This window comes from Rhizobium viscosum (genome assembly GCF_014873945.1).
GTDB lineage: Bacteria > Pseudomonadota > Alphaproteobacteria > Rhizobiales > Rhizobiaceae > Rhizobium > Rhizobium viscosum.
Window position 1 is genome coordinate 1 of the sequence record NZ_JADBEC010000003.1, and the last position, 109,869, is coordinate 109,869.

Here is a 109,869-nt window from a genome sequence, read left to right on the forward strand (position 1 = left end):
GTATTGAGATGAGCAACACCAGAACCATTCTCGTATCGGGCGCAACCGGCCAGCAGGGCGGCGCCGTCGCCCGCGCGCTCGCTGCACGCGGCCACCGCGTCAAGGGGCTGACGCGCAGACCGGACAGCGATGCCGGCCGGCGGCTCGCCGCCACGGGCGTCGAAGTCGTCGCCGGCGATCTTGATGACAAGGCTTCGGTCGTGCAGGCAGCGAAGGGCGCCGATACGATGTACCTGATGGGCAACAGCTATGAGGCAGGCGTCGAAGCGGAGACGCGCCAAGGCATTGCGGCTGCCGATGCGGCCAGGGAGACCGGTATCGGCCATCTCATCTATGGCTCCGTCGCTGATGCCGACAGGAAGACCGGCATTCCGCATTTCGACAGCAAATATCTGGTCGAGCAGCATATTGCCGGGCTCGGCATTCCCTACACGATCAGCGCACCGGTTGCCTTCATGGAAAATACCGTCGCCCCCTGGTCGATCGGCGGCCTGAAACAGGGCGTCTATGCTGCGGCCCTACCACCGGCCCGCAAGCTGCAGCAGATCGCCATCGACGATATCGGCCATTTCGTCGCCGCCCTTGCCGAGCGGCGCGAGCAGGTCTTCGGTAAACGTTTCGATATTGCCGGCGACGAACTCTCCGGCGAGGAGCAGGCGAAGATTCTCACTGAGGCGATCGGCCGGCCGGTCCGTTTCCAGGAACTGCCGATTGCGGCCATGCGCCAGCAGAGCGAGGATGCGGCGCTGATGTTCGAATGGTTCGACCGCACGGGCTATTCCGCCGATATTGCCGCCTTGCGCCGGGATTTCCCTGAGGTCGGCTGGCACAGCTATGCGGACTGGGCGAAGGGCTTTGATTGGAGCGTGCTCGACAAGGCGTGAGGGGCGCAGGTTTATAGGTGTGACAACCGCAGCTTCCATCATCCTCGGGCTTGTCCCGAGGATCTAATCCTCGTCCTATTCGTAAAGGCGTTGTAGATGCAAGGGACAAGCCCGAGCATGGCGGAGGTGGGGCCGGGTCTGTGCTCACGTGGCAACGTTCTTCTCACCCCTGCGCTGTCGGGAGGCACCGGGGTGATTGCGAAACGGAGAGCGAAGAAGAGACCGCTCTTGACGGCTGCGCGGCGGACGCCAGTTCAATCGTCACTCAAAATGGGGATTCTGGCGGGGGGTCGGTTGCACCGGTTTGATCATTATCTCGTTTTCATTCTGCTCACGCTCGGCGGCGGGCTTCTCATCGGTCTCATCAATCTGCCGGATGAATGGTACCAGTCGCTCTCCAAGCCCTGGTTCACGCCGCCGAACCGGCTGTTCGGCCCGGTCTGGACGATCCTCTACATCCTCATAGGCATTGCGGGTGCGCGGACATATGCGCGCAGCAGGCGCTCGCCCGTCATGACCAGCTGGATCGCCCAGCTCGTCCTGAATTTTGCATGGTCCCCAGCCTTCTTCGGCCTTAGATCCCCGAGCCTGGGGTTGATGATCATCATTCCGCTGCTCTTGCTCATTCTGGCCTTTATCGGACTGTCGTGGAAGCGTGACCTGATATCGGCGGTCCTGTTCATGCCCTATGCCGTTTGGGTGGCTTATGCGACGGCGCTCAATGCTGCCATCGTTGCCTTGAACTGACGGCTTTGCTTGCCGCGCGGCTCGCGCAGTTCTAATGTTGGGGCAGACATTGTCCCGTTTACTTGCCTCTTTTTGGGGGAGACTGCGATGCCGTCGAGTTTCAATGTCGAAAGTGCAGATGGTTATGAGCAACTGATGGGGCGCTGGAGCAGAAGGCTCGCGCCCGGGCTCATCGATTTTGCGGGACTTGCAGATGGAGAAAGCGTTCTCGATGTCGGCTGCGGCACGGGAAGCCTCACCTTCGCGCTGGCGGAACATCCCGGTCTCAAGGCGATCACGGCCATCGATTTTTCGCCTGTCTTCGTCGAGGCCGCAAGCCGGCGCAACACGGACCCGCGCATTACCATCCGGCAGGCCGATGCCTGCGCGCTGCCCTTCGAGGATGGGAGCTTCGACCGCGCACTCTCGCTGCTCGTGCTGCATTTCGTGCCCGAGGCAGACAGGGCGGTGGCGGAGATGCGGCGTGTCGTGCGTCCGGGCGGTGTCGTTGCCGCCGCCGTCTGGGATCATTATGGCGGCATGTCCGGCATGCGCATGATGTGGGATACGGTGGCCATGATCGATGCCAATGCGCGGGCGATGCGCCGTCGCTATTCTTTCCAGCCGATGATGCGGGCGGGGGAAATGAAGGCGAGCTTCGTCGGAAACGGCCTCGTCGATGTCGAGGAGACGTCGCTGACCATTCGCATGGATTACGTCTCGTTTGCCGATTACTGGGACCCGATCGCTGCGGGCGAGGGCCCGCTCGGCAAGTATGTGGCAGGGCTGGATGCGTATACGCGCACGAGGGTCGATATCGCGGTGAGGGATGCCTATGAGGCCGGGGAGCCGGACGGGCCGCGGTCGTTTGCCTCGGTCGCCTGGGCGTGCCGGGGCAGGGTTCCGGGGTGAGCTAGATTTGACGAGGGGGATATCGACAAGTGGCTGGACCTTCGCACATCTCTGGCGTCGCGCGGCATTTTGCCGCCTGGGAACAGCCGGAGTTGTTCACGGCAGAGCCGCGGACCGCTTTCAAGCCGCTGCGCGACCAGATCTGACACGCGCCAAGCCGAGGGCGGCGCCGCGATCAACACATCTGATGATGCGAGCGCCATCGTGGGGGCGTCCTCAACCGCTGTCGTCAACGGATGGCTCTACTCCCGCCGAAAGCCCTGCGATTGGCTCTGTCCACTGCTGCTCTGCGACTGCCCGTCACCGCGATCCGCCGTCATCTTCCGCGCGCTATCCTCAATCGTTTCGCTGCGCCCGGATGCCATCTTCGGCACCCCGGTTTCCTCGGCACCATCGGCGACGGTCCGCTCTTCGACCGTATAGGCGCGCACGCGGGGCGACCCGTTATCGACGTCGCGCCTGCCGATGCGCGGGTTTTCCCCGGCGACCGGACCGGCCTCGTCGGATACGGTCGACGATGCCATAGCACGTTCTGTTGCAGTCCGATCCGGTGCGAAGGCGTCTTCCGTGACGGTCATGTCGCCTTCCGCCGCGCCGTTGCGTTCGTAGCTCGAGACGTCATAGGCCGCGGTCGAGCGCTGAGCTTCCCAGCCTTCGCGGCGCCAATGGTCGGCGCGTTCGTCCATGTCGATCGAGCCTTCGTCGTCAAGGATGTCATGCGCGGTTTCATAGCTTGCATCGTCGACCTGCACGGATACGAGGAAGCCGCCGCGGCGCAGGCCCTCCGCATAGACGGCACGGTCTTCATCGGGGAAGAGCCAGCCCTCCAGCTTCGTCCAGAAACCGGAGCGGTCGTCGCTTGCGACATTGGCGCGGTCACCGTCGGCCTCGTAGCCTGGCATAAGGCGGATCGAACCCGCCGGGATGCCCGCATCCCTCAGACGTTCGACGCTGCGTTCGGCGTCGTCGCGGCTGTCGAAGAAGGCGGTAAGGGTGCTCGTCGCCGTGCCCGTCGCAATGCTCGGCGTGTTCTCATTATGGAGATTTGCCATGTGATCACTCCCTGGCTTTTCGATCGTCATCGATGCGCTTGATGCCATGGCTGCTCCGGCAGCCGGCTTCGGCGCTCTGCAGATGACAACGGGTGCGATTCCGGAAGGTTCCAAGAGGCCGGACGACGCGATCCCGCGTGTCGCCGCGCTCTTCTTCAATCCCTCAACGGAAATGGATTGTGGTGGAAATGGCGAGCCCGGCATCGCCGGAGACGGATATGCTCAAGCACATCGGGCGGTCAAACACTGGATTTCCGGCGGTCACGGTAGGAGCCGAGACTGACGACATTCGGCCCAAAGTCTCTGTCTTGGGGTGCTTCGTCTCTTCCTTGGGGGGCTTCGCCTGGCCGTTCGCCAGCCGGCCGAGCTTCCTTCACCGGCACCTGGATCTGCGCGCGCAGATCCCGGACGCTGCCATAGAGCCGCGCCACCAGCTTGCGGTAATAGTCGACGATTCGCTGATGCTCTTCGCGCGCGATGTATCGCTCCTGAAACCGCTGAACCATGTCGTTCTCACCTTATCGATTACAGCAGGGAAACTTCCCGCAAGGCGAGGCGGTTCCAGTGAGATTCTCGTATGGTTAAGGTTTCGTTGCCGTCCGCTCTTTCCGTCCGCCGAAATCAGTGTCTTCAGGCAATCGGTTGCCGCCCCGCCAGCCCTTCAGGAATGGGCGACGACCCACCATTCCTCACCGCGGCCGCCTGATCGCCCGTACCTTGCCGCTGCCGCCGCCACCGGCGTAAAACAGGTCGGCGCCATCGGCCTCGAGCCCGGAAACGCCGGTTCCCTCGGGCATATCAAGCCGTTCCAGCACGTCGCCGGTCTTGGGGTCGATGCGCCTGATATCGCTCTTGTCGTCCTGCCAGGTGGCGTGCCAAAGCTCGCCGTCCACCCAGGTCACGCCGGTGACATGGCGCTTGGATTCGATGGTGCGCAGGATCTCGCCGGTCTCCGGGTCGATCTGGTGGATGCAGTTTTCGCGGTACTGGCCGACCCAGAGACTGCCTTCGCACCAGGCCATGCCGGAATCGGCGCCTTTGCCGGGGGCGGGGATGGTGGCGACCACGGTGCCGGTCTCGGGATCGATCTTGCGGATCTTGTCCTCGGCGATCTGGAAGATGTAACGCCCGTCGAAAGCGGTGCCGGCATGGGCGGCGACATCGATGGTCGTGAATTCCGCCCCGGTTTCGGGGTCCAGCGCCCGCAGGTTCTCGCCGGCGGCAAACCAGACCCGACGGCCATCATAGGTGACGCCGCCGATATTGCGCGTGCCCTCGAAGGGGCCGTATTCCCTGACGATTTCTGCCTGTGATGTTTTCATGGTGCTCCATCCTCTTTTTGACACCGGATCTTTGCTTTTCGCGCAATTCCGGACGCAAAACCGCTGCACACTTTTGCTGGAATTGCTTTTATTCGCTCGGCAGCGGACCGGGGAGTAACAATGTTGTCGGGAAGCCGACGACCGGCGGCATCATCCAGCGGCGTGCTCTCCCGTTGCCGAAAAACTGCACCTTGCCGGCCGCTTCAAGCGCGTCAAGCGCTCGCTGCACCGTACGCGAGCTCAAGCTCAACGCAATTGCGAGCGCCGTGCTGGACCAAGATTCGCCGTCGGCGAGAAGCGCCAGCAGGAAGGCGTGCTCCTCCTCGACCGGCGGGGCGAGCACCACGACTTTACGCCCGTCATGCGGCATGAGCGCAAAGCCGTGGCTTGTCGCCTTCACCTCGGCAAGATTGGCAAGGGCGCCACGCAGCCGGCCGATCTCGACGCGCAGCCGCGCCCGGTGGGATTCATCGGCATGGCGGGCGCGGAAGGCTCGGGCAAGCAGGATCGAACGGATGACATCGGAGGGCGCAGCCTCGGCGAGCGTGCGGGCGAGCGCAAACAGCACCGGGCGGCTTGCGAGCGGCACGATCTCGCTGCCCGCGCGCACCACGTTGCGGCAGGCATCGATGACGAGCGTATCGGAGGCAAGCAGCGCCTCGACCTCACCGAGCTGCAGCAGGCGTTCCCTGCCGTCATCGATCAGCCGGGCGGCAGGCGCTTCCAGAACCTTTGCCGCATCGCACACTTCGACCGCGAGCGCCGGTATATCGGCTTTCCGCGCCGCTTCGGTCGCCCTTGCCAACGCAGCGCGCGCCGGCTCCGTCCGCACCCGGCGGATTGCGACGCCGGCGACGGCAAGTTCATGGCCGGCGCGGGCGGCAGGCGGCAGCGGCGAGGGGTCGAGATCGGCGAGCAGCTTTTCGGCTGCATCGAGATGGCCGATCAGCAGCAGGCGGCGGATCTGCAGGTTGCGGGCATGGGCGGCGTTGACGCGGTCGCCACGCCTTTCGAGCGCTAGGCGCGCGCCTTCCAGCGCCTTTTCCGGCCAGGTAAGATCCCGAGAGACGAGGGCAATTTCGGCCTCCGCGACGATGCAGCGGGCGCGGGCCACGGCCTCGCGCGGGCCGAATGCCTGGGCAGCGCTCTTCAGCAGTGCCTTGGCGCGCGTGAGATCGCCGAGCTGGGCCATCGCGATGCCCCGCAGCGCCAGCGCCGGCGGGTCGTCGCGCAGCGCCACGCGCTTCATTGCGCCCACCGCATCTCCCACGGCCAGCGCCTGTGCGGCAGCTGTTATCAGCGAGTCCATCGGAATCCCGTCACACTTGTAACTCCCACCCCTCGGGCAACAAGACCTAGTTTATTCCCCATCGGCAGGCAACGGCCCGCCGTCTGATACGTTTCAACGCAATGAGAGGAGAAGACCCATGATGATGCACAAAACCGGAACACGGGCGGAATGGCTGCAAGCGAGGCTGGCGCTGCTCGAAGAGGAAAAGGCGCTGACGCGCCGCAGCGACGAGATCGCGGCCAAGCGTCAGGATCTGCCCTGGGTGAAGATCGAGAAGGACTACCAGCTGGAGACGGAAGCCGGCATCGTGCCGCTTGCCGCGCTCTTCAAGGGTCGTTCGCAGCTTCTCGTCTACCATTTCATGTTCGGCCCCGACTATACGGCGGGCTGCCCTTCCTGCTCGTCGATCGCCGATGGCTTCAACGGCGTCTTCGTGCATCTGGAAAACCACGATGTGGCTTTCAGCGCCGTCTCCCGCGCGCCGCTCGCCAAGCTTCTGGAGTTCAAGCGCCGCATGGGCTGGACCTTCGACTGGGCCTCATCATCAGGCAGCGATTTCAACCGTGATTTCAATGTCTGGTTCACACCGGAGGAACAGCAGAGCGGCGGCATCGAATACAATTACCGCCGCGAACCGCCGATTCCTGATGTACTGCAGAAGCAGAGCCCGAGCGGCGAACAAGGCCCGGCGGACCTGATCGCCTCGATGACCGGCACCGACATCAACACTTTCGCCCGCGAGCGGCCTGGCCTCAGCGCCTTTATCATGCGGGACGGCGATATCTACCACACCTATTCCTCCTATGCCCGCGGGCTGGATGGCGTGTGGGGCATGTATCAGTGGCTCGACCGCGCGCCGCTCGGCCGCAATGAAGAAGGCGTCTGGTGGCGCCACCACGACCGCTACGGGGCAGGGCAATGAGCACGCGTTCGAAGATGGGGGCCGGCAATAGCGCCGGCCCGCTTCTGCCCGGTATCGCGCGGTGGCTGTCGCTTGCGGCGGCACCCACCTTTGCCGTGATGGCGGTTCTCTCGGCGAGCGAGCCGGCGGCAGACATGATCTGCTCGATGGGCGGGATGCCGATGCATGGCGCATCGGTCTTCAGCGGCATGATGGCGATGTATGGGCTGATGAGCCTGTTTCATGTCGGCCCGTGGCTCAGGTGGATGGGCGGAGAAGGTAGCTTTCGTCGTTAGTAGGGCGGCGGAGGCTGGAATGTTTCTGAGATAAATTTGACCTGCCGTTGAACATTGCCTGCCTGCACGAAAAAGTCGTATGGAAATCTAATCGACAGCAGCATTTGGAGCGCGAGTTGCGGATATTTACGATCGCATGCGGAATGCTGGCAGCAATTCCGGCTTTCGGTCAGGATCAGAAACTGGACCCATCTTGCGCTGAGTTGAATGATGCCTTTGCCGCGACGCGATCGACCGCTATGTACAGCGAGAAGCTCTACGACATTGATGCGAATGGCGAGCGCAAACTCCAGTTCGAGCACCGGTTCAATCCGGACACGGAGTATCACAAGCGGCTGGAAGCGGCGGGTTGGGAGCGTTATCCCCGCGTGAATTGGGCTCTCGCCGACGAAGGCGGCCCGAAATACACGTCCTGCGCATTCATCGCGGAAGAGCGCGAGGGCGGCGTGCCAGTCCGGCACTACAGCGGCACGTGGCGCCAGAAAGCCCTACAAGCCGATACGGACATCTGGTTCCGTGCCGATGACAAGCGGTTTGTCCGGGTCGAGAGGCGCTTCAGGGATGTGGAGCACGCAAAGTCGGCGTTTGGATTGACCAGCGGCACCGTTCTGGAAGTCTTCGATTATGATCCGCTCGCGAGTGCTGCGCCTGATGGACCTTTCGAGGACGAAAACTGGATTTCAAGAACTTGGAATGGGATCGCGAGCGGCCTTCCGGGCGGTAACGACGATCCAACGGAGAAGTAGATCTGGCTTCTGGTTGCCTGTTTGCACAATCCCCCAATCGCGCCGATGTGATGGAACCCGGTCAGCAATCCTGACGTTTCCGCCACGCTGTCCCCCCACAGCAAGCCCACCCCGACACCCCTTCCGACGGCACCCGGATTGCCCCGCTTCGCCGCCGCTTTCGGACGGAGAAACACATATGTCCGCATTGGCAAGTCTGCGCGCGCTCACGCCGCAGCAGCGCAACACCGTGATCGCCAGCTATCTCGGCTGGACGCTCGACGCTTTCGATTTTTTCATCCTTGTCTTCGTTCTCAAATATATCGCCGAGGAGTTCCATACCGACGTTCCCGCGGTGTCCGTGGCGATCTTCCTGACCCTTGCCATGCGGGCGCTCGGCGCCCTGATCTTCGGGCTGGCGGCAGACCGTTACGGGCGGCGCATCACGCTGATGGTGGATGTGCTGCTCTATTCGCTCTTCGACTTCCTCACCGGTTTTTCGACCGGGCTCACCATGTTCCTGGTGCTACGCGCGCTTTACGGCATCGCCATGGGCGGGGAGTGGGGCGTCGGCGCCTCGCTCGTCATGGAGACGGTGCCGGAGGAAAGCCGCGGCATCGTCTCGGGCATCCTGCAGGCGGGTTATCCCTCCGGCTATCTGATCGCCTCGCTGCTGTTCTTCCTGCTCTTTCCGGTCATCGGCTGGCGCGGCATGTTCTTCGTCGGCGTGGCTCCGGCGCTGCTCGTGCTCTATATCCGCCGCAATGTTCAGGAGAGCCCGGCCTTCGTGAAACGTCAGCAGCAGGGGCGCCGGTCATTCCTCACCGTGTTGCGCGAAAACATTCCGCTCTTCATCTGGGCGGTGCTCCTGATGACCGCCTTCAACTTCTTCAGCCACGGCACCCAGGATATCTACCCGACCTTCCTCGAAAGCCAGCGCAACTATTCGAGCTATACGGTCGGCGCGATCGCCATCGTCTATAATATCGGAGCCATCCTTGGCGGGTTGTTCTTCGGAGCTTTGTCGCAGCGCATCGGCCGCAAGCGGGCAATTGTCATCGCCGCGCTGATCGCCGTACCCGTGGCGCCACTCTGGGCTTACGGCTCCGGACCGGTGCTGCTCGCGATCGGCGCCTTCCTGATGCAGTTCTTCGTGCAGGGCGCCTGGGGCATCGTGCCCGTGCATCTCAACGAGCTTTCGCCTGACGAAGTGCGCGGCACATTCCCCGGCTTCGCCTACCAGCTCGGCAATCTGCTGGCCTCGGGCAATGCGACGATGCAGGCCGACCTCGCTGCCCATTGGAACGGCGACTACGCCTATGCGTTGGTCATAGTGGCAGTGATCGTCGCTGTCGTCGTAGCAGTGCTTACGGGCCTCGGCTACGAGAAGAAGGATGTGCGCTTCGGCACGGAGGAGGCCGAGGAGCCGCGTGGCGCGATGCGAATATAGCGCTGCCTGCGGCCATGAAGGCCGGCGGCGAAAGCTGCCGGCCTTTCCTTGTGGTCACCCCTGCAGGCTCCCGGCTGTTGCATAATGCCTAGTTCTTGTAGGAATTTCTGATCCCGGCCGGTTTCTCCTTTTTTAAGATCATTGTCCTAGCGTCTCCGAAGCGCCGGTTCTGTATTGCGTCCCGCCGCGAGGGATCATGGATAGTAATTTCGCCTTCCTGCTGCCGGTCATGATGCTGATTTTCGGCTGCACCTTCCTGATCGTCGCCCGGTTCGGGTCGCGGGAAGCGAAGTTGTGGGGGCCGGGCTATCTTTTTGCCGCGGCCGCGTTTTCCGTTCCGCTTTTCGACAGCCTGCTCGAAGAGCGCACCGCCTCTGCCATTGCCGATGCGTTGTTCCTTCTGACCTTCATTTTCTATTCCGGCGCCGTGCTTGCCCGTTTCAAACGGCCCTCCTATTTGCGGCTGCGTCTTGCCTTTGCCGGGGTGATGTATGCGGGCATGCTCTATGCGGCGCTGGTGGCCGTCAGCATTCCGGCAGAGTTCCTGCTGAATGATGTTGCCTGCGTGGCGCTGCTCGGCTTTGCCGTTGCCGTCAGTCTGCGGCACATGCGCCATGCGGCCGACAAGCTGCTGCTTGTCGTCTCCGGTCTCGTCATTGCCGATATCGTCATCCGCAATGCGGTCTTCGTCTTCATCGTGCCATCCTATGGCGGCCACGAGGATTTCATCTCGTCGCAATATGCCTTCAGCATGCAGGCGGCGGCTTCCATCCTGACACTGATGTTTGCGCTTTCAGCACTTGCGGCAACGACGCTCGATACGATCGCCGCGCATCGCAATGCTGCAGAGCGCGATCCGATGACCGGCATGCTGAATCGGCGCGGCTTCGACCGCATGGTCGAGGAACGCAAAGGGGCGCAAGGCGCCGTCATCATCTGCGACATCGACAATTTCAAATGGGTGAACGACACGTTTGGTCACGGACGCGGCGATGAAGTGATCCGCGCCTTTGCCGAGATGCTGCAGGCGCGGATGCCGGAAGGCGGCTTTGCAGCGCGGTTCGGCGGCGAAGAATTCGTGATCTTCCTGCCGGCAACGTCGCCGGCTTCGGCGGCCGATTTCGCCAACCGGGTGCGGCTTGCCTTTGCCGCTGTCGACCGCAAGCCGATCGGGTCCGACGGCGGGATCACCGCAAGCTTCGGCGTTGCCGGCGCCAATCCGGCCGATCATTCCCTCTATGAGCAGATCGCGCGCGCCGACAAGGCGCTCTATGCCGCCAAGGAGGCGGGGCGCAACAAGGTGATGGTCGAGGGCGAGCCGCCGCGCGACATGTCCAGCCCGCGAGTGGTCTCGGTCAACAGGGGCTGCTGAGCGATTGGCCCTGCTTCTGCCGGTCAGGCGAGCGAGGTGATCACGCTGATCGGGTTGGCTTTGATTGCAATTGGCGCGTCGTTCATCTCCGGGATGGGTGAATCGGGATGTCCGCCCTGGCGGCTGGGATTTGTCGCGGCCGCCGTCACCAGACGATGACGACAGGTTCGACTTCCAGGTCTGCCGTTTCACAGGCTTTGACAAAGTCGACCACGCAATAGAGCCTTGGGTCGCGCTCGTCGGCATCCACGCAAATCCGGTCCCTGTAGGTTTTGAGCGAGGGAAGCAGTGTTCGCGCTTCAGGGGGCCAGATCAGGATGTGATCGTTTGCGCGTTCCAGCGATTCCAATATGCCCGCCAGCACTTCTTTCGCATCGGCGTTGCCACCATGAGCGACCGCTTCCTCCAGAACGGTTTCGAAAGCGGTTGCCGACTTGTCCTCACCATGGAACGATCCGCAGAAGATGTTGACGCCGCCCATTCTCACATCCGTCGATTTTGAACCCTCGTATTAATAACAGCGGTATCAAGGACGGACAAGTTGGAAAATGCGGCAGTGCAACACAGCTATCTCAACGATTTCAATAGATTACAAATCGTCCATGTCGGAAAAACGCCGCATTTCCTACACCTTGCCGTCGCAATTGGCTGAGACCCTGTCACTATCTGGTGATGAGGAGGTGAGCGGTCATGAGCCTGTCTTTTCCGACGATGGCGGCGATCCGTTTCGGTTACGGGCTGCGGCCGGGCGTGGCCCCGCCGCAGACGAAGGATGATCTGATCGGACAGGTGACGCTCGTCGCAAACGGCGTGCCGGGCTTTCCCGTCGGCGGCATCGAGGCCCGGCATACTGCGATCCTCGATCTGCAGGACAGGCTGAAACAAATCCGGCAGGCCGATGGCGACGATCTCACCCGCCGGCAGCAGCGTCGGCTTCTCCAGCGCCGGGCGCAGGTGCTTTTCCAGATGGATGCCAATGCGCGCCTGATGCAGGCGGTGCTTTCGCCCGACGGGTTCAACGAGCGGCTGGCGACATTCTGGACCAATCATTTCTCCACGAGTGCTGCGAAAAGCCTGCCGATGCGCCTGATCGTGCCGCTTTACGAGGCGGAGGCGATCCGGCCCTATATGGGAGCCAAGTTTGCGACGCTGCTGCGCAGCGCCACCGAGCATCCCTCCATGCTGATCTATCTCGATCAGGCGCAGTCGCTGGGGCCGGATTCCAAGGGCGGCATGCAACGTAACAAGGGACTGAACGAAAATCTCGGCCGCGAGCTTCTGGAGTTGCATACGCTCGGGGCGGGCAGTGGTTATACGCAGGCCGATGTGCGCTCGGCGGCGATGGTGCTGACCGGACTGACCGTCGACCAGCAGGCGATGGAGACGGCTTTTCGTCCGCAGATTTCTGAGCCCGGCGCACATGAGGTGCTTGGGGTCAGCTATGGCGGGGCCAAGCGCACGCGCAAGGATTATCTCGCGATGCTTGACGATCTCGCGGTCAATCCAAAGACGGCCGCGCATATCAGCCGCAAGCTCGCGGTGCATTTCATCTCGGACCAGCCGCCGCAGGAGATGATCGAGGCCATGAGCGAGGCGTGGAAGAAGACGGATGGGGATCTGACCGCCGTCTACCGCGCCATGCTCGACCATCCGGCCGCCTGGCGGGATGAAGGTGCCAAGGCGCGCCAGCCTTTCGATTTTATCGTCACCGGTTTGCGGGCGCTGAACAGCGGTTCGGGGGCAGGCGATGTCGCTGCCTTCATGCAGGCCTATCAGCAGGACGATGCCGACAACGACGAGATGATGGCGATGCCGAAGAAGGATGCAGCGCCCGCTGCCGACGGGCAGGCGATGATGCAGGCGCCGCCAAGCCCTGAGGACGAGGCGCGCATCAAGCGGCGTAAGGCGTTCCAGATGGCCCGCGCGCTCGGGCAGGGCGCTCTTCGCCGCATGGGCCAGCCGACATGGCTGCCGCCGAGCCCGGCCGGATTCGAAGAGAGTTTTTCCGCCTGGATCACCGCAAGCCAGCTTTCCGAGCGGCTGTCATGGGCGCGTCGTGCCAGCGCTCAGTTCGCTGGGGATGTCGATCCGCGGGACTTCCTGAAGGCGACACTCGCCGATGCCGCCCGCGATGAGACGATCCGCGTCGTTTCGCAGGCACCGAACAGGGTGAGCGGCCTGACTTTGGTTCTTGCCTCCCCCGAATTCAACCGGCGATAGAGAATCCCCGTTTTCTTCCGAAATACGGACATTCTCTATCTCTCTATTTCACGCAGTTCCGGACGCAAAACCGCTACTCACTTTTGCTGGAATTGCTTTTAGGAGCCTGTCATGACGGAGTTTACGCTTTCCCGCCGCGGTTTTCTGACCTCCGCCTGCTGTCTCGCAGCAGCACCGATCTTTACGCCGGTGACCTTCGCGGCCATGCCCGGCGACAAGCGCTTCGTGACGATCGTGCTGCGTGGGGCGATGGACGGGCTTGATCTCGTTCAGCCCTATGGCGATGCCGGCTTTGCCGCACTTCGCCCGACGTTGTCGCTGACGCCGGACAAGGGGCTCATTGATCTCGACGGACATTTCGGGCTCAATCCAGCAGCGGCCGATCTCATGCCGCTGTGGAAGGCGAAAGAACTTGCCTTCGTGCATGCGGTCTCCACGCCCTATCGCGACCAGCGCAGCCATTTCGATGGGCAGGACATGCTGGAATCCGGCGGCGAGCATGTGGCCGAGGAGAAGACCGGCTGGCTCAACCGGGCGCTTGCCGTCATCCCGCGTTCGGATGCCAGGAAGGCGATCGACGTCAACACCTCCACCGAACTGATCCTGACCGGGCCGAACAATGTCGATGTCTGGGCATCGGATTCCAATCTCGGACCGGCCAAGGACGAGATGCAGTTCCTGATGCGGCTCTATGCCGGCGATCCGGCTTTCGCCAAGGCGATGGACGAGGCGATGCGGGCAAACAGCGCCTCCATGATGGCGGAACCTTCCGGCCAGCGCGGCGAGAAGATCACCGATGTCGCGGCCCTTGCCGGTAACATGCTGAAGGGCGATTACCGCATCGCCAGCTTCTCGATAACAGGCTGGGATACGCATGTCGGCCAGCTCGCCCAGTTCAAGCGGCCGGTGCAGGATCTGGCACAGGCGATCACGACGCTGAAAGCCACGATGGGCGCCGATCTCTGGTCGAAGACGGTGGTGCTCGCCATGACGGAATTCGGTCGCACGGTACGGGAGAATGGTTCTGGCGGGACGGATCACGGCACGGGTGGCTGTGCGGTACTGGCGGGTGGCGCGATCGATGGCGGGCGTATTCTCGGCAGGTGGCCGGGGCTTGCCGATGGTGCGCTGCTGGATGATCGCGACCTGATGCCGACGGCAGATGTGCGGGAGCTGGCGGCGGCAATGCTTTATCGGCAGTTCGATGTGTCGGCGGAAGATCTGACGGGGAAGATTTTTCCGGGGTTGAGTTTCGACGAAGGATCACAGTTCCTGCGCGCTTGAGGCGAGGGCTTTTGGTGGCACGACGGGCCACCCCAACCTCCCTCATTCCTGTGCTTGTCACAGGAATCCAGCCAGCTTGCGTCCGTAAGCTGAAAGGACCCTGTTGCACGGAGATCAATTCGGAACTGGATATTCCGTTGTATCTGGCAGGTTGTTGGCGTGGCTGAAGAGGCGAGAGTCTCCCGCCGCGTGGACACGCGGCCGCTGGATTCCTGTGACAAGCACAGGAATGAGGGAGGCGGGCGCTTTCTCTCAAACCGGAGCGCAAGCTGGAGGAAGGTGTACCAATCCTCTCAGATCGCATGGGCAAGCCGAAAGCCGACGCCAATCAGGCCTCGTCCTCCGTACCGCCATTGAGCTGCAAGCCGTTCAGGACGGAAAGAATGCTCTGCCAGCTCTGATAACCCGAAGTCGGGTCGCCGGCACGGCCCTGCGATTCGATCTGGTCCATCTCATTGTTGGCAATGCCGATGAAATCCTGCGAGGTGCTGTCATAGGCGGAGCTTTCAGCATCCGAGAGCGGCAGCAGTGTGCCGTCGGGGCCGATCTTGCCGAAGGGGCGGCCGGAGAGCTGTAACTGCAGGACCTGGGCGAGATCCAGCTCGCCGGAATCATAGAGATCGCCTGAGAGTTCGCGCATTTCGGCCGGCGTCATGTGGCTGAAATCGTAGGAGCCGCCGTCTTCCTCGCCCGACGTGTCCTCGCCGATGGACTGGTCGAAATCATCGAGGCTTGCGGCAAAGTCCGAGCCAGCGGTGGCGCCTTTCTTCTGGGTTGAAAAGGCGGAATAGCTTGGTAGGCTTCCATCGATACGCATTGACAGTCTCCAGTCTGGTTCATCCTGACGGGGCGGACAATGCTTGCCTGTACTTGCGCGAAGCTGGTCTTTGGTGCTGCGAATTTTCGTATTGTTGGGAGTTGCTGTGCAGGACCGGCTCTTCTGCTAATTGCTGATGAAGAAGTCGCGGTCCTTGTAATCGATCTCAACCCAGTCGAGCCCTTCGGCCTCTTTTGGCAGAGCAATTGCGAAAGTTACGCCGTCCTGCGTGAAGATCTTCAAGCCCCGTAGCCTGTCCGTCAGCTGTGCGCCCAAAATGAAGTGCGGACCGCGTCTGGTAATCTCGCCCGTCATTTCATTGTGCAACACGCTGGAAAATACCCAACTGACTGTCGGTATCATTTCTTTGTCTCGTTCGCTTCGAGCCATATATGCGCCGAAGGTGCGGACTTCGTGTAGAGCACTTCGGGTAAGATGGACTTTCACGTTGCGATGCTCCTGATACGTGCCGGCGACGATGGCAGTATAATTCAGCGTTGCGGCCGTTTGATACGCAATCAATGTGCGTAGGGTCGGGTTGGTCGTCGGATGACCTCGTAAATTCGACGCTGCGGTTTTTGCGGGCCGGTACGCCAACCTCCCTCATTCCTGTGCTTGTCACAGGAATCCAGCCGGCTGCGTCTGCAAGCCGAAAGGACTCATTAAAACAACACCATGAAAGGGACTGCCTCAAAGGCAAGAGTCTCCCGCCGCGTGGACACGCGGCTGCTGGATTCCTGTGACAAGCACAGGAATGAGGGAGGAGAGGGACGCGCCTCCTCAAAAGTCCTTCCCTCAAATCACATCATAAAGCCTGAAAATCCATGTGATCTGGTAAATCAATCCCGCCGTCACGAACACCGCATGAAACCGCCTGTTCGCCGTCCATGCCGCAACCACACACAGCACAATATAGACGGCGTTCCGCAACGGATATTCCCATCCGAGCGCCGCGAGATAGGCTTTCCCCTTCAACAGCGTATCGAGAAAATCAACCACATAGGTCACGGCCAGCATGCCGAAAAACCATCTTCGCCGGGAGATGAAATATTCCTCGTAGCCGCCGTAATCCTCGATCGTCGTTGGGAAGATCAGCACGCAGAGGAAAAAGAACAGGCAGCAGAAGCTGATGAGGAAGAGGTAGACGCCGAAGGAGATGACGGCGAGCGACTGGAGGCGATATTCCCACCACCAGAAATGGATAATGAACAGGAACATCGAGGCGACCCAGCCGAGATGCACCCAATAGACCCTGAATTTGCCGGGCGACTGCACGATACCGCCGAGGCCGGTCAGCAGGCGGGCGAGCGAGAGCCCGATCACCATCGACATCACGGTGCGGATGTAGACATAGACCTCCGGTGTCGCGACCGCCTGCATCGTCTCACTCCTGGGGGACGAGCTTGGGTTTGCCGTCTTCGTCGAGTGCGACCATGATGAAGGTACCGGCGGTAACCTTTTCCTGCTGATTGTAGCGCGAGCGATGCGCCCAGGCCTCTACGCGCAGTGTGATCGAAGTGCGGCCGACACGCTCGATATCGGTATAGACCGACAGCGTATCGCCGATCTTGACCGGCAGCTCGAAGGCCATTTCCTTGACGGCGGCCGTGACGACGCGCCCCCTGGCGCGCTCGGCGGCGCGAATGCCGCTCGCCAGGTCCATCTGCGCCATGACCCAGCCGCCGAAGATATCGCCGGCCGGATTGGCATCTCCCGGCATGGCAAGCGTACGCAAAGTGAGTTCGCCTGTCGGCTTGGCATTGGTCATCAAGGGCTCCCATCTCGCCGGTGATTCATTTGGAATCACCCTAATGCAAAGGCCAAGCGGTCCGGAAGCCCGTAAAAACACCGGCTTCCGCAATGCCCCTAAAAAATAGCGGTCCGTCGCGGAGAAATCCTGAATATCGAAATTCTGTTCCGATTCAAATACTTGCCATCTCAACAAGCGTCGCGCGCCCGATTGCCTCACGTAACGTTATTTCATAGTATTCTAATAAAGCTTTACCGTCCGGTAAGCGGCTCATATCAGTATCTGCTGATTGTCACACACGAGAGCCGCCGGAACCCCATGCGCAACATCAGGATTTCAACCCGCCTCTACAGTCTCGTCGCCTTCGCGCTCGCCGTGCTGGCCGCAACGATGATCTTCTTCCTCAACTATTCCTATCGGGAGCTGGAAGCCGAGCGCAAAGCCGGCCTGGCGCAGATGGATGCCACGGCGCTTGCGATCTTCGACAAGTACTACAAGCTGGAGCAGGCAGGCACGATGACCCGCGAGCAGGCGCAGGCGGCGGCCAAGGACGTGATTGCCGCCATGCGCTATGGCGGCGGAACCGGCTATTTCTGGATCAACGACATGCATCCCACCATGGTGATGCATCCGGTCAAGCCTGAGCTCAACGGCACGGATCTTTCGCAGAACAAGGACCCGAACGGGAAATTCCTGTTCGTCGAATTCGTCAATACGGTGAAGGCGAGCGGGCAGGGCTTCGTCGATTACTACTGGCCGAAGCCGGGCGCGGACCAGCCTGTGCTGAAATATTCGCATGTGGCGGGCTTTGCGCCCTGGGGCTGGATCGTCGGCACAGGTGTCTATGCGGACGACCTTGCAGCGCTCTATTATCAGAATGCGATCTGGACGACCGTGGTCGGTCTCATCGGCGCGCTCGCTACCATTGCCATCGCCTATGCGATCGTGCGCAGCGTGACGGCGCCGGTTGCGCGCCTGAAGGCGGCGATGAATGCGATTGCCGATGAGAATGCCTCGGTTGATATCACGGATGCCGATCGGCGCGACGAGATCGGCCAGATGGCGAAATCGCTGATCGTGCTGCGTGATTCCGTTGCAGAGCGGGCAGAACTCCGCATTCGCGAAGACGAGCGCCAGCAGGAGATCGAAAGCGAACGGCGCGGCAACGAGGCGAGCCTGCGCTCGTCCTCCGAACGCCAGACGGCGGCGATGCACGCGCTCGGCGCCGGGCTGGAGCGGCTTGCGGCCGGTGATCTGACGGTTGCGATCGACGATATCGGCCAGGATTATGCCAAGCTCCGTTCCGACTTCAACGCGGCGGTCGATGCGCTCAACGGCGTCATCCATGCGATTGCGGAATCGAGCCATGTCGTCAATGACAGCGCCCGCGATATCAGCCAGGCGACCGGCAATCTTTCCAAGCGCACCGAGCAGCAGGCTGCAGCGCTCGAAGAGACGGCAGCGGCGCTCGACGAAATCACCGCCACGGTTCGCACCGCCTCCGAGCGCGCCAACGAGGCGCGCAGCATGGTGGCGGAGACGAAGACGAGTGCCGGCAAGTCCGGCGAGATCGTCCGCAATGCCGTCTCGGCCATGAGCCGCATCGAGGATAGTTCGAGCCGCATCAACCAGATCATCGGCGTGATCGACGAAATCGCCTTCCAGACGAACCTCCTGGCGCTCAACGCCGGCGTGGAAGCGGCGCGTGCAGGCGAAGCCGGCCGCGGTTTTGCTGTCGTGGCACAAGAGGTGCGTGAGCTTGCCCAACGCTCGGCAAATGCGGCCAAGGAGATCAAGACGCTGATTTCGAGTTCGGCAGCCGAAGTCGAAGGCGGCGTGGCGCTGGTGCGCTCCACGGGCGATGCGCTGGTCGAGATCGAGGCGCTGGTGAACCGCGTCAATGCCCATGTCGACTCGATTGCGACGGCGGCCCGCGAACAGGCAACCGGGCTGCATGAGATCAACACCTCGGTCAACCACATGGACCAGATGACCCAGCAGAACGCCGCGATGGTCGAGGAGACGACGGCCGCCAGCCAGACGCTGGCGGAAGAGAGCCAGCAGCTGCGGGCGCTGCTGTCGAAATTCCAGCTGCGCGGCCAGGCCGGGCAGGGTGCACGATACGGCCGGGCTGCTTGATAGGCTGGTAACGATCTGACGAGAAAGGGCCGTGGCATTGCAGCCGCGGCCCTTTGTTTTTCCTCCGAAGGCAAATCAGGCCTGGCAGCAAGCGTCAGCCAATACCGTGTTGCTTCAAGAGCGCCTGCTCGTCGCCCGAAACCCAGCCGAAGACTTTCGCTTCCCCATCCAGAACCTGCACGAGGTAATGGACATCGAAGTCGATTTTCGTGTCCGGCTCGCTCTTGCGGGCATAAGTCGCCGTCCAGGCGACATGCGCCACGCAATGGCTCTCATCGATTGGCGAGAGGCGAACATGCCGAAGTGTCATCTCCTTCGTGCCAATGGCGCGATAGTGCTCATAACCCTGCGACATCATCCGCTTGAGCTCATCGTCATTCTTGCCCGACATGACCCCGGCGGGCGATGCGGCGATGATATCTGAGGCATAGAGGGTGGCGACCTCATCCATATCGGCTCTGCCGGCGAGGGCCTGCCGGAAAAGGCGTTCATAGCGCTCGAACAGTTTGCTTACCGCTGCTTCCATCCGCTGCTTTCCAGAGTAAAAGGACCGGGCTGCTGGTGCAGTAGTTATGGTGCTGGCTTGAGATGCCAATAGGTCCGAAAGCAACGATCAGCATTTGCCGGATCGTCAGAGCTCAATCGGCAATCAGTTGCGAGGCTATAGCCGGGCCGGCGTGCCCTGGTGGAAGAGCATCTGCCATCGCCGTCCATCGTGTTTCCAGATGGAGCTGCGCAGCACATGCCGCTCTGATCCATTAGCCTGCGTGCGCCAGGTACGATAGGTCAGCAGGGCGGCATCGGCCGAAATCGGCGTCAAGGCATAGTCGCCGGAATGCAGTTCGCCGTTGTCGGCGCTGTCGTCTTCCTGCAGCAGAAGCCCGATCATAACGTCGCGGCGATAAACCGTCCCGGATGCGCCGAATTCGCCAAAGCCATCTGCCAGCAGGTCTTCGAGAGCTTCGCGGGAGCGACGTATCTCCGGGTGATGCAGGGACTCTTCAAGCGTGCGGAGGTCTTCCATGCGGATCTCGGGTGGGATCATCGGGTCTGCTTCTCGAAGTTTGCCGGAAAGTTATAGCAAGCCGGCTCATGGCAACAGCTCGCAGGTGTGGTGGATACGCTTTAGCCCCGCGGTGTAGAGATACCTCTCTAACGAGTGCCGACGCTCCCTGTCAGTCATTCTCCACACGTAAAGCTTTCATTCACCGTTTTTAATTAAATTTGAATCGAGGTTTTCCGATCACAGGCCGCATGCGGAAGCGATAAGTATGGCGTTTCTTTCCCTTCTCCGGCGTACCGCCCTGCCAGTCCTGCTTTCTACGGCGTTGACGACCTGTTCGGTCAGCGATGGGCTGGTGCCGCCTGAGAATGTCGATAGCAGCACGCGCGTCAGTTCGATCACGCCGGCGCGGGGCGGGGCCATGCGCATGGCCCCGGTTCAGAGCCAGCAACCCTATCCCGTCGCCAGCGCGCCCGTCGGCAATACGCAGGGGCAGATCGATTATCTCGATACACCAAACCTTGCCGGAACGGGCCAGCAAATGCGCGCGCCGGCACAGCAATCGGCGCCCATGGCCGTGCCGCAGCAAGGGCAGCGGCGCCTGCCAATGATCGATAGCGATGAAGCCCTGGCACAACAGAGCCAGCAACCGGCATCCAGCGGCAACTGGGGTGGCGTGCAGCCGCTCGCCATTCCCCAGGGCGGCGTCAACATGGACGAGGAGCTCGGTGCCGGGCCGGGCAATCAGCCGGTCGTCGGCCTGGCGCAGGAGCAACAACAGCAGATCGCCGAGGGCAATACCACCGAACCTGTCGTCGACGGTATCGGCACGGAAAGTCCCACGCAGATCAATCAGCGGAACATGCCGCAACCGGTCGCGGCCAGCCAGATGAGCCGCGCGCCGGTGCGTACCGCTCGGGACAATGGTGCCCAGACCTGGAGCGACGGCAGCCCGGTTATGGCGCCGACACGCGTGCCGGAAGAGGACGAGCCGGAAGAGGTCGCCATGCTGCGGCCGAACAATCCCATGATGAGCGAGTCGGCAGCCCCGATCGATCCCGGCGCCATGCCTGCCTCGGAGATCTCCTGCCGGCGCGAGCTGAAGCGCATGGGCGTCATCTTCGAGGATCGCCCGCCGATCTCCAACGGGCCGGCCTGCCAGGTGCCATATCCGGTGTCGCTGAAGGGCCTCTCCGGCAATATCGGCGTCAAGCCGGCGGTGATCCTGAACTGCCAGGTGACACTCGCCTTCGCCAAATGGGTGAAGAACGAGCTCGCACCATCGGCCCGCTTCCGTTACTGGACCGGCATTCAGACCATCGAGCCGCTCGGCGGCTATTCCTGCCGGCGCATGAACAACAGCCGTCAGAGATACAATCCGATTTCAGAGCATGCGAAGGGCAATGCCATCGATGTCGGCAAGTTCGTGCTGAAGAACGGCCACAAGATCGACGTGCGCAAGAAGGGGCTGTTCTCCTTTCGCGAAGGGCGCCTCCTGAAGGCCGTGCGCAGCGACAGCTGCAATTATTTCACGACGGTGCTCGGCCCGGGCTACAATCCCGAACACTGGAACCATTTCCACTTCGATCTCATGTCGCGCAGGGGCGGAAGAGCTGTTTGCAAGTAGGCGGAGATCACGGGAATGCCTGCGTCACCTCGATCATGCCGACGATGGCGGCGTTGAAGCTGTCCATCTCTTCGGCCGGTATCCAATATTCGAGATGCGCCCGGCCGCGGGCTTCCACCGCCCGCAATATCTAACAATATTTGTTAGATTTTGCGAGGTGTGCTATAGAGTTGGAAAATGAAGGCTACGAACATGCGCACCCTCACTATATCCCTCACGCCGCATCAGGCGTCCATGTTGGAAAACGCCGTCGAAAGTGGCGGCTATGCCTCCAACAGCGAAATCGTGCGCGATGCGCTGCGCCTATGGGAGCAGCGGGAGGAAGTCCGGCAGATGGAGCTGGCACGCCTAAAAAAAGCTTACGACGAAGGCATGGCGAGTGGCGAGGGGCGTAGCGTCACTGCCGACACGCTTCTGGCGGAGCTGAAGGCGGAAGCGCGCAAGCGTGGCTAAATACATTCTCAGCCCGCGCGCCGAAGAAGATCTGCGCGACATCTGGCGTGCCATTGCGCCCGACAACGAGCGCGCTGCCGACGCGCTGTTGCGGCGAATTCTGGACAAGGCCGAGCTGGCGGCCGAGCATCCACACATGGGGTCGATGCGTCCCGATCTCAGCCCCACGGCGCGGATTCTGATAGAAGGGCGTTACATCGCCGTTTATGAGCCGATGCCTTATGGCATCTTCGTGGTGGCGGTCGTCTACGGCCCCCGCGACATCGAGAATTGGCTCGACTGACACACTCTGATGACCAGCCTTTTCCTCCTGCTCATCGGCTTTCCAGGCACCGGCAAGCTCACCATCGCCAAGCGGCTGAGCCCGCTCTTTTCAGCAAGGATCATCGACAATCACTGGGTCAACAATCCGGTGCTCGGGGTTCTCGATCATGATCTGACGAAGCCGTTGCCGGAGGAGATCTGGGAGCAGACGGGCAGGGTGCGGCAGGCGGTTCTGGATACGATCGTCGCTTTCAGCGCACCGTCGGCCAATTTCATCTTCACCCATGCCGGCTTTCAGGGCGACCAGCGTAGTCATCGGACCTTCAGGCAGATCGCCGATGCTGCCGAGCAGCGCGGGTCGCTGCTGGTGCCGGTGCGATTGCTTTGCGAGGCAGAGGAACTGGCGCGGCGGGTGGCGATACCGGAGCGGCGCGAGCGGCTGAAATCGGTCAATGCCGAGGCGTCGCGGGAGCGAAGCCGGACGCTGCAGGTGCTCGATCCCGAGCATGCCAATACGCTCAATCTCGATGTCACCTTGCTTTCTGCAGAGAAGAGTGCGGAGGCCGTTAACAGGCACGTGCAGGATCTCCTGGACCTGCCGCGCAAGTGAAAGGCTGGGCCGAGGCTTCGGGAAGTCCTCAACGCTCTGTCCGGAAGGCTCTGCTGGAAACCTGGATCGAATTCTGGCATGGGTCCTTGGCATTGGCAAAGACGTAGCCGTCCGTCTCATGGATCGGCCCGAATGTCAGGCCGTTGCCGGCGCATTCGGCGCAGAAGGCTTCAACGTTCTCGACATCGAAGACCAGCTTGACGACGGACTGCCCGCTGCGCTGTCCCCTGGCGGCCCGATGCAGCATGATATTGGCGCCGCCGTCCTGCGAAACCAGCTCGACAATCCGGTCGCCGGGCAGCGGCATGGGCTTGAAGCCGAAATGTGTCTCGTAGAATGCGGCGGTCTTCTCGACATCGCCGGCGTAGATCACCAATCGGTTCAGTGGCAAGACGGCCTCCAGCAAAGTCATGTTCGATGCGCCCTGCATCGATACGTGCGGCAGAGTTTGCCATGGGCCGCCGGGCCGGAACAGACCGCTTTCGTTGCCTTTCTGCAGGCCGGTTGGATATCCTGACCTTGCGCCGGAAACCATTGCTGCGGTGAACAGTTAGGGACACTCAGCCTGATCCCCGGGGGATGAGGCGATTGCGGGGATGGATGGAGATCGGCGATCTCAGGCTCATGGCGGGAAAGCATCTGCTCATTGTCGAAAGCGGTGATCTGATTGCCGACGCGGTGCGGCTTGCGCTGGAACAGGCCGGGGCCGTCATCGTCGGGCCTGCATCGTCAGTCGAAATCGGCCTTGCGCTGTTCGATATAACCAGGGTGGATGCTGCCATCCTGGATATCCGTATCGAAGGGGAGACGGTGTTTGCGCTCGCCGAGCGGCTGCAGGATGCCGGAATACCCTTTGTCTTTGCGATATCTCACGCCGATACGGATATTCCCGCGGGATACGGCGGTTACCGGCTCAGCGAAAGCCCTGCCGCACTTGCACAGATCGCCAAGGCGCTTTTTGCGGCCCACGAAAACGGCAGCTGATGGTCGGCCGGCTTCGGATGCAGTCAGCGCCCCATTGTGCGGTATCGTACCAATATGCCGTTTATGGAACGAACAGCAGGCTGCCCCCTTTTCCCCTGAGCACTTGGGACCTTCGATGCTGTAGGTCTCTCCATCAACGGCCCTTGCGGGCCAGGGAGCTGGACTATGAAACATTCCACCGAAATTCTCCAGGAGGAGGTGGTGGCGCTCATACCAGCGCTCAGGGCATTTGCCCGCACCTTTTACCGATCGTCCGCCGATGCGGACGACCTCGTGCAGGAAACGCTTGTCAGGGCGCTCGGCAATATCGAGCAGTTCAAACAGGGCACGAGGATGAAATCCTGGCTGTTCACGATCATGCGCAATGCCTTCTGCACGCGCTTCCGCCTCAGGCAGCGCGAGACGCTCGGTGCGGACGAGTGCGCCTCCTCACAGGGCAGCGTGCCGGCGGATCAGGAATGGCATCTGCGCGGCCATGAGCTGGAAGCCGCCTGCGGACACCTGCCGGAGCCTTACCGCGCCGCCTTCGCTTTCGTCTTTGTGGACGGGCGCTCCTATGAGGAAGCGGCAGACCACTTTCATTGCCCGATCGGCACCATCAAGAGCCGGGTGAACCGTGCCCGCCAGCGCATCGCGCACGATATCGGCTACTATCACTAGGCGGATTGGCGCTGGACCGAACTATCATCGCTAAACAGTGTCCGGCTGTTTGAGCTCGCCGATAAGCCGGCGATATTCCTGCTCCGCGCGACCGTAGGAATCGCCGGCGAATTCTTCGAGGCCCGCCCGGTCGCGGACAATGACTATGCTGCGCTCCGACAAGATCAGCTGCCTGCCTTCGAGATCATGCAGCGCGGTGGTGATGCTGGCGCGCCTGACAGACAGCATGAGGGCCAGGAACTCGTGCGTCAGGCCGATGCGGTCGCCGTCGATGCGGTCGTGGCACATCAGGATCCAGCGCGCCAACCGTGACTCGATGGAGTCATTGGCATTGGCGAGCGAGGTGAAAGCCGCCTGGATGATGAAGGTCTGGACATAGCGGTTCAGGAGCCTGCGCAGCGATGGCACGGCCTCTAGCGCTTCCTGCAACGGCTCGACGGCGATGCGCGAACCATGGCCTTCCAGCTGTACGAAAATGTCGAAGGTCGCATGTGTGCTGTCGAGGATCGGCGTCAGCGGCACAATGCCTTCGCGCCCGACGATGCCGACCTCGCTCGATCGTTCGGCCGCCGATCTCGCAATGATCGAGGCGATGCCTTCCTCGATGAAGTAGCAATATTTCACCTGATGGCCCGAGGTCGAAAGCGCAAAGCCCCGCGGCAGACCAAGCGGCTCCAGATGAGGTGCAAGATGTCGTCTTGCCTCCTCGTCGATCCTCGCAAGCAATATGTTATTGCCGGCCGCATAAAGCGCCTTGTCCATGACCTTCCTCTTCGTTGGCCTTCAGACTCGGCACTACGGCCGAAGTTCCCGGTTGCATTCGATCTGGCGGATTCCTGCCGTCCATTCAGCCTGCGCGCGCCCGAGGCTTCCGGCTTGTCACCAAATGGTGATTCCGTTCGGGACATCAGGAGTGCCTGGGCGGGAACTTTATGCTGGTCGCCGCGTTTGGGGGCGGAAACGATCGAGCCAAGGCAGCGCCGCTAGTCATCATGCCAGATTGGACTACACCCTTGCATATCCGGCTTCCCGGCCAGGAGAGCCTTATTACCGTGCGTGGAACGGGCCATGCGGCGGCGCTTCTTGCCGAAAAATGGCCCGTCACCCACGGTCTGGCCTTCGAACACGCGCTGGCGTCCTTCGCGGCCGTCCTGGAGGGCCATATTCTGCCCGACGAGGCGCGGGAAGCCTTCATCGATGCGGCGGATGCCGCCGGTGTCCGTTGGTCCAGCGACGATGGCGCCTGATATTGCGATCATGGGGTGGTTCCGGTAAGGCGCGAAATGACACCCTAAGCGACAATGCGACTTTCACGTCACACAACAGCCTTGCAGATGGCAAAGTGCGACCCGTTCCGAAAATTCGGGTTCGAGTGCGCTATGGCCCAAGATGATCGCATTGCCGACGTTCCCGGGCCATTTTCCGCCCCGATGATATCGGCGGCCACCTACAATGCGATGGCCGCATCCTGACGTGCTTCAACGTGGCTTATGACGGTCCGCCCATGCGGCGATGGCCTTGCCGATGATCTCCGGCTGATCTTCCGGGCAGATGTGCGCAGCCGGTCCGCATGCCCTTACCTCTAGGCTGGAGATGTTCTCCTGCGCCCAACGTGACATTTCCGGTCCGATCATGAGGGTGCCATCCGGGTCGTCGAAGGTCAGCAGCAGTTTGGGGGTTTCCGGCGAATTCGCCAGCCAGGCGTCGTAGGCTTCGATGCGTCTCACCGTATCGATGGGTTCGCCCTCTATCGGCATTTCTCTCGGCCAGGCGAGCAGGGGACGCCTGCTTTCTCGAGTGGGATAAGGCTGCCGGTAGATATCGTGAACCTCGGCGCTCAGGCCGGACTGGATGGTAACCGTGAGCGCCTGCTCGATAAAGAAGTTCTCATCTAGAACCTTGGCTTCGCCCATGCCGGCCGCGCGGATCGTCTCGTATCGGAGCCGATGCAGGCCGGGAAAATCATTCCAAGTCATCGGCCGCAGGATCGTCTCCATGAGGACTATGCCCCGGACTCGGCCCGGACGTCGAGTTGCCCAGTCCATGGCGAGCGCGCCGCCCCAATCGTGGCCGATGAGGATCACTTGGTCGAGCGCCAACTTTTCGAACCAGGCGTCGAGATACTCGGCATGATCGGAGAAGCGGTAGGCGATGTCCGGCTTTCCGGACTGACCCATGCCAATGAGGTCAGGAGCGAGGCTGCGGGCAGGCGAGCCGACATGCGGAATGACGTTTCGCCAGACATAGGACGACGTCGGATTGCCGTGTAGGAACACGAATGGGGTTCCGGTCCCGGAGTCGCGATAGAACATCGTGGAATTGAGAACTTGCAGTGAAGGCATGGCTTTATTCCTTGAGTCGGATTTAGTAAGGTGCCTGTCTATCTGAATCAAATAGACAGGCACCTGTCAATATGCCCATAGACTCTGTTCCCGCTCCGTATTCGCTCGGCGTCCTGCTGAGGCTTGCTCACCAGCATTTTTCGTCAGCAGTCGACGAGGCGCTGGACCAATCGGGTTTCGGCGACATCCGCCCACATCACGCGAATGTCTTCAGCTTCGTGCCGCCCGAAGGGATTCAGGTGTCCGAACTGACGGTGAAGGCGGGCGTGCGCAAGCAATCGATGGCGCAGGCTGTGGAGGAGTTGGAGAAACTAGGCTATGTCGAGCGGCGGCCGCATCCAACCGACAAGCGAGCACGCCTGGTTTTCCTTACGGAACGCGGAAAGCAGATACGTCCGCTCGCGATGGCCACCGGCAAGCGCGTCGAAGAACTGTGGTCGCAGCTCCTTGGCGAAAGGGACCTGGAGGTGTTGCGTTCTGCTCTGCAAGCACTTCTCGGCAAGCTGCAGGGTAGGGGCGATGGTGTCCCAGGACTGATGACTAGGACTGAGCGGTCCTGAGTGATGCGCTTGAGCCGATTTATTATCCGACACGAAGTCCGATCGCCTGGGCAGGGCATTGTGGGAACGGAGCAGAAGAGTCCGCAGGATGATTTCGCCGCCGCGCGCGTCTTCGGCGGAAAAGATACTCGCTTCGATGCTCCCGTCGACGGATCCGGATTTTTTCTCTGTCATGGTCACGCCTTTCCTTCCCCGACGGTTGCCGAACATCCGGCGCTGCCACAGGTTCCCGTTTGCGGACGGGCCGGTGTTACGGCACCGATTGACTTGTTCCCGCGAAGGACTAAGTTTTGAAGGATCGCAACCGCCATCCGCGTCAATATCGGTGGAAGGTGGGAGTGGCTGGGCGACCTTTAGGAGGATGAGGTTTGCCGTGGATTACCGTGCTGTTTTGCTGATCTGTACATCCGTGGTTGCCCTTTGTCCTGGCAGCGCCGAGGCGCAGGAGGGCGATGCGACGGCGGGTGCCGTTGTTTTCAAGAAATGCGCGACCTGTCATGTCGTCGATTCCGATACGAACAAGGTCGGCCCATCCTTGAACAAGTTGTTCGGCCGAACGGCCGGAACGCATCCCAATTTCGCCTATTCGACCGGTATGAAGGCGGCCGGCGAGGGTGGTCTCGTCTGGGACGAGGCGACGCTGCGCGACTACCTGCACAATCCGAAAGGGAAGGTGAAGGGCACGAAAATGGCCTTCGTCGGCGTCAAGGACGACCAGGAGATCACCAATCTCATCGCTTACCTCAAGCAATATTCCCAGTGACGGATCATACTCCAAATGCCGGGTAGTGGCCGATGGCACATGCCTAAATTGCCGTAATTGCAGATATTTTCCAGTTATGCGATAGTAAATACGGACTTTTGCGGAATACGGTTTCACGGTCGACTGCTCAGGGAGGAGCGGAAATGGCTGTCGTGCTGATCCTCGTCCTTGTTGTCGTTGGCTCCGTGCTGTTTCATGTGCTGAGCCCGTGGTGGTGGACGCCGATCGCGTCCAACTGGAGCTATATCGACAGCACGCTCGTCATCACCTTCTGGATCACCGGCGTCGTCTTCGTGGCGGTGATTTCCTTCATGGCCTATTGCGTGTTCCGCTTCCGGCACAAGCCGGGCAACCGGGCGCATTACGAGCCCGAGAACCGCAGGCTGGAAGTGTTGCTCGCCTCGGGAACGGCGGTCGGCGTCGCCGCCATGCTGGCCCCCGGCCTCATCGTGTGGAACCAGTTCATCACAGTGCCTGCCGATGCCGCATCGGTGGAGGTCGTCAGCCAGCAATGGCTGTGGAGCTTCCGCCTGCCGGGCGCCGACGGAAAGCTCGGCCGCGCGGAGACGCGCGACGTTACCCCCGAGAACCCGCTCGGCCTCGACAAGAACGACGCAAACGGCCTCGACGACGTCATCATCGAGGGCGGCGAGTTGCATCTGCCTATCGGCAAGCCCGTGCACATATTGCTGCGCTCCGTTGACGTTCTCCACGATTTCTACGTGCCGGAATTCCGCGCCAAGATGGACATGATCCCCGGCATGGTCACCTATTTCTGGTTCACGCCGACCCGGACGGGAAGCTTCGAGATCCTCTGTGCGGAACTCTGCGGCGTCGGCCATCCGCAAATGCGCGGTACAGTCGTGGTTGAAGAGGCGGCGGACTATCAGGCCTGGCTCGATCAGCAGCAGACATTCACCCAGCTCACGGCATCATCGGAAGAGCCGCCGCCGGCAAACTGAACCGGCGAAACAGAAGGCTTGCCGGTTGGTGAACCGGCGGATCGGGAAGGAAAGGGAAGAGAGATCATGGTCGAGATTCCATCCGGCAGCATCCCCTCCGCCGAAGTCGAGGATGTCGAGCTCTATCATCCAAAAAGCTGGTGGACGAAATATGTGTTCAGCCAGGATGCCAAGATCATCGCCGTGCAATATTCGGTCACCGCGATCTCGATCGGCATGGTGGCACTGGTGCTCTCCTGGCTGATGCGGCTGCAGCTCGCCTTTCCCGGCTATTTCGCCTTCATCGACGCCGATCACTATTACCAGTTCATCACCATGCACGGCATGATCATGGTGATCTATCTCCTGACCGCGCTTTTTCTCGGCGGTTTCGGCAATTACCTCATTCCGCTGATGGTCGGCGCGCGCGACATGGTTTTCCCCTACGCGAACATGCTGAGCTACTGGATCTATCTTGTCGCGGTGCTGATCCTGGTCGCTGGCTTTTTCGTCCCCGGCGGCCCGACAGGGGCCGGCTGGACGCTTTATCCGCCGCAGGCGGTTCTGTCAGGCACGCCCGGCGGCAAGGACTGGGGCATCCTGCTGATGCTCACCTCGCTGATCGTCTTCATCATCGGCTTCACCATGGGCGGCCTGAACTATGTGGTGACCGTGCTGCAGGGACGCACGCGCGGCATGACGCTGATGCGCATGCCGCTCACCGTCTGGGGCATTTTCACCGCGACCGTGATGGCGCTGCTCGCCTTTCCGGCCCTTTTTGTCGCCTGCGTGATGATGATGTTCGACCGCCTGCTCGGCACCAGCTTCTTCATGCCTGCCATCATTGAAATGGGCACGCAGCTGCAGCATGGCGGCGGCAGCCCGATCCTGTTCCAGCACCTGTTCTGGTTCTTCGGGCATCCGGAGGTCTATATCGTGGCACTGCCTGCTTTCGGCATCGTTTCGGACCTGATCAGCACACATGCGCGCAAGAACATCTTCGGCTATCGGATGATGGTCTGGGCAATCGTGATCATCGGGGGCTTAAGCTTCGTCGTCTGGGCGCACCACATGTATGTCAGCGGCATGAACCCGGCCTTCGGCTTCTTCTTCGCCACCACGACGCTGATCATCGCCGTCCCGACGGCGATCAAGGTCTATAACTGGGTGCTGACGCTGTGGCGCGGCGACATCCACCTGACGCTGCCGATGCTCTTTGCGCTCGCTTTCATCGTCACCTTCGTCAATGGCGGCCTGACCGGCCTGTTCCTCGGCAATGTCGTCGTCGACGTGCCGCTGTCGGATACGATGTTCGTCGTCGCGCATTTCCACATGGTCATGGGTGTCGCGCCGATCCTCGTCATCTTCGGGGCGATCTACCACTGGTATCCGAAGGTGACGGGACGCATGCTGAACGATGTGCTCGGCCATATCCACTTCTGGATCACCTTCCTCGGCACCTATGCGATCTTCTTTCCGATGCATTATCTCGGCCTGCTCGGCGTGCCGCGCCGCTATTTCGAGATGGGAGAGACGGCCTTCGTTCCGCCTTCGGCCCATACGCTGAACATTTTCATCACCGTCATGGCGCTGATCGTCGGGGCGGCACAAATCATCTTCCTGTTCAACCTGGTCTGGAGCCTTTTCCGGGGCAGGGAGGCGGGCGGCAATCCATGGCGGGCGACGACGCTCGAATGGCAGACGCCGCAGACGCCGCCGGCGCACGGCAACTGGGGCAAGGATCTGCCTGTCGTCTACCGCTGGGCCTATGATTACAGCGTGCCGGGAGCGGCCGAGGATTTCATTCCGCAGAATGTGCCGGCAAGCGGCGGCGTCACACGGGAGGTTCCGGCATGAATGTCATGCTGCTCTTCCTCGCCGCGGTCGGCGCCGTCATGATCTGGTGGCTGGCCGGGCAGCGGCTGACCTCGAAGCCGTGGCTCGAAACCGGGTCGGTGCAACTGCCGGCCCATGACGACGCCGAGCGGCAGCGGTCACAGGTGCCGGCGGTCAAGATCGGCCTCTTCGTGTTTCTCGGCGTCGTCGGAGCGATCTTCAGCCTTGCCGTCAGCGCCTATTTCATGCGCATGGCCTCGGCCGACTGGTGGGGGATGCCAATTCCGCGCCTGCTCTGGGTGAACACCGCAGCACTCGCGCTTAGCAGTGCTGCGCTGCAATGGGCCAAACGCGAAGCGCGGCACAGCCGCATGGAAAGCCTGCGGCCGGCACTTGTGACAGGACTTACGCTCTCGGTCTTCTTTCTCGTTGGGCAGATCCAGGCATGGCGGGAGCTGACCGCAGCCGGCTATGTGCTTGCCGACAATCCCGCCAACAGCTTCTTCTACATGCTGACCGGCCTGCATGGCTTGCATATTCTGGGCGGGCTTGCCGTGCTCGCGCACACGACGGTCAGGGCATTTTCAGCCGACGTTCAACCCGAGAGGTTGCGGCTCAGCGTCGACCTTTCGGCCATCTATTCGCATTTCATGCTCGCCGTCTGGCTTCTGCTCTTTGCACTCTTTGCCGGCTGGGCGAATGATTTCGTCGATCTCTGCCGCACATTACTGAACTAGGAGATTTGCAGATGGCACATCCTGTCCAGACACATGGCGAGCCCGGTCTCAGGCTGGCAGGTCTTCGCGGTGTCGCGGCCGATTTCAGTTCGGATCAGCGCGCCTTCAAGACCGCCTCCTGGGGCAAGGCGATGATGTGGATCTTTCTGCTCAGCGACACGTTCGTCTTTGGCTGTTTCCTGATCGCCTATATGACCGCCCGCATGTCGACGCCGGTCCCCTGGCCCAATCCGAGCGAGGTCTTCGCGCTCCATATCGGCGGCCAGGACGTTCCGCTGATCCTCATCGCGATCATGACCTTCGTGTTGATCTCCAGCAGCGGCACCATGGCGATGGCGGTCAATTTCGGCTATCGCCGCGAACGCCGCATGACAGCTGTACTGATGCTGCTGACGGCACTTCTCGGGGCAACCTTCGTCGGCATGCAGGCCTTCGAATGGACGAAACTGATCACCGAGGGCGTGCGACCATGGGAAAATCCGTGGGGTGCTGCGCAGTTCGGCTCGACCTTCTTCATGATAACGGGCTTTCACGGCACGCATGTCACCATTGGCGTCATTTTCCTCCTCATTATCGCCCGCAAGGTCTGGCGAGGCGATTTCGATGTGGAACGGCGCGGCTTCTTCACCAGCCGGAAAGGCCGCTACGAGGCCGTCGAGATCATGGGCCTCTACTGGCACTTCGTCGACCTGGTCTGGGTCTTCATCTTCGCGTTTTTTTATCTGTGGTGAGGTCGTCATGAGCGAGACAACGGCACATGCGCAAGGCCCGACGGTACAGGCACAGGAACACGGACAGCAGCACCCGATCCGGCTCTATCTGCTGGTCTGGGGACTGCTCTTCGTGCTCAGCGCCTTTTCCTACATGGTCGATTATCTCGGCATCCAGGGTTATCTCAGGTGGACGCTGATCCTGCTGTTCATGATGTTGAAAGCCGGCCTGATCGTCGCCGTCTTCATGCACATGGCCTGGGAACGGCTGGCGTTGGTCTATGCCATCCTGCTGCCGCCGCTGCTGGTGCTGGTTTTCGTTGCACTCATGGTCTCGGAAGCGGACTATACGATCTTCACCCGGCTCGCCTTTTTTGGCGCCGCGCCATAGAAGGGAGTGGGTCCGACCTGCTGTCCGGGGGCGGCAGCGAAATGTGTTTATTTTTCTTTTCAAGGCGACTGCCGCGTCGCCCGACGCCCTGAACCGGGCTGTGCATAGGGCCTCCCAGGAAAATTATTGCGTCCTGTATTTTGTATGGAACTCTATGCCCCTTCATGCGTTTGGCAGCATCTTTACGGAGCGATCGGGAGGAGATCATGCAGCCGAAGATCGGAACGGATGCGCCTGCGGACCGCTGGATTGGTGCTGTGGAGCTTGCGATCGTGCAGAAGGCCTTTGACAAGCTTTGCGCAGAGCGCGGCTGGTCACGCGACTGCGCCGAGGCGCGCGAACTTGCTCGCATAACAATCGACCTTTACCGGCAGGGTGCAGACAGCGAATACAAGCTGCACACCATGCTGTCAGGCTCCGATTTCAAGACACCGGCCCTGTGAGGGGGCCATGAGCAATGTCGTAACATTCCCGCGCCGGAACCTCAGGTCACAACGGCCATTCTATGTTGGCTCGGCAAGACAGGTGGAGGGGAGGATTGCCATTCTGGAGACGATCGCGAAGATCACCGTTCGCGACAGCGCCTTCACGCCCTATGAACAGGCGGCCCTGCTGGCGAAGCTGAGGACCGCCATCCGGGCGGAATGCGTCGCGCACAAGCTGTCCCCGGAAGAGCAGTTCGAAACGATGCGCTATGCCGAGCGGCTTCTCGACGACATCCTCGAGAGCGTCAACCAGTGAAGCAGCTGCCTTCACCTCTTCTTGTTGCCTCGAACCCTTCCTGACGCCATGCCACAATTGTGCGGCGCCATCTGCCCATGCGAATATTCGATCATGCTGATCCGACCTGCCAGAGCGGAAGACCGCAGCGCCATCTGGACGATCCTGGAGCCTGTCATCCGGGCGGGCGAAACCTATACGCTCGACCGCGACATGAGCGAGACCGATGCGCTTGACTACTGGCTCGGCGCCGACAAGGAGAGCTTCGTCGCCGATGACGGCGGCAGCATCATCGGTACCTACTATATCCGCGCCAACCAGGCGGGTGGCGGCAATCACGTCTGCAATTGCGGTTATATGACTGCACGGCAGGCGGCGGGGCAGGGTGTCGCGCGTATCATGCACCAGCATTCGCTCGCCCATGCGCGCCAGCGGGGCTTCCGCGCCATGCAGTTCAATTTCGTCGTCAGTTCCAACGAGCGGGCCGTGCGGCTGTGGCAATCACTCGATTTTCAGGTGGTCGGCCGGCTTCCGAGAGCGTTCCGGCATCCGACCCTTGGGTTTGTCGATGCGCTCGTCATGTACAGGGATCTTTGAAGGCGGCTCGACCGTAACGGTGCAGCATGCCTGGTACCGCCTGCTATTGCCCTCAGTTCAGGCGGGAATGCCGTAGACCGGTATTTCTCCGCTGAGGCCCCGCAGGAAGGCGGTGGTGCCATGCAGGCTGCGGCCGCGCGCGGCAAGCAGGGCACGCGCTTCCTCGTCCTCGACCACCGGTGTCGTTGCAAAGATCATGTCCGGGGTGGCGATCGTCTGCAGGCGCGAGGCGACATTGACCGTCTGGCCGAAATAATCCTGCCGCTCGTTCATCAGCACGGCAAGGCAGGGGCCGCTATGCAGGCCGACCTTCAGGAACAGGTCGTCGCGGCTGTCGCGCCGGTTGAGTTCATCGATCACCTTGCGGATGTCGAGTGCTGCGGCCACACCCTGTGCCGGGGTCGGAAAGGTTGCCATGATCGCATCGCCGATCGTCTTGACCACTGCGCCGCCATGGGCGGAGACGACCTGATACATGAGCTGGAAATGCGCGCGCACCAGATCGAAGGCCGCAAGGTCGCCGATCCGCTCGTAGAGTTCGGTCGATCCCTTCAGGTCGGTGAACAGGAAGGTCAGGCTGGTGATCCTGAAGCGCTGGTTGAGATCGAGAACATTGGTGCGATAAATATCCCGGAAGGTCTGGTGCGTGAGCAGCCGCTTGGCGGTTAAGACAGGGACGCGCCGCGTCAGGATCGCTTCCAGCGCCTTACCGGCGATCCAGAAGATCGGCATTATCCTCCGGTTCGTCCGGTTTTCCAGATCGAGCGTCAGAAGACCTGGCGCCAGCCGCAGCGTTTCGCCAGCCTGATGCGCATCGTCGAGTTCGATCGACAGGCGCTGGCCTTCGGCCGGTTCGCCGCTCACTTCCAGGAAGCGCGAGCTGTGCGTCACGGGATCGAAGAGAATGGCTACACCCTCGCGCATCTGAACCTGGCGGCCCATGCGCGCACCCGGCGCAATCTCGAACGCGTCGAGAACGACCTCGCCGACGACGGGCGCAAGATGTTCGGGCAGATCGCTGCCGGAAGACCAGAAGATCTGGCGTGTATAATCCCAGAGCGGCAGGCTGTCGGGATCGTGCGCGGCGATGTGGCGGATGCGCGGGTCGACCGTGAAGGTGATCTCCACGGTTTCGTCGAGCGTCGGTTCCCAATCGAGCGCACAGAAGGAACAATTATAGTGGTGCTGGTCGATGCCCTGCAGCGATTCCGCCTGATAGAGCACGCCGCCGCAGCTTTGGCAGACGATGTTCCAGGAGAGTTCGAAGAGGCCGAGCTGGGTGGCATGCAGAAAGGCGGCGATGCTCTCCTGTTCGCCGAGCCCGTTCGTGCGCGCAAAGGCCAGCGGATTGACGCGGTTCAGGCCAAAATCCGGCGCGTCTTCGATCAGATGCGCCATCGCGACGGCAACGGTTTCGTCGACGTGCTGGCGCACGGCCATGACGCGGTTCGCTATATCGGGCATCGCTAATCCCATCAGATAGGGACCTGAAAAACAGGGCCGAAAGGAGCAAGAATAGGGCGGCAACGGCAGCAGGCGAGCCGTTTATTTTTTCGCCTTAAAGTAACCTTTTGCGCGCCGGAGCGAAACAGTTGATCGCTTCGTGCAGGAGACCACTTACTGTATCGGCTCTCGTCTGCCGGACAAAAAAGAAAGCCGGCACAGGGCCGGCTTAGACGAACGCGGCTGAACAGGGGATACTGGGCCGGTTCCTGGCATTTCGTGACTGACAATAAATTTCATTACAATGCCGAGGCCAGCAGAGAAGGCGTAACGAGATCGCCAAGAGGGCGGCTCCGCAAAGGGGTGGGCGGCGGGCGGAGGCCGGTGCTGTCCTCGGGTGTGTTTATGAGGCACGAACATCACCGATTGATGACATCGGGGCGTCAGGCAGATGATTTTCTTTTCATCAGCCGATCTGCGCTGTGGATGGGTGTCCCGGCACGGCATTGTCGGGCGGATAGGCTGGTCGTGTGAATTCAGTGTTCAGCCTGCTCGGGATGTCAAACTTTCACAAAGGGGCTATATAGCGGCCGAAATCGCACTGATATCCGCAAAGAGCCCCATGGCACCGATCATTTCCATCCAGAATCTCACCAAGACCTATGCAAATGGCTTCCAGGCGCTGAAGGGCATCAACCTCGAAATCGAGCGCGGCGAAATCCTGGCGCTGCTCGGGCCGAACGGGGCGGGCAAGACGACGCTGATCTCGATCATCTGCGGCATCGCCAATCCAAGCGGCGGCGCGGTCATTGTCGACGGCCATGACGTGGTGAAGGATTTCCGCGCCACGCGCACGCTGATCGGCCTCGTGCCGCAGGAACTGACGACGGACCAGTTCGAGACGGTGTGGAATACGGTAAGCTTTTCGCGCGGGCTACACGGCCAGAAGGCCAATCCCGCCCATATCGAGAAGGTGCTGCGCGATCTCTCGTTATGGGACAAGAAGGACAATACGCTGCGCCAGCTCTCGGGCGGCATGAAGCGGCGCGTGCTCATCGCCAAGGCGCTGTCGCACGAACCCTCGATCCTCTTCCTCGACGAGCCGACGGCGGGCGTTGATGTCACGCTGCGCAAGGACATGTGGCACGTCGTCGAGCAGTTGCGCGCCTCCGGCGTCACCATCATTCTGACGACGCATTATATCGAAGAGGCCGAGGAGATCGCCGACCGCGTCGGCGTCATCAATGGCGGCGAATTGCTGCTCGTGGAAGACAAGCAGGCGCTGATGGCCAAGCTCGGCCGCAAGCAGCTGATCCTCGAACTCAACGACCCCCTGGAAAAACTCCCCGACTGCTTTGCCGGCAACGGCCTGTCGATCGAGGCCGAGGGTAACCGGCTCGTCTATGAATTCGACACCCGCAACGAGCATGAGAGCGTGGCGTCGCTTCTGACGCGGCTCGGCCAGAACAACATCCATTTCCGGGATCTCTCGACGCGGCAGAGTTCGCTCGAAGACATCTTCGTATCGCTGGTAGGAGCCGCAAGATGAACTTCGAGGCGATCAAATCGATCTATTACTTCGAAATGGCGCGCACCCGGCGCACGCTGCTGCAGAGCGTCATTTCGCCCGTCATTTCCACCTCGCTCTATTTCATTGTCTTCGGGGCAGCCGTCGGCTCGCGCATCCAGGAGGTGGAGGGCGTCTCCTATGGCGCCTTCATCACGCCCGGTCTCATCATGCTGACGCTGCTCGGACAGTGCATTGGCAACGGCTCCTTCGGCATCTATTTCCCGAAATTCACCGGCACGATCTACGAGATCCTGTCTGCCCCCGTCGCCATGACGGAAATCCTGATCGGCTATGTCGGGGCGGCCGCCACCAAGGGCCTGATCATCGGCGTCATCATCCTCTTGACCGCCAACCTCTTCGTCGATGTCAGGATCGAGCATCCCTTCATGATGGTGCTGTTCTTCCTGCTGACGGCAATCAGCTTCAGCCTGTTCGGCTTCATGATCGGCATCTGGGCGACGAATTTCGAGCAGCTGAACCTCATCCCCATGCTGGTCGTGCCGCCGCTGACCTTCCTCGGCGGCAGCTTCTACTCGATCAACATGCTGCCGCCCTTCTGGCAGGCGGTCAGTCATTTCAACCCGGTGCTCTACCTCGTCAGCGGCTTCAGGTGGAGTTTCTACGGTATTGCCGATGTGAACCCGCTTGTCAGCCTCGGGATGATTTCACTGTTTCTGGTGATTTGCCTGAGCACACTCGGGTGGATTTTCAAGACTGGGTATCGGCTACGCAACTGAGCGGGCGGACCGCCACCGGCAAAATCCGAGTAGGCGGCACAAAGTCGTTCACATTTTGTTCGCGGATGCTAGTCTGATCTCGCTGTCATATGCGGAGGAGGAGAGTCGTGGCGGATCAACAGGCGAAGTTCGAGCGGTTTAAAGCGCTGCATCAACGGGATGAGGCATTCGTCATTCCGAACCCGTGGGATGCCGGCTCGGCGCGGATTCTGACAGGCCTTGGTTTCGAGGCTCTGGCGACCACCAGCGCCGGCTATGCCTTTTCGAAGGGCAAGCGAGATTCCTTTGCGAGCCTGAAGCGCGGCGAGATCCTCGACAATGCCGCCGAGATCGTCGGAGCAACCGATCTTCCCGTATCGGCCGATCTCGAAGACGGGTTCGGCGCAGCACCCGAGATCTGCACCGAAACGATCCGGCTCGCCTCAGCGGCCGGGCTGGTCGGCGGATCGATCGAGGACGCCACGGGCGATCCGGCAAGGCCGATCTATTATCTGGCGCAGGCCGTCGAGCGGGTGCAGGCCGCGGCTGAGGCGGCGCGGAAACTGCCTTTCCTATTGACGGCGAGGGCGGAGAATTTTCTCTGGGAACGGCCCGATCTCGATGACACGATCAAGCGGCTGCAGGCTTTCTCGGCAGCCGGCGCCGATGTCCTCTATGCGCCCGGCCTGCCTGATATCGACGCCATCCGAACCGTCTGCGCCGCCGTCGACAAGCCCGTCAACGTGGTGATGGGGCTGAAGGGGCCGCGCTATAGCGTTGCCGAACTCTCGGCGGCGGGCGTGCGCCGGGTGAGCGTGGGCGGGTCCTTTGCGCGCGCCGCACTTGGTGCGCTGCTGCGGGCCGCCGAGGAGGTGAAATCGTCGGGCACCTTCACCTACGCCGGCGATGCGATCCCGGCAGCCACGCTCAGCCAGCTGATGTCGCAGGAGAAGCGGGGTGACCGGCAATAGACTGCTGCATCGACGGCCTCTCATTGCGGATTGGTGATGAAGTCGGGAAATTTGTGGTAGATGCAGTCGCTCATCAAGAAGAACGACATGCCGGTATCGCCAAGTTCGTACGATGAAAGCTCCCACTCGAAGGTGTCGTGACCATCGTACCCGGCCAGGAATGCCATCAGGCTCAACTCCCGGTACGGTCCCGGCGGAAACATTGCGCCATACACCGTCACCTCCTTTCCGGCGAACTCGCCCTTGATGACCCTCCTGATTTCCAGATCCGCCCGGATCATTCGGGTCGGGAATTCGTTCATTACGATCAAACCGGATTCGCCGATGAAAAGCGACTTCACGCTGGCTTCTACCACCACCTTCGCCTTTGCCAGCAGCTCATTCTGCGGAGGACATCGCGGCATCCCGACTGCTGGTCTCAGGCTGAGGACCAACAGAATGAAAATCGCGTGGAAGCCTGTTTGCATGCGCGCGCTCGATGATGCTCCGGGCATCGGTGTTCCCCCATTCGGCAGGCCAATTCCTGCCGGTTGCGCGAAGCTGAACTCGAATTGTGGCTTATCCGCCGCCGAACGATGGCGTCGCGGCGTCAAACAGGTGATGGTTGTAAGTGCGAAATGACGGAACCCGGATGTCAGCCAATCAGCCCTTCCTCTTACGCCCCTTGCCGTGCCGGGGGCGGAAATCGACGAGCAGAGATTTCAGCTCAAGTTCGCGCACGCGCCGTGCCGCTTCGTCAGGGCTGACCCAGTCCAGCACGCGCTGGCCGACCTCTCGGAACTGCCCCTGCGTGCGGTCCACCTCGATCTGGAAGATGTCGACGATGCAGGGAACAACGTCGCCGTCATCCAGTTCCTTGAGGTAGGTATAGTGGCCGACCGGCTTCTTGCTCACCGTCCCGCGCACGCCTGCTTCCTCCCAGGCCTCTATGGCAGCCGCCTCATGCGGCTTCTTCTTTTTCATCGGCCAGCCCTTGGGAATGATCCAGCGGCCGCTGTCGCGCGTGGTGACGACGAGGATCTCGATTTCGGGGCGATCGCTTTCAGTATCGCTGTTTCGATAGCGGAAGCAGAGAGCGCCATATTGCTGGCGAAAGGCGCCGGAGAAGAGCTTCTCGGGCCTTTCCGCAAGTTGCTTCAGCAGGGGCTTTGGGGTGGTGGCGCGAGGTTTTGCGCCTTTTTTGCTGGATTTCATGACATCAAGCATTGTCAATTTCTGCATTTTCGATCAATTGCCTGCGACGTTTTATGACAGATTTATGACAGTCTCTTGCGACTGTTGTATCCGCTTCAGGAAGGATCGCCCGAGATGATGAGCGTGTTTCGCAAGATGATGCCGCGGGAGGACCGCTTCTTCGAGATGTTCTGCCGGCATTCGGAAACGGTCGTCGCTGCCGCCCACGCGATGGAACGGTTGTTGAAAGGCGAAGCGGTTCAGGAAAATTGCGACAGGATCATCGCGCTCGAAGATCAGGCGGACGACATTACACGCGAAGTGCTTGTCGCCGTCCGGCGGAGCTTCATCACGCCCTTTGATCGCGGCGACATCAAGGATCTCATCCAGTCCATGGATGATGCGATCGACATGATGCACAAGACGGTGAAGATCATCCGCCTGTTCGAGCAGACGAGTTTCGACCCGCTGATGCAGGAGATGGGCGGGGAGATCGTCAAGGCGGCCGCCTTGATGGCGGAGGCGATACCGCTTCTCAACAAGATGGGTGCGAATGCGCAGCGGCTGGCTGTCATCGCCGAAGAGATCACCCGGGTCGAGGGCCGCTCCGACGAATTGCATGACGAGGGGCTGAAGGACCTTTATCGCCGGCATGGCGCCAGCGGCAATGCCATGGCCTATATGATCGGCAGCGAGATCTACTCCAACCTCGAAAAGATCGTCGACCGGTTCGAGGACGTGGCCAATGAAATCAGCGGCGTCGTCATCGAGAACGTCTGATGGAAGCCACTCTCTCCCTTCCGCTGCTGATCGGCCTGATTGGTGTCGCGCTATTCTTCGATTTCCTCAACGGGCTGCACGACGCGGCAAACTCGATTGCGACCATCGTGTCCACCCGGGTTCTCAGGCCACAGTATGCCGTCGGGTGGGCGGCCTTCTTCAATTTCATCGCCTTTCTGTTTTTCGGCCTGCATGTCGCCGAAACGCTCGGCACCGGCATCATCGATCCGGCAATCGTCTCGCCGCAGGTAATCTTTGCGGCACTGATAGGGGCGATCGTCTGGAACATCGTCACTTGGCTCTTCGGCATTCCCTCATCGTCGTCGCATGCGCTGGTCGGCGGGCTTGTCGGGGCGGGGCTAGCGAAGGTCGGCTTCAGTTCCATTGTCTGGAGCGGCTTGTTGAAGACGGTCGGCGCAATTGTCATGTCGCCGGCAATCGGCTTCCTGCTTGCGCTGTTCTTCGTGCTCGTCGTCTCCTGGATGTTCGTGCGCCAGACGCCCTTTGCCGTCGACCGCACGTTCCGGATCATGCAGTTCATCTCGGCCTCGCTCTATTCGCTCGGCCATGGCGGCAACGATGCGCAAAAGACCATGGGCATCATCGCCGTTCTTCTCTTCAGTCAGGGGCAGCTCGGTCCCAGCTTTCATGTGCCGCTCTGGGTGGTCATCTCCTGTCAGTCGGCCATGGCGCTCGGCACGCTTTTCGGTGGCTGGCGGATCGTTCACACGATGGGCTCGAAAATCACCAGGCTTAATCCAATGCAGGGTTTCTGCGCCGAAACCGGCGGAGCACTGACACTGTTTGCTGCGACCTGGCTCGGTATTCCCGTGTCGACGACGCACACGATCACCGGTGCGATCATAGGTGTGGGTGCTGCCCGACGTCTTTCGGCGGTGCGCTGGGGTGTTGCCGGCAATATCGTCATCGCCTGGGTCATCACCATGCCTGCTGCCGCTGCCATTGCCGCCGCCTGCTATGGGATTGCCAGCCTGTTTGCCTGAGGGCAGGAGTCCGCTCGATGCATCCGATACCCTAATTTTAGGGGCCGCTATTTTCGATCTGATGTTGCGCTCTATTCTCCTTGCAAGGAGAAGGAGATAACGAGCGGACCATGCATCCATCCAGGCATTTATCTGAATTGAATGAGGAAAGCGCGGTAAAGACCGGCCGCCGCGGGATCGACCAGAGCGGTGCGATCTGTTGCCGTGTCGAGAGGGGCGGAAGGCTGAGCGTTCTGCTCATCACCAGCCGCGATAGCGGAAGATGGGTGATCCCGAAGGGTTATCTGGAGAGAAAGGAAAAGCCCTATCGTCGTGCTCAGCGCGAGGCGTTCGAAGAAGCCGGCATCATCGGCAAGGTCAGAAAGAAGCCGCTCGGCTACTACAGCTACCTGAAGGATAACGAGACGCCGCTGACGGTCTCGGTCCACCTGCTGCGGCTGGAGAGCGAGGCTGCGCATTTCCGCGAATATGCCGAGAGGCAGAAGATCTGGATTTCGCCGGGGGAGGCAGCGCTCCTCGTCGCGGAGCCCGAGCTGCAGGACATGTTCCGGGCAATCGATGCGGACAATCCGCTGACATCGCAAGACCGGCTCAAACCCCATCGCATCCATGGACGGCGGCCGCAGGCTGATGCAGTCGTCTCGCTCGCCACATCGCCCGGATTGACCTGATCGCCGCCGCTGATGCGGCGGGCTCAGTGACGAAGGCCCGGGATGCGGGCCTTCGCGTTATAAAGCGCATCGCGATCTTTCAGATTCGCTCGTCACGCTTTATCTCTTTGCTTTACGCATGTCGTTATCGCAAAACCGCAGCACACTTTTGCGCGACATGCTTTAGGCTACCGGGGACTGCCGGTTGCCAGGGGTCCCCAAGAGAGCTCGCGATCGGCGACAGTCGCAAGATCGATCACCACTTCAATGCCGGTCCTGATACGCCGCCGCAGGATGTCGGTGCGATCGGAATTCGTCCGGAGCAGGCCTTTCTCCTGTAGCGTCTGGAGCCGCGTGCGCGAGAGCTCCAGTTCGGACGCCAGTAGCCGGTCGAGCCGTGTGCCCGCAGGCAGAGGCACCACCAGTTCAATCTCCAGCCGCGTCCAGCCGGCAGTCTCTGACAGCACCTCTCTCGCGATATCGAATTCCGGGAATTCGTCGATGCGCTGCGACTTACGCTTCAGGGCATCGAGATTGAAGCTCTCCATCCGGATCCATTCGAGATCGTTGGATTGCAGCGCTTCCAGAGTGGCCGGATCGATGTCGCGGACGTTCTGTCTCTCGAAAAGCGGTCGGTTCCACGTCTTGTCGCAGGTCAGGCATTTGTAGATCAGCCAGGCATCCAGCTTGCGGCCGTTGGCATTCAGCCGGATCTTGCCGCTGGATTGAAAGGCTCTCAATCCCCCGCATCCGCCACAGGCGATCCAGGGCTGGGGAGCGGTTTTCGGTGTAATGGTCCATCGGACCCGCAAAGTATCGCACATAAGTCTTGGTCTTCCGTTCGGAAGTCCACCAAGATGGCGCGAGAGAAATGCCTTGAGGGCGCGGTGTGGCGATGCTTTGGGGTGGCTGAAGAGCAGAGACAGCGGGAGCTGCGCTGGCGATCGGAACAATGCCAAACCGGTCTCTTGCCGCCACCCGATGAACGCATTCATACGCCGACAGCTGTCGCCGTCAGGCCGTACGGGTGAAACTGGATCGAGACCGGTTCTTACTTAGGCAAAGTCTACCTCGATGCGCCAATGCTCTTCGGGTAAACGGATAGCAAATGATCCTGCCGAACGGGAGTGCCATACCGCAGCTCCGGCGAGGGAATTGCGGCCTGCGGCATTTATGCAACTTTATGCTGAAGCTCGCACCGTCTGCTGTCCCTTCCTGATATCACGCGATCAAAGCTTTTGCGATTGTCAGTCATGACAGCTCCGGTGCCGGCGCTATTACCGGCCAACGCGGGCCTGCAGGTGGGCCGGGTAGCGATCTCCCTGCACGGTGACATCGGCGAGAGCGGTCTCGATCTTCCGCAGGTCCTCAGCCGTCAGCTCGATTGCCGCGCCGCCGATATTTTCCTCCAGCCGGTGCAGCTTGGTGGTGCCGGGGATCGGTGCAATCCATGGCTTCTGTGCGAGCAGCCACGCAAGCGCGATCTGCGCCGGTGTAGCCTGTTTGCTTGCGGCGATCCCGCTCAGCACTGCGACGAGGCCCTGGTTCGCCTTGCGGTTTTCTTCCGAGAAGCGCGGCACGATATTGCGGAAATCCGTCTGATCGAAACGCGTGGTCTCAGTGATAGCGCCTGTCAGGAACCCCTTGCCGAGCGGGCTGAAGGGCACGAAGCCGATGCCGAGCTCTTCGAGCAGCGGCAGGATTTCCTTCTCGGGCTCGCGCCACCAGAGGGAATATTCGCTCTGCAGGGCGGCGACCGGCTGGACCGCATGCGCCCGGCGGATGGAGCCGGCGCCGGCCTCGGACATGCCGAAATGCTTGACCTTGCCCGCTGCGATCAGGTCCTTCACAGCGCCGGCGACATCTTCCATCGGTACTTCAGTGTCGACGCGATGCTGGTAGAAGAGATCGATGCTATCAGTGCGCAGGCGCATCAGGGCGGCGTCTGCAACCTCGCGGATACGTTCGGGGCGGCTGTCCTGGCCCTTGCTGACATCGCCGTCGCGAAAGCCGAACTTGGTGGCGATCACCACCTCACTGCGGAAGGGTTCGAGCGCTTCGCCAAGCAGCTCCTCATTGGCGCCCTGGGCATAGGCCTCCGCCGTATCGAAGAAGGTCACGCCGCGGTCGAAGGCGGTGCGAATGAGGGTGATGGCGGCCTGCTTTTCCGTTGCCGGGCCGTAGCCGTAGCTGAGCCCCATGCAGCCAAGGCCGAGGGCCGAGACTTCAGGACCGTGTGTTCCGAGTTTTCGCTTCTGCATCAACGTGTCTCCGTCTGGTGATATTGCTCATCCGTGACTTTCTCCATCCAGTCGACGGGACTGCCGTTGAGCTTCTCGGCGATGGCGATATGGCTCATGGCCGTGGTTGGCGTGGCGCCGTGCCAGTGCTTTTCGCCCGGCGCGAACCAGACGATATCGCCCGGCCGGATTTCCTCGATCGGACCGCCCTCGCGCTGCGCCCAGCCGAGACCGGAGACGACGATCAGCGTCTGACCGAGCGGATGGGTGTGCCAGGCAGTGCGCGCGCCGGGCTCGAAGGTCACGGTGGCGCCGCCGACCCGGTCAGAATCGTTGCTGTCGAAACGGGCGTCGAGGCGCACGGTCCCGGTGAAATAGGCTCCGGACCTTTTACGGAAGGTTCGAAACCACTTCGTTTGATCTGCATGTCAAGTATCCTTGCCTGCGGTAAATCTTGCCGATCTTCATTTAGCGGCTACGCGGTTCTGCGATTAGGCGCTAAAATCGACATGAACCTATTAGGGCAGCTTATGAATGAGCCGGACCAACCTTGACGATATCGCCGCCTTCCTGACCGTTGCACGCGAGGGGAGTTTTACCCGGGCGGCCGCGATGCTCGGCGTGTCGCAGTCTGCGCTCAGCCAGACGGTGCGGGGACTGGAAGAGCGCATGGGGCTGCGACTGCTCACGCGCACCACCCGCAAGATTTCACCGACCGATGCCGGCGAGCGGCTGATCCTGTCGGTCGGTCCGCGGATCGAGGAGATAAATGCCGAGCTCGCGCAGCTATCGGCGCTGCGTGAGAAACCCTCGGGTACGGTGCGCATTTCGGCAGGCGAACAGGCGGCAGAACTGATCCTCCTGCCTGCCGTGGAGAGGCTGCTGCCGCAATATCCCGATATCGCCATCGAAATCGTCGTCGACAACGGGTTGACCGATATCGTCGCCGAACGCCTCGACGCGGGCGTGCGGCTCGGCGAACAGGTTGCGAAGGATATGGTGGCCGTGCGGATCGGTCCGGACGCGAGGATGGCCGTCGTCGGCTCCCCTGACTACTTCGAAGGACGGAACCGTCCACGCACGCCGCATGAACTGACGGAGCACAATTGCATCAACCTGCGACTGCCGACGGCGGGCGGATTTTATGCATGGGAATTCGACCAAGCCGGGCGCGAGCTGCGCGTACGGGTGGAAGGCCAGCTCGCGGTCAATACCGGCGCGCTTGCCGTGAAGGCGGCCCTTTCCGGCGCGGGTCTCGCTTTCGTGCTGGAAGACCGTGTCCGCGACGATCTCGACGCAGGCCGGCTGACCCGCGTGCTCGCAGACTGGTGTCCGCCCTTTTCCGGGTTCCACCTCTATTATCCGAGTCGTCGGCAGCCGACGCCGGCCTTCGCCGTGGTGGTGGATGCGCTGCGCTATCGCGGTTGAGGGGATCGCTACTTACCTCATCTTGTGGCGGCAGATGTTGGTTGATATTGTCTGCGTCAGGGACGCCTAACCGAACCTGCTGCCGGGTTGAAAGGCCAATGCGCCATTGAAGACGACCATGTTCAACGGTCGATGTGTAATCGGCAGACATCGACCAGAACAGCGGATCGTCTGATGTTTCACGCAACTATCAAATTTGCGCCCGCCAATATCGCTGCCTTCAAAAAGGCCTTGCGACAACGCTATGACACTCTTCGCTCCGGCCATGCCGACGAGGCATTGGCCGCCGCCCTCGGCTTCAAATCCCATGCGGCGATGCTGCATATCCTGAACCAGATCAGCGGATCGACGCGCATGCTGGTTCAGTTGGACGCATGTCTGCTGCTCGTGCGCCTCGAAGAGCTTGGCTATCACGAGATCGATCTGAACGTCGTGCGGCGGATGGCCTGGGAGATACCCTATCCCGATCCGTGGCAGGATAATGAGATCGAGGGGACCCTGAGGGGACGGTTTCGGCCCGTTGCCGCAAATACCCAATAAACGCCTAAGATCTCATCCGTGACGATCTCGACGCAGGCAGGCTCATCCGCGTGCTCGCAGACTGGTGCCCACACTTTTCAGGCTTCCGCCTCTATTATCCCAGCCGGCGCCAACCGGTGGTGGATGCGCTGCGCTACCGCAGCTGAAACCTCACGGCGCTCAGAAACTCCGGCGGTCAGCCGAACGCCGAAGGCCGGCACCTCAACCGGCGCCGGCCCCCGTATTACGATTTAAGCCACGTGCTGAAGCTGGACTTCGCGATCGTGCAGGAAGCAGGCCTTGCTGAACAGCCTGAGGTCGAGCTGGTTCGGCAGGCGGACATCCTGAAGATCCGGCAGGTCTTTGCCGTCGGCCTCGAAGGACCGGTCGATCTGCGAGATGAAGGCCAGCACGATGCCGGTTTCGCGGGCAAAGCTGCGAAGCGCGGTCACCTGTTCGGACAGGCTTGGCTTGATGCGCTGCTGGTCGAGGATCTGCAGATAGTCGATGACGGCAACCGTGCCTTTGGGCGCGCCCGCGAGATGGCGCATGATGTAATCGGCGCTGATCTCGTCCGAGGTGACGATCTCGACCTTTTCACCCAGCGCTTCCCCTTCGGGCAGGGCATGGATGCGCTGCAGGGTCTGCTCTTCGGTATATTCGAGCGTGAAGAAGGTCGCCTTTCGTGCCTGCCCGACGGCATCGAGCAGAAGCTGCAAACCGAGCAGGGTCTTGCCGTGGCCTGGACGGGCGGCGATCAACAGCAAGTCGCCATCCGCAAGCTGCGACAGCATGGAGCTGGCCGATCCTTCGGTTTCATGGCGTGAGGCAAGCAGGCTCCAGGCCGGAAAACCTTCTTCCTCGGCGACACGGTCCAGCGCCTGATGGAGCGGGATCGTATCGGTTCGCGCCAGCAATTTCGCCCGGCGCTTCAGCTGATAGATGGGTGCAGACAGTTTCATTCAAACCTCCATTGCGAGCCGGAAACGCAACCCCTCCTTATGCGGTGCTCGAACAGATGGTTCGATGGTGAATTACCCCGCATGGACGATGCTTCCCGGATGGAGGGAGGAGGCTTGGGTAGAGCCTTGCCCAAGAGGTAGCGGCTGCTGCGATTCGCGACAAGCGGGAAATGACGGGCCAGTTAGGCTCAGAACCGGCATCAATCCGTCACACCTGCAATATCCTCCTGAATAAACTTGATCAGCATCAGGCTTGCGCACTGGCTGAGCAGGCGATCCCGTTCATCGGCGAGATCGTCCTCGAAGCGCCGGCAGAGCCGCTCGTAGCTCCGCCGGAACGGCGAGGCGGGCAGGTATTTGGCCTCCATGCGCAGCCGCGTTTCCTGCAATTCCGTCAGATCTGGCACTGTGTGCATGGCCGGCCTCCTCTTATGAGCTATATGCTGACATGGGAGGAATTTCCTTGAAGTCGATTATCCCTGTTACCTGCGAGGTGCGCTACCGCCTCGACCCGAAGAAACGCGCGGAATTCGAAGCCTATGCCGAGATCTGGGTGCAACTGATCGAGCGCTATGGCGGAACGCATCACGGATATTTCATGCCGCGCGAAAAGCCTGATGGTGCGGGCTTGAGTTTTCCCGGTGCCGGGGCGGATGGGGCGGGCAATATTGCCATCGCTCTCTTCACTTTCCCGGATGAGGAGACCTATCTCGGCTACCGCGCCAGCGTTGCCACCGATCCAGACAGTATCGCGGCCAATGCGCGCTTCGGAGCCGATCCGCCGTTCAAGAGCTACGAGCGCCTGTTCCTGCGACCGCTGCCACGCAGCAAATAGCGCGTGGAGCATATCTTTCGGCGGCGAGCTCGTCTGCGAACCCGGACAGCAAACAGACAGCTTCGCCACGCTACCCCTCTGCCGTCGCCCGACACGGGTAACAGCAAAAGGGTAAAATCATGAAGCTGAAACTGATCGTCGCTCTCGCAATCCTGTCGCTCTCGCCTGCCTTGGCGCTTGCAAGTCCAAGCTGCACGAAGGAGCCGAAATCCAAATGGATGCCCGAAGCGGCCATGAAGGCGAAGATCGAGGCCATGGGGTACACGATCAAGACCTTCGAGATCACGGGCAATTGCTACGAAATCTACGGCCGGGACAAGAACGGCGAGCGCGCCGAGGTCTATTTCAACCCGGTCTCCGGCGAGATCGTCCAGAAGGGCGATTGAGCCATGACGGCCGCCTTATCGAAGAAGGAGGGCCAGGTGCCCTCCGATGCCATCAGGCAGATGATCAGGGTATGGGATCCGGTCGTCAGGCTGTTTCACTGGACCATCGTTGCAGCCTGCACGCTCAACCTCTTCATTCTCGAAGAGGGCAAATATTGGCACCGTATCACGGGTTATGTCGTCGCTGCGGCAATCGTCATTCGCATCCTCTGGGGTTTCGTCGGTACAAAACATGCTCGCTTTTCCGATTTCCTGCCGACGCCGCGCAGGGTCATGGAGCAGATATTCGATATGATCGACGGCAGCGAGAAACGTTATCTCGGCCACAATCCGCTCGCATCGCTCATGATGCTGCTGTTGATGGCGCTGCTGGCGGCAACGGCGCTGACCGGCTGGATGACGACGCTCGATGCCTTCTGGGGCGAGAAGTGGCTGGAGAAGCTGCATGGCACCATCGCAAACGGCATCATGGCGCTTGCCTTCGTCCATGCAGGTGCGGCCATCGTCGAAAGCTGGAGGCTCAGGGAAAATCTCGTCTTGTCGATGGTCACGGGTCGAAAGAGGGCATGAGGATACTGCTGATCGAGGATAGTTCCCGGCTTCGCGAGCTGCTTTGCGAAGCCATCCGCGATGCCGGCTGCAAGATCGATGCCTTCGCCCTGGCGCAGGAGGGGCGGTTTGCATTGCAGGGGGCGGACTATGACCTGCTGCTTCTCGACCTCGGCCTGCCTGATGAGGACGGGATTGCATTTCTGAAATCGCTCCGCGCCGCGAAGGTCCAGATGCCGGTTCTGGTGCTGACGGCGCGGGGCGCAGTCGACGAGCGCATCGCCGGGCTCGATGCCGGTGCGGATGATTACCTCGTAAAACCCTTTCACAATGGGGAATTGATCGCTCGCATCCGCGCGCTGACGCGCCGCGCGCCGGCAACCGTCATGCCGGTCCTGGAATTCGCCGCCCTTCAATATGATCTCGCCTCGCGGCAGCTGATCTGTGCCGGCGGCGAAATTGCGCTCGCGCCTTCCGAAAAGGGCCTGCTGGAACTGTTGATGCGCAACGGCGGGCAAGTGGTGCCCAAACCGAAGATCGAGCATGCATTCTCGGAATTCGGCGACGAGCGCAGCAGAAATGCCGTCGAGCTTGCCGTTTCCCGGCTGCGCAAAAAGCTCGAAGGGCATCCGACACAGGTGCTGATCGAAACCGTCAGGGGTGTCGGATACATGATGCGGGAGGTGCGCGCATGAGCCTGTCATCGCCGACACTGGGCGCCATTCTGACACGGCGTATCGCCTTCTTTGCGGTGCTGGCCATGGTGCTGCAGCTCGCCGTGATCTTTTCCGACTATTACTGGAATGTCGGGGAGCTTTCGCGGCTCTTCGTGGAGCAGGAGACCGAACGGCTCGCCTCCGGCATTGCGGTGGAGGACGGCACCATCCGCTACCGGCTTCCCGATTCTGTCGAGGGACGCTACGGGCAGGCGCAGACAGGCTATGTGGCGCGCATCCGTGCGGCCGATGGCGGGCTTGTTTTCCAGTCCTGCGACGCTGCCTGCGAGAGCCGCTTCCTGCCGCCTGATGTCAATCCTCCGGATTTCTGGCTGCGGTCACTCGAGCCCGGAAAACCGCTGACGCTCGTGGGCGGGCGAGCCTTCACGGTGGGCGAAAGGCGCTTCGTCGTCGATGTCGCGACGATGGGCGATCCGCAGGACGTAGTATCGGATGTGCTGTGGAATGAGGTGATCGAGCATATGATCGTGCCGATGAGCATCCTCTTGGTGCTCGTGCTCGGCGCCACTGTGCTTTCCGTGCGACAGGCGCTGAAACCGGTGCGGATTGCGGCCGAAGCGGCCGAACGGATCGACCCGATGGATTCGCGCTCCCATCTGCAATTTCAGGAAATGCCGCAGGAAGTCGCCCATCTTGCCGAGGCGGTCAACCGGGCCTTCGAGCGTGTCGGCGAGCTGATGAAATCCCAGAAAATCCTTACATCGGGCATCGCTCACGAGGTGCGTACGCCGCTTGCGGCAATCAAGCTGGAACTCGGCCATATCGACCATCCGCGGGCACGCAAGGCGGAAGCCGATCTCGACGATCTCGTGCGTTTCGTCAGCCAGATCACCGCGCTCGCACGGCTCGATACATTCGATCACGGCATGTTCGAGGAGGTCGACCTTGTCGAACTTTCGTCCAGCGTGGTGGAACAGCTGGCGCCCTGGGTCTACGAGAACGGTCACTCGCTGGAATTCTCCGCGCAGGTCGATGCCGCCATCGTGCAGGGTTTGCCGGCCCTGCTGAAGGACGCCGTTCGCAACCTGATCGACAATGCCGTTCGCCACACGCCTGCCCATACCGCCATCGTCGTGCGGGTCAGCAATGATCTGATCCGCGTCGAGGACCGGCATCCGGCAAACGCAAGGCACGGCGCCGGTGTCGCCGCACGCGCCGACGGGATGGGCATCGGCCTTGATATCGTGGAGCGCATCGCTGCGATACACAGGGGTTCGCTTCGCTGCTCTGCCGGCAGGCAGGGTCACGTCTTCGACCTGGAGATCGGCACATAGGGCGTCTGCGCGCCGCGCTTCTTTTCTCATCATCCGTTCATCGGAGAGTTCCATGATCAAATGCGTCGTTATTTCCGGCTGCTCGGGCGGCGGGAAATCCACATTGCTCGAAGAGCTCTCCCGGCGCGGTCACGCCACCGTCGAAGAGCCCGGACGCCGGATCGTGAGGGAGGAACTGGCCGGGCAGGGTGCTGCCTTGCCCTGGGTCGACCCGGCGGCCTTTGCCCGGCGGGCGATCGCGATGGCATGTGAGGATCGGAAGCTTGCGGAGATCCGGTCCGGATGGACGTTTTTCGATCGCGGCCTGATCGACGCCGCTTCTGCCCTGCAGGCCACGACCGGCGAGGCGATGCTGGAGACGTTGCGGGACCGGCATCGATATTACCAGACGGTGTTTCTGACCCCGCCCTGGCCGGAGGTCTATGTCCACGATTCTGAGCGGCAGCATGGTTTTGAAGAGGCGGTTGCCGAATATGACCGGCTGACCAAGGCCTATCCCGAGATGGGCTATGAGGTCGTCATCCTGCCCAGGGTCGCTGTCGCAGCGCGCGCGGATTTTCTGTTGAGCCGGCTGCCGGACCTGTGATTTTTCAGGAACCAAGCTCGACCCGGCTCGTTCCTTATCCAACGCGGCAGCCTTGTTCCCCCACTCAAAGGCCCATCGTTCCCAGCGATCGCTGCGTTGACTCCTGCAAATGAAACCCTCGGCTCCACTCTCGGACCGAGGGTTCTTTTATCCGGACCTAAATCAGGTTCCGGGATTATCCGCCTTCCGACGAAGCTCTGAGATAGCCGAGCACGGCGCGTCTGACGCGCAGCGCCAAGCCGTCCCGGTCTTCTTCCCCATGCTCGCCGGCGGCATCGATCATGCCCTTGATGATTGCCACTACATCGCGTGCTGCGATATCGGTATCGGGCTGCGGCGGCATGTCCGGTCGCGCCAGCGTATTGCGGGTGAGTTCCAGGAAGCGGTGCTTGACCCGATCGGTTTCCGCATCGAGCGGCAGGCGCGCCTCCTCGTAATCGAGCAGGCGGGCAAGGGCAGGGCGTTCAAGCTGCTGGCGGACGCAGGGGTCGATCAGGGCGGAGAGCGCCTCTTCGCCCGTCTGTTGGCCGGCAGCGCTTTCTGCGTCTCCAATGAGTGACATGGTCTGCCGAAGGATCAGCGCGCCGATCAGCGCATCCTTGCGCGGGAAATACTGGTAGAGCGAGCCGATACTGACGCCAGCCTTTTCCGCGACCGCATTGGTGGAAAAACCCTCATGGCCGCGTTCCTCCAGAATGCGAGCCGCGGCCTCGACGATCACGCTGACCGTCGCAAGCGAGCGGGCCTGTCTGGGCGCTTTTCTGGGCGAGGATCGGCTCTTGTAAGGGCTTTCGGACATTGCTGGGAACGGGCCTTGAAATGCGAGTAGCAAGAAAGCGAGTTATCGCTCACTTTAGGCACGTCAAATCAAGCGCACAAGCGATCGCTCAGCAGAGGGATTTGGAGACCCGAACGCATCACCGGGACCGGTGACGCGCGTGTCCCTTGCTGTGCCTGCGATCGATCGCGTCGGAACAGAACGGAGAATTATACATGTCAAACGAGATCAAGACCGCCATCGTCACCGGCGCATCCAGGGGCATCGGCGCGGCGATTGCCAGACGGCTCGCAGCCGATGGTTTCCAGACCATCGTCAATTATGCGGCAGGCTCTACGCAGGCAGAAGAAGTGGTTGCCGCCATCACGGCGGCCGGCGGCCGGGCGCTTGCGCTTGGCGCCGATGTCTCCAGCCCGCAGGCAGTTGCCGAGCTCTTCGAGCACACCGAAGCAGAATTCGGAACCGTCGACGTGCTCGTCAACAATGCCGGCGTCACCACCTTTGGCCCGCTTTCAGAGGTGAGCGACGAAGACTATCAGCGCCTCGTCGCCGTCAACCTCACCGGTAGCTTCAACGGCATGCGCGAGGCCGCAACACGCCTTCGCGAGGGCGGCCGCATCATCAATCTTTCCACGAGCATCATCGGCCATTATTCGCCGGGCAATGCCGTCTACACCGCGACCAAGGCGGCGGTGGAAGCGATGACGCACATCCTTGCAAAGGAGCTCGGCTCCCGCCGCATCACCGTCAATGCAGTGGCGCCCGGGCCGGTCGCAACCGAACTGCTGCTTTCCGGCCGCTCGCCGGAGGTCATCCAGCGTCTGACCAGCGAAATCCCCCTCGGCCGCCTCGGCCAGCCGGAGGATATCGCCCGGATCGTGTCGTTTCTGGCGAGTGCGGAAAGCGGCTGGGTCAATGGGCAGGTGATCAGGGCGAATGGCGGGCGGAACTGATGGAAGCTAGGCCTTTCCGGAGCGCGCCATTTCGGCGCGCATCCAGCTCGAATCTCCCCAGGTCGACAGCCAGATCATGAGATCGGTCAGCGCGCCGATGACGGGCAGAAGCAGGGCGTGGCTGATCCCGCGCGCTGTCTGCTTTTCCTCGGCTTCGCGCAGATGCGCCAGTTCCTCATCCTGAATTGAGGCGATGAGGGCGTGAAGCTCCTGATCTCTGCCTTCAAGGAAGGCCAGTTGATCTTCCAGATGGCGATGGACCGTGCTTTCCACCGCCTCGGTGCAGATCCACACCATGTTGCGGCCCCCAAGTGCCGTCAGGAAACCGAGCACGAAGCCGCCGAGGCTCCAGAAAGCCATTACACGGCAGGGTCTGGCGCTTCTTGCGGGCATAGCCTCGTGAAACAATCGGCAATGCCGGATCTCATCCTCCCGCATGTCATGAAGCGCCGGCACGATATCCGGAAAGAGCAGCCGCGCCATGGCGATCTGCGCCCCATAGATACGGATAGCGCCGAATTCGCCAGCGTGATTGACCTTGAGAATACGCCTCGTGGTGACGGCGGCATCGCGTTTGCCGACGATATCGGGCAGATTATCCATGATTCATGCGGCCCCAGCCTCCCTATTTGCAATAGTCAATACGACTGTTGCGATCGTCAATGGCTGGGGCACGCACGATGAGGCGTATTTCTGGCCCCATCTGCGGGTTCTCTGCCACCAGCTTATTTCGTCTTCGTTGCCGCCGGCAAAGCGTCGATGCCCGGCAGCACAGCGAGGTTTGCACTCTTGGACGCGTTACCGGGAACGGTGACGCGCATGCGCCTTGCTGTGCCTGCGATGCCTGAGCCGGAACAGAACGGAGAATTACAGATGTCAAACGAGACCAAGACAACTATCGTCATCATCCCGTGGGCAGGCTATAGCCGGTCGGGCTCAACTGCTCGAGCACATTGAGAACCGTCCAGTCGGCAGCAGCAGCCGCCCATTCCGCCATGTCCGCTTTGCCCTGCACACGTCCCGCGGTCGCCAGCGTCGTCTGTCGCGCAAGCGCATGAATAGCGATCCTACAGACGGTACAGCTTGCCAATCCATAGGCTTGCGCTACTACCTCCAACCGCCGGATCTGTTCGTCGCCCGTATAGTCGTCGTTTCCAAGGTCGAGCCAGACAAAGGCGAAATAACCGAGATCCCAGAGGCGCAGGCCCGGAGCGAGCGTGTCGAAATCGATCATGCCGCACGGCAGGTGATCGCGGAACACGGCGTTCGGCGGACCCCAGTCGTTGTGGCACATGACTTCCGCGCCCATGTCCCGGACGAGCGGAAAATCCGATGTCGCGTCGTGGAAACGTCTAAGGAGGCGAACAGCGGCTGCAAGCTGAGCATCATCGAAGTGGCCGAGATCGTCAGGCACATAACCGGGAATAAAACTCAGCACTTCGCGCTGCTGGTCGTCCACGCCCAGAAAGCGTGGGACGGCATCAAAGCCACGCTCTTCAAGGTGAAGGAGAAGATTATGCACATGCGTCCGGTCCCTCGTGACCGGGCGCCTGACCGTATCCCCAACCCGGACCACGCCGGCGGTAATGCGACCGCCGGTCAACGGCGTTTCTTCTGTGCTCATCCGACGAGACTAACCGCAATCTACAAAAGGAGGAATGGTTGGTTTGCTGAGCATGGCGCGGTCCCTCCCGAAGCTTGACACGAAAAACGACGGCGCGCATAAAAATCACATGGGGTTGCGATCACCCCACGAGGCGACATGCCGAAGAATCGCGTCCATGAAACCGAACAACGGAGGACGCGTCATGCCTTCATTTCTCGAAATATCTTCAGACAAACTTACCCGTATCATCGGCGTACCGAATGCGCCTGTCGTCGTCGACGTGCGCACCGATGAGGATTTTGCCCGCGATCCGCGGCTGGTGCCGGGTTCGATCCGTAAATCCCATACGGATGTCACCGAATGGGCGGCAGGCTTTGCCGGGCCGGTGGTCGTCGTCTGCCAGGCGGGCGGCAAGCTCAGCCATGGGGTCGCCGCCCATATCAGGCATGCCGGAGGTACCGCCGAAGTGCTGGAAGGCGGCTTCGAGGCCTGGATAGGTTCGGGCGGCGCGGCTGTGCCCGTCGACAGGCTGCCGCCGCGCGACCGGCAGGGACGGACCGTCTGGGTCACGCGTGCGCGTCCGAAGATCGACCGTATCGCCTGTCCGTGGCTCATCCGGCGTTTCGTCGATCCCTCGGCGGTCTTTCTCTTCGTGCCGACATCAGACGTCTCCCTGGTTGCCGACCGCTTCGGCGCCATGCCGTTCGATATCGAGGAGGTCTTCTGGAGCCATCGCGGCGAGCTCTGCACCTTCGATGTGATGGTCGCGGAATTCGGCCTTGCTTCGGGGCCGATGTCGAGGCTCGCAACGATCGTTCGCGGCGCCGATACCGCCCGGCCGGATCTTGCCCCCGAAGTCGCCGGGCTGCTCGCCGCCTCGCTCGGCCTGTCGCGCATGTTCGTCGACGATCTCAAGCAGCTGGATGCCGGCATGCTGCTCTATGATGCCTTCTACCGTTGGTGCCGCGATGCCACGGACGAAACGCACAACTGGCCTTCCGCAAAAAAGGGAGGCTGACATGAGCAGCGCGGTCACCGATGCGACGCCCGACACCGGGGCGTCGCCAAACCCGCATGGGGTCACCTTCGGCGAAGCCTTTCGCGTCTGGCTGCGGGTCGCGGCCCTCAGCTTCGGCGGACCGGCCGGGCAGATCGCCGTCATGCACCGCATCGTCGTCGATGAGAAGAGGTGGATCGGCGAGCAGCGTTTCCTGCATGCGCTGAATTATTGCATGCTGCTTCCAGGACCCGAGGCGCAGCAGCTTGCCATCTATATCGGCTGGCTGATGCATCGGACCGCCGGCGGTCTGGTCGCCGGCATCCTGTTCGTGCTTCCGGGCTTCCTGTCCATCCTGGCGCTCAGCTACCTCTACGTGACCCTCGGCAGTGTCCATGCCGTCGAAGGGCTGTTCTTCGGCCTGAAGGCGGCAGTGCTTGCCGTCGTCATTCAGGCGGTGGTCAGGGTCGGCGGCCGCGCGCTGAAGAACAGGGCGATGATCGGGATAGCGGCAGCCGCTTTCCTGGCAATCTTCGTGTTCCATGTGCCTTTTCCGGTCATCATCCTCGCAGCCGCCATCATCGGCTTTTTGGGTTCGAAGTCGGGTTCCCGCCTGTTCCAGGGTGGTGGCGGGCACAAGGCGGCGGGCGGCGCTGACCTCTCCGACGCGCATGCACTGCTCGGGGAAGAAATACCGGATCATGCACGGCCGAACCTCCGCTGGTCGCTGAAGATCTCGGCAGTGCTGCTGGTGCTCTGGCTGCTGCCGCTGTTGTTACTCTATTTCTTCCTCGGGCCTGACGATATCTTCACGCAGATCGGCGTGTTCTTCAGCAAGATGGCGCTGGTGACTTTCGGCGGCGCCTACGCCGTGCTCGCCTATGTCGCCCAGGAGGCCGTCCAGCACTTTGGATGGCTGAAGCCCACCGAGATGCTCGATGGCCTGGGCATGGCGGAAACGACGCCCGGCCCGCTGATCATGGTTCTCCAGTTCGTCGGTTTCATGGGGGCCTATCGCGATCCCGGCAGTCTCGGTCCGATGACGGCCGCCACGCTCGCCGCCATCCTGACGACGTGGGTGACCTTCGTTCCCTGCTTTCTCTGGATCTTCCTCGGTGCACCCTTCATCGAAAAGCTGCGCGGCAATACCGCGCTGGCCGGCGCGATGTCGGCCATTACGGCGGCCGTGGTCGGCGTTATCCTCAATCTCGCGATCTGGTTCGGCCTGCACTTCCTGTTCAGGAGTGCGGAGGTGCACAGCCTTGGACCTTTCTCGATCGAGCTGCCTGTCTGGACGTCGCTGTCGGTGCCGTCACTGCTGTTGAGCCTTGCGGCAGCGATCGCGATCTTCCGGTTCAAGCTGGCGGTCATTCCGGTGCTACTCGGCTGCGCGGTCGCCGGGATGGTCTGGCCGGTCTGAGGCATCGCCGGCTTGGCGGGCCGCATCATCGGAAGAACCGATGGCGCCTTCGGTTTCTTCCGTTTTTCTTTCGGCCCGGTGCAAGGCATCTGCTCTCCAGCCAAGAAGGAGATGCAGATGACGGTTACAAGGATCGAAGGCGCGGACATCATCGTTATCGGCGGCAGTTCCGGCATGGGGCTGGCGCTGGCGCGGCGGCTGCTGGCCGAGGGTGCGCGGGTGACGATCGCCGGGCGCAGCGCAGAGAGGCTTGAGACGGCGCGGCAGGAACTCGGCGATCTAGCTGATCTTAGGGCCGCCGTCCTCGATCTTACGCGGGAGGAGGAGATAGCGGCCTTCTTCCGCGATTGCGGGCCGGTCGATCATATCGTCAGCACGGCGGCGGATATCGAGGGAGCTTACCAGCTTCTGCCGGATCTGCAGCTTGCAGCGGCGCAGCGCGTGGTCGAGAGCAAGTTCTATGGGCCGCTGTTGCTTGCCAAATATGGCGCGCCGCGCCTGCCGCTGTCTGGCTCGATCACCTATACGTCAGGTGTCGCGGCCTATCGGCCGGCGGCGCGCGGTTCGGTCGTTGCGGCCGTCAATGCGGCGCTGGAAGGGCTGGTAAGGGCGCTTGCGGTGGAGCTGGCGCCTCTGCGCATCAACGCGGTATCGCCGGGATGGGTGGATACGCCGATCTGGAATTTCGTTGCCGGCGATGCCAAGCAGGCGACGCTGGAAGCCATGGCGAAGCGCCTGCCGGCGGGCCGCGTCGGCCGAGCCGAGGATATTGCCGATGCGATCCGCTTCCTGATCGGCAACGGATTTACGACAGGCACTATCCTGCACGTCGAAGGCGGGCATCGGCTGGTCTGACCGGCCTCAGGCCCTCGCTCGCCGAAGCGAGCAACAGGGAAAGCGCCGGCGGCTGCACCCGCCGGCGCCGCCACAGCATGATCAGCGAGGCGGTGGGCGTGTCACCCGGCCAGGGAAGTTCCACGACATCGCCCCGCTCGACAGCTGGATTGACGGCGAGATGCGGTACAAGGCCGTAACCGGCGCAGGACGCAACGAGGCGGATAATCGTCTGGATGCTGTCAGCCTGGGTGACGATATCAGGTGCGGCAATGCCCGCGTCGGCGAAGGCGGTGTCGAAGATACGGCGGTAGACGCAGCCGGTTTCAGTGGCGATGAAGGGTAGCCGGCTCAAGTCTTCGAGGTTCTGGGGCGGCACCGCTCGGGCATTGCTGCCCGCAATCAGCACCAGCGGCTCCCGCGAGACGAGGCGGGTGATGAACCGATCGTCCTGTTCTCCACGATCGAAGGTGAAGGCGATGTCGATCGAGCTGTCTTCCAGCCGGCGCTGCAATTCACCGCTGCCTGCGATCTTCAGCGTCAGGCCGATATCGGAATGCGTCCGGCGAAAACGCGACAGGAAGGCGGCGAGCTTTTCCGCGGCGATGGTTTCGAGCGTGCCGATTGCAAGGGATTGTGTTCCGAGGCCGGCCGCTGCACGCGTTGCCGCTTTTGCCTCGTCGTTCAGCGCAAGGATCTCCTCGGCATAGACCTTAAGCGTGTCACCAGCCGGTGTCAGGGTCACACCCTGCCGGGAGCGCTCGAAAAGTTGGACGCCCAATTCCTCTTCGAGTGCCTGCATCTGGTCGCTAAGGCTCGACTGGGCGAGGTTCGCCTCGCTGGCGGCACGGGTGAAATTGCCGTGCCTTGCGACCGCAAGGAAGGTTTTCAATTGTCGTGGGTTCATCTCAGGCTCCGCGCTCCATGGCAAGGACGGGCGCTTCCTGCCTATATCAGGCGGCGGAGTGCAGAGGGAGTCTTTCCGCTTGGCCGTCGCCACTTCTGCACCGAGCCTTGCAATATTGACGGTAGACGCATGCTTGGCCAAACTGCGCTCCGTATTTGCAAGCGACAGGGAGCCTTGCCGATGCCTTCAGAGACTTTCGTGGTCGACTGGCTGCTCGCCTCCGATCCCGCCATCCGCTGGCAGGTGCTGCGCGATCTGCTCGACGCGCCTGAACCCGTCTGGTCCGCCGAACGGCAGAAGGTCGAGCGGGAGGGGTGGGGTGCCAAGCTATTGTCCTTTCAGGATCCCGATGGGCAATGGGCGGGCGGCTCGTTCCTGCCCAGCGATTTCACGCGCGAGGAATGGCAGGCGACCGGACAACCCTGGACGGCGACGAATTTTTCGCTGACGCAGCTTCGCGAATTCGGTCTCGACCCGCGTTCGGAGAGCGCAAGGAGAACTGTCGCGCTCATCGGCGCCAATTGCCGCTGGGACGAAGGCGGGCAACCCTTCTGGGAGGGCGAGGTGGAGGAATGCATCAATGGCCGCACGGTTGGCGACGGCGCCTATTTCGGCGTCGATGTTTCGCCCATCGTGGAAAGATTGCTCGGCGAGCGGCAGTCGGATGGCGGCTGGAACTGCGAGCGGGCGAATGGCTCGATGCGCTCCTCCTTCCATACGACGATCAATGTGCTGGAGGGACTTCTCGAATATGAGCGGGCGACCGGCGGCACCGAGCAATCGCGCGAGGCAAGACGGTCAGGCGAGGATTATCTTCTGGCGCGGCACCTGATGCGGCGCCTCAGCACCGGCGAGCCGGTCGACGAAAAATTCATGCAGTTCCTGCATCCCAACCGCTGGCGCTTCGATGTGCTGCGGGCGCTCGATTACTTTCGCGCCTCAAGCCTGCTAACGGGGGCCGCGCCCGATATGCGGCTGAAGGAGGCAATCGGATACCTCCGATCGCGGCGACTGGAGGATGGTCGCTGGCCGCTCGACTGGCGCGTGTCCGGCAGGGCCTGGTTCGTCATGGATGACGGGGAGGGAGAGCCCTCACGCTGGGTGACGCTCAGGGCTCTCAGGGTGCTGAAATGGTGGGATGGCCGGCAGGCTGAACATGCCTTTGCGTGAGGCAGCTGCGACATTCGGCATTGCCTAGGGTAATCCGTGGTTTAGGCCGGTGTGCTGAAGGCCGAAAGCCTGGCCTCGAACTCTTCCATCGTATCGAGAAACCAGCAGGTCGTGCCGCGATTGGCTTCAAGGACGAAGCTTTGCAACGCGTTGCTCACGGCAAGCTCCGCATCGATCCTGCCGATGATGGCGACACGGACCTTGTAGTTGGTGAATTTCTGGATCGCAGCACCTGCGATGCCCGAGCGCAGCGTCAGGAAATCCTCGGGCAGGTCGGCAACCGGCAACACCACCCAATCGACGGCTTCGCCAAGTGCGTGGCCGATCAGATCGTTGATGCCGCTTTCAGCCGATAGTGGCTTGCCATCGGGATTGCGGAGGAGCACGCGAAAGCCGTGCGAGAGCCTGATATCATTGCTCACGGAATGTCCTTTCTGGTCAGCGGAGTGCCTTCAGATAAGCGTCCAGGCTGTTCAACAGTTCCGCCGTATCCGACGGCGTGCCGATGAGAATGAATTTCTGGAGTTGCCGTTCCGCGTCATAGGCGGCGTTGAACTGCATGGCGTGCGGACGGCGATGCCGCGAGATCAGCATGGCCTGCATCAGCACCGTCAGGCGGTTCGAGATTTCGGCGGAGAGATCAGGCACCTCGACGATGCTGGTGACATAGACCTCGGCCTGCGGGGCCGGGGCGCTGTTGCTGACACCGGCGAAGGCTTCGAGGTCGGAGCGCAGAATGCGGTAAGACTTGCCGATGCGCGTGGCGCGCAACCGCTTTTCGCGGATCAACCGCAGTACGGTCTTCGGGTGCAGTTTCAGCCGCTCGGCGGCCTGTTCGGCAGTGTAGAACTCTTCCGACGTCATCCGTATTATTCTCTATCGTGATTTATATTTTGGATAATAAGGAATATTTCGAAATAATCCAGATCGATATTCGCCTTGATGCGGATCAATGCGGAATGCACAGCAGCGAACCATGCTTCAGCCATCAAACCGAATGGAGCGAGCCATGGACGAGGCGATCAGGAAGACGATCCAGGCAATACTGGATGGGCAGCGGATCATGAGCGTTGCGACGCTCCGGCCAGACGGCTGGCCGCAAGCGACGACGGTCGGCTACGTCAATGACGAGCTGACGCTCTATTTTCTCTGCAGCCCCGACAGCCAGAAGGCCGCCAATCTGGCGCGGGACAACAGGGTGTCGTTGACGATCAACCCGGATGCCGGCCAGCTGATGCAGATCACCGGCTTGTCGATGGCCGCGCATGCCGAAAAGGTGGAGGATCCTGACGAGGCCGAAAGGGTGCTCCAGCTGATGCCGGCGAAATATCCTGTTCAGGAGGGCCTGGAGATTGCCATGCCGACGCGGGATCAGATCTGCATCTTCCGCGTCATGCCGAAGGTGATTTCCGTGCTCGATTATTCCAAGGGGTTCGGGCACGCCGATCTCGTGACGCTCTGATGCGGCGTGCCGCGTAGAGGCGCGGCAGCTTGGTATTAACGGCGTGAAGGTCAGGTGCCCTTTGCGACCTTGGCAGCGCCCCAGAGCGAGCCGGGATTGGCACGGTTGGGATGGAGTGCCAGCATGGCGTCGAACAGTTCGCGCGCCGTCGTCGTTTCCAGCTCAAGCCTATTGAAATCGCGCAGATATTGCTGTGTCTGGTCGATGATATCAGGGTTGTCGTCATTTTCCGGAATCTTGTGGCCAGCAACGACGGCCTTCGGCTTCAGCTCCTTCAGGCTATCAAGCGTTTCGATCCAGTGTTGCCGGCTCTCGCGTGTGGTTTCGCCGAGATAGCAGTGGATGCCGTTATAGACGACGTCTCCGCCGACGATCAGCCCAATCGAGGGAACGTACAGGGCGGTCGAGTGCGACATGTCGGTGTGGCCGGCGTCGATCGGGATCAGCTTGTGGCCTTCGAGATCGAGGTCCGGTGTTTCAAGGACATCGGCGACAGCCATGTTCTCAGCGATCTCGCCGGGGAAGAGTTTGCGCCAGAAGCCGTCGAGCATGTCGGGGGCGCTCTGGCGGCGCATCGCCTCCACCACGTCAGATATGGCATAGGCCTTCGCATCGGGGAAACGTTCAAGCAACGTGCCGATACCGAAGAAATGGTCGCCATGCCCATGCGTAATATAGATGGCTTTCAGCTGCTTGCCGCTCGCTTCCACCCAGTCGGCGAGCGTCTTTGTCTGCGGTACGGTCAGGAAGGTATCGACGAGTATGGCATCACGCTCGCCCGAGATGAGCGTGGCCGAATTGGCGACCCATCGAAGGGAGGGATCGCCACCCGGTACGTCACGGCTGAGGCCCGGGCGGCGGATTGTCAGGACATCATAGCGCAGGCTTGGGGTGGGATTTAAGGGCATAATAGCAATTCCTTGAAAAGTTGGAGTTACGGCTACTGGGCGAGGGGAAAGCCCTTGATTTCAGTAATTAGGAAATTAATATGTGACCGGTCGTCTTTAATTATTCAAGAGGAAAACGAACATGGAAAAGCCGGCCCGCCGCGGTCCCAAGCCGAATATGCAAATGCGGGAGAAACTCATCGAAGCGGGCCTGAGGGAGATCCATGCCAACGGCTTTGCCGCGACCGGCATCCAGAAGATCGTCGATGACATCAAGGTTCCAAAGGGCTCCTTCTATAACTACTTTGACAGCAAGGAGGCCTTCGGAGCGGAGATTTCCGATCGCTATTCCGAGCAGGCGCTTGCCCGGCTCGTGAGCTTTCTTGCTGATGCCGACAAACCGCCCCTTCGCCGGCTCAAGGCTTATTTCGACGATCGCACCGCGTCCTTTGCGCTCAGAGGTCATACGCAGGGCTGCGTACTCGGCAATTTCAGTGCCGAGACGGTCGATCATAGCGAGTTGATCCGCCAGCATGTGGCAGCGCATTTCAGCCGCTGGAGCGAGGTCATCGCGGCTTGCCTCGCCGAAGCGCAGAGAGACGGCACACTAACTGGCGAGCTGCCGGCCGAAACACTTGCCGATTTCATCCTGAACAGTTGGGAGGGGGCACTTCTGCGCATGCGCGCCGACCGTAGCGGAGCGCCGCTCGAAACATTCAAGCAGATGGTCTTTGATGTGCTGCTGCACGGTAGAGGGCATTGAGGATCATTTACCTCGATTAAGGAGAGATTTCTGTTCCAGCTCGGGCATTTACCATCTTGGCCGACGTCATGGATCGGCAATAGTTCCAGCTTAATTCCGACATGTTCGGGCTGAAGTTTCCGGCATCGACACACGGGCGAGGGATCAGATGCCGGGCATTCTCATTGCAACCCTGTTGGCGACTGTCTCGGCCAAAGCGCCGATGAATATGCCAGCGGCGATCTTCTCTTTTCGGATTGTGGCGGTTCGCGGCAGTTCGTCACCGGCTATGTTTCCGGCTGGCTCGACAAATGGAACCGTGATGAGTTTCTTGCGCGGCGTGCATTCGCGGATGCGGCCGGGGATCCGCAGGCGATGGTCGGTATAACCCGTCTCGGCCATTCGGTCGGGTGGAATATCTGCCTGCCGCCGGGCACGACGCCCATCGTGATCGGTGAAATGCTCTGCCACTTCCTGCAGGAGAATCCAGGTGTTCGCAGTGCCGAGGGCGACGATCTGGTGATGACCGTCGTTACCCGCAGCTACGGCTGCCGGTAAGGCAGGCGTCAGGCCTTGCTGACAAGAATGGCGCCGCCGATGATAAGCAGGGTGCCGGCAGAGAGTTTCATGATATCCACCTCAGCAGCCTCTCCCAGATACACCGCGCCGACGGCGAGCGTCACCAGGACGTTGCAGCTCCAGATCGGCGCGAGCTTGGAGACCGGCACGCCGTAGGCAAAGAGCGCGAAACTGATGAGGCCGGTGCCGAAGGCGAAACAGAGGCCGGCGACGGCGGCAAAGCCGATGCCTTCTGACGTCCAGGGCGCGGGGCGCCAGATCAGGGCAGAAATCCCGCCCGCTACCGCAAGCGTCAGGCCGAAGGCGATGAGATAGGCCGAAGAGCCGACGCCCGATACGGCGCTCTGCTTCTGGAAAATAGCGGTGATGCCCCAGAGAATGGCGGGAGCCACGCCGCCGACGAACAAGGGCCAGAATGCAGTCATGATAAAACTCCTGTCGCACCGGACACGCTGAGGCCTTCAGGGAAGGCGATCTGGATGTGGTGCCACCAGACTAGGAGTTTCTTCTTGTTCTTTGTGGTCTTGTTGTTTTGCTGAAAACTGGCAGATTCACGCGCCGTCGGCAAGCAGCAGGATGACTGTCACGCCCGCTTTTCTGCCTGGGCGGTGGCCATTGCGATCTCGCCGATTTCGGCCAGCGTCACCCTCTGGAATTCCCGCTCAAGCGTCTGTTCGGCGCTTTCAAAGGCGCGCTCCAGCTTGCCATTGGCGGCGCGCTCGACCGGGCAGGACGGGTGATCGTTGGAAAGCGGCGCATCGAGGATCGTTTCGCCCTGCAGGGCGCGCTGCACATCCAGAATGGTAATCTCTGCCAACGGCCTTGTCAGCGACCAGCCGCCGCCGCGGCCGCCTTCTGATTCGACGATACCGTATTGGCGCAGCGAGGCCATGGTGCGGCGGACCACGACAGGATTGGTGTTCAGCATCTGGGCGATGCGCTCGCTCGTTTCCCGGCCGCCCAGCAATCCCATATGCACGAGAACATGGATCATTCGTGCCAGTCTTCCGTCTTGCCGCATCTGCGTCTCTCCATAGCGTAACAAATATTGTTACGGTCTATTGACTCCTCTTTTCTGTAACGTAAAAAGATACGGAATCAAAGATTCAATGGCGCCCGGATGCATTTTATAGGGGCGCGCCTGTTGTCGAGGAGCCAGAGATGCAGCGCATGATCGAAACAGCAACCTTGAGGATGAGCATTGCCGAAGCCGGCGAGGGGCCGCTGGTGTTGCTGTGCCATGGGTTTCCGGAGACATCGCATGCCTGGCGTCATCAGATCACCGCACTTGCCGGGGCGGGCTTTCATGCCGTGGCGCCCGACATGCGCGGTTATGGCCGAACGGAAAGCCCTGACGAGACTGGCGCCTATACGGTCTTCGATCTCGTGGCCGACATGGTGGCGCTCGTCGATGCGCTTGGTGAGGAAAAGGCTGTTATCGTCGGCAATGACTGGGGTGCGACGGTTGCCTGGCAAGCCGCACTGATGCGGCCGGACAGGTTCCGGGGCATTGTCGCGATGAGCGTGCCTCTCATGGGCCAGCCGCCCGTGCCGCCGACGAAAATCTTTCCGGCGACAGCGGATCACCTGCTCTATGTGCTCTATTTCCAGGAGCCGGGATTGGCGGAAGCCGAGTTCGAGCGGAATGTAGATGTCACGCTGCGCAAGATCTATGGCGCCGCCGGCGGCGAGGCAGGTCCGCGACTGCCAGGCGACGGAACGCCCAATCCGTTCGGCATGGTCTTGCGCGCATCCGGTCTGCTGGCTGATCTGCCCAACTGGGAAACGCTGCCCAAATGGCTGCCGCAAGCCGACCTCGATGTCTTTGCCGATGCATTCAAGGCGTCAGGCTTTCGCGGCGGGTTGAATTATTACAGGAACCTCGACCGGAACTGGGAATTGCAGAAAGCTTTGGCGGGGCTGAAAGTCGAGGTTCCCGCGCTGTTCATGGCCGGCGAACGCGACACGGGCCTTGCCATCCCCGGCATGCGGGAGATTATCGATGCGATGCCAGGGCTCGCGCCTGGCCTCAGGGCGACGCAGTTCGTGCCCGGTGCGGGCCATTGGCTGCCGCAGGAGCGGCCGGAGATCGTCTGCCGCGCGATTATCGATTTCGTGCAGGCTTTGTGACCGGTTAATGCCCTTCGTCCAGCATCGCCTCGAGCGTGGCGATCAGTTTGTGGCTGCCATTGCGATCATCGGCAATGGTCTGGAAGACGCCAGCCATACCCTTGAAGATCAGGGCGGCGGGATCGTCAGACCCCAGGAACTCGGCGATTTCTTCCATTTCCGCCACCCAGCGATAGGCCTTCGGAAACATATCCGGAATGGAATGGCGTAGCCGCTTCAGATGCTCGGCCTGGCTTTCGGCCAGTTCCACCTTCAATGCCTCGCTGGCACCGGAGCGTGCGGCCGCAAGCAGCATGGCGGCGGAGAGGCCGGTGATGCCCTTGTTGATGCCGGCGTAACACATCTTCAACGCGGAGGCGGCTCCAACAGGGCCTTTCACGCGGCGGATCTTCAGGCCGAAGCGGGAGAGGAGATCAGGTTCGCCTGCGAGATCGCCGCTGAGGCAGACGACCGGTCCGGCCTTGCCGGGAACCGGCGGGCCGCCGATGATCGAGCCGTCGATGACCTTGGCGCCTGTGGAAGCGAAGCCTGCGGCCAGCTTTTCCATGGTCTTCGGGCTGATCGCGTTGAGATCGACGAAGGGTGGTTTCTTGCCGCTGTCGCGCAGCACCGGAGCGATGAGATCCGCAACCTTCTGCGCTTCTGCCGGCGGAACGATGGAGAGGATGATATCGGCCTCGGCGAATGCCGAAAGCGGGGCGGCGACGAGGCCCGCTGCGCGAGCGCGTTCGAGGGTCACCGCGCTGCGTCCCTCGAGAAAGGTGATGACCTTGGCGCTTGACTCGACGAGGCGGCGGCCGACGGCGCTGCCCATGGCGCCGGCGCCGAACAATGCAATGGTGGTGGACATTGACGGATGAGACCTCTTTGGCGGGGATACCGAGACACTAGGGCCAGAGGATCAGTGCAGCAAGGCGAATGCGGCTATTAGTCCCGCATCCTCAGCTCATCCGTCTGCATCTGCAGGGAGCCCAGCGTTTCCAAAAAACTCATGCCGAGCAAGCTCTGGTCGAGCCTCCCGTCCTCAGCGACCGACGCGGCGACATTGCTGCGCACGATCGGGCCGATCGCGACCTGATCAAGGGTAACGGGGGCGGCGCGGGCGCGGCCGTTGGCGGTCATCACGGTCATGGAATAGGTGAGCTGCTTCGGGTCTATACCGACGCGCAGCGCATCGGCATGCGAGAGCGCCACCATGCTGGCGCCAGTATCGACGAGCATCGGTACCGACTGGCCGTTGACCGAGACCTCAGCCTCGAAATGGCCGCTCAGCATCTTGTGGACGATGACTTCCTGCCCGCCCTCACTCGTTGTGACGACGACGGCGCGGCCCGGCACGAGGCCGGCAAGCAGGCGGTTGCCGACGCCAAGTGCATCCTGACGGTAGAGATAGGCGGTTGCGAGCGCCAAGATGATGACGAGCCAGATCATCAACTGCCGCATGGTCTGGCCTATATTTCGACGGCTGCCCAAGATGCCGGCGGCCAGCATCAGGGCGATCGGCAGCAGGTAGACGAAGCGGCCGAAATCGTCGCTTGCCAGTCCGAAAATGCGGCTCTGGTCGCTATTGAAGAGCAGGACGGCAAGGCCGATGCCGATGACGGCAAGCAGGAGGATGAGGCGCATCAGCCGACGGCCTCCAGAGTTTTCGTCGATTCGGGAGCGAGTTCCGCGAGGCGGGTGGGCAGGTTTTCCATGATGGCCTCGCGTTCCTCGTCGGAAAAGCGCATCCAGCCGGCAATTTCATCCGCTGTGCGGCCGCATCCGGCGCAGAGACCGGTGAGAGGATCCAGGGAGCATACGCGGATGCAGGGTGTTCGCATGGGCGATATATCGGGATTTCAGAGGGCCATGGCAAGGGCGCAGAAGGCTGCGACCTCGCAAATCTGCTGGTTGGCGCCGAGCGTATCGCCGGTGTGCCCGCCAAGCCTGCGGCGGATGAACCAGGTGAAGGCGAGCGTCGAAAGACCGGCGGCGAGAAGGGCCGAGACGAACGGCAACAGACCGAGTGCCGGCCAGACCAGAATGGCGGTGATGAAGCCTGCCGTAACGAGGGCGATCTGCATCGTCACTTCCGCTGGGCTTCCAGCCGAGGCTGCAAGCCCATCCGGCTTTGCGGCGGGAAGGCGCTGCCAGTGCCATGCGATCGCCCCACGGCTGAGTGCGGCTACGGCGGGAATGGCAAGTGCTGCAGCAAAAGGCGGAGCCTCGCGGGCAATGGCGGCAAGGGCAGAGGCCCGCAGGGCGAAAGAGAGAATCAGGGCAATCGCGCCGTAACTGCCGATGCGGCTGTCCTTCATGATAAGAAGGCTCTGCTCGCGCGATTTGCCGCCGCCGATACCGTCGGCCGTATCGGCAAGCCCATCCTCGTGCAGCGCGCCCGTTAGGATCGTCTGGACAGCGAGGGCAACAAGTGCGGCCATCAGGCGGTCGGCGCGCAGGCCCAGTATGACGAAGAAGATCAGAGCGGGCAGGGCGCCGATGACAAGGCCGGCCACCGGGAAGACACGCACCAGCCGGCCAAGCTTTCCGTCATAGCCGGCAAAAAGCCATGGCGGCATGGGAATGCGGCTCAGGAAAGCCACGGCGCGCGCGGCATCGACCACGATGTCTTTTATGATTCCTGGGATCATTCTCTGTTGCCCTCTCTCCGCAGCGTTTTGGTCTCCCTGCGGCTTTTGGCGCTGTGTGCTTTTTCACATTGTTCGCCTGGGCCGCTCGCTTTAAGAGAGTCGCCACGCAAAGAACCCGATTTGCCGGGAAAAGACAAGAATACAAGGAAAGCCATTCAGATGAGCGTTTCAGGCCTGCCGTTCGACGATTTTCGCGCCCTTCTTCGTGACCTGCCGGGACCGGATGCCCGCGCGCTGGTCGCCGCCCGCGAACGCGACGCGCAACTGACCAAGCCGCCGGGTGCGCTTGGCCGACTGGAAGAGATCGCTTTCTGGCTCGCCGCCTGGACGGGCAAGCCACCCGCTGTCAACCGGCCGCTGGTCGCGATCTTCGCCGGCAATCATGGTGTCGTGCGGCAGGGAATCACGCCTTTCCCGCCTGAAGTGACACAGCAGATGGTGGAGAATTTCGCGGCCGGCGGGGCGGCAATCAACCAGATCTGCGTCGCCTATGACCTCGGCTTAAAAGTCTTCGATCTGGCGCTCGATTACCCGACCGGCGACATCACCCAGGAGCCGGCGCTGACCGAGCGCGATTGTGCCGCCACCATGGCCTTCGGGATGGAAGCGATCGCCGGCGGCACGGACCTGCTCTGCATCGGCGAAATGGGCATCGGCAATACGACGATTGCGGCTGCGATCAACTACGCGCTTTACGGCGGCACGGCGCGTGACTGGGTTGGCCCCGGCACCGGTTCGGAAGGCGAGATGCTGGAGCGCAAGATCGATGCCGTCGAGCGCGCTGTCGAACTGCACAGCGATCATCTCAACGATCCGCTCGAAATCATGCGCCGCCTCGGCGGGCGCGAGATCGCGGCAATGGCGGGCGCCATCCTCGCGGCGCGCATGGAGCGCATTCCTGTGCTGATCGACGGTTATACGGCGACGGCTGCAGGCGCGATCCTGCAGGCCGCCAATCCGTCTGCGCTCGACCACTGCCTGATCGGCCATGTCTCGGCCGAACCGGGGCATCTGCGGGCCATCGAACAGCTCGGCAAGACACCGCTTCTGGCGCTCGGCATGCGGCTTGGCGAGGGCACTGGTGCAGCCCTTGCCGCCGGCATCGTCAAGGCGGCCGCCGCCTGCCATTCCGGCATGGCAACCTTCAGCCAGGCAGGTGTTTCCGGCAAACATTAGGACTCAAACTTAAGCTCGTGGAGGCGGAGCGACATGTACCGGATCGCTCCCGCCACTGGAGAAGGTGCGGTCCGGCCGCCGCACAGATTGCGGGCTCGACGCGTGAGGCATTTTCAGACGCCTTGACGCAAGACCGCCGGTATCATCCGGACATTGTTGACCTGGATCAAGGATCATCGGCACCAAAAGGTCCAGCATACGTGCGTCGTGTTGGTCGCATGGACAGTTCCAGTGATGCCACTATCTTCAATCTCATCAGCCGGCGCTTCGGCTGATCAGGGGAACGGAGCCGCACTCATGGCCGCCGGCCGCAGCAGGTTCGCATGGATGAACGCAGTGCTGACCGTTCTGGTCACGCTCGCGATTCTCTTTGCGCCAATGGCAGGGGCGATGGCGATGCAGTGTCATGAGCGCCCGGTTCACACGCGCCACGGTATCGAGCAAACCCTTATCCAGAAGGACGCCGGCACCTCACTTCAAGGCGGCCTGCGCACTCCCGACCATAAGAGTTGCTGTGCCGTTTCGTGCGGCTTCTGTCTTGTCTTCATGAATATCGACAAAACGGAAGCGCCTGCAGACAGGGGTTTCTTCCTCCGCTTCGCATGGGGAGACCAGATCGGAAGCGGCCTGACGCTCCCGCCCATGCTCGGGCCTCCTCGTCTTTCGGTCTGAGGATACCGGAGGCCGCTTCTTCGCGGCGTCCGGTCGATTCCGCGGGCGCCGCAGGTAGCCCCTAGACCAACGGTCGGCATGCCGACCTGGAAGCAAGGATAAAATACAATGAAACGCCGTGATTTTCTCAACGGCCTGACGGTCGGCGCAGCAGCGCTCGGCATGTCGGCCGTGCTGCGTCCCGTCAGCAGCCTTGCACAGGACGCCAAGACTTCGTCCTCGCAGGGCACGACACCCCGCATCCTCTCCGTCGGTTACCGGACCATCGACGTCAAGGGCAGGTCCGCGCGCGTCTTCGGCCTCGTCCAGCCCGACGGCAGGCCGGGGCTGACGCTTGATGCCGGAACCGATTTCGACGTCGCGCTGTCGAACGCGATCGACGAGCCGACCTTGATCCACTGGCACGGATTGACGCCGCCCTGGGCTGCCGACGGCGTGCCCGACAATCCCGCCGCACCCCTCAAGCCGTCCGACACCCGCCGCTACACGTTCCCGGTCGGTGCGGGCAGTACGCACTGGATGCACGCCCATACGCTGCAGGAGCAGAACCTGCTTGCCGCCCCGCTGATCGTGCGGACCGCCGACGACATGAAGCGCGATGAGCAGGAGGTTGTCATCCTGCTGCACGACTTCTCCTTCCTGTCGGCGGAGGAACTGCTGGCGAAGCTGAAAGGAAATGCGGCGCATGGCTCCATGCCCATGGGTCACGGCTCGATGCAGGGAATGGGCGGCATGCAGCACATGATGTCCGGCAATAACATGGCGGGCATGGCCATGCCGGGAATGGCGGCCATGGACCTCAACGATATCGACTATGACGCCTATCTAGCCAATGACCGCACGCTCGACGATCCCGAGGTCGTCGCGGTGGAGAAGGGCGGCCGCGTGCGCTTGCGCATCATCAACGGCGCCACGGCGACAGCCTTCACCATCGACACCGGCAGCCTTGCCGGAGAGCTGGTCGCTGTCGACGGGCAGGGCGCGCAGCCGATCGCCGGCACGTCTTTCCCTGTTGCCATGGGTCAGCGCATCGACATCCGCCTCGGCCTTCCGAAGGACGGCGGGGCTTTTCCCATCCTTGCCCTGCGCGAGGGAGCCGTGGAGCGTACGGGCGTCATCCTTACCACCGCGGGCGCTGATATCCGCAAGATTGCGGTCGAGGGCGATATGAAGGGCCCGGTTCTCGGGCTGGATCTGGAACAGCGACTGCGTCCCGTCGCACCCGTGGTGCCGCGTGCGGCAGACCGCCGCTTCGAATTGTCACTGACGGGCGACATGGCGACCTATCGCTGGGGCATCGACGGGGCGGACGGTCTCGTCGTCAAGCGCGGCGAGCGGATCGAGGTCGCGATCGCCAACATGTCGATGATGGCGCATCCCATGCACCTGCACGGCCACCATTTCCATGTGATCGGCATCAACGGAACGCCGATCGCCGGCGCAGTCAGGGACACGGTTCTGCTGCCGCCGATGGCGAGCGTCGTGCTTGCCTTTAACGCCGACAACCCCGGCCGCTGGCCGCTCCATTGCCATCATCTCTACCACATGGCGACGGGCATGATGGCTTATGTCACCTACGACGGCGTCGGCTGACGCGCATCGATCGACTTGTTGGCCGGCGGCGCGTCCGCCTGCCTCTGTCACGACATTGCCAAAGGAGAAATGACATGAGAACGACGAGAATTCCAAACGCGGTCCTGCTTGCCGCGCTGATCGCCATCGGCGGAGTCGGTTCCGCCTTCGCGCAGACGAACGGGGCGGATACCCATCATCCCCTGAACATGTCGCAGGCGAGCCCGCCATCGGGAATGGGGGGCATGATGGGACAAGGCCAAGGGGCAATGCAGGACGGACCGGGCATGATGGGCGGCGGGATGCCGATGATGCGAGGGTTCATGACGAAGATCATGTTCGCGATCGCCGATACTAATGAGGATGGCTCGCTGTCGTTCGAGGAAGTGACAGCCATCCATAAGCGGATATTCGACGCTGTGGACGCCAACAATGACGGTAAGGTCACGCCAGAGGAGATACAGGCGTTCTGGCTGCAATAGGTTCCGGTTTTAGATAATCCGATGCTTGAGCAGGAAGAGTGGCGGAGGCTATCCGCCGCGCCGGAGCGAAAACCATAACCCGGCCGGCGCATTGCTTGCACTGGAACAGGGGAAGCGATATCTGCGTATCCGCTCATGAATGAAAGCACCGGCTGGAAAACCGGGCTGGAGGAAACGAGGCGCCTTTGACGAAACCTGCCGTGACCAAGGAAACGGGATTTCGCCATTTCATGGCGGCGGCCAGCTATTCGTGGGCAGGCTTCCTGCGGGTCTTCAGGGAATCGGCCTTCCGGCAGGAGCTCGGCTTCTTCGCAGTAGCGCTGATTGCGCTTTTTCTCGTCGGTGCGGATGCCACGGAATTCGTCGTCACGACGGTGCTTTTCCTCGGGCTCTTTTCGATCGAGGCGATGAATACGGCAGTCGAGGAAGTGATCGACCGGATTTCACCCGAGATCTCCATCGTCGGCAAACATGCAAAGGATCTCGGCTCCTTCGCCGTGACCTGCATGATCGCCGCCTGCTGCCTTTATCTCGGCTTCGTCATCATCGGGCATCTGTTCTTTTAAATTATGGGATGACTAAGCGAAGCTGCGGCGCTTCTTGATAACCGGCTGGGCTTCTTCCACGGCCGGGATGCTCTGCAGCACGCGCTTGGCCGGCAGGATGGCGATGACTTCGGTGCCTTCGCGCAGCCTGGATTTCAGGATGAACTGGCCGTCATGCTTGGCAAGGATCGCCTGAACGATCGGCAGGCCGAGGCCGGTGCCCTGTTCGGCGCTCTTGATGGCGATCGAGCCCTGGCCGAAGGCCGATAGCACGATCGGGATTTCGTCTTCGGGGATGCCGGGGCCATTATCCCTGATGGAGATGTACTGGCCGCCGCCGGCAGTCCAGCCGACCTTGACGTTGATTTCTCCACTCTGAGGCGTGAATTTCACGGCGTTGGAAAGAAGATTGAGCACGACCTGGCGCATGGATTTCTCGTCCGCCCAGATCGCCGGGAGCTGGCGCTCGACCTGATCGTGGATAGTGATATTCTTGGCGCGGGCGCGAAGTTGCACCATGCCGATGCAATCCTCTGTTATATCGAGCAGAGAAATCGCCTCTTCGCTCAACTCATACTTGCCGGCTTCGATGCGCGAGAGGTCGAGGATTTCATTGATGAGATCGAGCAGATGCTGTCCGGAACGATGGATATCGCCGGCATATTCCTTGTAGGTCGGATTTGCGAGCGGCCCCATGACCTCCGCCGACATGACCTCGGAGAAACCGAGAATGGCATTCAGTGGCGTGCGCAGTTCATGCGACATGGAGGCAAGGAAGCGCGACTTGGCAAGGTTTGCCTCCTCGGCACGGCGGCGAGCCTCGTCCGACATGGATTTAGCCACTTCCAGCTCGGCGATCAGATCGTCCTTTTCCGACTGGAAGGAGAGGATCCTCAGGCTGAACTGGAAGAGCCGGTCGCTGATGTAATTGAAGAAGACCACCGTCATGGTGAAGACGCCGGTCAGGCTGAGTTCCAGAATATCACGCGACAGGCCGCTTTTTGCCGCAAGCGCCACGACAGCAGGCGCAAAGCCGACGAGTACGGCGCGCGTCAGCATGAAATTCGACATGGTCGCGACCGACAACGCGATCAGCAGCGTGGCACCCTTATAGAGCGTGAAGCTCGAAGGTTCGCAGGCCGAACAGTCCTGCAGGGCAAAGACCGCCCAGCAGCAGCCGATCAGGAACTGGCCTGCCAGCAACAGGTTGCGCCAGCGGCGCACAGCTTCTGCGGTAATTTCCTGCCTCCTGGCGCGGCGGGCCAGAAGAATATTGGCGGCATGGCATGTCAACGTCAGCAGCGCCCAGAAGAACAGGCTCGCATCCTCGGTGAAATAGGTGCCGAGTGCTGCAACGATAATGACGAAAAGCGGCGCGATCGCCGCGCCCTGCAGCACGGCAGTGATATACATCTGCAGTACGTCACGATCGAAGGCGGAGCTTGAGGCATGGCCGGATTGCAGGCGTTCGCGCGTCTGACGCACGGCCTTTGAAACCGCCTTATTGCGGTGGCCGCGCGATTTGTCGACAATGATCTTGTCGGTAGATGTGCTGACGCCGGTACTCATGTGCACGTTGAAAATTGTTCCGCAGATGAATAAGAGCTTAACCGGAAAGTCTTAAGAAGATGTTTGCCATCTTTGCCAAGGGTTTGTTTTGCAAGGAGGCAAAAGCGTGGCACGGCTTCTTGTGTTGACCCGAGACGGTGCAACTGCGCTGGCTTTTCTTGCTCTCGTTGCATTAATTGCGGCCAAGCTCAATGACAGGCCCGATATCCAGCACCACGGCGCTTTTCACGCCGCCGATGGCGACAGCCTCGTTCTTGACGGCGAGCGCATGCGGCTTGATGGCATCGATGCACCGGAACTGTCGCAGACTTGCGAGCGGCAGGGGCAGGACTGGGCGTGCGGCAGACAGGCCCAACACACGCTGCAGCAGCTGGTTTCTGACAACAGTACGCAATGCGGCGGAAACGAGCGCGATCGCTATGACCGGCTGCTGGTCACTTGCCGAAATAATGCCGGCAGTATCAATGCGCGGATGGTGGCCTCCGGGATGGCCGTTTCCTATGGCCGCTACCAGCAGGAGGAAGGGCAGGCGAGGGCCCGGAAGCTCGGGCTCTGGGCAGGCCATTTCGAAATGCCGCGCGATGTCAGGGATCAGGCCCGGCATGAAAGCTCCGGCCTGCAGCGGCTGATCGGCGGATGGACGGGATGGGAATGAGCAGTACATCGAGCGAGGACCGGCTGGACAGGTTGCGCGCCGAGATTGCCGCCTGCCGGATCTGTCGCGATGCGCCACTGCGTGGCATCGAGGATCGCCTGCCGCACGAGCCACGGCCGGTCGCCGTGCTCTCCTCGCGTGCCCGTGTGCTGATCGCGGGCCAGGCGCCGGGGCTGCGCGTGCATGAAAGCGGGCTGCCGTTCGACGATGCCTCCGGCGACCGGCTGCGGCAGTGGCTGCAGGTGGATCGGCCCGCTTTCTACGACAGGGATCGATTCGCGATCGTGCCGATGGGCTTCTGTTTTCCAGGTTATGATGCCAAGGGCAGCGACCTGCCGCCGCGGCGTGAATGCGCGCCGGTCTGGCGGGATCGCGTTCTCTCGGCCATGCCGCAGATCGAGCTGGTGCTTGCCGTCGGCGGTTATGCGCAGGCCTGGCATATGGGGGTTATGAGGCGCGAGAACATGACCGAGACGGTGCGGGCATGGACTGACAGCCTCGCAGCGCCGGGCAAGCCTTTGATTCTTCCACTGCCGCATCCGAGCTGGCGCAATACTGGCTGGATCAAGCGGCATCCGTGGTTCGAAGAAGAGCTGCTTCCTGAACTGCGCCGGCGAATCAAAATGCTTGTCTTCTGAAACAAAATTCTTTTCGTCGGCCGGAATCGCGCTATACAAAGAAAATAATTCGAAAGGGACTTATTTTCGCATGGATCGCCTCGACCGAAAGATACTGCGCCTGCTCCAGGAAGATTCGACGCTCGCCGTAGCCGACCTTGCCAAGAAGGTCGGGCTGTCGACGACGCCCTGCTGGCGGCGCATCCAGAAGATGGAAGAAGACGGCGTCATCAAGCGCCGCGTGGCGATCCTCGATCCGGAAAAGGTCAACACCAAGGTCACGGTTTTCGTGTCGATCCGTACCGCCACCCATTCCATCGAGTGGCTGCGCCGATTCTCGGAAGTCGTGGCGGAATTTCCCGAAGTGGTCGAGTTCTACCGCATGAGCGGCGATGTGGACTATCTGCTGCGCGTCGTCGTGCCCGATATCGCGGCCTATGACGCCTTCTACAAGCGGATGATCGCCAAGATCGAGATTCGCGACGTCTCGTCTGCATTCGCGATGGAGCAGATCAAGTATTCGACGCAGCTGCCGCTCGACTACATGCTGCTGGAAAACGCCAAGTCCAGCGAGGACTGAGCGGGGCAGGCGCCTTCGACACGGCATTCGACGGTTGCAAACGGGCGCGAGCGAATCGCGCCCGTTTGCGTGAGAAGGGGCGGCCGTCCCGCGCGGTCGATCCGAGCAGGCCGGTTCGGAAGTTCATCCGTGATTTCTGGGAGTGCCCCGCCCAGCGCCGGCCCCTTGACGCCGGCGCGAAACCTTTCCAAATTGTAATCTTCCTGTCATGGAACTATGCGAAGCCACGCAAGTCACGATCTGGCCCTGACGTTGGGAGGCACGGGGGCCGATTCGCGCGGGTGGTCCGGGGATCTGGGACACTTTTATAATGTCCGTGCAGCGCAATATTGCGCGTTGCATGATTTTTTGAGTCTTTGGCAAAACGTTTAAGCGGCGCCCTGAGCGTGAGTCTTCGAGTGTTTATGCAGCATAAAGTAGGCTCCAAATCGACTTATGGCCGCTTTCTGCACCATTAGGTTCGATTTCAGGACACCATGTCCTAATCTCCTATCTTTATATGGTCCTTAGCCGGCGCTAATGTCCGGCTGCTTCGCGAAGCCGTTTGAGGTTTTACTCCGGTTTCGTGGCGCTTTGGGAGGATCGGTTCAGCCGCCTGCGATAGCCACTGGCTACCGCGGCGGCATTTGTGCGTCTGTCATCCAACCCTTTGAAATTGTTGTATAAAAACCACGCTCCATGTGGAAAGCATGTGCGTGCCGTGCGATGGCGCCGTTCACGAATTGATACAGTTTGATGTCTGTGGGATGAACGTTCGGCGGTTCGATCGATCCGCACGCCGTGAGGCTGTTCAAACGGGTCGGCTTTGGATCTTCGGAAACAGAGTAAAGCCCCGATCGACAAAGGAGTGGATTTCTACAATGAACATCAAGATGGTATTGCTTGCGTCGGCAGCAGCATTTGCTGCATCGACCCCGGTACTCGCAGCAGACGCAATCGTTGCTGCCGAGCCGGAGCCGGTTGAGTACGTTCGCGTCTGCGACGCTTACGGCACCGGCTACTTCTACATCCCGGGCACGGAAACCTGCCTGAAGATCGAAGGCTACATCCGTTTCCAGGTTAACGTCGGCCCGACCTCCGACACCAACGACTCCAGCTGGGATGCTGTAACCCGCGGTCAGGTTCAGTTCACGGCTAAGAGCGACACCGAATACGGTCCGCTCACCGGCGTTATCGTCCTCCAGGCCAACGCTGACAACGCAACGAACCAGGATACGATCCTCGACTCCGCTTACCTCGACGTCGCGGGCTTCCGCGCTGGTCTCTTCTACTCCTGGTGGGACGATGGTCTCTCCGGCGAAACGGACGATATCGGTTCTGTCGTAACGCTGCATAACTCCATCCGTTATCAGTACGAAACCGGTTCCTTCTACGCTGGCATCAGCGTCGACGAACTGGAAGATGGCGTCTACCAGGGTGACTTCGATCCGGCCCTCGACGCCCTCGTTGCGAACGACGGCCCGAACAATGTCGGCGTTGCCTTCGGCATCGGCGGCACGGCTGGCGCCTTCAGCTACCAGATCACCGGCGGCTGGGACTTCGACAACGAAGACGGCGCAATCCGCGCAATGGGTACGGCTGAACTCGGCCCGGGCACGCTCGGCCTCGCTGTTGTCTACTCCAGCGGCCCGAACTCCTACTACTCGACGGCTGAATGGGCAGTTGCTGCCGAATACGCCATCAAGGCTACTGACAAGCTGAAGATCACCCCCGGCGTTCAGTACTACGGCAACTACATCGGCGGTGCCGACCCGTTCGCCACTGTTCCGGATAGCTTCGACGGTGCCGGTGATGCCTGGAAGGCCGGTCTGACGGTTGACTACCAGATCGTTGACAACTTCTACGCCAAGGCTTCCGTCCAGTACCTGGATCCGGAAGATGGCGACGACGTCACGACCGGTTACTTCCGTCTGCAGCGCTCGTTCTAATCTGAGCGACGGAACCCCCGGCCTTGCGCCGGGGGTCTCCTAACCCCACGAGTTTCTGATCAGAATGACCTCCGATCAGTAACGAGGGACTGGTCCGGTTTTCCCTGCTGGGCCAGTCCTTTGCAGTTGAAAGCGGTCATGAAGCCAGGAGCGCCGCCACGCTTACCGGTTTCGCTTTGTCGCCAGGCTTTCCTCCGGTTTTCCCCAACGCCGAGCACCTCTAGAAATTATCGCCCTATTCGTTGGCTCCGGTAAATTGCGCCATATTTTATTGCGCGATACGCATCTTTCGTTGTGTGATTTCATCAGGCGAGCTGATCATCAGGATGGGCGTTTATCCCCTGAGGATTCGATGCCGACAATGTGACTGTAACGTAACAGGTGAGACGCTATAAGCATTTCAGTGGCTGGCATTCATTACTACTCTCGGGTAGGTTTCGATAATGGACGATCTTAATGACTACTTCTATTTTGCCGCCGTTGTCTCCAGCGGCGGCTTTGCTTCCGCAAGCCGAACCCTAAAAATACCCCGATCCAAGCTGAGCAGGCGTGTCAGTCGCCTGGAGGATGGCCTCGGCGCGAGGCTGATCGAGCGTTCCACACGTCACTTCCGGGTGACGGAGATCGGGCAGGCCTTCTATGAGCAGTGCCAGACGATTCTGAGAGAAGCCGATCGTGCGAAGTCGATCGTCACGGAGGCCCAGTCCGACCCGCAGGGGATCGTGCGCATGGGCTGCCCGCTCGGCCTGATCGATATTTCGCTCGGAGCCGTACTGCCGGAATTCCTGGAGCGCTACCCTAAGATCAAGCTGCAGATCATCGGTTCCGACCGGCGTACGGACCTCATTAACGAGCGCATCGATGTCGAAGTTCGCGCGGCGAGCGAGCCGGAAACACAGACGAGCCTGACGATGCGCAAGCTCGACCGGGCACGGCGCATCCTTGTCGCCAGCCCCTCGCTCGTCGAGCGCATGGGCGAACTCGGCGGCGTCGACGATCTCGGCAATGCGCCGACGCTTGCCATGACCACCTGGATGTCCTTCCATACCTGGGAACTAGTCGGGCCTGATGGCGAGAAGAAGGTCGTACGCCATCAGCCGCGGCTCACCTGCCGCAGCATGACGGCTATTCTCGATGCTGCTCGGGCAGGTGTGGGCTACGGCCTCATCCTGGAAAATGCCTGCGCGTCGGATCTCCAGTCCGGCCGGCTGGTTCGCGTTCTGCCGGAGTGGCAGACGGTGGAGAGCCAGTTCTATCTGGTCTTCACGACAACCAAGGGCATGCCGCCGGCGGTGCGGGCGCTGATCGATTTCCTCGTCGAGAAATCCAAGCAGCATCAGATCGTTACGACAGGGGCTGCGATCGCGGCACAATAAGGCTCTGTTCCATGCGAACCGCGAAACCGCGGTACAGTTTTGCTGGAATGTTCGCTTTATTTTTGCGCAATTCAGGGCGCAAAACCACGACACATTTTGCTGGAATTGCTCCGGGCGCTTTAGCCGAGGCGAGCCAGCAGCTTTTCACTCGTCAGTTCCCTGACCGCATCCTTGCCGATCCAGCGAGGCGTCTTGTCCGTGCTTGCGGCGAGGCGTTCGGCGAGGGGGAGCGCCTGACCATGGCAGGTGCGGTTGCGCTTGCCGATGTTGCGGAGCGCCCAGTTGACGGCCTTGCGGACAAAGTTTCTGTTATCGCTGCAATGCGCTTCGATCAGCGGCAGGTAGGCAAGCAGGCTTTCATCCGGGTCCGTCTTCCGGTGTACCGCCGCACCGGCGATCATGGCGAAGGCGGTTCGCCTGACGAATTCACGCTCGTCGGCGGCAAAGTCCGGGATCAGCGCGTCGAGACCAGCATCGACGAAGAGGTCGGCGGCGCAATCGACGATTTCCCAGGAGTTGAAGTCGGCGGCAAGCGTGCGGGCCTCGGCTTCCGTCAGATTTTTGGGATCGAACGTGTAGAGCGCCAGCAACCGCGCTTCGCGGATGCCGCTTGCCCAGAGCGCCATCGCTCTGATGTGATCCTTCTTTGCGAGCCGGGCGATTCTCTGCAGATCAGGATTGGAAATGCCGATGGCGGTCTCGGTAACGATGCCGAAACGCGCCATGCCGGCAATATTGTCTTCGGAGCGCAGCGTCTGAAGATGCGCGATCAGTTCCGCTGCACTCGAAGATGGGGAGATCACTGACAGGGCTTGGTCATTTTTCGAGGCGCGCGAGCAGAGAAGACGTATCCCACCTGTTACCGCCGAGCGCCTGGACATCGCCGTAGAACTGGTCGACGAGTGCCGTCAGCGGCAGCTTGGCCCCGTTCTGGCGGGCTTCGGTCAGCACGATGCCGAGATCCTTGCGCATCCAGTCGACGGCAAAGCCGAAATCATATTTGCCCTGGTTCATGGTCTTGTGGCGGTTTTCCATCTGCCAGGAGCCGGCCGCACCCTTGGAAATGACATCGACCACCTTTTCGATGTCGAGCCCGGCGCGCTTGCCGAAATGCACGGCCTCTGCCAAACCCTGGACGATACCGGCGATGCAGATCTGGTTCATCATCTTGGTCAGTTGGCCGGAGCCGGCCGGACCCATCAGGCCGACCATGCGGGCATAGGCGTCGATAACAGGTTTTGCCTTCTCGAAGACGGCTTCGTCGCCGCCGCACATGACGGTCAGCACGCCGTTTTCAGCACCCGCCTGGCCACCGGAGACAGGGGCATCGATGAAGTCCACACCCTTTGCCTTCGCGGCTTCATAGAGTTCGCGGGCGACCTCGGCGCTGGCCGTGGTGTTGTCGATCAGCACCGCGCCAGGCTTCATGGTCTTGAGCACGCCGTTTTCACCTGAGGTCACCTGGCGAAGATCGTCGTCATTACCGACGCAGACGAAGACGAAATCGCAACCATCGGCGGCTTCGGCCGGCGTCGGCGCCGACTTGCCGGAGAACTTTTCTGCCCAGGCGGCCGCCTTCTCAACCGTGCGGTTATAGACGGTGACATCGTGGCCGCCCTTTGTCTTCAGATGTCCCGCCATCGGGAAACCCATGACGCCGAGACCGATGAAAGCGACTTTCGCCATATGCTGTCCTCCATAACCGCTTGCAAACAGGCTCCGAGGATTAGCGGAAACGGCTGATGACGGAAAGCCACTGACAAAGGAGAAGCGATCGCTCTTGGAACAAAATTTCTCCGAGCCCGACAAAACGGGGTCGGGAAAGTTTCAGATATCGCGAATATGATAAATTTAGTTGTCGATCTAATTTATAGACTAAATCATCATCATTCCATCGAAACGGACCGGCTGGCGCAGCAGGAGCGCCAGCCTGCCAGAAAAGGGGATAGAGATGATCACACGTCGACAGACGCTCGGGCTTTTCGGTGCCGCAGCCGCCACCGCCATTCTGCCATCGGTCCGGCCGGCACGAGCCGCAGCAACGGAGTTCCGCATCGGCTGGCAGAAGAACGGCGTGCTGGCGCTCGCCAAGCGTCGCGGCGCCCTGGAAAAGCGCCTTGCCGACCAGGGGATCACAGTGAGCTGGTCGGAATTCACCTCAGGTCCGCCGTTGCTCGAGGCCCTTGGCGCCGGCGCGCTTGATTTCGGTGCAACCGGTGACGTCCCGCCACTCTTTGCACAGGCAGCGGGCGGCGCGCTCTATTATGTCGGCATCTACCGTGGCAGCCCGGCAGGCTCGGCCATCCTCGTGCGCAAGGATTCGCCGATCAAGACGCTGGAGGATCTGAAAGGCAAAAAGGTTGCCTTCAAGCGCGGCTCCAGCGCCCATAACGTAACGGTCAAGGCCTTGCGCAAGGCAGGGCTGAAGCCGGAGGATGTACAGCAGGTCGATCTTGCGCCGCCGGATGCGGCAGCCGCTTTCAAGAACGGCAGTATCGACGCCTGGTCGATCTGGGATCCCTATCTCGCCATCGCCGAAGCCGATCCCGATACGCGCATTCTGACGACGGCCGAGGGTATCGTCGATTCCTACAGCTACTTTCTCGCCAACAAGGATTTCACCGACGGGAACGGCACCGTCATCGTCAACGTGCTGGACGAGCTCGCCAAGGTCGGCCGCTCGGCCCAGGACAATCTCGATGCGACGGTCAAGGAGCTCTCGGAAATAACAGGCGTGCCTGAGAACATCACGCGGGTGGCGCTGCAGCGTCCCGGCGCCGATCTCGGCAGCGTGACGACGGTGAGCGATGCGGCAGCCGCCTATCAGCAGGCGCTGGCCGACGAGTTCTACAATCTCGGCATCGTGCCGAAGAAGCTGACAACCGGCGATATCGTCTGGCATCCGAAGGCTAGCTGACTTCGTCAGGCCCCGGGCGAGCTGACCGCCGCCGCGCAAGCTGGCCAAGTCAGCCGCTGGGCGAGCTGATCTCTTCCGCAGTTTGGGGTGGCGCTGGGGCAGGGCCTGGCGACCGCGGCATGGGAGCATACCCATGCCGCGGAACCGGGCAAAATTATTCTCCAGACCCGGTTAGAATAGCAAATTGATATTGTCGATCTAATTAGTCGTCTATGTCACTATCTCCGCATGATCAAACGCGACCGGTTCGCGACTTTGGTTCGCAAAAGGGCGCGGCCGAAAGCCACGAGAACGGAGAAGAGATTTCATGTTTACACGCAGACAGACGCTCGGCCTTTTCGGTGCTGCGGCCGCAACGACCATTCTGCCGCAGGTTCGCTCCGCAAACGCCGCGGCCACTACACTGCGCATCGGCTGGCAGAAGTTCGGCGTGCTGCCGCTTGCCAAGGCTGCTGGCGCACTTGAAAAACGGCTTGAGGCCAAAGGTGTGCGCGTCGAGTGGAACGAATTCACCTCCGGCCCGCCGCTGCTCGAAGCAGTCGGCGCCGGCGCCCTGGATTTCGGCGTTTCCGGCGATGTGCCTCCGCTCTTTGCGCAGGCAGCCGGTGGCGATCTTCTTTATGTCGGCGCCTATCGCGGCCCGGCCGCTTTCCACGGCCTGCTGGTGCAAAAGGATTCGCCGATCCAGAAGCTGGAAGATCTCAAGGGCAAGAAAGTCGCCTACAAGCGTGGCTCCAGCGCCCATAATTTTGCGCTCAAGGTGCTCGCCAAGGCCGGGCTTTCTCTCTCCGATATTACCGAAGTCGACCTGCCGCCACCGGATGCGGGTGCCGCTTTCAAGACCGGCAGCATCGATGCCTGGGCGATCTGGGATCCCTTCTTCGCTGTTGCCGAAGCCGATTCGCACACAAGAGTACTGACGACTTCGGAAGGTCTGCTCGACAATTGGGGGTACTTCCTCGGAAACGGCGCCTTCACCAACGCCAATCCCGAAGTGATCGTCGATGTCATCGACGAGCTTGCCAAGGTGGGTGCGGCCGCACAGGTGAATCTCGACGATACGGTGAAAGCGCTCGCCCAGATCACTGGCGTGCCCGCCGATATCACCCGCGTCACGCTCACCCGCAGCCAGGCCGACCTCGGCAAAGTTTCGCTAGTTCCGGATGCGGCTCTCACCTACCAGCAGGCGCTCGCCGACGATTTCTACAAACTCAAGATCGTGCCGAAGCAGCTCACGATCAGCGATATCGTGTGGCATCCGAAAGCCAGTTGATCGGGTAACCGGACCGATTTCAGACATTTATAAGAAAGGAATGCGCTCATGACCGCTTCATCCGACCCGATCAATTTCCTCTGGTTCATCCCGACCTCCGGCGACGGCACCTATCTCGGCTCCACCGATCTCAACCGTGCGCCTGAAATCGGTTACCTGACGCAGATCGCCCAGGCGGTGGACCGTCTTGGTTATTCCGGTGTGCTGCTGCCAACGGGTGTTGCCTGCGAGGAGTCCTTCGTCATGGCCTCGGCGCTCGCCGCGCGGACCGAGAAGCTGCAGTTCCTGGTGGCGATTCGCCCGGGTACTGCGTCTCCGGCCTATTATGCCCGCCTTGCCACCACGCTCGACCGCATCTCCAATGGCCGCCTGCTGCTCAACATCGTTGTCGGCGGCAGCCCGGCGGAGCTCGCTGGCGACGGCATCCATCTGGAGCACGACGAGCGTTATGCCCATGCCGACGAGTTCTTCCATGTCTTCGAAGAACTGCTCGAAAAGGGTGTCGCGAGCTATGACGGCAAATATATCAAGGCGACCGATGCCCGCCTCGGCTTCCCCTCGGTGCAGTCGCCGCGCCCGCCGCTCTATTTCGGCGGTTCCTCGGATGCCGGCATCGATTTCGCCGTCGGCCGCGTCGACAAGTACCTGACCTGGGGTGAACCGCCCGCACAGGTTGCCGAAAAGGTGCAGAAGGTACGCGCCGCTGCTGCCGGCAAGGGCCGCGACGTTTCCTTTGGTATTCGCCTGCATTTCATCGTCCGCGAGACGGACGAGGAGGCCTGGGAAGCCGCTGACCGCCTGATCCGCCATCTCGATGACGAGACGATCGCCGAAGCGCAGGAGCGTTTCGTCAAGGAATCCGACTCCGTCGGCCAGAAGCGCATGGCTGCGCTGCATGGCGGCCGCCGCGACAAGCTCGAAGTGTCGCCGAACCTCTGGGCCGGGATCGGCCTGGTGCGCGCCGGTGCGGGCACCGCGCTCGTCGGCTCGCCGAAGACCGTTGCCGCGCGCCTGCGCGAATATCAGGAGGTCGGCATCGATACGGTGATCGGCTCCGGCTATCCGCATCTCGAAGAAGCCTATCGCGTTGCCGAACTGCTCTTCCCAGAACTCGGCATCGAGAGGGACGAACAGCGTCTGAGCTTCAACAACGAGTTCGGCCGCAAGAAGGTTTTTGCCGGCGGCAGCCATGGCGGCAACCTGAAGGTCGTCTCCGGCTCCTGATCTGGGGCCAATCATTAACGCAATTCCGGACACGAAACTCCGCACGGTTTCCCGGAATTGCACTGAAGCAAAGCGCGAGGAAGATATCCATGTCGACTTTCGATACGCCGTTTGCGCGGGCTGCCGCCGATACCGACAAGGGCAGGGCGGGTTTTCGCCTGCCGCTGCCCAGCCGTGACAGACTGCTGCCCTATCTGGTGCCGGTTGCAATCATCGCACTCTGGCAGCTCGGCTGCTCCGTCGGCTGGATTTCCTCGCGCATCATGCCGTCTCCGGCCGATGTCGCCTCTGCCTTCTGGACGACGACGATCTCGGGGCAACTGCCCGAGGATGTGCTGGTCAGCGCCGCACGCGCCTTTGCCGGCCTGCTTGTCGGCGGCTCTATCGGTTTCCTGCTCGGCATTGCCAATGGCGTCTCGAAACTCTCCGAGCAACTGACGGACACAACGCTGCAGATGCTGCGCACCATCCCGCATCTGGCGATGATCCCGCTCGTCATCCTCTGGTTCGGCATCGGTGAGGAATCGAAGCTCTTCCTCACCTCGCTCGGCGTGCTCTTTCCCGTCTATCTCAACACCTACCACGGCGTGCGCAATGTCGATCGGGACCTGATCGAGATGGGCAAGGTCTATGGCATGAGTGGCTGGACGCTGTTCCGCAAGGTGATCTTCCCCGGCGCGCTGCCGTCGATCTTCGTCGGATTACGCTATGCACTCGGCATCATGTGGCTGACACTGATCGTCTCGGAATCGATCGCCGCTTCCTCCGGCATCGGCCACATGGCCAACAATGCCCGCGAATTCATGATGACCGATGTCGTGGTGCTGGCGCTCGTCATCTATGCGGTTCTCGGCAAGCTCGCCGATGTCGTCGCTCGTGCCCTTGAGCGCCAGACGCTCAAGTGGAACCCGGCCTACGCGAAATAGGAGTTAGTGCGATGACCGTTATCTCGCGCGAGCGTTTCCATCCTGCCGATACGGCCGAATATGTCGATCATCAGCCGATCGCCGCCGGCGAGGGCGCTGCCTCCATCACGCTGTCGGGCCTCGAAAAGAGCTTTGGCGCCAACCGGGTATTGCGTGGCATCAACCTGCATATTCCGGCCGGCCAGTTCGTCGCCGTCATCGGCAAGAGCGGCTGCGGCAAGAGTACGCTGCTGCGCATCCTGTTGGGCCTCGATGAGCCGACTGATGGTGAGTTGCGCTTCGAAGGCGCCGATGGCAGCGATACGCAGCCCAATGCCCGCATCGTCTTCCAGGAGCCGCGGCTTCTGCCTTGGCTCAGCGTCGCCGACAATGTCGTCGTTGGTCTCGGCGAAGGCATCGAGAAGAAGCGGGCGCTGGAAGAAGCCAGGGCTGTGCTTGCCGAAGTGCAACTCGCCGAAAAGGCCGGCGAATGGCCGGCGCGCCTCTCCGGCGGCCAGCGCCAGCGGGTGGCGCTGGCCCGCGCACTTGTCAGCAAGCCCGGTATTCTGGCCCTTGACGAGCCGCTCGGCGCACTCGATGCACTGACCCGCATCAGCATGCAGCAATTGCTGAACCGCGTCTGGCGGGAACTCGGCTGCACCACCGTGCTCGTTACTCATGATGTCAGCGAGGCGGTGCATCTGGCCGACCGGGTGATCGTTCTGGAGGAGGGTCGTGTCGCGCTCGATCTCGCCATTCCCTATCCGCATCCGCGTCGCCACGGCAATCCTGCGCTGGCGGAGCTGGAAGGCCGGCTGCTTGCGGCAATCCTCGGCAACGACGGCGGTCATTGATCAAGGCCTTGTTGCCGTCCTGCTGTTTGCGGGAGGATGGCCGGAAATTTTCCCTGCTCCGTGAGAACGTCGGCCCCGGCTTTCGCGAAAGCTGAGCTGGCTGCGGTTGATCATCGCCGTATTTATAAATTTTTATTGGCTTTCTGAAGCATACTTCAATTTCCATCAACTATGAGATGCATAAAGACGTTCTGTCCGAACATTCAAAATGCATCCTGCGCCAAATCCGATATATCCTGTTTCATCAATCATCGGCCATCGACGGCCCATGCGTTGCTTGGTTTCGCACGGCTAGTCTTCGGATATTCCACCCTTCTTCACATCGCCGGCATGACGCCGGTGCCGCGCAAGTGAGCCACCTCGACATGAGGAGGGCCGCAAAGCAGTGAAAGCCTGTTGTTGCTCCTGTCGAGGTAGCGGACAGACCGCACCCGTTTAATTCGCATCCGAGGTTTTAATGGCAATTATCGGTATCGATCTTGGCACGTCCAATTCGTTGGTGGCCGTCTGGTCGGAAAATGGTGCGGAACTCATCGCCAACGCGCTTGGCGAAACCCTGACACCATCAGCGGTCAGCATTGCCGACGACGGCGTATTGCTGGTTGGGCGAGCCGCCGCCGATCGATTGATCACGCATCCGCAGCGCTCCGTCGCTTCATTCAAACGCTGGATGGGAAGCGCCAACGGCACGCAACTGGCCGGCAAGACCTGGCGAGCCGAGGAACTGTCGGCACTGGTGCTGAAGTCGCTCAAGGATGACGTCGAGTCCAGCCTCGGTGAAGAGATCGTCGAGGCCGTCATTTCGGTTCCGGCCTATTTCAATGATCCTCAGCGCAAGGCGACGCTCGACGCGGCGCGACTGGCTGGCCTCAAGGTCGAGCGGCTGATCAACGAGCCCACCGCCGCGGCGCTGGCGCATGGCCTGGAAGCGGTGGGAGACGGGCGCTTTCTGATCCTCGACCTCGGCGGCGGAACATTCGACGTCTCTCTTCTGCACAAATACGAGAATGTGATGGAAATCCGGGCTTCGGCCGGGGATTCCCTGCTCGGCGGCGATGATTTTCGCAACGTGATCGCTGAACTTCTGATCAAGCGGCATGAATTGAATGAGGCCAAGCTCGAGCCGGCTGACCGGGCGCGACTGGTGCGCGAGGCCGAAACGCTCAAATTCGCCCTGACCGACAAGGCGGAAGCAGGCTATGATTTCACGCTCGGCAAAACGAAATGTACGGGAGAGCTAAGCCGGGCTGCATTCGAGGAAGCGGCCGCTCCGCTCCTCAGGCGCATGCGCATACCGATCGAGAGCGCCGTTCGCGACGCTCGGGTCGACATCGCAAAAATCGATCAGATCGTTCTCGTTGGCGGCGCGACCAGGATACCCCTCGTGCGCAATCTCGTCACCAGGCTGTTCGGGCGCTTTCCGCTGGTGCACGGGCGGCCCGATCATGCCATCGCGATCGGTGCGGCGGTGCAGGCCGGTCTCAAGCATCGCCGCGGTGCGCTCGATGAAATCATCATGACGGATGTATGCCCCTTCACCTTGGGAACCTCCGTCCTCGATCCCAGGGCGCCTGATGGCGTCATCCTGTCGCCGATCATTGAACGCAATGCGGTGGTCCCGATCAGCCGGGAGAATATCTATTGGACGGCGTCGAACATGCAGACGCACGTCAATATCGAGGTGCTGCAGGGGGAGCATATGCGCCCCTCGCAGAATGTGCAGATAGGGACCGTCAGCGTATCGGTCCCGCCGGGACCGGCCGGCAGGGAGACCGTGGGTGTGCGGTTCACCTATGACATCAACGGCGCGCTGGAAGTCGAAGTAAAAGTGATCTCGACGGGACACGTTGAACGGAAAGTCTTCCGCAACCAGTCCAATCTCAACGACCAGGAACTCGAAAAGAGCTTCGCAGCGCTCGCATCCATCAAGCTGGCGCCACGCGATCAGCAGGAAAATCGTTCGCTGATTGCACGCGCGGAAAGACTGTACGTCGAATCGCTGGGACCGGTGCGGGAGCATATTGCGCAGCTTCTCCTGCAATTCGAGACCGCGCTGAACGATCAGGCAAACCATGATCTTGACAGCGTGCGCCGTGCATTTGCCGAAACATTGAACCAGTTCGAACGCAGAATTCTTTGATCCCATGGTTGAAACTTGCTGGACACTCCTGCAGATCGCACCGACGCAGGAAGAAGACGATATTCGGCGGGCCTATGCCCGGCGACTCCGCGATTTCAGGCCGGACGAGGATCCGGAAGGATTCCAGCGGTTGCTCGGCGCGCGCGATGCCGCGCTGAACTGGGCGAATGCACAGCCTGCGGACCTGCTGACGGCGACCATCGATGACCGGAATGACCTGGGATGGGACGTCGATCTTGCCGAGTTGCCGGAACGAGAGAATATCGGTCGTTCCGGCGAACAACTGAAGGTGGACACGGACGGCGAGACGGTGCCGCAACCGGAATCGGCGGCTGCAAACCTCACGGAGTTTCCGGCCGAGATCGAGACGATAGACGACGGTCTGGTTTTCGAGCGCCTGAGAGAAATCGTGGCGCGGGAGAAAGCACGTCCCTGGGGCGCGGATCCCGCAGTCTACGAAGCGCAGCCGTGGATCGAGTTGTTCAATCTGGCCGCTGGCCTGAGCCTGCAGCGTCACGAGCAATTTCTGCAAGCCGTCGGTCGTCACTTTCCGTCGATTCTCCCTCCCATCGGGCTTCAGGGGCTGGAAACCGTAAAGGAATTCGCGCAGGGGCGCGGCGTTTGTGCTGTCGTCGAAACGATCGAGCAGCAGTGCCGGTTTGCCGAGCGGCCGGCCAGCCTCGTGCAGCTTTGCGGCCAGGAAGCCGCCATGATTTACTTCTCGTGGCTGGCGCATGCTCAATCGGCACGCGGCGTTCTGCAGCGCCGAGCGGCCGGACGGGCGGCATATGTGGACGAACGGACCGGCTTGCCCGCTTTTCCGGCTGAAGACCGTATTTTCGCGTTGGAAACGGCCGATCTCGTCAAATTTCACAAGGACACGGTCGATCACGGTCGTTGGCCGTTCCGCTTCGACTGGAAGACCTTGCTCATCCCAACGACGCGGTTGGCCGCCGCAGGGCTGATCTGGCAAGGTGGCCTTTTCCTCGCACTCCTGGGCATGATTGCAGTGTGTGGCTTTTCGTTGAACAACGATACGGCGCAACTGGTTGCTGTTGCAGGCATTCCCGTTTTGCTGGTCGCACGCTTTGTCATGGCCGTCTTCATCAACCGGCTTGCAGTTGGCGCTGCACTGCAGCGGGTGATGCAAGCCGACCGCCGGGGGCTCTGGTCAAGGAAACCCAGGCCCGATGCCTTGCGCAATCAATGGCGGGAGTATGCACGGCCCATATTCATGGGCGAATTCATTCTGTCCCTGGCGGTGCTTGTTTCGGTGCCGATCATGATCTCAACCTTCTTGATTCTGCAGGGCGATCTGGACAGGCCGGTTGAAACCGTCGTTTCGGAGATAGTCGACTCGGCCCTCGTTGCTGTCGCAAGCGACGACCGGCTGCCTCACAGTCAGCTCTTCGAACTGATCGATTTAGTAATTGCGTCCGAACAGGCGAATTTCAGCGAACGCGGTAAGGGGACCGACCTTCTAGTGCGCGATCTCGGAGACCGCGGATGGCTGGCCGAGCTGCGCCGCCGCGAGGATCAACTGCTCGGCAACAGTTGGATGTCTGGTTCGGACCGGGTGCTGATGGGCCCCGTTCTCGTGACCCCGGCGGCGGAACGCGAACGCAAATTGCGTGTCCTTGCCGATGCATACCGCTCGGCAACGCCGGAAGGACGCATGCAGATTGAGCGATCGCTTGCAGCCTGGAAGTTGACGCTCAATTTTGCAAAAGGCCCGCAAGCCATCGCAGCAGTCTGGGCCGCCATTCCTCCGCGTACCGACGGTCCAAATCTGGACGCCTTCCCGGAGGAAATGCGCAGGCTGCTGATCGGCAAATTCCTGGCAAATGCAGTTGGCAATTTCATCGACAGCGATGTCCAGCTCGTCAGCCAGTTTCACTGGTTGCTGACGGTTCCCGCCGATAGGCTTTATGAGATCGGGCCGCTACGGTCAGTCGCTGTATTGGATGATAATGCAGCAAACAGTCCGTCCCTCACACCGGTCGGCTGGGATAACAGTGATGAAACCGGCGCAGCACGTTATTTCAGAGAGTATGGCGATCGCCCTGCGACCAAGGCGCCGGAGTTGCCTCGTCTGAATGCTGCATTGGCGCGCTCGAGTTATTTCGACGTTGCCCGCACGTGCCTTGATTTGACCGGCGAAGCGGATCGTTCGCATATGCGTCAGCTGATCGCGCGGTCCTTGGCGAATTCGCCCGATGCCAGCATTTCGTCGAGTGCCGATCTTTGGCAGACGTTGGGTCGGCTCGCGCTCGCGGATCCTGCGTGCTACCGCAAGGTTTCCATAACCGGAAGGGTGTCCAGTCCCGAATTGTCATTGAGCCAACTGGATAACCAGTTCGACAAACTCGATGATGATCTGGATCGGCTCACCGAGGCCGAGCCGGATGCCATGGGAGAGCTTCTCCAGTCCGTCGTCCCGCAGGAGGGCATTTTCGGTTTCACCCGTGACCGGCTGCTTTCACACGCGCACTTTCTTGTCGGTCGGTGGTTTCTCAATAGACGGGACTATCGCAATGCGATCCTGGAATTCGATCAGGCGCTGAGCGCAAGGGAGTGCAACGAGTCTTACGTTCAGCGACGGCAGGCGCTTCAGGCGACGGGAGATGACAAGCGGGCTGAGACGGATCTTCAGCTGGCATTCCAAAGATCCGGATGGTGCATGATCGGAGGCGCGGATACTGAGGTCCTGAGATCGTCACTCGAGCCATTGATGAAAAAATGAGCCTACGCAGCCCCTATTGGAGGCGCTGCACGTCACGTTGTCGTGCATGCCGCCGAAGGCCGTGCGCTGTCCTTTCCTGCCCATTCTATAAGCCGGACCGCAATCAACCGGAGCCGCATCAGTGGATCGGGCCTTCCTTGCGCTCGAGTAAGAGTTCCAGATTGTCGAGGCCGATCTCGGTGCCCTGGAGGCGAGCGCCATTGTCGGCGTAGCCGTCGAGGGAGACCACCTGTTCGGTGAAGACCATCCTGGTGCCGCTGCGTGCCGCTTCGAAGGAAACGGTGGCGAGCGAGGCAGAGATGCGGGTTTCCCCGAGCTTCATCTCATAGGCATAGAAATGCGGGCGTTATCGTCGTCGGTCTCGGCGAAGGTATCGAGAAGAAGCGGGCGCTGGAAGAAGCCAAGGCTGTGCTTGCCGAAGTGCAACTCGCCGAAAAGGCCGGCGAATGGCGAACCGCGTCTGGCGCGAACTCGGCTGCACCACCGTGCTCGTCACCCATGATGTCAGCGAGGCGGTGCATCTGGCCGACCGGGTCATCGTACTGGAAGAGGGCCGCATTGCGCTCGATCTCGCCATTCCCTATCCGCACCCGCGCCGCCACGGTAATCCTGCGCTGGCGGAGCTGGAGGGGCGGCTGCTCTCGGCCATTCTCGGCGGTGATGGCGGGCATTAGGTCCGCCGTTCATCCTCTCTCGAAGCAAGGGCTTAAGTGCCGGCAAAGTGACATTGCGTCACTGCGATCGCGCGAGGCGAGACACGAGCGCAGATTATCCGCTAAATAGGGGCAGGTTCGCATCATCGCGAGGCCTGGCATTCAATCACAGCGGATCACTCCCATGACCATTCAACTTTACGGCTTCTGGCGCTCCAATGCAGCTTTCCGCGTCCGTGTGGCGCTTGCCTTGAAGAAATTGCCTTTCGAAGAAATCGAGATCGACATTCTCTCCGGGCATCAATTCGATGCCGCCTATGCGGAAGTAAATGCCGAGCGTGTCGTGCCGACGCTGGTTCACGACGGTCACCGGGTCTTCCAGTCGCTGGCGATCATGGAATATCTTGATGATATCCATCCCGAGCCAAGGCTGATGCCCGTTGACGCCAGGGAGAAGGCCTATGCCCGGTCGCTGGCGTTGGTTGCCGTCGCCGATGCCCATCCGCTGATCGTGCCGCGCGTGCGCAAACATCTCGGCCAGGCCCTCGGCGCCGATGCATCTGCGATCGAGGCATGGTGCCGGCATTGGACGACGGAGGGACTTGCGACCTACGAGCGCCTGCTCATGCGGCGGCCGCCCGCACCCTTTGCGCTGGGCGAGACCCCCGGCATTGCCGATATCTGCATCGCCGGCCAGATCGTCTTGGCCGAGTTCAACAAGATCGACCTCTCGGCCTTTCCGGCCGTGGCGGCTCTTGGGACGCGCTGTTTCGACCTTCCGGAATTTGCGCAAGCCCATCCGTCCCAGCAGGCCGGCTATTCGAACGCTCACTAGGACGGCAGGCGCCTGCTATTCTTGGGGCCGAAACTCGTCCGGCAAATCTTCCTTGTAGGGATAGAACTTGAAATAGGGCAGCGCCTCTTTCAGCACGCGGGCGAAGGAGGGGCGCTCCAGCAGGCGGCGGTAATAGGCTTCCAGCCCCGGCCGTTTCTCCGTGAAAGGCACCAGCGTGCGGGCATAGAAGAGGGCGGGTGCTGCGGCGCAGTCGGCCATGGTGAAGGCGTCGCCGGTGATCCAGGCTTTGCCGTCGATCTGCTTTTCCACCATGTCGTAGGCAAGGGACAGCATGGCGCGCGCTTCGTTGACGCCGTGCGGATCGGCCGAGTCTTCCGGGCGTATCCGGTCTATGACGATCTTCTGCATCGGCACCTGCACATAGAGATCGAAGAAGCGGTCCCAGAGGCGGACCTGCAGGCCGGCATTGGTTTCCTCTGGTACGAGCGGGACCGGGCCAGGATAGTGCCGATCCAGATATTCGATGATGATGCTGGTTTCGGGAACCGTGCTATCGCGCGTCTCATCACGCAGGATGGGGATCTTGCCGACCGGCCAGAAGCGCAGGAGATCGGCGCTCGACTGTTCGTCGGCGAGATCGACGAAGCGGTTTTCGAAGGGCGTCCCGTTCTCATAAAGCGCGATCAGCACCTTGTGGCAGAAGGAGGCAAGCGGATGCTGGTAGAGAACGAGCGCCATGCATTGACCTTTCCTGATGAGATCAGGTCAAGAAATTAGCAAGGCGCCCGCAAAATGCCAGATGGCACCTTCAGCCGTTATAGCGCGCCGTCACCAGATGGCCGGGGCTCGGCTGGCCCTCCTGCATGCGCACGTTGATCTCCATCATCTCGATGAGCTCAAAGCCTGTGGCGGCCAGGCGCTCGCGGATATAGGTCTCGGTGTGGATGAAACGCTGGTGCGGGCCAACCATATAGGGGCGGCCGTCCGCCAGCCTTTCAGGCAGGGTTTCTGAGGAGAAGATGAAGATGCCGCCGGCATTCATGTTTTCGGCAGCGCCGAAGAAGAGCGGCTCCAGCGCTCCGAGATAGGGCAGCACGTCGGTTGCGGTGATCAGGTCGAAGGGCTCTTCGTCATTATCGTCGAGGAAATCCTCGACCTCGGCGACGAAGAGCGTCTCGTAGACTTCCTTCTCATCGGCGATGACGACCATGTTTTCGGAGATATCGATGCCGATCATCTCCTCGCAGAGGTCATTCAGCGCGCTGCCCGTCAGGCCGGTGCCGCAACCGAGATCTAGCATGCGTTTGAAGGGGCCGAGCTTCAGGTCCTGCAGGCGCTGGCGCACGAGCATCGGCACGTGGTAGCCGAGTTGCTCCACCAGCACATCCTCGAAGACTTCGGCATGCTGATCGAAGAGGGTTTCGACATAGGCGTCCGGCGCCCGGACAGGCGTTTCGCCGCGACCCATGGAGGCAATACGCACAGCCGCGCCGCCGTGATCGTCGGGATCGATGGCCAGGACTTCCTGATAGGCTTCCACGGCCGCATCGATGTCCCCGGCTTTTTCAAGCGCAAGAGCGCGGTTATAGGCTTCCGCAAGAGCCTCTTCGTCGATCTTCTTTTTGTTCATGCGGGCGTTTTAGAGCCCACAGCTTACCATCGCAACTGCAATTTCAGTGCAATATGAATTCGCCCTTAAGGGAGCGCCATTCCGTTGCCGAAATGAGCCTGCGGTGAATGTAACGCACCGAATGCAGCGGCCCGTCCAGTTTCTCCTGCCAGAATTTCAGAAAACCGCGCATTTCCGGAAAGTCCGGGGCGAGGTCGTAGTCCTGCCAGATATAGGTCTGGAGAAAGGCCGGATGATCCGGCATGCGATAGAGGATCTGCGCTGTCGTCAGCCCATAACCCTTGAGCTGTTTTTCCATGTCCTTGTGCATCTTGTCTCGCTTCTTCTTGTTCCCACTCCGCGCTTATTAGCGCCACATGATATGAGATCATGCAGTGGTTAACCGAAGCTTGACAGATAGCGCATAAAAGAGCTATTTATTTTTGATTTCAAATACTTAGCAGCAATCTCCGGGGAGTGCTGCTAAGTCTTTTCAGCGCTTCAAATGACGCGTCAGGCGGCGTTCGATCCAGTTCCAGAGATGGCGAAGCGCCTCGACGATGGCGAGGTAGAAGATCGCCGCCCATAGGTAGGTCTGGTAATCAAAAGTGCGCGAGAAGGCATAGCGCGTCTCGCCCATGAGGTCGAGCACGGTAATGATGGCAACGACCGCCGAGCCCTTGATGAGCAGGATGATCTCGTTGCCATAGGGGCGCAGCGCCACGATGAAGGCCTGCGGCAGGATGATCTTGCGGAAAGCGATGACCCTGTGGATGCCGAGTGCATCGGCCGCCTCGCGCTGGCCATACGGAACGCTTTCGATTGCGCCGCGCAGGATTTCAGCCTGATAGGCCGCGGTATTGATGGTCATGGCGAAGACGCCGCAAAACCAGGCATCGCGGAAGAACCACCAGAGACCGACCGATTCCAGCTGCGGCCGGAACGCACCGAGGCCGTAATAGACCAGGAAGAGCTGGGCAAGCAGCGGCGTGCCGCGGAAGAAATAGATGTAGCCGTAGGCGAGCCAGCTCAGCACGCGACTTTTCGACATGCGCGCCATGGCGAGCGGCAGCGACAGGACGGCGCCGCAGACAACGGAAAGGCTCACAATGCTGAGCGTCATCCACAGGCCATGCAGATAACGCGGCCCGTAGCGGGTGAACTTCTCGGGATCCCAGCCATTGATGACGGTGTAGATCAAAAGCGCGGCAAGCAGCGCCCAGAAGGCCACGAATATATAGCCGGCGAAACGTGAGGCCGTCATCGGCTTTGCCACCGCGCGGGGTGCCGGCTGCGGCGGGATCAATGTTTCAGCGTAGCTCATCGGCGAACCTCCGAACGCTTGGCCCAGCGGTCGATATAGACGAGCACGAAGGAGGAGAGGATGGCCAGCGCCAGATAGAGACAGCAGGCAATGCCATAGAAGAAGAAGGGTTCCTTGGTCACGCGCACGGCGACGCTCGTCTGGCGCAGGATATCGGCAAGGCTGATGATCGACACATAGGAGGTGTCCTTCAGCAGCACCATCCAGAGGTTCGTGAGGCCCGGCAGGGCAATGCGCACCAGCTGGGGCAGGACGATGAGGCGCAACGTACGGCCGCGATGCAGGCCAAGCGCGTCTCCCGCTTCGTATTGTCCCTTGGGAATGGCGCGGAAGGCCGAGAGCAGCACTTCCGAGCAATAGGCGGAAAAGACGACCGACAGTGCGATCACGCCGGCAAGGAAGGCATTGATTTCGACCGGCGGACCGTTATAGCCGGCGAGATCCAGCAGATACTGGATGAGGATCTGCATGCCGTAATAGATGATGAAGAGCGTCAGAAGCTCCGGCAGGCCGCGGAAAATCGTGGTGTAGACGCCAGCCGCCAGCCGCAGCGACTTTTCTTCCGATTGCTGGCCGAGCGCGACCAGAAAACCGATGACGAGGCCGATCGGCAGGGTAACGAGCGCCACCGAAACCGTGACCTGCAGGCCAAGCGCGATCTCGTCGCCCCAGCCCGTGTCGCCACAGGCAAGAATCGTCGACGGCGCTAACCAGGTGAAGATGCCAACGGGCCCGCACAGTGGATCGACGATGTGCACAATCAGGCTCCAGAAGGAGCCAAGCGCGGAAAATAATCCGCCCATGCCAGAATTCCCCTCACGGCTTTTGCCGTTTTGATATTGCCACCTTTGTCAAACAAAAATGGCGGAAGAGCAAGCCTTCCGCCAGTATCTTCATCGGCCAGATAGCGAATTTATCATTCGCCGTAAACGTCGAAATCGAAGTACTTTTCCTGGATCTTCTTGTACTCGCCGCTGGCGCGGATCGCGGCGATCGCCGCGTTCAGCTTTTCCTTCAGCGGATCGCCCTTGCGGATGGCGATGCCTGCGCCACTGCCATTGATTTCCTTGTCGATCGGGAGGGTCGTCAGGATCTTGCAGCAGGAGCCGTCGGCGGACTTGACCCATTCGGAGAGAACGACGACGTCGTCGATGACGGCATCGACACGGCCGCTGGAAACGTCGAGTTTGTACTCGTCAGCCGTCGGGTAAAGCTTCAGTTCGCTGTCGGCGAGATGCTTCTCGACATAGTTGACGTTCGTCGTGGAGGTTTGCACACCGATTACCTTGCCCTTGAGGCCGGCAACATCGGTCACGGTCGAATCCTTCGGCACGGCAACGGCCGGTGGGGTTCTGTAAAAATGATCGGAGAAGTCGACGAGCTTCAGGCGCTCCGGGGTGATTGCCATCGACGAGACGATCATGTCGAACTTCTTGGCGTTCAGCGCCGGAATGATGCCGTCCCAATCGGTCGAGACGAAAGAGCACTCGGCCTTCATCTCAGCGCAGAGGGCCTTGGCGATATCGATGTCGAAGCCCTGAATGGTGCCACTGGCGTCGACGAATTCGAACGGCGGGTAGGTCGAATCGGTGCCGATGACGTATTTTTCGCCGTCGGCGAGAGCCGCGCCGGCAAAGAGAGACATTGCCGCAACCGAGGCTGCAGCAAGGAGCTTCGTGGAAATACGCATGAGAATTCCTCTCACGGCTTTTGCCGTTTTGACATCGCCGTGTTGCCGAACAAAAAATGGCGGAAGAGCAAGCCTTCCGCCATTACCTTCATCGGCCAGATAGCGAATTTATCATTCGCCGTAAACGTCGAAATCGAAGTACTTTTCCTGGATCTTCTTGTATTCGCCGCTGGCGCGGATCGCAGCGATCGCGGTGTTCAGCTTTTCCTTCAGCGGATCGCCCTTGCGGATGGCAATGCCTGCACCGTTGCCGTTGATTTCCTTGTCGACCGGCAGGGTCGTCAGGATCTTGCAGCAGGCGCCGGCATCGGACTTGACCCATTCGGAGAGAACGACGACGTCGTCGATGACGGCGTCGACACGGCCGCTGGAAACGTCGAGCTTGTACTCGTCAGCCGTCGGGTAGAGCTTCAGCTCGGTGTCGGCGAGATGCTTCTCGGCGTAGTTGGCGTGGGTCGTGGAGGTCTGCGCGCCGATCACCTTGCCCTTGAGGCCGGCAACATCCGTGATCGTGGAGTCCTTCGGCACGGCGATTGCCGGCGGAGTGTTGTAATACTTGTTGGAGAAGTCGACGAGCTTGAGGCGCTCAGGCGTAATCGACATGGACGAGACGATCATGTCGAACTTCTTGGCGTTCAGCGCCGGAATGATTCCGTCCCAATCGGTCGAGACGAAAGAGCACTCGGCTTTCATCTCAGCGCAAAGCGCCTTGGCGATATCGATGTCGAAACCCTGAATGGTGCCACTGGCGTCGACGAATTCGAACGGCGGATAGGTCGAATCCGTGCCGATCACATATTTTTCGCCATCGGCGAGGGCCGAACCGGCGAAAAGGGACATTGCCGCGAGCGAAGCTGCAGCAAGGAGCTTGGTGGAAATGCGCATGAGGATCCTCTCTGTTGGTGGCGCCGGGCCTTTTTGTTGTTCGCCGGCGGCCGCACACTTCGACGGTGCCACCACCGTCTTGCGGCGATAATCAAACCTTTTTTCGCAAAATTGCAACAGGAATCCCCGCGCAGTTGTGCGTTGCAACCGGCAACCGAGATGAACAGGGGCCGACCGTGGTGTTCAGGTGAGGTTAATCCCGTCCTTCTTAGCGTCAGGAACAAACCGGCATTTTAGCGCTTTGAGTTTCGCATGGTGCACAAAAAGCCGTGATTGCGGGGCAGTGAGCCCCGGTCGAAGTCAAAACAAGGACGAGGAAACCCCTGATGGGCATGAAATCCAGATTGTTTGCGAGCGCGGCCTTTCCGCTGCTTTCCCTTGCCTTCGCGGTGCCGCCGGTAGGCGCCTACGCCGCAGTCGGCGGGGTAGAGCATGGCGCTGCCGGCACTGTTGCCAGTACCGTCGTTGGGGGCAGCTACGAGGTAGCGCAGGACGCACCTTCTGAAGAGGAGCTTTTGAAAAAGAAGAGGAAGCAGGCAGAGGAGCAGCAACAGCAGCAGGAGGCGCCCGCCGAAAAGCCGCAGAAGCGTGAAGCGCCCGCCGAAAGCGCTCCGGAACCGGAACAGAAGCCCAAGCGCCAGCGCGAGCCCGAACCGCAGGCAGAGCCGCAAGCCCAGGCCCCCGCGGCTGAAGAGCCCGCACGTCCGCGCCGCCAGCGCGAAGCCCAGCCCGAACAGGCAGCACCCGAGCAGCAGGCTCCCGCCGCCGAAGAACCCCAGAAGCCGCGCCGCCAGCGTCAGGCGCAGCCGGAACAGGCGGCACCACAGGCCGAACAGCCGCAAGCCGAACAGCCCAAGGCAGAGCAGCCGCCGGCAGAACAGCCAAAGCGCCAGCGTGATCGCAAGCAGAATGCCGAACAGGCAGCCCCTGACACCCAGCAGCCGGCTGCCGAAGCTCCTGCCGCCGGCGAGGCGAATCAGCCCGCCGAAAAACCGCGCCAGCGCCCGCAGCGCCAGAAGCCGGAAACGACAGAGCAGCCTGCCGAGCAGAGCACGGAACAGCCGGCAGAGCAGCAGGGCGGCAAGCGGCCGGCCGGCGGCAAGCGCCCCGCAGCTACCGAGCAGCAGGCAGCGCCATCCGGTGAGGCAGCGCCCATACCGGCCGGAAAGCCCGCAACAGCCGAACAGCCTGCCGGCGAAAAGCCAGCAGCCGAGAAGCCGGTCCCGGCGGAGAAGCCGACGACAGCCGAAACACCGGCGACCGCCGAGAAACCAGCCGCTGGCGAACAGCCGGCCAATGGCCAGACCGTTCAGCCTCTACCCGGCCAGCAGCCTGAACAGCCTGCAGCCATCGCGCCGCAGCCCGGTGAACAGCCGGCAGCCATTGCGCCACAGCAGGCAGAACAGGCCATTCCCGCACCTGAAAAGGTTACGCCGAAGGAGCTGGAGCGCCGCAAGGAGATCGCCCAGGATCCGGCCAAAAGCACCGAGACCATCGTCCTGCCGGTTGAGAATGGTGCCGCCGTTCTCGACAGCGACAAGGATGCCGACCGCAGCCAGGGCCGGCAGGGCCGTCGCGATCGTGACCGCCAGCGCGCCGACAGCCAGGATTTCAAGCTGCCGACCTCGGATGCCGAGGCTCAGTCGCTGAGCGCCACCCGACAGAGTGCGCCAGTGCAGATCGAGGCCATCACGCGTGAAGAGGGCCGGCGTATCGACCGCCGTCCGCAGTTCGCCCAACCTGATGGCGTGCGTTACGGCGAACGCACGGACGACAGCCGCGTCATCATCCAGTTCGGCGACCGCACTATCGTTCGCAGCGACGACGACCGCCGCTTCCTGCGCGATGGCGAACGGCCGAGTTATGAAGAGCTCTCGGGTGACCGCTATCGCGAGACAATCATACGGCCCGAGGGCTATCGCATCGTGACGATCCGCAACCGGTACGGCGACATCATCCAGCGCTCCCGCGTCGATGCTCGCGGCCGGGAAGAAGTGCTCTATTATTCCCCCGAGCTCTATGAGGATCCGGATCGCGACTACTTCGAGGATCCTGGCGCAGACCTGCCGCCGATGCGCCTGCGCGTGCCGCTGGACGACTATATCATCGACACCAGCACCGATCCGGACCGCGACTATTACGAGTTCCTGAGCGAGCCACCCGTCGAGCCGGTCGAACGTGTCTATTCGCTGAACGAGGTGAAATATTCCGCCCGTATCCGCGACAAGGTGCGCCGTATCGACCTGGATACAGTGACGTTTGCGACGGGAAGTGCGGAAATTCCGATGAGCCAGGCCCGCACGCTGCGCAAGGTGGCCGATGCGATCAACGAAGTGCTCGACAAGAACAAGAGCGAGACCTTCCTGATCGAAGGCCATACGGATGCCGTCGGCTCCGATCAGAGCAACCTGATCCTGTCCGACCAGCGCGCGGAATCGGTCGCCAACGTGCTGACGGATGTCTATGGCATCCCGCCTGAGAACCTTGCCACGCAAGGTTATGGCGAGCGCTATCTGAAGGTGAATACGGCTGGGCCGAATCAGGAGAACCGGCGTGTGACCATCCGGCGTGTGACGCCGCTGGTGCGGCCGGTGGCGCAGAACAGGTAAGGGAATACCGGTATGTCATGAGGAGGCGGGGTCGTGAGGCCCCGCTCTTTTTGTTTTGGGGATTTTGGAAGGAGAAGCGTGCCGTGTAGCACCCCCCCTCTGTCCTGCCGGACATCTCCCCCACAGGTGGGGAGATTGGCTGGGGGCGCCGCCCCCCTAAACAACTACCGTTGCAACCCGGCAAAACCGAAGAAGGATGTGACGGTCACGCCGCTTGCCGATCTCCACCCTTGTGGGGGAGATGTCCGGCAGGACAGAGGGGGGTGCCACACGGCATGCGCCAGCAGCTTAAAGCAGGGATAGGCCGTCACCTATCCCTCAAGCCCCCGCCGGAGCCCCAAGCCCAACCATCCGCGCCACAAAATCGGCGATCCCGACCGTATCATCCAGATCAAACACGGCGAGCCCTGCCGCATCCTCCACGGCATGATCCGCGGCAATCGCCACGATATGCGGATCCTCCGGCACCAGTGGATCCCGCCTTGCCGCTTCCAGGCGCCGCGCCTCGATCTTCGGGATCGGCTCGCGTTTGTAGCCCTCGATCAGCACGAGATCGCAAGGCGCAAGCCGCGCCAATATCTCATCGAAACTCGGCTCCGGTGCGCCGCGCAGCTCGTGCATGATGGCATAACGGGTGCCGGAGACGATCGTCACCTCATGGGCGCCGGCCTGGCGGTGGCGGTAGCTGTCGGCACCGACCTTGTCGATGTCGAAATCGTGGTGGGCGTGTTTGATGGTGGAGATGCGATAGCCGCGACGGGTGAACTCCTCGACGAGGCGAACGGCGAGGCCTGTCTTGCCGGAATTCTTCCAGCCGGCGATGCCGAAGATCTTCTGTGTCATCCGCCCATCTTCTTTCCTATGCCCTTCTTCTTTCATGTGCGAAGGGCTTCAAGCCAGCGTTCGGCCTCGATTAAATCATCAGGCGTGTTGATGTTAAAGAAGGGATCGAGAACACTGGCGCGGGTCGGATGTAGCGGGAAGGGCACTTCCGTAACGTCATGACGCAAGAGGAAGTCACGCACGCGACGCTTCTCGTCGATCCTGACCCAACCTTGCAGATCGCCGGCGAGCGCTGTCGGCCATAGGCCGAAGACAGGATGGCTGCGGCCTTCCGAGGCAGCAATGGCGATTTGTTCGGGATGGCTTACCGCATTCGCTAGCCGGCTAACGAGATCGGACGGAAAGAAGGGGCAATCGACGGAGACGGTCACGACATGAGTGGCGGGCAGGCCGGCGCCATAGACCATGGCCGCATGGATTCCGGCCATCGGCCCCGCCTTGCCCCGAATGCGGTCGGAGACGACGGGCAGGTCGTGTCCGACGGCAGTATCTGCGTTGACGGCGATCTCAACCGTCTGCGGCGCTAGGCGGGTCAGAACATGCGAAAGCAGGCTGCGGCCGCCGAGCGTGACGCCCGCCTTGTCGCGACCCATGCGCGACGAGCGCCCGCCGGCCAGGACGACGCCCGGAATGGTCGATTGGTCGAGCACGAAGTCAGTCATGGCGATACCTCAGACTATCACACGGGCGAGCGGGGCGCCGATTCCTGGGCGATCGGCGGCACGTGGCGCTTGGCCTCACGATAGAACGTATAGAGTCCGGAGGCGATAACGATGGCGGCGCCCACCAGCGTCCAGAAATCAGGCACTTCGGCAAAGAAGAAGAAGCCGAGCAGCGAGGAGAAGATCAGGCTCGTATAACGGAAAGGTGCGACGAAGGAGATCTCGCCGGTGCGCATGGCGAGGATGACCGACTGGTAGCCGACGAGCACGAGCACTGAGGCGAGCAGGAGATGCGTCAGCGAGGTGGCGCTGACCGGCTCCCAACCGCCGAGGAAAGGGATCATCAGTGCGCCAAAGAGCGCAACCGAGATCGCCGTTATCGTCGTGATCATCAGCGAGGGGATATCCTTGCTGATGCTGCGTGTGGCAAGATCGCGGCCGGCCGTGACGGCGACGCTGGCGACGCAGAGCAGGGCGGCCGCGGTAAAACCCTCCGGGCCGGGACGGATGATGATCATCACGCCGACAAGACCGACAAGGATCGCCATCCAGCGCCGCCAGCCGACCGGCTCCTGGAAGAAGAGTGCTGCGCCAAAGGTGACGACCAGCGGCAGGGACTGCAGGATCGCCGAGGCATTGGCAATCGGCATCATGCCAAGGGCGGTAATGTAGGTAACCGCGGCAATGATCTCGCAGGCTATGCGCAGCGCGATGATAGGCTTGAGCATGACGCGCCAGGGCCGCAGTGCGCCCAGCTTCCAGGCGATCAGATAGACGAGGATGCTGGTGAAGAGGCCACGCAGAAACATGATCTCGCCGGCATTCATGTAGGCTATGACGGATTTGGAGAGTGCGTCGCTTGCGGAAAAGCCCGCCATCGCCATGCTCATATAGATGGCGCCTTCGGTATTGCGTGATCGCGGCATGCTGGAGATTCCCTTACCTTACAAGCCCTTTTAGAAGGGAAAGGCCGGCAAGGGTATCGACGGAATGCCACACCCGGGATAATTCGATGCTGCACTGCGGTACAACCTGCCGTTAGGGAAAGCAAATCCTTGTGCAGCTGCGGCAAATATTAGAAATATAAGGATAATTCCCAAATCTTCCGGTTGCGGATTAAGGTTGTATCAACCGATTCAGCGAAATATGCAGGCCACTCTTCATGATGGAGGAGGCCGCCGAACCATCCGGAATGATTGCGGAGTGGACGGTACCATCAGTTTCAAGGCGCCGCTCCCCATGCACTTCATCGACCGACTTTTGCAAAGCCGTCGTATCGTCACCAAGGTCCTGCTGTTCGTCATCCCGCTCGTGGTGCTGATCGCCGGTGTCGGCATCCTTGGCTACCACACGGCCAATATTTTGAACGGCCACATGACGGTAACGCGCGCGACGATCGAAAACATTTCCGATTTCGAAAACCTCCAGGCGGCGCTGCAGGAATTCGTCTCCGACCCGTCGGACGCGAGCAAGGCCGGTTTCGGCAAGGCGATCGATGCACAGGAGAGTGGCGTCCTGCGCCTCAATGGTCTGCTGAAGACCGACGATCAGCGCAAACAAATCACCGAAGTCAGCGGCCTTGCCTCCGCCATGCGCAAGCAGCAGGAGACGCTGTGGGGTCTGCGCCAGAGCGAAGATGCAAGCGTCGCGGCCATTAACAAGACGGTACAGGCGATTTCGGCTGCTGCGGATGAAGCCGGTGGCCAGACCGATCTGGTGCGCAAGGATTTCACCGACAAGGAAGTCTTCGCCAAGGCGCTTCTCTACAATTCCGCTGCCTTCAAGTCGCTGACCGATATCATGGGCGCGATGCGCGTCGACATCCAGATGGGCTTTACGCCCGAGGAGCAGATCGAGGCCGCCCAACAGCATATTGCCGAGATCCTGAAACAACTCGATATCGCCAGGGCCATGGTCTCCAAGGATGGCCAGCCGCTGATCGCGCAGGTCGCCGACACAGCCGGCAAGCTCGATGCGCTCTTGAAGGGCAACGGCACACCGGATGAGAAGGCCTCCGGCATGGCGCCGCTGCTCACCGGTTTCGTCAATACCGAGGGCCAGATGACGCTGCAGTCGGCCAAGAACAGCGACACGGCATCTGCCCGTTTCGTCAGCCTCGACAAGAGCATTGCCGAACAGCGCGAGCTTCTGACCTCGGTCGATCAGGTGCGCGACAGCGCCGACCGGCTGCAGGTACATGTGAGCCAGATGCTGAGCGCGCGCGATGCCGCCGCGCGCGACGTGGTTCTTGCCGATCTCAAGGTGCTGACCGAAATCGCCGGGAAAATTTCCGCGCTCGGCGCCAATGATGCCGTCATGAAGGCTTTCGCAGACAAGATTGCCCCGGCTGCCGCCTCGCTGACCGCAGCATCCGCCGACATGCTGAAGGCGGCGGCTGACTGGAAGGCGGCGCGCCAGCAGTCTTCCGAAATCCTCTCCGGCGCCATGGCCTCGCTTCGCCAGTTCGTCAGCCAGGCGCAGGAGCTCGGCAAGGAGGACAGCGAGCGTTCGGCCAATGTTTCGGTCTTTGCGATGATCCTCGGCACGCTGCTTGCCATCATCGGCGGCCTGATGCTGGTCGAGACGCTGCGCGGCCCGCTGAAGCGCGTCTCCGACGTCATGACCCGGCTTGCAAACGGCGATCTCGAAGTTGCCATCGAAGGCCGCAACCGCGGCGACGAGATCGGCGACATGGTTCGCTCGGTCGCCGTCTTCCGTGATGCTGCGGTCGAAAACGTTCGTCTTGAGAAGGAGGCCGAAAGTGCCCGTGCGCTCTCTGCCGACGAGGCGAGCCGCCGCGCCGCCGAGCGCGCCCGCATCGAGGCCGAACAGAAGCAGGCGCTGAATGCGCTCTCCGATGTGCTGCAGCAGTTGGCACAGGGAAATCTGGAAATCGGCATGCGCCGCGATCTCGCCAGCGATTTCGTCGACATGGCCGATACATACAATCATGCCGTCGAGGCGCTCCGCCAGACACTGGCCGATGTGCGTGGCGCCACTGTCGAGATCAAGGGCGGCACCGGCAATCTGGCGTCCTCGGCCGACGATCTTGCGCGCCGCACGGAACAGCAGGCCGCCGCACTCGAGGAAAGCTCACGGGCGCTGCGGCACTTGAGCGACGTCGTGCGCTCCACCGCTGACCGCGCCAAGCAGACGGCGAAATCGGTCAACGAGACGCAGATTTTCGCAACCCGCTCCGGCGAAGTCGTCGCCAAGGCCGTCGATGCGATGGGCGAAATCAACCGGTCGTCCGAGAAGATCGCCACCATCATCGGCGTGATCGATGAGATCGCCTTTCAGACCAACCTCCTGGCGCTGAATGCCGGCGTGGAAGCCGCGCGGGCCGGCGAGGCGGGCCGTGGCTTTGCCGTGGTGGCGCAGGAAGTGCGCGAACTGGCGCAGCGCTGCGCCAAGGCCGCCCGCGAGATCAAGGAGCTGATCTCGGCGAGCTCCGACCAGGTGCAGGGCGGCGTAGAGCTCGTTGAGGAAACCGGCAAGGCGCTCGCCGAAATCATCAGCCGTGTCGGCGGGGTGCAGCGTCTCGTTGCCGAGATCTCGGCGGCCACCGGCGAACAGTCGACCGGTCTGCACGAAGTCAGCAAGGCGGTGCATGACGTGGAGCTCATCACCCAGCAGAATGCGGCGATGGTGGAAGAGAACAATGCCGAAATCCAGGGCTTGCGCCAGCGCGTCGACATGCTCTCGGACAAGGTCAATCGCTTCCGTACCGGCGAGGAAGGCGAAGTGCATGGCTATGGCCGCGCAGACGGCCGCTGGAGCGGTCGGGCGGCTTAAGCCGGCCTACAAAGGATGAAATTGAGAGAGCCCGCGGTTTGAGAGACTTTCCTGGTCAGGTTGAATCATTCTGACCAGGAAAGCTCCGGGATCGCGGGTTTTTCTTTTGAACAATTAGGTAGTCCAGTCGTTTCCCGATCATGTCCAACGAAGGAGATGACCGTGATGGATTGGAACCGTGTTGAAGGCAATTGGAAGCAGATGAAGGGCAAGGTTAGGGAACAGTGGGGCAGGCTCACTGATGACGACCTCGACCAGATCAACGGCCGCCGCGAACAGCTCGAAGGCAAGCTGCAAGAGCGCTACGGTTACGAAAAGGACCGCATCCGGCGCGACATCGATACCTGGTACGACAACCAGACCTGGCACTGATAACAATCCGACATCAGAAGACCTGGCCCCGCTTCGGCGGGGCTCTTTTTGTGCTGGTTATCAACCGCGGCAAAGTGGGTTGAGGCTCTGGCCGAATCCTGATCTCCATTGGAGATTCTGGAACGACACGCAACGGATTGACGAGCTATGAGCACTGCGGAGAAATCAAATCAGTCGAACCCCGAACTGCCCATGGGATATTCGCCGGTTCCCAGGGGCAAGCTTGCAAATGCCGTCACCTGCCTGGAAATGACCAGCAGGCCGCAACTAAGGGAGGCCAGCAATAGCGCCGGGCTTTCCCTGGAAAGGATGCGGACGCCCGATCTGCAGACATATCGGCAGCTTTTCCGGGCGATCGGCGAGGACTGGCTTTGGGTTTCCCGGCTGGTCATGGCTGATGAGGCGCTGAAAGCCACCATCGGCGACCCGTTGGTGGAAATCTACGTGCTGCTCTCGGATGGCCGGCAAGCCGGAATGTTGGAACTTGATTTCCGGCAGCCCGGCCAATGTGAACTGGTCTTCTTCGGGGTCGGAAAAAGCGCCATCGGAACAGGGGCGGGGCGCTATCTGATGAATCATGCTTTGTCCATCGCCTGGGCGCATCCGATCGAGCGGCTCTGGGTCCACACCTGCCATTTCGACCACCCGAACGCGCTGCCGTTTTATCGGCGGTCCGGCTTCAGGCCCTATGCCTTCATGATCGAGGTCACGGATGATCCGCGGTTGACCGGAGTTTTGCCGCGGTCAGCGGCGCCGCATGTGCCAATCCTCGAGTAAGGCAATGTCAGGCGGTGAGGGCTCTTCCAGAGTTTCAGGATAGAAGGCTGTAGAGGTTCGTCGGCGCACCGTGGAGCATGACCTGGCCTTCGAAGCCGAAGCCGCATTTTTCAAGAACGCGGCGGGAGGCGGGATTGGCCGGGCGCACCAGCCCGATAATCCGGCGGGCCCCCAGCTCTTCGAAGGCAAAAGTCAGTATGCCTCGAACGAGTTCGGTGGCGTAACCGTGACCCCAGCTTCGGGGATCGAGATGATAGGAGAGGTTGAGACCTTCGAACTCGTTCGACACGGTCACCCCGCCAAAGCCGATCAACTCACCATTGGCGATGACTGCAAAGCGGCCAAAACTGTGTTGTTGCCAATGCGCCATGTCCTTCGCCAGTCGTGCAGCGCTTTCTTCGGGGCTGTCCGGCCGAGGCACGGGCCGGTGCGCGACCAGTTCAGGCCTTGCAAACAGCTCCGTCAGAAATTGAAGATCTTCCATCGTCGGTGGGCGGAGCAGCAGCCTGTCGGTGCGGCGCAGCTCCGTCGTCGGGATGTCGTTGCCGTCAGTCATTCATGCTCCATCTCGCAACGGAAACCGCGGGGAGTATCGATGATGCCATTCCGCGGTGCGGCGAAACACCGTATCTCAACTCATATAGCCGCCATCCAGCACCAGCGGGCTTCCCAGCATGAAGGAAGCGGCATCCGAACAAAGCCATAGCACGCCATCGGCAATCTCCTGCGGCGTGGCGATTCGGCCGATCGGTGTCTGAGCGATGATGGCTTTGGCGTGTTCAGGGCTCTTCTTCATGAAACCTTCGACGGGTGGCGTGTTGACCCAGCCGGGGCAGATTGCGGTGATGCGGATGCCATCGCGGGCATGTTCGAGGGCAGCACTCTTCGTCAGGCCAATTACGCCATGTTTGGCGGCAGCATAGGCCGCACCGACGGGGAAGGGATAGCCGCGCAGGCCATCAACCGAGGAATTGTTGACGATGACGCCGCCTCCCTGCCTCATCATGACGGGCAGCTGATGGCGCATGCAGAGGAAGACCGAGGTAAGGTGGCCATCGATGGACTTGCGCCAGGCATCTTCGCTCATACTGACAACCGGCACCATGCGCCCGCCGCTACCCGCATTGTTGAAGGCGTAATCGATGCGGCCATGTTGCTTGACGATGCCGGAGATCAGCCTTTCTACGGACTTGCCATCGGCCACGTCGCATTCAACCCAGCTGGCACCGCCATCCGGCAGGCTCGCAAGCGCCTGTTTCGCCCGTTTTTGGTTGCGACTGGCGATGACGAGCGTTGCGCCTTCGCGGGCGAAGGCTTGCGCCGTTGCAAGGCCGATGCCGGACGATCCGCCGGTGACGAGGGCAAT

General features: G+C 61.2%; 121 protein-coding genes and 5 pseudogenes (1 of these 126 only partly in view). 75 read left to right on the forward strand and 51 right to left on the reverse strand.

Annotated features, from left to right (window positions below):
* Positions 1–8: 8 nt before the first annotated feature.
* The 3 genes from H4W29_RS31945 (at position 9) to H4W29_RS31955 (ending at position 2,522) form a co-directional block, all read left to right on the forward strand.
* Positions 9–884: an NmrA/HSCARG family protein gene (locus H4W29_RS31945; protein ID WP_192733262.1), complete on the forward strand. Its 876-nt coding sequence runs from the start codon at positions 9–11 to the stop codon at positions 882–884.
* Positions 885–1,154: 270 nt separating this feature from the next.
* On the forward strand, positions 1,155–1,631 hold the full coding sequence (locus H4W29_RS31950) for a TspO/MBR family protein (protein ID WP_192732879.1): 477 nt from the start codon (positions 1,155–1,157) through the stop codon (positions 1,629–1,631).
* An 87-nt stretch (positions 1,632–1,718) separates the two neighbouring features.
* Positions 1,719–2,522, forward strand: coding sequence for a class I SAM-dependent methyltransferase (locus H4W29_RS31955; RefSeq protein ID WP_192732880.1), 804 nt, complete (start codon positions 1,719–1,721; stop codon positions 2,520–2,522).
* Positions 2,523–2,764: 242 nt separating this feature from the next.
* On the opposite strand, the gene H4W29_RS31960 is transcribed toward H4W29_RS31955, so the two are convergent.
* The 4 genes from H4W29_RS31960 to H4W29_RS31975 form a co-directional block, all read right to left on the reverse strand.
* Positions 2,765–3,574: a hypothetical protein gene (locus H4W29_RS31960; RefSeq protein ID WP_192732881.1), complete on the reverse strand. Its 810-nt coding sequence runs from the start codon at positions 3,572–3,574 to the stop codon at positions 2,765–2,767.
* Between the two features lie 239 nt (positions 3,575–3,813).
* Complete coding sequence (locus H4W29_RS31965; protein WP_192732882.1) at positions 3,814–4,080, reverse strand: hypothetical protein; 267 nt, start codon at positions 4,078–4,080, stop codon at positions 3,814–3,816.
* Positions 4,081–4,263: 183 nt separating this feature from the next.
* Positions 4,264–4,896, reverse strand: a complete 633-nt coding sequence (locus H4W29_RS31970; protein WP_192732883.1) for a Vgb family protein — start codon at positions 4,894–4,896, stop codon at positions 4,264–4,266.
* 88 nt (positions 4,897–4,984) lie between these two features.
* Positions 4,985–6,205, reverse strand: coding sequence for an HTH domain-containing protein (locus H4W29_RS31975; protein ID WP_192732884.1), 1,221 nt, complete (start codon positions 6,203–6,205; stop codon positions 4,985–4,987).
* A 118-nt stretch (positions 6,206–6,323) separates the two neighbouring features.
* Between H4W29_RS31975 and H4W29_RS31980 the strand changes: the two genes are divergently transcribed.
* The 5 genes from H4W29_RS31980 (at position 6,324) to H4W29_RS32000 (ending at position 10,931) form a co-directional block, all read left to right on the forward strand.
* Positions 6,324–7,109: a DUF899 domain-containing protein gene (locus tag H4W29_RS31980; RefSeq protein WP_192732885.1), complete on the forward strand. Its 786-nt coding sequence runs from the start codon at positions 6,324–6,326 to the stop codon at positions 7,107–7,109.
* Positions 7,106–7,384 carry a hypothetical protein gene (locus H4W29_RS31985; protein ID WP_192732886.1) on the forward strand — a complete coding sequence of 93 codons (279 nt, stop codon included), beginning with the start codon at positions 7,106–7,108 and terminating at the stop codon, positions 7,382–7,384. The genes H4W29_RS31980 and H4W29_RS31985 overlap by 4 nt, the downstream gene beginning before the upstream one ends.
* Before the next feature lie 47 nt (positions 7,385–7,431).
* Complete coding sequence (locus H4W29_RS31990; protein WP_192732887.1) at positions 7,432–8,130, forward strand: hypothetical protein; 699 nt, start codon at positions 7,432–7,434, stop codon at positions 8,128–8,130.
* Between the two features lie 178 nt (positions 8,131–8,308).
* Positions 8,309–9,559, forward strand: a complete 1,251-nt coding sequence (locus H4W29_RS31995) for an MFS transporter (protein ID WP_192732888.1) — start codon at positions 8,309–8,311, stop codon at positions 9,557–9,559.
* Between the two features lie 196 nt (positions 9,560–9,755).
* Entirely contained in the window at positions 9,756–10,931 is a 1,176-nt protein-coding gene (locus tag H4W29_RS32000) for a GGDEF domain-containing protein (protein WP_192732889.1), read from the forward strand.
* A gap of 145 nt (positions 10,932–11,076) precedes the next feature.
* On the opposite strand, the gene H4W29_RS32005 is transcribed toward H4W29_RS32000, so the two are convergent.
* Complete coding sequence (locus H4W29_RS32005) at positions 11,077–11,412, reverse strand: hypothetical protein (RefSeq protein ID WP_192732890.1); 336 nt, start codon at positions 11,410–11,412, stop codon at positions 11,077–11,079.
* Between the two features lie 209 nt (positions 11,413–11,621).
* Here H4W29_RS32005 and H4W29_RS32010 point away from each other — a divergent pair, with 209 nt between their 5' ends.
* Positions 11,622–13,151, forward strand: a complete 1,530-nt coding sequence (locus tag H4W29_RS32010) for a DUF1800 domain-containing protein (protein WP_192732891.1) — start codon at positions 11,622–11,624, stop codon at positions 13,149–13,151.
* A 111-nt stretch (positions 13,152–13,262) separates the two neighbouring features.
* Entirely contained in the window at positions 13,263–14,435 is a 1,173-nt protein-coding gene (locus tag H4W29_RS32015) for a DUF1501 domain-containing protein (RefSeq protein WP_192732892.1), read from the forward strand.
* A gap of 328 nt (positions 14,436–14,763) precedes the next feature.
* Here the strand turns inward: H4W29_RS32015 and H4W29_RS32020 are convergent, their stop codons facing one another.
* The 4 genes from H4W29_RS32020 to H4W29_RS32035 form a co-directional block, all read right to left on the reverse strand.
* Positions 14,764–15,252 carry a hypothetical protein gene (locus H4W29_RS32020; RefSeq protein WP_192732893.1) on the reverse strand — a complete coding sequence of 163 codons (489 nt, stop codon included), beginning with the start codon at positions 15,250–15,252 and terminating at the stop codon, positions 14,764–14,766.
* 126 nt (positions 15,253–15,378) lie between these two features.
* Positions 15,379–15,849: a hypothetical protein gene (locus H4W29_RS34615; protein WP_246517642.1), complete on the reverse strand. Its 471-nt coding sequence runs from the start codon at positions 15,847–15,849 to the stop codon at positions 15,379–15,381.
* 198 nt (positions 15,850–16,047) lie between these two features.
* Positions 16,048–16,632 carry a hypothetical protein gene (locus H4W29_RS32030; protein ID WP_192732894.1) on the reverse strand — a complete coding sequence of 195 codons (585 nt, stop codon included), beginning with the start codon at positions 16,630–16,632 and terminating at the stop codon, positions 16,048–16,050.
* 4 nt (positions 16,633–16,636) lie between these two features.
* Complete coding sequence (locus H4W29_RS32035) at positions 16,637–17,020, reverse strand: acyl-CoA thioesterase (RefSeq protein WP_192732895.1); 384 nt, start codon at positions 17,018–17,020, stop codon at positions 16,637–16,639.
* 300 nt (positions 17,021–17,320) lie between these two features.
* On the opposite strand from H4W29_RS32035, the gene H4W29_RS32040 reads away from it, so the two are divergent.
* A complete protein-coding gene (locus H4W29_RS32040; RefSeq protein WP_192732896.1) occupies positions 17,321–19,141 on the forward strand; it encodes a methyl-accepting chemotaxis protein in 1,821 nt (606 codons plus the stop codon).
* Positions 19,142–19,235: 94 nt separating this feature from the next.
* On the opposite strand, the gene H4W29_RS32045 is transcribed toward H4W29_RS32040, so the two are convergent.
* Together H4W29_RS32045 and H4W29_RS32050 are read right to left on the reverse strand one after the other, a co-directional pair.
* Positions 19,236–19,667, reverse strand: a complete 432-nt coding sequence (locus H4W29_RS32045) for a DUF6841 family protein (protein WP_192732897.1) — start codon at positions 19,665–19,667, stop codon at positions 19,236–19,238.
* 135 nt (positions 19,668–19,802) lie between these two features.
* A complete protein-coding gene (locus tag H4W29_RS32050) occupies positions 19,803–20,186 on the reverse strand; it encodes a nuclear transport factor 2 family protein (protein ID WP_192732898.1) in 384 nt (127 codons plus the stop codon).
* Positions 20,187–20,412: 226 nt separating this feature from the next.
* Here H4W29_RS32050 and H4W29_RS32055 point away from each other — a divergent pair, with 226 nt between their 5' ends.
* From H4W29_RS32055 to H4W29_RS32075, 4 genes are all read left to right on the forward strand, one after another.
* Positions 20,413–21,771: an extensin-like domain-containing protein gene (locus H4W29_RS32055; protein ID WP_192732899.1), complete on the forward strand. Its 1,359-nt coding sequence runs from the start codon at positions 20,413–20,415 to the stop codon at positions 21,769–21,771.
* 192 nt (positions 21,772–21,963) lie between these two features.
* Positions 21,964–22,224 carry a type II toxin-antitoxin system ParD family antitoxin gene (locus H4W29_RS32065; RefSeq protein ID WP_192733264.1) on the forward strand — a complete coding sequence of 87 codons (261 nt, stop codon included), beginning with the start codon at positions 21,964–21,966 and terminating at the stop codon, positions 22,222–22,224.
* Positions 22,217–22,507, forward strand: a complete 291-nt coding sequence (locus H4W29_RS32070; protein WP_192732900.1) for a type II toxin-antitoxin system RelE/ParE family toxin — start codon at positions 22,217–22,219, stop codon at positions 22,505–22,507. The genes H4W29_RS32065 and H4W29_RS32070 overlap by 8 nt, the downstream gene beginning before the upstream one ends.
* Before the next feature lie 9 nt (positions 22,508–22,516).
* Positions 22,517–23,098 (forward strand): DEAD/DEAH box helicase family protein, encoded by a 582-nt coding sequence (locus H4W29_RS32075; RefSeq protein WP_192732901.1) that lies wholly within the window; start codon positions 22,517–22,519, stop codon positions 23,096–23,098.
* Between the two features lie 28 nt (positions 23,099–23,126).
* On the opposite strand, the gene H4W29_RS32080 is transcribed toward H4W29_RS32075, so the two are convergent.
* Positions 23,127–23,489: a VOC family protein gene (locus tag H4W29_RS32080; protein ID WP_192733265.1), complete on the reverse strand. Its 363-nt coding sequence runs from the start codon at positions 23,487–23,489 to the stop codon at positions 23,127–23,129.
* 197 nt (positions 23,490–23,686) lie between these two features.
* Between H4W29_RS32080 and H4W29_RS32085 the strand changes: the two genes are divergently transcribed.
* Together H4W29_RS32085 and H4W29_RS32090 are read left to right on the forward strand one after the other, a co-directional pair.
* A complete protein-coding gene (locus H4W29_RS32085) occupies positions 23,687–24,082 on the forward strand; it encodes a response regulator (protein WP_246517644.1) in 396 nt (131 codons plus the stop codon).
* Positions 24,083–24,247: 165 nt separating this feature from the next.
* A complete protein-coding gene (locus H4W29_RS32090) occupies positions 24,248–24,742 on the forward strand; it encodes a sigma-70 family RNA polymerase sigma factor (RefSeq protein ID WP_192732902.1) in 495 nt (164 codons plus the stop codon).
* Positions 24,743–24,772: 30 nt separating this feature from the next.
* Here H4W29_RS32090 and H4W29_RS32095 read toward each other — a convergent pair whose 3' ends face one another.
* On the reverse strand, positions 24,773–25,504 hold the full coding sequence (locus H4W29_RS32095) for a Crp/Fnr family transcriptional regulator (protein ID WP_192732903.1): 732 nt from the start codon (positions 25,502–25,504) through the stop codon (positions 24,773–24,775).
* A 251-nt stretch (positions 25,505–25,755) separates the two neighbouring features.
* Here H4W29_RS32095 and H4W29_RS32100 point away from each other — a divergent pair, with 251 nt between their 5' ends.
* Entirely contained in the window at positions 25,756–25,989 is a 234-nt protein-coding gene (locus H4W29_RS32100; protein ID WP_192732904.1) for a DUF982 domain-containing protein, read from the forward strand.
* 231 nt (positions 25,990–26,220) lie between these two features.
* On the opposite strand, the gene H4W29_RS32105 is transcribed toward H4W29_RS32100, so the two are convergent.
* Positions 26,221–27,126, reverse strand: a complete 906-nt coding sequence (locus H4W29_RS32105) for a haloalkane dehalogenase (protein WP_312872553.1) — start codon at positions 27,124–27,126, stop codon at positions 26,221–26,223.
* 29 nt (positions 27,127–27,155) lie between these two features.
* Here H4W29_RS32105 and H4W29_RS32110 point away from each other — a divergent pair, with 29 nt between their 5' ends.
* From H4W29_RS32110 to H4W29_RS32155, 10 genes are all read left to right on the forward strand, one after another.
* Entirely contained in the window at positions 27,156–27,644 is a 489-nt protein-coding gene (locus tag H4W29_RS32110) for a MarR family winged helix-turn-helix transcriptional regulator (RefSeq protein ID WP_192732906.1), read from the forward strand.
* Between the two features lie 373 nt (positions 27,645–28,017).
* Positions 28,018–28,407, forward strand: coding sequence for a c-type cytochrome (locus H4W29_RS32115; protein ID WP_312872522.1), 390 nt, complete (start codon positions 28,018–28,020; stop codon positions 28,405–28,407).
* 143 nt (positions 28,408–28,550) lie between these two features.
* The gene (locus H4W29_RS32120) at positions 28,551–29,369 is read left to right on the forward strand and encodes a cytochrome c oxidase subunit II (RefSeq protein ID WP_192732908.1); all 819 of its coding nucleotides are present in this window, start codon (positions 28,551–28,553) and stop codon (positions 29,367–29,369) included.
* 66 nt (positions 29,370–29,435) lie between these two features.
* Positions 29,436–31,205 (forward strand): cytochrome c oxidase subunit I, encoded by a 1,770-nt coding sequence (locus H4W29_RS32125; RefSeq protein ID WP_192732909.1) that lies wholly within the window; start codon positions 29,436–29,438, stop codon positions 31,203–31,205.
* Entirely contained in the window at positions 31,202–31,921 is a 720-nt protein-coding gene (locus tag H4W29_RS32130; protein WP_192732910.1) for a cytochrome c oxidase subunit 3, read from the forward strand. The genes H4W29_RS32125 and H4W29_RS32130 overlap by 4 nt, the downstream gene beginning before the upstream one ends.
* A gap of 11 nt (positions 31,922–31,932) precedes the next feature.
* The gene (locus H4W29_RS32135) at positions 31,933–32,652 is read left to right on the forward strand and encodes a heme-copper oxidase subunit III family protein (protein ID WP_192732911.1); all 720 of its coding nucleotides are present in this window, start codon (positions 31,933–31,935) and stop codon (positions 32,650–32,652) included.
* A 7-nt stretch (positions 32,653–32,659) separates the two neighbouring features.
* Positions 32,660–33,022: a cytochrome C oxidase subunit IV family protein gene (locus H4W29_RS32140; protein WP_192732912.1), complete on the forward strand. Its 363-nt coding sequence runs from the start codon at positions 32,660–32,662 to the stop codon at positions 33,020–33,022.
* Positions 33,023–33,228: 206 nt separating this feature from the next.
* Entirely contained in the window at positions 33,229–33,465 is a 237-nt protein-coding gene (locus H4W29_RS32145; protein WP_192732913.1) for a hypothetical protein, read from the forward strand.
* Between the two features lie 7 nt (positions 33,466–33,472).
* Positions 33,473–33,763: a hypothetical protein gene (locus H4W29_RS32150; RefSeq protein WP_192732914.1), complete on the forward strand. Its 291-nt coding sequence runs from the start codon at positions 33,473–33,475 to the stop codon at positions 33,761–33,763.
* Positions 33,764–33,856: 93 nt separating this feature from the next.
* The gene (locus tag H4W29_RS32155; protein ID WP_192732915.1) at positions 33,857–34,339 is read left to right on the forward strand and encodes a GNAT family N-acetyltransferase; all 483 of its coding nucleotides are present in this window, start codon (positions 33,857–33,859) and stop codon (positions 34,337–34,339) included.
* 57 nt (positions 34,340–34,396) lie between these two features.
* Here the strand turns inward: H4W29_RS32155 and H4W29_RS32160 are convergent, their stop codons facing one another.
* Positions 34,397–35,803 carry an adenylate/guanylate cyclase domain-containing protein gene (locus H4W29_RS32160; RefSeq protein ID WP_192732916.1) on the reverse strand — a complete coding sequence of 469 codons (1,407 nt, stop codon included), beginning with the start codon at positions 35,801–35,803 and terminating at the stop codon, positions 34,397–34,399.
* Positions 35,804–36,404: 601 nt separating this feature from the next.
* Between H4W29_RS32160 and H4W29_RS32165 the strand changes: the two genes are divergently transcribed.
* The 3 genes from H4W29_RS32165 (at position 36,405) to H4W29_RS32175 (ending at position 39,039) form a co-directional block, all read left to right on the forward strand.
* A complete protein-coding gene (locus tag H4W29_RS32165; protein ID WP_192732917.1) occupies positions 36,405–37,331 on the forward strand; it encodes an ABC transporter ATP-binding protein in 927 nt (308 codons plus the stop codon).
* Positions 37,328–38,089, forward strand: coding sequence for an ABC transporter permease (locus tag H4W29_RS32170; RefSeq protein WP_192732918.1), 762 nt, complete (start codon positions 37,328–37,330; stop codon positions 38,087–38,089). The genes H4W29_RS32165 and H4W29_RS32170 overlap by 4 nt, the downstream gene beginning before the upstream one ends.
* A gap of 107 nt (positions 38,090–38,196) precedes the next feature.
* On the forward strand, positions 38,197–39,039 hold the full coding sequence (locus tag H4W29_RS32175) for an isocitrate lyase/PEP mutase family protein (protein ID WP_312872525.1): 843 nt from the start codon (positions 38,197–38,199) through the stop codon (positions 39,037–39,039).
* 20 nt (positions 39,040–39,059) lie between these two features.
* On the opposite strand, the gene H4W29_RS32180 is transcribed toward H4W29_RS32175, so the two are convergent.
* Together H4W29_RS32180 and H4W29_RS32185 are read right to left on the reverse strand one after the other, a co-directional pair.
* The gene (locus H4W29_RS32180) at positions 39,060–39,533 is read right to left on the reverse strand and encodes a hypothetical protein (RefSeq protein ID WP_246517645.1); all 474 of its coding nucleotides are present in this window, start codon (positions 39,531–39,533) and stop codon (positions 39,060–39,062) included.
* A 148-nt stretch (positions 39,534–39,681) separates the two neighbouring features.
* Positions 39,682–40,233 carry an NUDIX hydrolase gene (locus tag H4W29_RS32185; RefSeq protein WP_192733268.1) on the reverse strand — a complete coding sequence of 184 codons (552 nt, stop codon included), beginning with the start codon at positions 40,231–40,233 and terminating at the stop codon, positions 39,682–39,684.
* Between the two features lie 114 nt (positions 40,234–40,347).
* Here H4W29_RS32185 and H4W29_RS32190 point away from each other — a divergent pair, with 114 nt between their 5' ends.
* From H4W29_RS32190 to H4W29_RS32200, 3 genes are all read left to right on the forward strand, one after another.
* Complete coding sequence (locus tag H4W29_RS32190) at positions 40,348–40,992, forward strand: DUF47 domain-containing protein (RefSeq protein ID WP_192732920.1); 645 nt, start codon at positions 40,348–40,350, stop codon at positions 40,990–40,992.
* Complete coding sequence (locus H4W29_RS32195; protein ID WP_192732921.1) at positions 40,992–41,996, forward strand: inorganic phosphate transporter; 1,005 nt, start codon at positions 40,992–40,994, stop codon at positions 41,994–41,996. The genes H4W29_RS32190 and H4W29_RS32195 overlap by 1 nt, the downstream gene beginning before the upstream one ends.
* A gap of 137 nt (positions 41,997–42,133) precedes the next feature.
* A complete protein-coding gene (locus tag H4W29_RS32200) occupies positions 42,134–42,667 on the forward strand; it encodes an NUDIX hydrolase (RefSeq protein WP_246517646.1) in 534 nt (177 codons plus the stop codon).
* Positions 42,668–42,834: 167 nt separating this feature from the next.
* Here H4W29_RS32200 and H4W29_RS32205 read toward each other — a convergent pair whose 3' ends face one another.
* The 3 genes and pseudogenes from H4W29_RS32205 to H4W29_RS32215 form a co-directional block, all read right to left on the reverse strand.
* The gene (locus tag H4W29_RS32205; RefSeq protein WP_192732923.1) at positions 42,835–43,470 is read right to left on the reverse strand and encodes a DUF1062 domain-containing protein; all 636 of its coding nucleotides are present in this window, start codon (positions 43,468–43,470) and stop codon (positions 42,835–42,837) included.
* A gap of 453 nt (positions 43,471–43,923) precedes the next feature.
* Positions 43,924–44,907, reverse strand: coding sequence for an aldo/keto reductase (locus H4W29_RS32210; RefSeq protein ID WP_192732924.1), 984 nt, complete (start codon positions 44,905–44,907; stop codon positions 43,924–43,926).
* Positions 44,907–45,313: pseudogene (locus H4W29_RS32215) on the reverse strand ((R)-mandelonitrile lyase). Before H4W29_RS32215 ends, H4W29_RS32210 begins: the two are co-directional and overlap by 1 nt.
* Before the next feature lie 107 nt (positions 45,314–45,420).
* On the opposite strand from H4W29_RS32215, the gene H4W29_RS32220 reads away from it, so the two are divergent.
* The 3 genes and pseudogenes from H4W29_RS32220 to H4W29_RS34620 all read left to right on the forward strand — a co-directional run.
* Positions 45,421–46,314 (forward strand): LysR family transcriptional regulator, encoded by an 894-nt coding sequence (locus tag H4W29_RS32220; RefSeq protein ID WP_192732925.1) that lies wholly within the window; start codon positions 45,421–45,423, stop codon positions 46,312–46,314.
* 174 nt (positions 46,315–46,488) lie between these two features.
* On the forward strand, positions 46,489–46,854 hold the full coding sequence (locus H4W29_RS32225; RefSeq protein WP_192732926.1) for a hypothetical protein: 366 nt from the start codon (positions 46,489–46,491) through the stop codon (positions 46,852–46,854).
* An 8-nt stretch (positions 46,855–46,862) separates the two neighbouring features.
* A pseudogene (locus tag H4W29_RS34620) lies at positions 46,863–47,000 on the forward strand (LysR family transcriptional regulator); the annotation flags it as partial.
* An 84-nt stretch (positions 47,001–47,084) separates the two neighbouring features.
* Here H4W29_RS34620 and H4W29_RS32230 read toward each other — a convergent pair.
* Together H4W29_RS32230 and H4W29_RS32235 are read right to left on the reverse strand one after the other, a co-directional pair.
* The gene (locus H4W29_RS32230) at positions 47,085–47,795 is read right to left on the reverse strand and encodes a DNA helicase (protein ID WP_192732927.1); all 711 of its coding nucleotides are present in this window, start codon (positions 47,793–47,795) and stop codon (positions 47,085–47,087) included.
* A 200-nt stretch (positions 47,796–47,995) separates the two neighbouring features.
* A complete protein-coding gene (locus H4W29_RS32235) occupies positions 47,996–48,211 on the reverse strand; it encodes a hypothetical protein (protein ID WP_192732928.1) in 216 nt (71 codons plus the stop codon).
* 47 nt (positions 48,212–48,258) lie between these two features.
* On the opposite strand from H4W29_RS32235, the gene H4W29_RS32240 reads away from it, so the two are divergent.
* The 6 genes from H4W29_RS32240 (at position 48,259) to H4W29_RS32265 (ending at position 52,162) form a co-directional block, all read left to right on the forward strand.
* Positions 48,259–48,630: an NIPSNAP family protein gene (locus tag H4W29_RS32240; RefSeq protein WP_210332483.1), complete on the forward strand. Its 372-nt coding sequence runs from the start codon at positions 48,259–48,261 to the stop codon at positions 48,628–48,630.
* 119 nt (positions 48,631–48,749) lie between these two features.
* Complete coding sequence (locus H4W29_RS32245; RefSeq protein WP_192732930.1) at positions 48,750–49,016, forward strand: PepSY domain-containing protein; 267 nt, start codon at positions 48,750–48,752, stop codon at positions 49,014–49,016.
* 3 nt (positions 49,017–49,019) lie between these two features.
* Positions 49,020–49,586, forward strand: coding sequence for a cytochrome b/b6 domain-containing protein (locus H4W29_RS32250; RefSeq protein WP_192732931.1), 567 nt, complete (start codon positions 49,020–49,022; stop codon positions 49,584–49,586).
* Positions 49,583–50,260, forward strand: coding sequence for a response regulator transcription factor (locus H4W29_RS32255; protein ID WP_192732932.1), 678 nt, complete (start codon positions 49,583–49,585; stop codon positions 50,258–50,260). Before H4W29_RS32250 ends, H4W29_RS32255 begins: the two co-directional genes overlap by 4 nt.
* Entirely contained in the window at positions 50,257–51,576 is a 1,320-nt protein-coding gene (locus tag H4W29_RS32260; protein ID WP_192732933.1) for an ATP-binding protein, read from the forward strand. The genes H4W29_RS32255 and H4W29_RS32260 overlap by 4 nt, the downstream gene beginning before the upstream one ends.
* A 52-nt stretch (positions 51,577–51,628) precedes the next feature.
* Positions 51,629–52,162 carry an AAA family ATPase gene (locus H4W29_RS32265; RefSeq protein WP_192732934.1) on the forward strand — a complete coding sequence of 178 codons (534 nt, stop codon included), beginning with the start codon at positions 51,629–51,631 and terminating at the stop codon, positions 52,160–52,162.
* 175 nt (positions 52,163–52,337) lie between these two features.
* Here H4W29_RS32265 and H4W29_RS32270 read toward each other — a convergent pair whose 3' ends face one another.
* On the reverse strand, positions 52,338–52,961 hold the full coding sequence (locus H4W29_RS32270) for a TetR/AcrR family transcriptional regulator (protein ID WP_192732935.1): 624 nt from the start codon (positions 52,959–52,961) through the stop codon (positions 52,338–52,340).
* A gap of 194 nt (positions 52,962–53,155) precedes the next feature.
* Here H4W29_RS32270 and H4W29_RS32275 point away from each other — a divergent pair, with 194 nt between their 5' ends.
* On the forward strand, positions 53,156–53,893 hold the full coding sequence (locus H4W29_RS32275) for an SDR family oxidoreductase (RefSeq protein ID WP_192732936.1): 738 nt from the start codon (positions 53,156–53,158) through the stop codon (positions 53,891–53,893).
* 6 nt (positions 53,894–53,899) lie between these two features.
* Here the strand turns inward: H4W29_RS32275 and H4W29_RS32280 are convergent, their stop codons facing one another.
* On the reverse strand, positions 53,900–54,496 hold the full coding sequence (locus H4W29_RS32280; RefSeq protein ID WP_192732937.1) for a demethoxyubiquinone hydroxylase family protein: 597 nt from the start codon (positions 54,494–54,496) through the stop codon (positions 53,900–53,902).
* A 301-nt stretch (positions 54,497–54,797) separates the two neighbouring features.
* Positions 54,798–55,517 carry a phosphotransferase gene (locus H4W29_RS32285; RefSeq protein ID WP_192732938.1) on the reverse strand — a complete coding sequence of 240 codons (720 nt, stop codon included), beginning with the start codon at positions 55,515–55,517 and terminating at the stop codon, positions 54,798–54,800.
* A gap of 184 nt (positions 55,518–55,701) precedes the next feature.
* Between H4W29_RS32285 and H4W29_RS32290 the strand changes: the two genes are divergently transcribed.
* From H4W29_RS32290 to H4W29_RS32300, 3 genes are all read left to right on the forward strand, one after another.
* Positions 55,702–56,517 carry a chromate resistance protein ChrB domain-containing protein gene (locus H4W29_RS32290; RefSeq protein WP_192732939.1) on the forward strand — a complete coding sequence of 272 codons (816 nt, stop codon included), beginning with the start codon at positions 55,702–55,704 and terminating at the stop codon, positions 56,515–56,517.
* Between the two features lies 1 nt (position 56,518).
* Positions 56,519–57,916, forward strand: a complete 1,398-nt coding sequence (chrA, locus tag H4W29_RS32295; protein WP_192732940.1) for a chromate efflux transporter — start codon at positions 56,519–56,521, stop codon at positions 57,914–57,916.
* Positions 57,917–58,033: 117 nt separating this feature from the next.
* Positions 58,034–58,771 carry an SDR family oxidoreductase gene (locus H4W29_RS32300; protein ID WP_192732941.1) on the forward strand — a complete coding sequence of 246 codons (738 nt, stop codon included), beginning with the start codon at positions 58,034–58,036 and terminating at the stop codon, positions 58,769–58,771.
* On the opposite strand, the gene H4W29_RS32305 is transcribed toward H4W29_RS32300, so the two are convergent.
* The gene (locus H4W29_RS32305; protein ID WP_192732942.1) at positions 58,734–59,657 is read right to left on the reverse strand and encodes a LysR family transcriptional regulator; all 924 of its coding nucleotides are present in this window, start codon (positions 59,655–59,657) and stop codon (positions 58,734–58,736) included. The two genes, H4W29_RS32300 and H4W29_RS32305, sit on opposite strands and share 38 nt — an antisense overlap.
* 180 nt (positions 59,658–59,837) lie before the next feature.
* Between H4W29_RS32305 and H4W29_RS32310 the strand changes: the two genes are divergently transcribed.
* Positions 59,838–60,827, forward strand: coding sequence for a squalene cyclase (locus tag H4W29_RS32310; protein WP_192732943.1), 990 nt, complete (start codon positions 59,838–59,840; stop codon positions 60,825–60,827).
* Between the two features lie 41 nt (positions 60,828–60,868).
* Here H4W29_RS32310 and H4W29_RS32315 read toward each other — a convergent pair whose 3' ends face one another.
* Positions 60,869–61,249: a DUF4180 domain-containing protein gene (locus H4W29_RS32315; protein ID WP_192732944.1), complete on the reverse strand. Its 381-nt coding sequence runs from the start codon at positions 61,247–61,249 to the stop codon at positions 60,869–60,871.
* A gap of 16 nt (positions 61,250–61,265) precedes the next feature.
* Positions 61,266–61,691, reverse strand: a complete 426-nt coding sequence (locus H4W29_RS32320; RefSeq protein ID WP_192732945.1) for a helix-turn-helix domain-containing protein — start codon at positions 61,689–61,691, stop codon at positions 61,266–61,268.
* A 145-nt stretch (positions 61,692–61,836) separates the two neighbouring features.
* Between H4W29_RS32320 and H4W29_RS32325 the strand changes: the two genes are divergently transcribed.
* Positions 61,837–62,289: a pyridoxamine 5'-phosphate oxidase family protein gene (locus H4W29_RS32325; protein ID WP_192732946.1), complete on the forward strand. Its 453-nt coding sequence runs from the start codon at positions 61,837–61,839 to the stop codon at positions 62,287–62,289.
* A 50-nt stretch (positions 62,290–62,339) separates the two neighbouring features.
* On the opposite strand, the gene H4W29_RS32330 is transcribed toward H4W29_RS32325, so the two are convergent.
* A complete protein-coding gene (locus H4W29_RS32330; RefSeq protein ID WP_192732947.1) occupies positions 62,340–63,197 on the reverse strand; it encodes an MBL fold metallo-hydrolase in 858 nt (285 codons plus the stop codon).
* A gap of 121 nt (positions 63,198–63,318) precedes the next feature.
* On the opposite strand from H4W29_RS32330, the gene H4W29_RS32335 reads away from it, so the two are divergent.
* Together H4W29_RS32335 and H4W29_RS34770 are read left to right on the forward strand one after the other, a co-directional pair.
* Positions 63,319–63,939 (forward strand): TetR/AcrR family transcriptional regulator, encoded by a 621-nt coding sequence (locus H4W29_RS32335; protein WP_192732948.1) that lies wholly within the window; start codon positions 63,319–63,321, stop codon positions 63,937–63,939.
* Between the two features lie 148 nt (positions 63,940–64,087).
* A pseudogene (locus tag H4W29_RS34770) lies at positions 64,088–64,476 on the forward strand (Rap1a/Tai family immunity protein).
* An 8-nt stretch (positions 64,477–64,484) separates the two neighbouring features.
* On the opposite strand, the gene H4W29_RS32345 reads toward H4W29_RS34770, so the two are convergent.
* Positions 64,485–64,922, reverse strand: a complete 438-nt coding sequence (locus H4W29_RS32345) for a hypothetical protein (RefSeq protein ID WP_192732949.1) — start codon at positions 64,920–64,922, stop codon at positions 64,485–64,487.
* Positions 64,923–65,080: 158 nt separating this feature from the next.
* Positions 65,081–65,518, reverse strand: coding sequence for an Rrf2 family transcriptional regulator (locus H4W29_RS32350; protein ID WP_192732950.1), 438 nt, complete (start codon positions 65,516–65,518; stop codon positions 65,081–65,083).
* Between the two features lie 140 nt (positions 65,519–65,658).
* On the opposite strand from H4W29_RS32350, the gene H4W29_RS32355 reads away from it, so the two are divergent.
* Positions 65,659–66,627: an alpha/beta fold hydrolase gene (locus H4W29_RS32355; RefSeq protein WP_192732951.1), complete on the forward strand. Its 969-nt coding sequence runs from the start codon at positions 65,659–65,661 to the stop codon at positions 66,625–66,627.
* A 4-nt stretch (positions 66,628–66,631) separates the two neighbouring features.
* On the opposite strand, the gene H4W29_RS32360 is transcribed toward H4W29_RS32355, so the two are convergent.
* The 4 genes from H4W29_RS32360 to H4W29_RS32375 all read right to left on the reverse strand — a co-directional run bounded on the left by H4W29_RS32360 (position 66,632) and on the right by H4W29_RS32375 (position 69,260).
* Positions 66,632–67,477 (reverse strand): NAD(P)-dependent oxidoreductase, encoded by an 846-nt coding sequence (locus H4W29_RS32360; RefSeq protein WP_192732952.1) that lies wholly within the window; start codon positions 67,475–67,477, stop codon positions 66,632–66,634.
* A 77-nt stretch (positions 67,478–67,554) separates the two neighbouring features.
* Positions 67,555–68,253 (reverse strand): TIGR02281 family clan AA aspartic protease, encoded by a 699-nt coding sequence (locus tag H4W29_RS32365; RefSeq protein ID WP_376776617.1) that lies wholly within the window; start codon positions 68,251–68,253, stop codon positions 67,555–67,557.
* Positions 68,253–68,450 (reverse strand): DUF1289 domain-containing protein, encoded by a 198-nt coding sequence (locus tag H4W29_RS32370; RefSeq protein ID WP_192732953.1) that lies wholly within the window; start codon positions 68,448–68,450, stop codon positions 68,253–68,255. Before H4W29_RS32370 ends, H4W29_RS32365 begins: the two co-directional genes overlap by 1 nt.
* Positions 68,451–68,468: 18 nt before the next feature.
* Positions 68,469–69,260: an adenosylcobinamide-GDP ribazoletransferase gene (locus H4W29_RS32375; protein ID WP_192732954.1), complete on the reverse strand. Its 792-nt coding sequence runs from the start codon at positions 69,258–69,260 to the stop codon at positions 68,469–68,471.
* A gap of 159 nt (positions 69,261–69,419) precedes the next feature.
* On the opposite strand from H4W29_RS32375, the gene cobT reads away from it, so the two are divergent.
* The 5 genes from cobT to H4W29_RS32400 all read left to right on the forward strand — a co-directional run bounded on the left by cobT (position 69,420) and on the right by H4W29_RS32400 (position 73,728).
* Positions 69,420–70,436: a nicotinate-nucleotide--dimethylbenzimidazole phosphoribosyltransferase gene (cobT, locus tag H4W29_RS32380; RefSeq protein WP_192732955.1), complete on the forward strand. Its 1,017-nt coding sequence runs from the start codon at positions 69,420–69,422 to the stop codon at positions 70,434–70,436.
* A 297-nt stretch (positions 70,437–70,733) separates the two neighbouring features.
* Positions 70,734–71,108, forward strand: a complete 375-nt coding sequence (locus tag H4W29_RS32385) for a hypothetical protein (RefSeq protein ID WP_192732956.1) — start codon at positions 70,734–70,736, stop codon at positions 71,106–71,108.
* A 108-nt stretch (positions 71,109–71,216) separates the two neighbouring features.
* A complete protein-coding gene (locus H4W29_RS32390; RefSeq protein ID WP_192732957.1) occupies positions 71,217–72,701 on the forward strand; it encodes a multicopper oxidase family protein in 1,485 nt (494 codons plus the stop codon).
* 74 nt (positions 72,702–72,775) lie between these two features.
* Positions 72,776–73,162 carry an EF-hand domain-containing protein gene (locus H4W29_RS32395; protein ID WP_192732958.1) on the forward strand — a complete coding sequence of 129 codons (387 nt, stop codon included), beginning with the start codon at positions 72,776–72,778 and terminating at the stop codon, positions 73,160–73,162.
* A gap of 185 nt (positions 73,163–73,347) precedes the next feature.
* Positions 73,348–73,728: a diacylglycerol kinase gene (locus H4W29_RS32400; protein WP_192732959.1), complete on the forward strand. Its 381-nt coding sequence runs from the start codon at positions 73,348–73,350 to the stop codon at positions 73,726–73,728.
* Positions 73,729–73,740: 12 nt separating this feature from the next.
* Here the strand turns inward: H4W29_RS32400 and H4W29_RS32405 are convergent, their stop codons facing one another.
* Entirely contained in the window at positions 73,741–75,276 is a 1,536-nt protein-coding gene (locus tag H4W29_RS32405; protein ID WP_192733270.1) for a sensor histidine kinase, read from the reverse strand.
* Positions 75,277–75,382: 106 nt separating this feature from the next.
* On the opposite strand from H4W29_RS32405, the gene H4W29_RS32410 reads away from it, so the two are divergent.
* The 5 genes from H4W29_RS32410 to H4W29_RS32430 all read left to right on the forward strand — a co-directional run bounded on the left by H4W29_RS32410 (position 75,383) and on the right by H4W29_RS32430 (position 80,432).
* Positions 75,383–75,931: a thermonuclease family protein gene (locus H4W29_RS32410; protein ID WP_192732960.1), complete on the forward strand. Its 549-nt coding sequence runs from the start codon at positions 75,383–75,385 to the stop codon at positions 75,929–75,931.
* The gene (locus H4W29_RS32415; RefSeq protein WP_192732961.1) at positions 75,928–76,569 is read left to right on the forward strand and encodes a uracil-DNA glycosylase family protein; all 642 of its coding nucleotides are present in this window, start codon (positions 75,928–75,930) and stop codon (positions 76,567–76,569) included. The genes H4W29_RS32410 and H4W29_RS32415 overlap by 4 nt, the downstream gene beginning before the upstream one ends.
* Positions 76,570–76,639: 70 nt before the next feature.
* A complete protein-coding gene (locus H4W29_RS32420; RefSeq protein ID WP_192732962.1) occupies positions 76,640–77,128 on the forward strand; it encodes an Lrp/AsnC family transcriptional regulator in 489 nt (162 codons plus the stop codon).
* Between the two features lie 860 nt (positions 77,129–77,988).
* On the forward strand, positions 77,989–79,056 hold the full coding sequence (locus H4W29_RS32425; RefSeq protein ID WP_192732963.1) for a porin: 1,068 nt from the start codon (positions 77,989–77,991) through the stop codon (positions 79,054–79,056).
* A gap of 443 nt (positions 79,057–79,499) precedes the next feature.
* Positions 79,500–80,432, forward strand: a complete 933-nt coding sequence (locus tag H4W29_RS32430) for a LysR substrate-binding domain-containing protein (RefSeq protein WP_192732964.1) — start codon at positions 79,500–79,502, stop codon at positions 80,430–80,432.
* A gap of 119 nt (positions 80,433–80,551) precedes the next feature.
* On the opposite strand, the gene H4W29_RS32435 is transcribed toward H4W29_RS32430, so the two are convergent.
* Positions 80,552–81,235 (reverse strand): DNA alkylation repair protein, encoded by a 684-nt coding sequence (locus H4W29_RS32435; RefSeq protein WP_192732965.1) that lies wholly within the window; start codon positions 81,233–81,235, stop codon positions 80,552–80,554.
* 13 nt (positions 81,236–81,248) lie between these two features.
* On the reverse strand, positions 81,249–82,118 hold the full coding sequence (locus H4W29_RS32440; RefSeq protein WP_192732966.1) for an NAD(P)-dependent oxidoreductase: 870 nt from the start codon (positions 82,116–82,118) through the stop codon (positions 81,249–81,251).
* A gap of 265 nt (positions 82,119–82,383) precedes the next feature.
* On the opposite strand from H4W29_RS32440, the gene H4W29_RS32445 reads away from it, so the two are divergent.
* From H4W29_RS32445 to H4W29_RS32475, 7 genes are all read left to right on the forward strand, one after another.
* Positions 82,384–83,349 (forward strand): aliphatic sulfonate ABC transporter substrate-binding protein, encoded by a 966-nt coding sequence (locus tag H4W29_RS32445; protein ID WP_192732967.1) that lies wholly within the window; start codon positions 82,384–82,386, stop codon positions 83,347–83,349.
* A 307-nt stretch (positions 83,350–83,656) separates the two neighbouring features.
* The gene (locus tag H4W29_RS32450) at positions 83,657–84,622 is read left to right on the forward strand and encodes an aliphatic sulfonate ABC transporter substrate-binding protein (RefSeq protein ID WP_192732968.1); all 966 of its coding nucleotides are present in this window, start codon (positions 83,657–83,659) and stop codon (positions 84,620–84,622) included.
* Positions 84,623–84,670: 48 nt separating this feature from the next.
* Complete coding sequence (gene ssuD, locus H4W29_RS32455) at positions 84,671–85,846, forward strand: FMNH2-dependent alkanesulfonate monooxygenase (protein WP_007816286.1); 1,176 nt, start codon at positions 84,671–84,673, stop codon at positions 85,844–85,846.
* 89 nt (positions 85,847–85,935) lie between these two features.
* Positions 85,936–86,772: an aliphatic sulfonate ABC transporter permease SsuC gene (ssuC, locus tag H4W29_RS32460; RefSeq protein ID WP_192732969.1), complete on the forward strand. Its 837-nt coding sequence runs from the start codon at positions 85,936–85,938 to the stop codon at positions 86,770–86,772.
* A gap of 11 nt (positions 86,773–86,783) precedes the next feature.
* A complete protein-coding gene (locus tag H4W29_RS32465; RefSeq protein ID WP_192732970.1) occupies positions 86,784–87,605 on the forward strand; it encodes an ABC transporter ATP-binding protein in 822 nt (273 codons plus the stop codon).
* Positions 87,606–88,062: 457 nt separating this feature from the next.
* Entirely contained in the window at positions 88,063–89,745 is a 1,683-nt protein-coding gene (locus tag H4W29_RS32470) for a molecular chaperone HscC (protein WP_192732971.1), read from the forward strand.
* Between the two features lie 4 nt (positions 89,746–89,749).
* Positions 89,750–92,488, forward strand: coding sequence for a hypothetical protein (locus H4W29_RS32475; RefSeq protein ID WP_210332485.1), 2,739 nt, complete (start codon positions 89,750–89,752; stop codon positions 92,486–92,488).
* Between the two features lie 118 nt (positions 92,489–92,606).
* Here the strand turns inward: H4W29_RS32475 and H4W29_RS32480 are convergent.
* Positions 92,607–92,822, reverse strand: a pseudogene (locus tag H4W29_RS32480) (SRPBCC family protein); the annotation flags it as partial.
* A gap of 14 nt (positions 92,823–92,836) precedes the next feature.
* On the opposite strand from H4W29_RS32480, the pseudogene H4W29_RS32485 reads away from it, so the two are divergent.
* Both H4W29_RS32485 and maiA read left to right on the forward strand, forming a co-directional pair.
* Positions 92,837–93,162, forward strand: a pseudogene (locus tag H4W29_RS32485) (ABC transporter ATP-binding protein); the annotation flags it as partial.
* A 163-nt stretch (positions 93,163–93,325) separates the two neighbouring features.
* Positions 93,326–93,976, forward strand: a complete 651-nt coding sequence (maiA, locus tag H4W29_RS32490; protein ID WP_192732973.1) for a maleylacetoacetate isomerase — start codon at positions 93,326–93,328, stop codon at positions 93,974–93,976.
* 15 nt (positions 93,977–93,991) lie between these two features.
* Here the strand turns inward: maiA and H4W29_RS32495 are convergent, their stop codons facing one another.
* The 7 genes from H4W29_RS32495 to H4W29_RS32525 all read right to left on the reverse strand — a co-directional run bounded on the left by H4W29_RS32495 (position 93,992) and on the right by H4W29_RS32525 (position 99,445).
* On the reverse strand, positions 93,992–94,675 hold the full coding sequence (locus H4W29_RS32495) for a glutathione S-transferase family protein (RefSeq protein WP_192732974.1): 684 nt from the start codon (positions 94,673–94,675) through the stop codon (positions 93,992–93,994).
* A gap of 70 nt (positions 94,676–94,745) precedes the next feature.
* On the reverse strand, positions 94,746–95,567 hold the full coding sequence (locus H4W29_RS32500) for a class I SAM-dependent methyltransferase (RefSeq protein WP_192732975.1): 822 nt from the start codon (positions 95,565–95,567) through the stop codon (positions 94,746–94,748).
* Positions 95,568–95,610: 43 nt separating this feature from the next.
* On the reverse strand, positions 95,611–95,877 hold the full coding sequence (locus H4W29_RS32505; protein WP_192732976.1) for an usg protein: 267 nt from the start codon (positions 95,875–95,877) through the stop codon (positions 95,611–95,613).
* A gap of 162 nt (positions 95,878–96,039) precedes the next feature.
* Positions 96,040–96,870: an ABC transporter permease gene (locus tag H4W29_RS32510; RefSeq protein ID WP_192732977.1), complete on the reverse strand. Its 831-nt coding sequence runs from the start codon at positions 96,868–96,870 to the stop codon at positions 96,040–96,042.
* A complete protein-coding gene (locus H4W29_RS32515) occupies positions 96,867–97,673 on the reverse strand; it encodes an ABC transporter permease (protein ID WP_192732978.1) in 807 nt (268 codons plus the stop codon). Before H4W29_RS32515 ends, H4W29_RS32510 begins: the two co-directional genes overlap by 4 nt.
* 113 nt (positions 97,674–97,786) lie before the next feature.
* A complete protein-coding gene (locus tag H4W29_RS32520) occupies positions 97,787–98,560 on the reverse strand; it encodes a transporter substrate-binding domain-containing protein (protein WP_192732979.1) in 774 nt (257 codons plus the stop codon).
* Between the two features lie 111 nt (positions 98,561–98,671).
* Positions 98,672–99,445: a transporter substrate-binding domain-containing protein gene (locus tag H4W29_RS32525; RefSeq protein WP_192732980.1), complete on the reverse strand. Its 774-nt coding sequence runs from the start codon at positions 99,443–99,445 to the stop codon at positions 98,672–98,674.
* A gap of 326 nt (positions 99,446–99,771) precedes the next feature.
* Between H4W29_RS32525 and H4W29_RS32530 the strand changes: the two genes are divergently transcribed.
* A complete protein-coding gene (locus H4W29_RS32530; RefSeq protein WP_192732981.1) occupies positions 99,772–102,054 on the forward strand; it encodes an OmpA family protein in 2,283 nt (760 codons plus the stop codon).
* Between the two features lie 318 nt (positions 102,055–102,372).
* Here the strand turns inward: H4W29_RS32530 and mobB are convergent, their stop codons facing one another.
* The 3 genes from mobB to H4W29_RS32545 are packed head-to-tail and all read right to left on the reverse strand — an operon-like array spanning position 102,373 to position 104,485.
* Positions 102,373–102,897: a molybdopterin-guanine dinucleotide biosynthesis protein B gene (gene mobB / locus H4W29_RS32535; RefSeq protein WP_192732982.1), complete on the reverse strand. Its 525-nt coding sequence runs from the start codon at positions 102,895–102,897 to the stop codon at positions 102,373–102,375.
* Positions 102,898–102,929: 32 nt separating this feature from the next.
* On the reverse strand, positions 102,930–103,559 hold the full coding sequence (gene mobA / locus H4W29_RS32540) for a molybdenum cofactor guanylyltransferase MobA (protein WP_192732983.1): 630 nt from the start codon (positions 103,557–103,559) through the stop codon (positions 102,930–102,932).
* A 17-nt stretch (positions 103,560–103,576) separates the two neighbouring features.
* Positions 103,577–104,485: a DMT family transporter gene (locus H4W29_RS32545; RefSeq protein ID WP_192732984.1), complete on the reverse strand. Its 909-nt coding sequence runs from the start codon at positions 104,483–104,485 to the stop codon at positions 103,577–103,579.
* Between the two features lie 313 nt (positions 104,486–104,798).
* On the opposite strand from H4W29_RS32545, the gene H4W29_RS32550 reads away from it, so the two are divergent.
* The 3 genes from H4W29_RS32550 to H4W29_RS32560 all read left to right on the forward strand — a co-directional run bounded on the left by H4W29_RS32550 (position 104,799) and on the right by H4W29_RS32560 (position 108,503).
* On the forward strand, positions 104,799–107,354 hold the full coding sequence (locus H4W29_RS32550; protein WP_192733271.1) for a methyl-accepting chemotaxis protein: 2,556 nt from the start codon (positions 104,799–104,801) through the stop codon (positions 107,352–107,354).
* 165 nt (positions 107,355–107,519) lie between these two features.
* Entirely contained in the window at positions 107,520–107,726 is a 207-nt protein-coding gene (locus H4W29_RS32555) for a CsbD family protein (RefSeq protein ID WP_183747558.1), read from the forward strand.
* Positions 107,727–107,873: 147 nt separating this feature from the next.
* The gene (locus H4W29_RS32560; protein WP_192732985.1) at positions 107,874–108,503 is read left to right on the forward strand and encodes a GNAT family N-acetyltransferase; all 630 of its coding nucleotides are present in this window, start codon (positions 107,874–107,876) and stop codon (positions 108,501–108,503) included.
* Positions 108,504–108,537: 34 nt separating this feature from the next.
* Here H4W29_RS32560 and H4W29_RS32565 read toward each other — a convergent pair whose 3' ends face one another.
* Complete coding sequence (locus tag H4W29_RS32565; RefSeq protein WP_192732986.1) at positions 108,538–109,059, reverse strand: GNAT family N-acetyltransferase; 522 nt, start codon at positions 109,057–109,059, stop codon at positions 108,538–108,540.
* Positions 109,060–109,134: 75 nt separating this feature from the next.
* Positions 109,135–109,869, reverse strand: partial view of an SDR family NAD(P)-dependent oxidoreductase gene (locus H4W29_RS32570; RefSeq protein WP_210332486.1) — the 3' portion only. Its footprint extends 48 nt past the window's final position; 735 of the gene's 783 nt are visible here — the last part of the coding sequence; its start codon lies off the right edge, out of view; its stop codon occupies positions 109,135–109,137.

Coding starts and splice junctions, on each gene's coding strand:
- H4W29_RS32420 (WP_192732962.1), top strand. CDS start 76,640: ATGGATCGCCTCGACCGAAAGATACTGCGCCTGCTCCAGGAAGATTCG.
- H4W29_RS32355 (WP_192732951.1), top strand. CDS start 65,659: ATGCAGCGCATGATCGAAACAGCAACCTTGAGGATGAGCATTGCCGAA.
- H4W29_RS32515 (WP_192732978.1), bottom strand. CDS start 97,673: ATGGGCGGATTATTTTCCGCGCTTGGCTCCTTCTGGAGCCTGATTGTG.
- H4W29_RS32550 (WP_192733271.1), top strand. CDS start 104,799: ATGCACTTCATCGACCGACTTTTGCAAAGCCGTCGTATCGTCACCAAG.
- H4W29_RS32170 (WP_192732918.1), top strand. CDS start 37,328: ATGAACTTCGAGGCGATCAAATCGATCTATTACTTCGAAATGGCGCGC.
- H4W29_RS31965 (WP_192732882.1), bottom strand. CDS start 4,080: ATGGTTCAGCGGTTTCAGGAGCGATACATCGCGCGCGAAGAGCATCAG.
- H4W29_RS31975 (WP_192732884.1), bottom strand. CDS start 6,205: ATGGACTCGCTGATAACAGCTGCCGCACAGGCGCTGGCCGTGGGAGAT.
- H4W29_RS32375 (WP_192732954.1), bottom strand. CDS start 69,260: ATGATCCCAGGAATCATAAAAGACATCGTGGTCGATGCCGCGCGCGCC.
- H4W29_RS32035 (WP_192732895.1), bottom strand. CDS start 17,020: ATGACCAATGCCAAGCCGACAGGCGAACTCACTTTGCGTACGCTTGCC.
- H4W29_RS32300 (WP_192732941.1), top strand. CDS start 58,034: ATGACGGTTACAAGGATCGAAGGCGCGGACATCATCGTTATCGGCGGC.
- H4W29_RS32095 (WP_192732903.1), bottom strand. CDS start 25,504: ATGGACAAGGCGCTTTATGCGGCCGGCAATAACATATTGCTTGCGAGG.
- H4W29_RS32500 (WP_192732975.1), bottom strand. CDS start 95,567: ATGAACAAAAAGAAGATCGACGAAGAGGCTCTTGCGGAAGCCTATAAC.
- H4W29_RS32345 (WP_192732949.1), bottom strand. CDS start 64,922: ATGACTGCATTCTGGCCCTTGTTCGTCGGCGGCGTGGCTCCCGCCATT.
- H4W29_RS32250 (WP_192732931.1), top strand. CDS start 49,020: ATGACGGCCGCCTTATCGAAGAAGGAGGGCCAGGTGCCCTCCGATGCC.
- H4W29_RS32155 (WP_192732915.1), top strand. CDS start 33,857: ATGCTGATCCGACCTGCCAGAGCGGAAGACCGCAGCGCCATCTGGACG.
- H4W29_RS32180 (WP_246517645.1), bottom strand. CDS start 39,533: ATGCCCGGAGCATCATCGAGCGCGCGCATGCAAACAGGCTTCCACGCG.
- H4W29_RS32320 (WP_192732945.1), bottom strand. CDS start 61,691: ATGACGTCGGAAGAGTTCTACACTGCCGAACAGGCCGCCGAGCGGCTG.
- H4W29_RS32160 (WP_192732916.1), bottom strand. CDS start 35,803: ATGCCCGATATAGCGAACCGCGTCATGGCCGTGCGCCAGCACGTCGAC.
- H4W29_RS32555 (WP_183747558.1), top strand. CDS start 107,520: ATGGATTGGAACCGTGTTGAAGGCAATTGGAAGCAGATGAAGGGCAAG.
- H4W29_RS32330 (WP_192732947.1), bottom strand. CDS start 63,197: ATGCCCTTAAATCCCACCCCAAGCCTGCGCTATGATGTCCTGACAATC.
- H4W29_RS32275 (WP_192732936.1), top strand. CDS start 53,156: ATGTCAAACGAGATCAAGACCGCCATCGTCACCGGCGCATCCAGGGGC.
- mobA (WP_192732983.1), bottom strand. CDS start 103,559: ATGACTGACTTCGTGCTCGACCAATCGACCATTCCGGGCGTCGTCCTG.
- H4W29_RS32305 (WP_192732942.1), bottom strand. CDS start 59,657: ATGAACCCACGACAATTGAAAACCTTCCTTGCGGTCGCAAGGCACGGC.
- H4W29_RS32190 (WP_192732920.1), top strand. CDS start 40,348: ATGATGAGCGTGTTTCGCAAGATGATGCCGCGGGAGGACCGCTTCTTC.
- H4W29_RS32210 (WP_192732924.1), bottom strand. CDS start 44,907: ATGCAGAAGCGAAAACTCGGAACACACGGTCCTGAAGTCTCGGCCCTC.
- H4W29_RS32040 (WP_192732896.1), top strand. CDS start 17,321: ATGCGCAACATCAGGATTTCAACCCGCCTCTACAGTCTCGTCGCCTTC.
- H4W29_RS32075 (WP_192732901.1), top strand. CDS start 22,517: ATGACCAGCCTTTTCCTCCTGCTCATCGGCTTTCCAGGCACCGGCAAG.
- H4W29_RS32150 (WP_192732914.1), top strand. CDS start 33,473: ATGAGCAATGTCGTAACATTCCCGCGCCGGAACCTCAGGTCACAACGG.
- H4W29_RS31955 (WP_192732880.1), top strand. CDS start 1,719: ATGCCGTCGAGTTTCAATGTCGAAAGTGCAGATGGTTATGAGCAACTG.
- H4W29_RS32495 (WP_192732974.1), bottom strand. CDS start 94,675: ATGGCGCTCGTTCTCTACCAGCATCCGCTTGCCTCCTTCTGCCACAAG.
- H4W29_RS32290 (WP_192732939.1), top strand. CDS start 55,702: ATGCCTTCATTTCTCGAAATATCTTCAGACAAACTTACCCGTATCATC.
- H4W29_RS32140 (WP_192732912.1), top strand. CDS start 32,660: ATGAGCGAGACAACGGCACATGCGCAAGGCCCGACGGTACAGGCACAG.
- H4W29_RS32005 (WP_192732890.1), bottom strand. CDS start 11,412: ATGGGCGGCGTCAACATCTTCTGCGGATCGTTCCATGGTGAGGACAAG.
- H4W29_RS32260 (WP_192732933.1), top strand. CDS start 50,257: ATGAGCCTGTCATCGCCGACACTGGGCGCCATTCTGACACGGCGTATC.
- H4W29_RS31950 (WP_192732879.1), top strand. CDS start 1,155: ATGGGGATTCTGGCGGGGGGTCGGTTGCACCGGTTTGATCATTATCTC.
- H4W29_RS32505 (WP_192732976.1), bottom strand. CDS start 95,877: ATGCACAAGGACATGGAAAAACAGCTCAAGGGTTATGGGCTGACGACA.
- H4W29_RS31960 (WP_192732881.1), bottom strand. CDS start 3,574: ATGGCAAATCTCCATAATGAGAACACGCCGAGCATTGCGACGGGCACG.
- H4W29_RS32230 (WP_192732927.1), bottom strand. CDS start 47,795: ATGAAACTGTCTGCACCCATCTATCAGCTGAAGCGCCGGGCGAAATTG.
- H4W29_RS31985 (WP_192732886.1), top strand. CDS start 7,106: ATGAGCACGCGTTCGAAGATGGGGGCCGGCAATAGCGCCGGCCCGCTT.
- cobT (WP_192732955.1), top strand. CDS start 69,420: ATGAGCGTTTCAGGCCTGCCGTTCGACGATTTTCGCGCCCTTCTTCGT.
- H4W29_RS32020 (WP_192732893.1), bottom strand. CDS start 15,252: ATGCGTATCGATGGAAGCCTACCAAGCTATTCCGCCTTTTCAACCCAG.
- H4W29_RS32350 (WP_192732950.1), bottom strand. CDS start 65,518: ATGCGGCAAGACGGAAGACTGGCACGAATGATCCATGTTCTCGTGCAT.
- H4W29_RS32205 (WP_192732923.1), bottom strand. CDS start 43,470: ATGTGCGATACTTTGCGGGTCCGATGGACCATTACACCGAAAACCGCT.
- H4W29_RS32000 (WP_192732889.1), top strand. CDS start 9,756: ATGGATAGTAATTTCGCCTTCCTGCTGCCGGTCATGATGCTGATTTTC.
- H4W29_RS32030 (WP_192732894.1), bottom strand. CDS start 16,632: ATGCAGGCGGTCGCGACACCGGAGGTCTATGTCTACATCCGCACCGTG.
- mobB (WP_192732982.1), bottom strand. CDS start 102,897: ATGACACAGAAGATCTTCGGCATCGCCGGCTGGAAGAATTCCGGCAAG.
- H4W29_RS32510 (WP_192732977.1), bottom strand. CDS start 96,870: ATGAGCTACGCTGAAACATTGATCCCGCCGCAGCCGGCACCCCGCGCG.
- H4W29_RS32430 (WP_192732964.1), top strand. CDS start 79,500: ATGGACGATCTTAATGACTACTTCTATTTTGCCGCCGTTGTCTCCAGC.
- H4W29_RS32280 (WP_192732937.1), bottom strand. CDS start 54,496: ATGGATAATCTGCCCGATATCGTCGGCAAACGCGATGCCGCCGTCACC.
- H4W29_RS32045 (WP_192732897.1), bottom strand. CDS start 19,667: ATGGAAGCAGCGGTAAGCAAACTGTTCGAGCGCTATGAACGCCTTTTC.
- H4W29_RS32090 (WP_192732902.1), top strand. CDS start 24,248: ATGAAACATTCCACCGAAATTCTCCAGGAGGAGGTGGTGGCGCTCATA.
- H4W29_RS32145 (WP_192732913.1), top strand. CDS start 33,229: ATGCAGCCGAAGATCGGAACGGATGCGCCTGCGGACCGCTGGATTGGT.
- H4W29_RS32360 (WP_192732952.1), bottom strand. CDS start 67,477: ATGTCCACCACCATTGCATTGTTCGGCGCCGGCGCCATGGGCAGCGCC.
- H4W29_RS32565 (WP_192732986.1), bottom strand. CDS start 109,059: ATGACTGACGGCAACGACATCCCGACGACGGAGCTGCGCCGCACCGAC.
- chrA (WP_192732940.1), top strand. CDS start 56,519: ATGAGCAGCGCGGTCACCGATGCGACGCCCGACACCGGGGCGTCGCCA.
- H4W29_RS32255 (WP_192732932.1), top strand. CDS start 49,583: ATGAGGATACTGCTGATCGAGGATAGTTCCCGGCTTCGCGAGCTGCTT.
- H4W29_RS32110 (WP_192732906.1), top strand. CDS start 27,156: ATGCCCATAGACTCTGTTCCCGCTCCGTATTCGCTCGGCGTCCTGCTG.
- H4W29_RS32285 (WP_192732938.1), bottom strand. CDS start 55,517: ATGAGCACAGAAGAAACGCCGTTGACCGGCGGTCGCATTACCGCCGGC.
- H4W29_RS32390 (WP_192732957.1), top strand. CDS start 71,217: ATGAAACGCCGTGATTTTCTCAACGGCCTGACGGTCGGCGCAGCAGCG.
- H4W29_RS32235 (WP_192732928.1), bottom strand. CDS start 48,211: ATGCACACAGTGCCAGATCTGACGGAATTGCAGGAAACGCGGCTGCGC.
- H4W29_RS32265 (WP_192732934.1), top strand. CDS start 51,629: ATGATCAAATGCGTCGTTATTTCCGGCTGCTCGGGCGGCGGGAAATCC.
- H4W29_RS32445 (WP_192732967.1), top strand. CDS start 82,384: ATGATCACACGTCGACAGACGCTCGGGCTTTTCGGTGCCGCAGCCGCC.
- maiA (WP_192732973.1), top strand. CDS start 93,326: ATGACCATTCAACTTTACGGCTTCTGGCGCTCCAATGCAGCTTTCCGC.
- H4W29_RS32120 (WP_192732908.1), top strand. CDS start 28,551: ATGGCTGTCGTGCTGATCCTCGTCCTTGTTGTCGTTGGCTCCGTGCTG.
- H4W29_RS32310 (WP_192732943.1), top strand. CDS start 59,838: ATGCCTTCAGAGACTTTCGTGGTCGACTGGCTGCTCGCCTCCGATCCC.
- H4W29_RS31980 (WP_192732885.1), top strand. CDS start 6,324: ATGATGATGCACAAAACCGGAACACGGGCGGAATGGCTGCAAGCGAGG.
- H4W29_RS32370 (WP_192732953.1), bottom strand. CDS start 68,450: ATGCGAACACCCTGCATCCGCGTATGCTCCCTGGATCCTCTCACCGGT.
- H4W29_RS32165 (WP_192732917.1), top strand. CDS start 36,405: ATGGCACCGATCATTTCCATCCAGAATCTCACCAAGACCTATGCAAAT.
- ssuD (WP_007816286.1), top strand. CDS start 84,671: ATGACCGCTTCATCCGACCCGATCAATTTCCTCTGGTTCATCCCGACC.
- H4W29_RS32560 (WP_192732985.1), top strand. CDS start 107,874: ATGAGCACTGCGGAGAAATCAAATCAGTCGAACCCCGAACTGCCCATG.
- H4W29_RS32395 (WP_192732958.1), top strand. CDS start 72,776: ATGAGAACGACGAGAATTCCAAACGCGGTCCTGCTTGCCGCGCTGATC.
- H4W29_RS32245 (WP_192732930.1), top strand. CDS start 48,750: ATGAAGCTGAAACTGATCGTCGCTCTCGCAATCCTGTCGCTCTCGCCT.
- H4W29_RS32220 (WP_192732925.1), top strand. CDS start 45,421: ATGAGCCGGACCAACCTTGACGATATCGCCGCCTTCCTGACCGTTGCA.
- H4W29_RS32185 (WP_192733268.1), bottom strand. CDS start 40,233: ATGAAATCCAGCAAAAAAGGCGCAAAACCTCGCGCCACCACCCCAAAG.
- H4W29_RS32450 (WP_192732968.1), top strand. CDS start 83,657: ATGTTTACACGCAGACAGACGCTCGGCCTTTTCGGTGCTGCGGCCGCA.
- H4W29_RS32135 (WP_192732911.1), top strand. CDS start 31,933: ATGGCACATCCTGTCCAGACACATGGCGAGCCCGGTCTCAGGCTGGCA.
- H4W29_RS32055 (WP_192732899.1), top strand. CDS start 20,413: ATGGCGTTTCTTTCCCTTCTCCGGCGTACCGCCCTGCCAGTCCTGCTT.
- H4W29_RS32465 (WP_192732970.1), top strand. CDS start 86,784: ATGACCGTTATCTCGCGCGAGCGTTTCCATCCTGCCGATACGGCCGAA.
- H4W29_RS31995 (WP_192732888.1), top strand. CDS start 8,309: ATGTCCGCATTGGCAAGTCTGCGCGCGCTCACGCCGCAGCAGCGCAAC.
- H4W29_RS32545 (WP_192732984.1), bottom strand. CDS start 104,485: ATGCCGCGATCACGCAATACCGAAGGCGCCATCTATATGAGCATGGCG.
- H4W29_RS32520 (WP_192732979.1), bottom strand. CDS start 98,560: ATGCGTATTTCCACGAAGCTCCTTGCTGCAGCCTCGGTTGCGGCAATG.
- H4W29_RS32415 (WP_192732961.1), top strand. CDS start 75,928: ATGAGCAGTACATCGAGCGAGGACCGGCTGGACAGGTTGCGCGCCGAG.
- H4W29_RS32195 (WP_192732921.1), top strand. CDS start 40,992: ATGGAAGCCACTCTCTCCCTTCCGCTGCTGATCGGCCTGATTGGTGTC.
- H4W29_RS32130 (WP_192732910.1), top strand. CDS start 31,202: ATGAATGTCATGCTGCTCTTCCTCGCCGCGGTCGGCGCCGTCATGATC.
- H4W29_RS32365 (WP_376776617.1), bottom strand. CDS start 68,253: ATGCGCCTCATCCTCCTGCTTGCCGTCATCGGCATCGGCCTTGCCGTC.
- H4W29_RS32050 (WP_192732898.1), bottom strand. CDS start 20,186: ATGATCCCACCCGAGATCCGCATGGAAGACCTCCGCACGCTTGAAGAG.
- H4W29_RS32015 (WP_192732892.1), top strand. CDS start 13,263: ATGACGGAGTTTACGCTTTCCCGCCGCGGTTTTCTGACCTCCGCCTGC.
- H4W29_RS32385 (WP_192732956.1), top strand. CDS start 70,734: ATGGCCGCCGGCCGCAGCAGGTTCGCATGGATGAACGCAGTGCTGACC.
- H4W29_RS32225 (WP_192732926.1), top strand. CDS start 46,489: ATGTTTCACGCAACTATCAAATTTGCGCCCGCCAATATCGCTGCCTTC.
- ssuC (WP_192732969.1), top strand. CDS start 85,936: ATGTCGACTTTCGATACGCCGTTTGCGCGGGCTGCCGCCGATACCGAC.
- H4W29_RS32470 (WP_192732971.1), top strand. CDS start 88,063: ATGGCAATTATCGGTATCGATCTTGGCACGTCCAATTCGTTGGTGGCC.
- H4W29_RS32010 (WP_192732891.1), top strand. CDS start 11,622: ATGAGCCTGTCTTTTCCGACGATGGCGGCGATCCGTTTCGGTTACGGG.
- H4W29_RS32405 (WP_192733270.1), bottom strand. CDS start 75,276: ATGAGTACCGGCGTCAGCACATCTACCGACAAGATCATTGTCGACAAA.
- H4W29_RS32335 (WP_192732948.1), top strand. CDS start 63,319: ATGGAAAAGCCGGCCCGCCGCGGTCCCAAGCCGAATATGCAAATGCGG.
- H4W29_RS32475 (WP_210332485.1), top strand. CDS start 89,750: ATGGTTGAAACTTGCTGGACACTCCTGCAGATCGCACCGACGCAGGAA.
- H4W29_RS31945 (WP_192733262.1), top strand. CDS start 9: ATGAGCAACACCAGAACCATTCTCGTATCGGGCGCAACCGGCCAGCAG.
- H4W29_RS32440 (WP_192732966.1), bottom strand. CDS start 82,118: ATGGCGAAAGTCGCTTTCATCGGTCTCGGCGTCATGGGTTTCCCGATG.
- H4W29_RS32530 (WP_192732981.1), top strand. CDS start 99,772: ATGGGCATGAAATCCAGATTGTTTGCGAGCGCGGCCTTTCCGCTGCTT.
- H4W29_RS32525 (WP_192732980.1), bottom strand. CDS start 99,445: ATGCGCATTTCCACCAAGCTCCTTGCTGCAGCTTCGCTCGCGGCAATG.
- H4W29_RS32325 (WP_192732946.1), top strand. CDS start 61,837: ATGGACGAGGCGATCAGGAAGACGATCCAGGCAATACTGGATGGGCAG.
- H4W29_RS32425 (WP_192732963.1), top strand. CDS start 77,989: ATGAACATCAAGATGGTATTGCTTGCGTCGGCAGCAGCATTTGCTGCA.
- H4W29_RS31970 (WP_192732883.1), bottom strand. CDS start 4,896: ATGAAAACATCACAGGCAGAAATCGTCAGGGAATACGGCCCCTTCGAG.
- H4W29_RS32125 (WP_192732909.1), top strand. CDS start 29,436: ATGGTCGAGATTCCATCCGGCAGCATCCCCTCCGCCGAAGTCGAGGAT.
- H4W29_RS32065 (WP_192733264.1), top strand. CDS start 21,964: ATGCGCACCCTCACTATATCCCTCACGCCGCATCAGGCGTCCATGTTG.
- H4W29_RS32270 (WP_192732935.1), bottom strand. CDS start 52,961: ATGTCCGAAAGCCCTTACAAGAGCCGATCCTCGCCCAGAAAAGCGCCC.